This is a genomic window from Neglectibacter sp. CSJ-5 (genome assembly GCF_032490475.1).
GTDB lineage: Bacteria > Bacillota > Clostridia > Oscillospirales > Acutalibacteraceae > Hominenteromicrobium > Hominenteromicrobium mulieris.
In genome coordinates, this window is sequence record NZ_JAVYJC010000001.1 from 461,372 (window position 1) to 576,714 (window position 115,343).

Annotated in this window: 92 protein-coding genes and 2 pseudogenes (2 of these 94 running past the window's edge); 76 read left to right on the forward strand and 18 right to left on the reverse strand. The window is 52.0% G+C overall.

Features of this window, described 5'->3' with window-relative positions; genetic code table 11:
• Both alr and R2K26_RS02130 read left to right on the forward strand, forming a co-directional pair.
• Positions 1-218, forward strand: the end of a protein-coding gene (gene alr, locus R2K26_RS02125) for an alanine racemase (protein ID WP_316518528.1). 976 nt of this gene lie to the left of the window's left edge; 218 of the gene's 1,194 nt are visible here — the last part of the coding sequence; its start codon lies beyond the left edge, outside the window; it ends in the stop codon at positions 216-218.
• Between the two features lie 77 nt (positions 219-295).
• On the forward strand, positions 296-1,507 hold the full coding sequence (locus tag R2K26_RS02130; RefSeq protein WP_316518530.1) for an AGE family epimerase/isomerase: 1,212 nt from the start codon (positions 296-298) through the stop codon (positions 1,505-1,507).
• 64 nt (positions 1,508-1,571) lie between these two features.
• Here R2K26_RS02130 and R2K26_RS02135 read toward each other — a convergent pair whose 3' ends face one another.
• The 3 genes from R2K26_RS02135 to secA form a co-directional block, all read right to left on the reverse strand.
• Entirely contained in the window at positions 1,572-2,048 is a 477-nt protein-coding gene (locus R2K26_RS02135) for a hypothetical protein (protein WP_316518532.1), read from the reverse strand.
• A 200-nt stretch (positions 2,049-2,248) separates the two neighbouring features.
• Positions 2,249-2,890: a GNAT family N-acetyltransferase gene (locus tag R2K26_RS02140; protein ID WP_316518534.1), complete on the reverse strand. Its 642-nt coding sequence runs from the start codon at positions 2,888-2,890 to the stop codon at positions 2,249-2,251.
• Positions 2,891-2,893: 3 nt separating this feature from the next.
• On the reverse strand, positions 2,894-5,641 hold the full coding sequence (gene secA, locus R2K26_RS02145; RefSeq protein WP_316518536.1) for a preprotein translocase subunit SecA: 2,748 nt from the start codon (positions 5,639-5,641) through the stop codon (positions 2,894-2,896).
• A gap of 406 nt (positions 5,642-6,047) precedes the next feature.
• Between secA and R2K26_RS02150 the strand changes: the two genes are divergently transcribed.
• Together R2K26_RS02150 and R2K26_RS02155 are read left to right on the forward strand one after the other, a co-directional pair.
• The gene (locus R2K26_RS02150; protein ID WP_316518538.1) at positions 6,048-7,493 is read left to right on the forward strand and encodes an NCS2 family permease; all 1,446 of its coding nucleotides are present in this window, start codon (positions 6,048-6,050) and stop codon (positions 7,491-7,493) included.
• A 144-nt stretch (positions 7,494-7,637) separates the two neighbouring features.
• The gene (locus R2K26_RS02155; protein WP_316518540.1) at positions 7,638-8,813 is read left to right on the forward strand and encodes a nucleotidyltransferase family protein; all 1,176 of its coding nucleotides are present in this window, start codon (positions 7,638-7,640) and stop codon (positions 8,811-8,813) included.
• Between the two features lie 50 nt (positions 8,814-8,863).
• Here the strand turns inward: R2K26_RS02155 and R2K26_RS02160 are convergent, their stop codons facing one another.
• A complete protein-coding gene (locus R2K26_RS02160) occupies positions 8,864-11,941 on the reverse strand; it encodes an alpha-mannosidase (RefSeq protein WP_316518542.1) in 3,078 nt (1,025 codons plus the stop codon).
• 356 nt (positions 11,942-12,297) lie between these two features.
• Between R2K26_RS02160 and R2K26_RS02165 the strand changes: the two genes are divergently transcribed.
• The 21 genes from R2K26_RS02165 to R2K26_RS02265 all read left to right on the forward strand — a co-directional run bounded on the left by R2K26_RS02165 (position 12,298) and on the right by R2K26_RS02265 (position 42,581).
• The gene (locus R2K26_RS02165) at positions 12,298-13,098 is read left to right on the forward strand and encodes an ABC transporter substrate-binding protein (protein WP_316518544.1); all 801 of its coding nucleotides are present in this window, start codon (positions 12,298-12,300) and stop codon (positions 13,096-13,098) included.
• The gene (locus R2K26_RS02170) at positions 13,098-15,674 is read left to right on the forward strand and encodes an ATP-binding protein (protein ID WP_316518546.1); all 2,577 of its coding nucleotides are present in this window, start codon (positions 13,098-13,100) and stop codon (positions 15,672-15,674) included. Before R2K26_RS02165 ends, R2K26_RS02170 begins: the two co-directional genes overlap by 1 nt.
• Positions 15,675-16,016: 342 nt before the next feature.
• The gene (locus R2K26_RS02175; RefSeq protein WP_316518548.1) at positions 16,017-17,711 is read left to right on the forward strand and encodes an ATPase, T2SS/T4P/T4SS family; all 1,695 of its coding nucleotides are present in this window, start codon (positions 16,017-16,019) and stop codon (positions 17,709-17,711) included.
• 81 nt (positions 17,712-17,792) lie between these two features.
• A complete protein-coding gene (locus R2K26_RS02180; RefSeq protein WP_316518550.1) occupies positions 17,793-18,845 on the forward strand; it encodes a PilT/PilU family type 4a pilus ATPase in 1,053 nt (350 codons plus the stop codon).
• A gap of 27 nt (positions 18,846-18,872) precedes the next feature.
• A complete protein-coding gene (locus tag R2K26_RS02185; protein ID WP_316518553.1) occupies positions 18,873-20,081 on the forward strand; it encodes a type II secretion system F family protein in 1,209 nt (402 codons plus the stop codon).
• Between the two features lie 173 nt (positions 20,082-20,254).
• The gene (locus tag R2K26_RS02190; RefSeq protein WP_396897214.1) at positions 20,255-20,635 is read left to right on the forward strand and encodes a hypothetical protein; all 381 of its coding nucleotides are present in this window, start codon (positions 20,255-20,257) and stop codon (positions 20,633-20,635) included.
• Positions 20,636-20,764: 129 nt separating this feature from the next.
• Entirely contained in the window at positions 20,765-21,577 is an 813-nt protein-coding gene (locus tag R2K26_RS02195; RefSeq protein WP_316518555.1) for a prepilin peptidase, read from the forward strand.
• Between the two features lie 65 nt (positions 21,578-21,642).
• Positions 21,643-22,644 carry a pilus assembly protein PilM gene (gene pilM, locus R2K26_RS02200; RefSeq protein WP_316518558.1) on the forward strand — a complete coding sequence of 334 codons (1,002 nt, stop codon included), beginning with the start codon at positions 21,643-21,645 and terminating at the stop codon, positions 22,642-22,644.
• Between the two features lie 12 nt (positions 22,645-22,656).
• Positions 22,657-23,277, forward strand: a complete 621-nt coding sequence (locus tag R2K26_RS02205) for a hypothetical protein (RefSeq protein ID WP_316518559.1) — start codon at positions 22,657-22,659, stop codon at positions 23,275-23,277.
• The gene (locus R2K26_RS02210) at positions 23,274-23,816 is read left to right on the forward strand and encodes a type II secretion system protein GspM (protein ID WP_316518561.1); all 543 of its coding nucleotides are present in this window, start codon (positions 23,274-23,276) and stop codon (positions 23,814-23,816) included. Before R2K26_RS02205 ends, R2K26_RS02210 begins: the two co-directional genes overlap by 4 nt.
• A gap of 105 nt (positions 23,817-23,921) precedes the next feature.
• Positions 23,922-31,214 (forward strand): GLUG motif-containing protein, encoded by a 7,293-nt coding sequence (locus tag R2K26_RS02215; protein ID WP_316518562.1) that lies wholly within the window; start codon positions 23,922-23,924, stop codon positions 31,212-31,214.
• Positions 31,204-31,881, forward strand: coding sequence for a hypothetical protein (locus R2K26_RS02220; RefSeq protein ID WP_316518563.1), 678 nt, complete (start codon positions 31,204-31,206; stop codon positions 31,879-31,881). The genes R2K26_RS02215 and R2K26_RS02220 overlap by 11 nt, the downstream gene beginning before the upstream one ends.
• A complete protein-coding gene (locus tag R2K26_RS02225) occupies positions 31,878-32,186 on the forward strand; it encodes a hypothetical protein (RefSeq protein WP_316518565.1) in 309 nt (102 codons plus the stop codon). The genes R2K26_RS02220 and R2K26_RS02225 overlap by 4 nt, the downstream gene beginning before the upstream one ends.
• Positions 32,183-32,704: a prepilin-type N-terminal cleavage/methylation domain-containing protein gene (locus tag R2K26_RS02230; RefSeq protein ID WP_316518566.1), complete on the forward strand. Its 522-nt coding sequence runs from the start codon at positions 32,183-32,185 to the stop codon at positions 32,702-32,704. The genes R2K26_RS02225 and R2K26_RS02230 overlap by 4 nt, the downstream gene beginning before the upstream one ends.
• Positions 32,705-32,954: 250 nt before the next feature.
• The gene (locus R2K26_RS02235) at positions 32,955-35,330 is read left to right on the forward strand and encodes a diguanylate cyclase (protein ID WP_316518568.1); all 2,376 of its coding nucleotides are present in this window, start codon (positions 32,955-32,957) and stop codon (positions 35,328-35,330) included.
• A gap of 23 nt (positions 35,331-35,353) precedes the next feature.
• Positions 35,354-35,701, forward strand: a complete 348-nt coding sequence (locus R2K26_RS02240) for an Hpt domain-containing protein (RefSeq protein WP_316518569.1) — start codon at positions 35,354-35,356, stop codon at positions 35,699-35,701.
• Positions 35,702-36,005: 304 nt separating this feature from the next.
• Positions 36,006-37,031: a histidine kinase dimerization/phospho-acceptor domain-containing protein gene (locus R2K26_RS02245; RefSeq protein WP_316518570.1), complete on the forward strand. Its 1,026-nt coding sequence runs from the start codon at positions 36,006-36,008 to the stop codon at positions 37,029-37,031.
• 235 nt (positions 37,032-37,266) lie between these two features.
• On the forward strand, positions 37,267-38,913 hold the full coding sequence (locus R2K26_RS02250; protein WP_316518571.1) for an ABC transporter ATP-binding protein: 1,647 nt from the start codon (positions 37,267-37,269) through the stop codon (positions 38,911-38,913).
• A 645-nt stretch (positions 38,914-39,558) separates the two neighbouring features.
• Positions 39,559-40,692 carry an ABC transporter substrate-binding protein gene (locus R2K26_RS02255; protein WP_316518572.1) on the forward strand — a complete coding sequence of 378 codons (1,134 nt, stop codon included), beginning with the start codon at positions 39,559-39,561 and terminating at the stop codon, positions 40,690-40,692.
• A gap of 175 nt (positions 40,693-40,867) precedes the next feature.
• Positions 40,868-41,794, forward strand: a complete 927-nt coding sequence (locus R2K26_RS02260; protein ID WP_308449677.1) for an ABC transporter permease subunit — start codon at positions 40,868-40,870, stop codon at positions 41,792-41,794.
• Positions 41,787-42,581, forward strand: a complete 795-nt coding sequence (locus R2K26_RS02265) for an ATP-binding cassette domain-containing protein (protein WP_176819890.1) — start codon at positions 41,787-41,789, stop codon at positions 42,579-42,581. The genes R2K26_RS02260 and R2K26_RS02265 overlap by 8 nt, the downstream gene beginning before the upstream one ends.
• Before the next feature lie 156 nt (positions 42,582-42,737).
• Here the strand turns inward: R2K26_RS02265 and R2K26_RS02270 are convergent, their stop codons facing one another.
• Both R2K26_RS02270 and R2K26_RS02275 read right to left on the reverse strand, forming a co-directional pair.
• Positions 42,738-43,265: a DUF1003 domain-containing protein gene (locus R2K26_RS02270; protein ID WP_176819891.1), complete on the reverse strand. Its 528-nt coding sequence runs from the start codon at positions 43,263-43,265 to the stop codon at positions 42,738-42,740.
• Positions 43,266-43,524: 259 nt separating this feature from the next.
• Positions 43,525-43,650, reverse strand: coding sequence for a hypothetical protein (locus R2K26_RS02275; protein WP_316518573.1), 126 nt, complete (start codon positions 43,648-43,650; stop codon positions 43,525-43,527).
• A 566-nt stretch (positions 43,651-44,216) separates the two neighbouring features.
• Between R2K26_RS02275 and R2K26_RS02280 the strand changes: the two genes are divergently transcribed.
• The 25 genes from R2K26_RS02280 (at position 44,217) to R2K26_RS02400 (ending at position 73,600) form a co-directional block, all read left to right on the forward strand.
• Positions 44,217-44,519, forward strand: a complete 303-nt coding sequence (locus R2K26_RS02280) for a DUF6110 family protein (RefSeq protein WP_316518575.1) — start codon at positions 44,217-44,219, stop codon at positions 44,517-44,519.
• 118 nt (positions 44,520-44,637) lie between these two features.
• Positions 44,638-46,731: a heavy metal translocating P-type ATPase gene (locus tag R2K26_RS02285; RefSeq protein ID WP_316518576.1), complete on the forward strand. Its 2,094-nt coding sequence runs from the start codon at positions 44,638-44,640 to the stop codon at positions 46,729-46,731.
• A gap of 517 nt (positions 46,732-47,248) precedes the next feature.
• A complete protein-coding gene (gene nrdD, locus R2K26_RS02290) occupies positions 47,249-49,408 on the forward strand; it encodes an anaerobic ribonucleoside-triphosphate reductase (protein WP_316518578.1) in 2,160 nt (719 codons plus the stop codon).
• 78 nt (positions 49,409-49,486) lie between these two features.
• On the forward strand, positions 49,487-50,017 hold the full coding sequence (gene nrdG / locus R2K26_RS02295) for an anaerobic ribonucleoside-triphosphate reductase activating protein (RefSeq protein WP_316518579.1): 531 nt from the start codon (positions 49,487-49,489) through the stop codon (positions 50,015-50,017).
• 221 nt (positions 50,018-50,238) lie between these two features.
• Complete coding sequence (locus tag R2K26_RS02300) at positions 50,239-50,649, forward strand: heavy metal-associated domain-containing protein (protein WP_316518580.1); 411 nt, start codon at positions 50,239-50,241, stop codon at positions 50,647-50,649.
• A 77-nt stretch (positions 50,650-50,726) separates the two neighbouring features.
• Entirely contained in the window at positions 50,727-51,188 is a 462-nt protein-coding gene (locus R2K26_RS02305) for an S-ribosylhomocysteine lyase (protein ID WP_308449684.1), read from the forward strand.
• A gap of 290 nt (positions 51,189-51,478) precedes the next feature.
• Positions 51,479-51,781, forward strand: coding sequence for a metal-sensing transcriptional repressor (locus tag R2K26_RS02310; RefSeq protein ID WP_316518893.1), 303 nt, complete (start codon positions 51,479-51,481; stop codon positions 51,779-51,781).
• Positions 51,782-51,816: 35 nt separating this feature from the next.
• Positions 51,817-54,351 (forward strand): heavy metal translocating P-type ATPase, encoded by a 2,535-nt coding sequence (locus R2K26_RS02315; RefSeq protein WP_316518582.1) that lies wholly within the window; start codon positions 51,817-51,819, stop codon positions 54,349-54,351.
• Between the two features lie 399 nt (positions 54,352-54,750).
• On the forward strand, positions 54,751-55,488 hold the full coding sequence (locus tag R2K26_RS02320) for a hypothetical protein (protein WP_316518583.1): 738 nt from the start codon (positions 54,751-54,753) through the stop codon (positions 55,486-55,488).
• A 133-nt stretch (positions 55,489-55,621) separates the two neighbouring features.
• A complete protein-coding gene (locus R2K26_RS02325; RefSeq protein ID WP_316518584.1) occupies positions 55,622-57,073 on the forward strand; it encodes a UDP-N-acetylmuramoyl-L-alanyl-D-glutamate--2,6-diaminopimelate ligase in 1,452 nt (483 codons plus the stop codon).
• Between the two features lie 38 nt (positions 57,074-57,111).
• Entirely contained in the window at positions 57,112-58,452 is a 1,341-nt protein-coding gene (locus R2K26_RS02330) for a C1 family peptidase (protein WP_316518585.1), read from the forward strand.
• A 22-nt stretch (positions 58,453-58,474) separates the two neighbouring features.
• A complete protein-coding gene (gene murF, locus R2K26_RS02335) occupies positions 58,475-59,824 on the forward strand; it encodes a UDP-N-acetylmuramoyl-tripeptide--D-alanyl-D-alanine ligase (RefSeq protein WP_316518586.1) in 1,350 nt (449 codons plus the stop codon).
• A 102-nt stretch (positions 59,825-59,926) separates the two neighbouring features.
• A complete protein-coding gene (eis, locus tag R2K26_RS02340) occupies positions 59,927-61,159 on the forward strand; it encodes a GNAT family N-acetyltransferase (RefSeq protein ID WP_316518587.1) in 1,233 nt (410 codons plus the stop codon).
• Between the two features lie 175 nt (positions 61,160-61,334).
• The gene (locus R2K26_RS02345; RefSeq protein WP_316518588.1) at positions 61,335-62,717 is read left to right on the forward strand and encodes an exopolysaccharide biosynthesis polyprenyl glycosylphosphotransferase; all 1,383 of its coding nucleotides are present in this window, start codon (positions 61,335-61,337) and stop codon (positions 62,715-62,717) included.
• Between the two features lie 83 nt (positions 62,718-62,800).
• Positions 62,801-63,919, forward strand: coding sequence for a glycosyltransferase (locus tag R2K26_RS02350; RefSeq protein ID WP_316518589.1), 1,119 nt, complete (start codon positions 62,801-62,803; stop codon positions 63,917-63,919).
• 320 nt (positions 63,920-64,239) lie between these two features.
• Positions 64,240-64,956, forward strand: coding sequence for a glycosyltransferase (locus R2K26_RS02355; protein WP_316518590.1), 717 nt, complete (start codon positions 64,240-64,242; stop codon positions 64,954-64,956).
• 1 nt (position 64,957) lies between these two features.
• Positions 64,958-65,821: a glycosyltransferase gene (locus R2K26_RS02360; RefSeq protein ID WP_316518591.1), complete on the forward strand. Its 864-nt coding sequence runs from the start codon at positions 64,958-64,960 to the stop codon at positions 65,819-65,821.
• The gene (locus R2K26_RS02365) at positions 65,802-67,364 is read left to right on the forward strand and encodes an O-antigen polymerase (protein WP_316518592.1); all 1,563 of its coding nucleotides are present in this window, start codon (positions 65,802-65,804) and stop codon (positions 67,362-67,364) included. The genes R2K26_RS02360 and R2K26_RS02365 overlap by 20 nt, the downstream gene beginning before the upstream one ends.
• A 33-nt stretch (positions 67,365-67,397) precedes the next feature.
• Positions 67,398-68,288: a glucose-1-phosphate thymidylyltransferase RfbA gene (gene rfbA / locus R2K26_RS02370; RefSeq protein WP_316518593.1), complete on the forward strand. Its 891-nt coding sequence runs from the start codon at positions 67,398-67,400 to the stop codon at positions 68,286-68,288.
• 13 nt (positions 68,289-68,301) lie between these two features.
• A complete protein-coding gene (gene rfbB, locus R2K26_RS02375; RefSeq protein ID WP_316518594.1) occupies positions 68,302-69,321 on the forward strand; it encodes a dTDP-glucose 4,6-dehydratase in 1,020 nt (339 codons plus the stop codon).
• Between the two features lie 21 nt (positions 69,322-69,342).
• Positions 69,343-70,257: a dTDP-4-dehydrorhamnose reductase gene (gene rfbD, locus R2K26_RS02380; protein WP_316518595.1), complete on the forward strand. Its 915-nt coding sequence runs from the start codon at positions 69,343-69,345 to the stop codon at positions 70,255-70,257.
• 15 nt (positions 70,258-70,272) lie between these two features.
• Positions 70,273-70,881 (forward strand): dTDP-4-dehydrorhamnose 3,5-epimerase, encoded by a 609-nt coding sequence (rfbC, locus tag R2K26_RS02385; protein WP_316518596.1) that lies wholly within the window; start codon positions 70,273-70,275, stop codon positions 70,879-70,881.
• A gap of 9 nt (positions 70,882-70,890) precedes the next feature.
• Complete coding sequence (locus tag R2K26_RS02390) at positions 70,891-72,303, forward strand: oligosaccharide flippase family protein (RefSeq protein WP_316518597.1); 1,413 nt, start codon at positions 70,891-70,893, stop codon at positions 72,301-72,303.
• Entirely contained in the window at positions 72,296-73,126 is an 831-nt protein-coding gene (locus R2K26_RS02395) for a LicD family protein (RefSeq protein ID WP_316518598.1), read from the forward strand. Before R2K26_RS02390 ends, R2K26_RS02395 begins: the two co-directional genes overlap by 8 nt.
• Positions 73,127-73,336: 210 nt before the next feature.
• Positions 73,337-73,600, forward strand: a complete 264-nt coding sequence (locus tag R2K26_RS02400; protein ID WP_316518599.1) for a GtrA family protein — start codon at positions 73,337-73,339, stop codon at positions 73,598-73,600.
• Between the two features lie 173 nt (positions 73,601-73,773).
• Here R2K26_RS02400 and spoVAD read toward each other — a convergent pair whose 3' ends face one another.
• Together spoVAD and spoVAC are read right to left on the reverse strand one after the other, a co-directional pair.
• Positions 73,774-74,775: a stage V sporulation protein AD gene (spoVAD, locus tag R2K26_RS02405; protein ID WP_316518600.1), complete on the reverse strand. Its 1,002-nt coding sequence runs from the start codon at positions 74,773-74,775 to the stop codon at positions 73,774-73,776.
• Positions 74,776-74,784: 9 nt separating this feature from the next.
• Positions 74,785-75,231 (reverse strand): stage V sporulation protein AC, encoded by a 447-nt coding sequence (gene spoVAC, locus R2K26_RS02410; RefSeq protein ID WP_176819907.1) that lies wholly within the window; start codon positions 75,229-75,231, stop codon positions 74,785-74,787.
• Between the two features lie 236 nt (positions 75,232-75,467).
• Here spoVAC and R2K26_RS02415 point away from each other — a divergent pair, with 236 nt between their 5' ends.
• The 4 genes from R2K26_RS02415 (at position 75,468) to R2K26_RS02430 (ending at position 80,332) form a co-directional block, all read left to right on the forward strand.
• Entirely contained in the window at positions 75,468-76,784 is a 1,317-nt protein-coding gene (locus R2K26_RS02415; RefSeq protein WP_396897219.1) for an MATE family efflux transporter, read from the forward strand.
• 219 nt (positions 76,785-77,003) lie between these two features.
• Complete coding sequence (locus R2K26_RS02420; protein ID WP_316518602.1) at positions 77,004-79,355, forward strand: LuxR C-terminal-related transcriptional regulator; 2,352 nt, start codon at positions 77,004-77,006, stop codon at positions 79,353-79,355.
• Positions 79,356-79,428: 73 nt separating this feature from the next.
• Positions 79,429-79,815 carry a hypothetical protein gene (locus R2K26_RS02425; RefSeq protein WP_316518603.1) on the forward strand — a complete coding sequence of 129 codons (387 nt, stop codon included), beginning with the start codon at positions 79,429-79,431 and terminating at the stop codon, positions 79,813-79,815.
• A gap of 118 nt (positions 79,816-79,933) precedes the next feature.
• Positions 79,934-80,332 (forward strand): hypothetical protein, encoded by a 399-nt coding sequence (locus R2K26_RS02430; RefSeq protein ID WP_316518604.1) that lies wholly within the window; start codon positions 79,934-79,936, stop codon positions 80,330-80,332.
• A gap of 79 nt (positions 80,333-80,411) precedes the next feature.
• Here R2K26_RS02430 and R2K26_RS02435 read toward each other — a convergent pair whose 3' ends face one another.
• Positions 80,412-81,935, reverse strand: coding sequence for a phosphomannomutase/phosphoglucomutase (locus R2K26_RS02435; protein ID WP_316518606.1), 1,524 nt, complete (start codon positions 81,933-81,935; stop codon positions 80,412-80,414).
• A gap of 552 nt (positions 81,936-82,487) precedes the next feature.
• On the opposite strand from R2K26_RS02435, the gene asnB reads away from it, so the two are divergent.
• From asnB to pyrE, 4 genes are all read left to right on the forward strand, one after another.
• Positions 82,488-84,068, forward strand: coding sequence for an asparagine synthase B (gene asnB / locus R2K26_RS02440; RefSeq protein WP_316518607.1), 1,581 nt, complete (start codon positions 82,488-82,490; stop codon positions 84,066-84,068).
• 206 nt (positions 84,069-84,274) lie between these two features.
• The gene (locus R2K26_RS02445; protein WP_176819914.1) at positions 84,275-84,535 is read left to right on the forward strand and encodes a hypothetical protein; all 261 of its coding nucleotides are present in this window, start codon (positions 84,275-84,277) and stop codon (positions 84,533-84,535) included.
• A gap of 96 nt (positions 84,536-84,631) precedes the next feature.
• The gene (locus tag R2K26_RS02450) at positions 84,632-85,627 is read left to right on the forward strand and encodes a ComEC/Rec2 family competence protein (protein ID WP_316518609.1); all 996 of its coding nucleotides are present in this window, start codon (positions 84,632-84,634) and stop codon (positions 85,625-85,627) included.
• 91 nt (positions 85,628-85,718) lie between these two features.
• On the forward strand, positions 85,719-86,381 hold the full coding sequence (gene pyrE, locus R2K26_RS02455) for an orotate phosphoribosyltransferase (RefSeq protein WP_316518610.1): 663 nt from the start codon (positions 85,719-85,721) through the stop codon (positions 86,379-86,381).
• Between the two features lie 78 nt (positions 86,382-86,459).
• Here the strand turns inward: pyrE and R2K26_RS02460 are convergent, their stop codons facing one another.
• Entirely contained in the window at positions 86,460-88,931 is a 2,472-nt protein-coding gene (locus tag R2K26_RS02460) for a cation-translocating P-type ATPase (RefSeq protein ID WP_316518611.1), read from the reverse strand.
• Between the two features lie 404 nt (positions 88,932-89,335).
• On the opposite strand from R2K26_RS02460, the gene R2K26_RS02465 reads away from it, so the two are divergent.
• From R2K26_RS02465 to R2K26_RS02485, 5 genes and pseudogenes are all read left to right on the forward strand, one after another.
• Complete coding sequence (locus R2K26_RS02465) at positions 89,336-89,944, forward strand: RICIN domain-containing protein (protein WP_316518613.1); 609 nt, start codon at positions 89,336-89,338, stop codon at positions 89,942-89,944.
• A 182-nt stretch (positions 89,945-90,126) separates the two neighbouring features.
• Positions 90,127-90,933, forward strand: coding sequence for an alpha/beta hydrolase (locus R2K26_RS02470; protein WP_316518615.1), 807 nt, complete (start codon positions 90,127-90,129; stop codon positions 90,931-90,933).
• A 296-nt stretch (positions 90,934-91,229) separates the two neighbouring features.
• On the forward strand, positions 91,230-92,543 hold the full coding sequence (locus tag R2K26_RS02475) for a glycoside hydrolase family 125 protein (RefSeq protein WP_316518617.1): 1,314 nt from the start codon (positions 91,230-91,232) through the stop codon (positions 92,541-92,543).
• A 17-nt stretch (positions 92,544-92,560) separates the two neighbouring features.
• On the forward strand, positions 92,561-93,532 hold the full coding sequence (locus R2K26_RS02480) for a carbohydrate kinase (protein ID WP_316518619.1): 972 nt from the start codon (positions 92,561-92,563) through the stop codon (positions 93,530-93,532).
• Positions 93,533-93,542: 10 nt separating this feature from the next.
• A pseudogene (locus R2K26_RS02485) lies at positions 93,543-93,689 on the forward strand (metal-sensitive transcriptional repressor); the annotation flags it as partial.
• Between the two features lie 119 nt (positions 93,690-93,808).
• Here R2K26_RS02485 and R2K26_RS02490 read toward each other — a convergent pair.
• Together R2K26_RS02490 and R2K26_RS02495 are read right to left on the reverse strand one after the other, a co-directional pair.
• A complete protein-coding gene (locus R2K26_RS02490) occupies positions 93,809-94,024 on the reverse strand; it encodes a PF20097 family protein (RefSeq protein WP_316518620.1) in 216 nt (71 codons plus the stop codon).
• Positions 94,025-94,072: 48 nt separating this feature from the next.
• Positions 94,073-94,513, reverse strand: coding sequence for a helix-turn-helix domain-containing protein (locus R2K26_RS02495; RefSeq protein ID WP_316518621.1), 441 nt, complete (start codon positions 94,511-94,513; stop codon positions 94,073-94,075).
• A 450-nt stretch (positions 94,514-94,963) separates the two neighbouring features.
• On the opposite strand from R2K26_RS02495, the gene R2K26_RS02500 reads away from it, so the two are divergent.
• Both R2K26_RS02500 and R2K26_RS02505 read left to right on the forward strand, forming a co-directional pair.
• The gene (locus R2K26_RS02500) at positions 94,964-95,632 is read left to right on the forward strand and encodes a hypothetical protein (protein ID WP_316518622.1); all 669 of its coding nucleotides are present in this window, start codon (positions 94,964-94,966) and stop codon (positions 95,630-95,632) included.
• Between the two features lie 15 nt (positions 95,633-95,647).
• Positions 95,648-96,676: an alcohol dehydrogenase catalytic domain-containing protein gene (locus R2K26_RS02505; protein ID WP_316518623.1), complete on the forward strand. Its 1,029-nt coding sequence runs from the start codon at positions 95,648-95,650 to the stop codon at positions 96,674-96,676.
• Between the two features lie 62 nt (positions 96,677-96,738).
• On the opposite strand, the gene R2K26_RS02510 is transcribed toward R2K26_RS02505, so the two are convergent.
• The gene (locus R2K26_RS02510) at positions 96,739-97,869 is read right to left on the reverse strand and encodes an aldo/keto reductase (protein ID WP_316518624.1); all 1,131 of its coding nucleotides are present in this window, start codon (positions 97,867-97,869) and stop codon (positions 96,739-96,741) included.
• Positions 97,870-98,089: 220 nt separating this feature from the next.
• Between R2K26_RS02510 and R2K26_RS02515 the strand changes: the two genes are divergently transcribed.
• From R2K26_RS02515 to R2K26_RS02535, 5 genes and pseudogenes are all read left to right on the forward strand, one after another.
• The gene (locus tag R2K26_RS02515; RefSeq protein WP_316518626.1) at positions 98,090-98,458 is read left to right on the forward strand and encodes a DUF2752 domain-containing protein; all 369 of its coding nucleotides are present in this window, start codon (positions 98,090-98,092) and stop codon (positions 98,456-98,458) included.
• A gap of 91 nt (positions 98,459-98,549) precedes the next feature.
• A pseudogene (locus tag R2K26_RS02520) lies at positions 98,550-98,871 on the forward strand (hydrolase); the annotation flags it as partial.
• Between the two features lie 30 nt (positions 98,872-98,901).
• Positions 98,902-99,948, forward strand: coding sequence for a [FeFe] hydrogenase H-cluster radical SAM maturase HydE (gene hydE / locus R2K26_RS02525; protein ID WP_316518628.1), 1,047 nt, complete (start codon positions 98,902-98,904; stop codon positions 99,946-99,948).
• Between the two features lie 21 nt (positions 99,949-99,969).
• Positions 99,970-101,052, forward strand: a complete 1,083-nt coding sequence (mnmA, locus tag R2K26_RS02530; protein ID WP_316518630.1) for a tRNA 2-thiouridine(34) synthase MnmA — start codon at positions 99,970-99,972, stop codon at positions 101,050-101,052.
• Positions 101,053-101,105: 53 nt separating this feature from the next.
• Positions 101,106-101,846, forward strand: a complete 741-nt coding sequence (locus R2K26_RS02535; protein ID WP_316518632.1) for an AAC(3) family N-acetyltransferase — start codon at positions 101,106-101,108, stop codon at positions 101,844-101,846.
• A gap of 83 nt (positions 101,847-101,929) precedes the next feature.
• On the opposite strand, the gene tsaD is transcribed toward R2K26_RS02535, so the two are convergent.
• Both tsaD and R2K26_RS02545 read right to left on the reverse strand, forming a co-directional pair.
• Positions 101,930-102,940 carry a tRNA (adenosine(37)-N6)-threonylcarbamoyltransferase complex transferase subunit TsaD gene (gene tsaD / locus R2K26_RS02540; protein ID WP_316518633.1) on the reverse strand — a complete coding sequence of 337 codons (1,011 nt, stop codon included), beginning with the start codon at positions 102,938-102,940 and terminating at the stop codon, positions 101,930-101,932.
• Positions 102,941-102,992: 52 nt separating this feature from the next.
• On the reverse strand, positions 102,993-103,811 hold the full coding sequence (locus tag R2K26_RS02545) for a PIG-L family deacetylase (RefSeq protein ID WP_316518634.1): 819 nt from the start codon (positions 103,809-103,811) through the stop codon (positions 102,993-102,995).
• Between the two features lie 533 nt (positions 103,812-104,344).
• Here R2K26_RS02545 and lysS point away from each other — a divergent pair.
• From lysS to R2K26_RS02565, 4 genes are all read left to right on the forward strand, one after another.
• Positions 104,345-105,811 carry a lysine--tRNA ligase gene (gene lysS, locus R2K26_RS02550; protein WP_316518635.1) on the forward strand — a complete coding sequence of 489 codons (1,467 nt, stop codon included), beginning with the start codon at positions 104,345-104,347 and terminating at the stop codon, positions 105,809-105,811.
• Between the two features lie 112 nt (positions 105,812-105,923).
• The gene (locus R2K26_RS02555) at positions 105,924-106,799 is read left to right on the forward strand and encodes a methylenetetrahydrofolate reductase (protein ID WP_316518637.1); all 876 of its coding nucleotides are present in this window, start codon (positions 105,924-105,926) and stop codon (positions 106,797-106,799) included.
• The gene (locus R2K26_RS02560) at positions 106,786-107,424 is read left to right on the forward strand and encodes a vitamin B12 dependent-methionine synthase activation domain-containing protein (protein ID WP_316518638.1); all 639 of its coding nucleotides are present in this window, start codon (positions 106,786-106,788) and stop codon (positions 107,422-107,424) included. Before R2K26_RS02555 ends, R2K26_RS02560 begins: the two co-directional genes overlap by 14 nt.
• Positions 107,425-107,448: 24 nt before the next feature.
• On the forward strand, positions 107,449-109,854 hold the full coding sequence (locus R2K26_RS02565) for a homocysteine S-methyltransferase family protein (protein WP_316518639.1): 2,406 nt from the start codon (positions 107,449-107,451) through the stop codon (positions 109,852-109,854).
• A 67-nt stretch (positions 109,855-109,921) separates the two neighbouring features.
• Here the strand turns inward: R2K26_RS02565 and R2K26_RS02570 are convergent, their stop codons facing one another.
• The 3 genes from R2K26_RS02570 to R2K26_RS02580 all read right to left on the reverse strand — a co-directional run bounded on the left by R2K26_RS02570 (position 109,922) and on the right by R2K26_RS02580 (position 113,168).
• The gene (locus tag R2K26_RS02570; RefSeq protein WP_316518640.1) at positions 109,922-110,407 is read right to left on the reverse strand and encodes an ATP-binding protein; all 486 of its coding nucleotides are present in this window, start codon (positions 110,405-110,407) and stop codon (positions 109,922-109,924) included.
• A gap of 10 nt (positions 110,408-110,417) precedes the next feature.
• Positions 110,418-111,824, reverse strand: a complete 1,407-nt coding sequence (locus R2K26_RS02575; protein WP_316518641.1) for an amidophosphoribosyltransferase — start codon at positions 111,822-111,824, stop codon at positions 110,418-110,420.
• A 171-nt stretch (positions 111,825-111,995) separates the two neighbouring features.
• Complete coding sequence (locus R2K26_RS02580) at positions 111,996-113,168, reverse strand: O-antigen ligase family protein (protein WP_316518642.1); 1,173 nt, start codon at positions 113,166-113,168, stop codon at positions 111,996-111,998.
• Positions 113,169-113,625: 457 nt separating this feature from the next.
• Between R2K26_RS02580 and R2K26_RS02585 the strand changes: the two genes are divergently transcribed.
• Both R2K26_RS02585 and R2K26_RS02590 read left to right on the forward strand, forming a co-directional pair.
• On the forward strand, positions 113,626-114,513 hold the full coding sequence (locus tag R2K26_RS02585; RefSeq protein ID WP_176819939.1) for a LysR family transcriptional regulator: 888 nt from the start codon (positions 113,626-113,628) through the stop codon (positions 114,511-114,513).
• A gap of 76 nt (positions 114,514-114,589) precedes the next feature.
• Positions 114,590-115,343 carry the 5' portion of an aldo/keto reductase gene (locus tag R2K26_RS02590; protein ID WP_308448085.1) on the forward strand. 236 nt of this gene lie beyond the right edge of the window, so 754 of the gene's 990 nt are visible here — the first part of the coding sequence; it begins with the start codon at positions 114,590-114,592; the stop codon falls past the right edge of the window.

Here is a 115,343-nt window from a genome sequence, read left to right on the forward strand (position 1 = left end):
TGGCGGATGTTTCCGCCGTGCCGCAGGCGAAGGTAGGGGACACCGTAACGCTCATCGGCCGCGACGGCGAGGATGAGATCACCGCGGCGGAAATTGCCGGCATCATGGAGACAATCCACTATGAAGTGGTGTGCGACATCTCAAAGCGCGTCACACGCGTCTATATGAAAAACGGCAAAGAAGTCAGTGTTCTGGACTGTATTTTGGACAAATATTGATTGTAAAGCAGCGGCTTTTGGCTCCGTTCAGCCGGGTCGCTGCTTTAAATTTATAGTGATTTGGAAGGGTGAAAGTGATGGAAAAGCTTTTAAAGCTGCGCGATGAAATGAAAGAGGATCTGCTGCATGGCTCCATTTTCCCGTTCTGGGAGCAATATACCATCGATCACGAAAACGGCGGCTTTTACGGCGCCGTGACGGTTGATAAGGTTATTCACAAGGACGCGTCCAAGGGCCTCGTGCTGAATGCACGTTTGCTGTGGACATTTGCGGGCGCGTACCGCATTTTCGGCGACGAGAAGTATAAGGAGCTCGCCGACCGCGCGTTTAACCACATCGTTGAGCGTTTCTGGGACCACAAAAACGGCGGCGGTTTCTGGATGCTGCATGCAGACGGCTCTGTGGAAGACGACACGAAAATGACCTACGGCCAGGGCTTTTTGCTGTATGCGTTCTCCGAGTACGTCCGCGCAACGGGCAGCGAGGAAGCACGCAGATATGCCGATATGACGTATGATTACATCGAAAACGAGTGCAAAGAGGGCAACTATTACCTTGAAAACGCACGCGGCACGGGCAGCAGCAACGGCGCCATTACGGAGGCGGGCAACCTTTCCATGAACACGCACATCCACATTCTGGAGCCGATGACGTGCTACTTCCGTATTCGCCACGATGCCTGCGTGGAGGAGAGCCTTGTGAACCTCATCGAGATCACCGCACGCAGAATTTACGACACCGAGCACCACCATTTTGTCATGTTTTTCAACGATAAAATGGAGCCGCTGCCGGGCGAGGTTTCGTTCGGCCATGACATTGAGGGCTCCTGGCTGTTGACGGAAGCTGCCGAAGTGCTCGAAAAGTACGGCGCAGATAAAGCCCGTGCGGAAAAGCTCCTTGAGGAAGCGAAGGAGGTCGCCATCAATATGGTGAACTTCACACTGAGCCACGGCATGGATACGGACGGAGGTCTGTTTGACGAGGGTCACGAAGAAGGCGGCATCGCTGTGCCGAATAAGGTCTGGTGGGTGCAGGCGGAAGCCGTTGTCGGCAGCGTGAACGCATGGCAGATTACGGGCGACGAGAGGTATCTCGATTCCGCGCTGAAGAGCTGGGCATACATCAAAACCGAAATCATCAACGGCCCGGCGGGCGAGTGGTTTGCAAGCGGTAAAAATTCCCCGGACGAGGAAAATTCGCACCTGCTGTGCGGCCCGTGGAAGTGTCCGTACCACAACGCCAGAGCCGCGTTTGAAATTTACGAGCGCTGCGAGGCACTGGAAAAGTAAACAGCAACAGCAAAGCCCTGCCGAGAAAATTTCCGGTAGGGCTTTTGTCATGCTTAAATTAAATTTAATCGAACCCGTAGTTTTCCACACCCGAAAGCTCGGAGTGCGTTTTGGCATAGCTCTGCGCGGCGGTGTAAAAATCCTCCCAAGTTTTCTCCGGCGCACCGGGGGAAAGCGGATGCAGGCGCAAATTGCTGTCCTCACGCACGGCGGCATAAGCGTAATCGCTGTAAATCAAAATGCCCGTCACATTGTCGAGCAGGTCGTAGCTTCGCGGCAACTCGTAAATGGTCTCCGTATCCGTCGTTTCGAGCACCTCAAGGTCAAATACGTGCCTGTACTGCCCGGTGACGTACAGAGCGCTGAGGTCGATGAACCCGTTTTCAAGAAAAACAGGGGAGTCGCCGTCAAAATAGAGCCGCAGCACGGAAACGTCGCCCTCTGTGCTGCCGAATTCGAGTACGGGCACATCAACCTTGTGCGCCGCGCAGCCGGAAAGCAAGAGCAAAATACTGAGGAAAAAAACAGAGCGCTTATTCATACGTTGAAATCACACCTTTTTTATTTTTCAATAAAATATTAACATTTTAAAATTTATGTGTAAATAATAATTGTTGAAATTATCAAGAAAAATGATGCGAACTTGAATTATTAACAAACCTAATAAGAATTTACAATGTGTACTCAATTTTAAGAATACAAAACGGCCGCTCTCCGAATACTCGAAAAGCGGTCGCTTTCTTATTTATTCAGTAATTCGTCAACCTCGACGGGTTCCAGCTCTTTTAATGCCGGGTGGTCGGTTAGCGTTTTCAGCATGCGCCAACCGAAATGATCTTCTTCCAAATTCTCCGGCACGGGACGGAAGCCGAAATCAAGGTACAGCTTTGCGGCGACCCACGTGGTGGTCTGGGTGGGCACGAATAGCTCTTTGTAGCCGAGCGCCTGCAAACGGTGCAGTGTGTGCGCGATGAGCGGGCGGGAAAGTCCCTTGCCTTGCGCGTCGCGGCTTACGGAAACCCAATGCAGCCAGCCGCCGGGCAGCTTTTCATCGAAAAACGCCGTTGCGGTCGCAACCTTCTTGCCGTTCGGGGCGACGATGAAGAACATTCTGTCGGGCAGAACATCTTCGTGCTTGCCGTAGTAGCGCTGCCACGCATCCACACCTTCTTCAAAAGTCGAAAACTCTTTCGCCGATTTTTCAATCTCAATCCACGTATCGCGGTCGCCGGGGGTGTAGGTTGTGAACGAATATCCCGCAGGCAGATCGTAATGCGGAATTTCCGTTTCCGCCGGCATGGTCATGAACAGATGGTAGTACTTCAAACGGCTGTCGTGATTATCTAAATGTAAAGAAGCTAAGTCTTTCATAGTTTTGATCATGAATTAGGGTTCATTTCTGCCGCAGCATTTTTTATATTTCTTGCCGCTGCCGCACGGGCACGGGTCGTTTCTGCCGGGCTTTTTGCCGTTCTTGCGTACCGGCTGCTTGACGGCCGGCGTATCGGAGGATGTGGTGCCGGTCTCTTTGGCGACGGCTTCACGCTTCGGGGCTTCCGGTGTCTTCAAGCGCACAGTCAGAATCATGCGGGCGGTGTTTTCGCGGATCGTGTCGATCATCGCGTCAAACATGTCAAAGCCCTCTTCGCGGTATGCAATGACCGGGTCTTGCTGGCCGTAGGCGCGCAGGCGGATGCCCTTCTGGAGCTCATCCATCGCATCGATGTGATCCATCCACTGCGTATCGACGTTCTTCAGCAGCACCACGCGCTCCACTTCACGCATGATCGGCGGGGTGAACGCCTTCTCACGCAGGTCGTAAAGCTTGTGCGCACGCTCCTTGAGAAAATCGATGACCGTTTGCTGCTCGAGATCCTCAAACGCCTGACCCTCATAGTGCAGCTCATCCGGATTGACCATCCAGCCGAGGTAGTGGTCGCGCAGACCGCGGAGATCCCAGTCGTCGTGCAGGGTGTTCTCCGGCAAGAAGCGCTTGACGTTCGCTTCGATGGCCTGATCGATCATGGACATAATCTGCGGCTTCACGTTGTCGCCGTTCAGCACGCGGTCGCGCTGTTCATAGATAATCTCGCGCTGGCGGTTCATCACGTCGTCATACTGCAGAACGTTCTTACGAATGGCAAAGTTTCTGCCCTCGACCTTCTTCTGTGCATTTTCGATGGTGTTGGAGAGGATAGACGCTTCGATCGGCATGTCCTCGTCCACATTCAGGCGGTCCATAATGGTCTGGATGCGGTCGCCGCCGAACAGACGCATGAGGTCGTCTTCAAGAGAGATGTAGAAGCGGCTCTTACCGGGATCGCCCTGACGGCCCGCACGGCCGCGCAGCTGGTTATCGATACGGCGGGATTCGTGGCGCTCCGTGCCGATGATGTACAGGCCGCCGAGCTTGCGAACTTCCTCTGCCTCCGGCGCAATCTCCGCTTTGTATTTTTTGTTGAGCTCCGAAAATGTCTTGCGGGCATTCAAAATCTCTTCATCGTCCGTGTAGCCGTAGGCGGAAGCCTCGCCGATGAGCTCCTCGGAGAACTGCATGCGGCGCATTTCGGCACGCGCCATGAACTCTGCGTTACCGCCGAGCAGAATATCCGTACCACGACCGGCCATGTTTGTTGCGATGGTCACGGCGTCCTTACGGCCTGCCTGTGCAACGATCTCGGCTTCTTTTTCATGGTACTTTGCGTTCAGCACTTCGTGCTTGATGCCGCGGCGCTTCAGCATGGCACTGAGCTGCTCGGATTTTTCAATCGTGATGGTACCGACCAGCACCGGCTGGCCTTTTTCGTGGTGCTCGATGATGTCGTTGATAACGGCATTGAACTTGCCCTTTTCGGTTTTGTAAACAACGTCCGGGCAGTCTTCACGAATCATCGGCTTGTTTGTCGGAATCTCTACAACGTCCAGTTTGTAAATTTCGCTGAACTCGGATTCCTCGGTCATGGCCGTGCCGGTCATGCCGGAGAGCTTGTTGTAAAGACGGAAGAAATTCTGGAACGTGATGGTTGCAAGCGTTTTGCTTTCGCGCGCGATTTTCACGCCTTCCTTCGCTTCAATGGCCTGGTGCAGACCTTCGTTGTAGCGTCTGCCGTACATCAGACGGCCGGTGAATTCATCAACGATGATGACTTCGCCGTCGCGCACGACGTAATCGATATCGCGCTGCATGATGCCGTTCGCCTTGATCGCCTGATTGATGTGGTGCTGAATGGTGATATTGTCCGGGTCCGTGAGGTTTTCCAAGCTGAAGAACTGCTCGGCTTTTTTTACGCCGCGCTTGGTGAGCGTTGCGGTCTTCTGCTTTTCGTTGATGATATAATCGTAATCCTCGTAGATCTCGTCATTGTCTTCCTTTTCGTTCGTCTCCGCCACGCGGATGGGGCGCAGTGTTTTGGCAAAGCGGTCGGCGACATTGTAAAGCTCCGTGGACTGCTCGCCCTGACCGGAAATGATGAGCGGGGTACGCGCCTCATCGATGAGGATGGAGTCCACCTCGTCCACGATGGCGAAGTTGTGACCGCGCTGCACCTTGCGCTCCTTGTAGGTGACCATGTTGTCACGCAGATAGTCAAAGCCGATCTCATTGTTTGTTGCGTATGTGATGTCGCAGGCGTAGGCTTTTTTCTTTTCGTCCGGCTCCATGCCGGGGATGGCAAGGCCTACGGTGAGACCGAGGTAGTTGAACACACGCGCCATCATTTCGCCCTGATATTTTGCAAGGTAATCGTTGACGGTGACGATGTGCACACCCTTGCCGCTTAAAGCGTTGAGGTACGCCGGGAGGGCAGCGGTGAACGTCTTGCCTTCGCCGGTCTTCATCTCGGCGATGCGACCCTGATGCAAAATGATGCCGCCGATAATCTGCACCGGGAACGGCTTGATGGAGAGCACGCGCCACATAGCTTCGCGGCACGTTGCAAACGCTTCGGGCAGGATGTCGTCAAGGGAAGAGCCAAGGGAGAGGCGCTCTTTCAACACGGCGGTCTGGCCCTTCAGCTCCTCATCTGTCATTTTTGTGTATTTGTCATCGAGCGCGAGCACCGCTTGCTTAAGCGGTTCAATGCGCTTTAATTCTTTCTTGCTGTAGCTGCCGAACAGCTTTGTGAGTAGGTTCATGGTTCGGGAACACTTTCCTTTCTTTCGCGCGGATTCCCCGCGCGCGGCATATAAATCAGTATAGCATGGAACAGCATAAAAAAGCAAGCGATAGGGGCATATTCATGAAAACTTTATAGGTGATCAAAAAGAAGCGCATTTCAAAACGCAAAAACGGCAGTGCAATTCGAGAAAAACAGCAAAATACAGGATAGCCTTAGCCGAAATGCACAAAAAACTCTTTTTTTCCAAATCATAAACAGCTTATGAACAAAATGTGACTTTTTATTCGGTTTTCTCTTGATTTTCGCAAAATTAGAGGCTATACTATAGGTAACAATTCCTGTTTTTCCGATGTGTGCAAACCATAACTGGTCAAAAAAACGAAGAACAGGAAATTCTTTAATTTATAGGAGAGTGAACATCCTTGGACAAATTCTTCAAAATTTCCGAGCGTGGCTCGAACGTCCGCACAGAGATCATTGCCGGTCTCACGACGTTCTTCGCGATGGCTTACATCGTAGTCACGAACCCGAACCAGATCGTTGGCTTTAACCATCTGGCTCCGGATGCCGACCCGGCCTTCCAGCAGATTTGGAACGCTGTGTATGTCGCATCCATTCTGGCAGCAATCATCGGTACGCTGCTGATGGCTCTGTATGCGAAGATGCCGTTTGCACAGGCTTGCGGCATGGGTCTGAACTCCTTCTTCTTCGTATCCTTCATTCTGCCGGAGATCATCACCGGCGGCGACGTCATCAAGGGCTACCATGCAGGCCTCGTCATCATTCTGGTTTCCGGTATTGTCTTCCTGCTGTTCTCTGTCACGGGTCTCCGTGTCAAGGTCGCAAAGGCTCTTCCGGACTGCCTCAAGAAAGCAATCCCGGCCGGTATCGGTTTGTTCATCGCTTTCCTCGGCTTCCAGAATGTCGGCATCATTCAGGCTAACCAGTACACGCTCGTTCAGTTCGTCGATATCCACGGCGCACTGAAGGCAGGCGCGTTCTTTGCGGATGTTGAAAATACAAAGGCATTTATGCCGGCTATCCTCGCATTCCTTGGTCTGCTCGTCATTGCAATTCTTGAAAAGCACAACGTCAAGGGCGGCGTGCTCATCAGCATTGCAGGCGTTTCCGTTCTGTACTATCTCCTTTCCGGCACGACCCCGACCTTCGACATGAGCCAGATCGGCCAGACCTTTAAGGATTTCGGCTCCATCGGCATCACCGGTGTGTTCCAGGCTGACGCTTGGCAGCGTGCGTTCACAGGCTCTGAGATCGGCGGCATCTTCTCCGCAATCATGCTTGTCGTTACGTTCTGCCTCGTCGATATGTTCGACACCATCGGCACCCTGTACGGTACCGCTTCTCAGGCAAACATGCTGGATAAGAACGGCGATCCGATCAACGTTAACCAGTGCATGACCAGCGACTCCGTTGCAACGGTTGCGGGCGCTGTTTGCGGTACTTCCACCTGCACCACGTTCGTTGAGTCCGCTGCTGGCGTTGGCGCCGGCGGCAGAACCGGCCTTACGAGCCTTGTTGTTGCAATTTGCTTCGCGGTTTGCCTGTTCCTCAGCCCGGTCGCTTCTCTTGTTCCGACCTGCGCTACGGCTCCGGCACTCATCTATGTCGGCGTTCTGATGATGAAGGGCTTCGCAAAGGTCGATATGTCCGACCTGCGCAGCGCTGTTCCGGCGTTCCTCGCTCTCATCATGATGCCGCTGACCTATTCCATCTCCAACGGTATCGGTATCGGCGCGATTGCTTATGTGCTCATCACGCTCTTCACCGGTAAGTACAAGAAGAACGACATCGGCATTACCATCATTGCTGCGCTCTTCGTCATTAAGTTTATCTTTGTTACGATGTAATTCGTACATAAAACGAACTTTAGCTTGAGATAACATAAGAGGCGCTCGCTTGTGATTTTTCACGGCGGGCGCCTTTTTTCGTTTTATTGCGCGGTTTTGTCCTGCTATACTTTGGGCATATCGGAAGAGTAAAAGGAGCAGACGATGAAACAGGCAGATGTTTTACTTTTAAACGCGTTGAAAGCAGCGATACATAACGAAAAAGCGATGCTCGGTGTGCTGCCGCCGGAAACACAGACGGAGCTTTTGCGTCAGGCGGTGCGCCACGGCGTGCTGCCGCTTGTTCTTGATGCGTGCGGCAAGGCACTGAAAGCTGCGCGGCAAATGGCGTTTTGCCAAACGGCAGAGCAGATTTTGAAAACGCAGGTATTTTTACAGCTTTACAGCAAGCTGCGCGAAATGGAATTGCATCCGCTCGTGCTGAAAGGCCCGGTGTGCGCTGCGCTGTACCCGAAGCCGGAGCTGCGGCTGTTCTCGGATGTCGATTTACTGGCGGTTTCGGGTGAATTTGACCGCATACACGATGCTTTATTGCGGCTCGGCTGCCGCACAGCAGGGGAGAGTGTCGATCCGCTTGAGCAGACATTTTACCTGCCCGACAGTCCGCTCGTTTTAGAACTGCACGGCGCGGCGTTCCCGGAAAACGATGCGTATGGGCACATGAACACTTTTTTTGCGCATGAAAAGCTGCGCACGGAAACCGTTTTCGTGCAGGGCGAAGAAATTTATACGCTCGGCGCGAACGAGACGTTTTTGTACCTTTTGTGCCACAGCTTAAAGCATTTTCTGCACGGTGGGTGCGGCATCCGCGCGGTGTGTGATTTGCTGTTGTTTGCCGAAAAGCATGAAAAGGAGCTTGACGAATTGCATTTGCGCCGCTGCTGCGAAAAGCTTTCGGCACTCGAATTTTTGACGGCGCTCTTTGAAATCGGCGAGAAATATCTCGGCTTTGAGAAAACGGAAAGCTTAGCGCTGCTTCGCGTGCACCCTGCGCCGGATGAGACTGCGCTTTTGGAGGATATTTTGGCAGGCGGCGTGCACGGTGCGGCAGAAAAGAGCCGCTTGCACAGTGCGAACATGACGCTGCACGCGGCGGCTGTGCAGCATACAGGAAAACGCGAGCGCTTTTCCGTGCTGCGTGCGGCGTTCCCCTCTGCAAAAGCGCTGCATTGTGCGCCGCATAGCTTGCCTGCCGCATGGGGAAGGCGGCTTATACGCTACGGTAAGGAAAACACTCAAAACCGCACGAGCCTTAGAAAAAGTGTTGAGATCGGCAAGCGGCGCGTGGCGCTCCTCAAAACATATCACCTCATAAAATAAGCCGGCGGCTGCGCCCAACTCGGGTACAGCCGCCGGTGCTTTATTTTTGATTAACGGATGCGGAACGTCTTGATCTCATATGGCTTGATGGTGAATTTGAATGTACCGCCTTCGACCGGGACATCCGTGAGCGCATTCTCCTGCAAGTCACACTCCGTAACGGAAGCGATGGAGCGGTTCCAATACAGTTTTGTCGTTGTGCGGGCGTTTTCACATTCGTACAGACGCACGATCACGCCGTCGCCGTCTTCCGCCTGCTTGACGGTTTCCAAAATGACGTTTTTGGCGTCCACACTCGCGAGAGAGTACGCTTCGCCTGCTGTGCCGCTTGCGGTGGCGCGCACAGGATGATTCAGGAAGTACGCCTGCGCTACGGTCTCGGCGCCGCGCCATGTTTCGGCGTGCGGGTAGAGCGCGTAGGTGAATATGTGCATCTCCTGATCGGCGACAGGGTTCGGCTCTGTGCCGGATTTGATGAGCGTCAACGCCATTTCGCCGTTGTGCACGGAGTGACCGTATTTGCAGTCGTTTAACAGGCTGATGCCGTAGTGACCCTCGGAAACATCGATCCATTTTTGACCGCAGCTCTCAAAGCGTGCCTGATCCCAGCTCGTGTTCTGATGTGTTTTGCGCGTCACGTTGCCGAACTGAATCTCAAATGTTGCTTCGTCCGTGTGTACGTCCATCGGGAAGTGGGCTTTCAAGAGGTGCTGGTGCTCTTTCCAGTCGACCGTCGTCTCAAAGTCGATGCGCGGGCACGCGGCGTAGAAGTGAATTTTCTGGCAGATGACCGAACGGCTGACCTTGCGCTCAATCTCGAGAGTTGCGCGCACGGGGCCGCGTTCCGTCCATTCCATGCGCTGCACGTCGGTGACGTCCCAGAATTTCTCTGTATAGTAGCAGTCGATGTCCCAGTTGTCGTAGTGCATCGGCTTGTCCTCGTACATGCGCATCAGGTTCGCATATTTGCCGGGCTGCACGGTCTCGCGGTCGTTTTTGCGGTCATAAAGGCGCGTGATGAGCCCGTTTTCATCAAATTCAACCGTGTAGAACGGCGTCGTGATCGTGTTGACGTCAATGTGCAGCGGGTTTTCAAAGCTGCCTGCTTCGACCGGCGCAAAGCACTTGTAGCCCTTCGGCGGCAAATCGGGCAGGAACGCCACAGCACCGTTTTCGGTCTGCTGCACGGGATAAGTATTTTTGCCGTCGGAAAGTGCATTTGCGGTGCAATTTTCAAGTACAACGATATCATTGCGCGTTTTACCCGTCGTATTGAACACCGTGATGCCCTCGCCCTGCGGCGCAAGCACTTGCATGCGGTCGGCAGAAAGCGCAGAGATCGTCTCCGCCATCGCATCGTATTCTTTTTTCGTCTGCTCGTAGACCTCGTGAATGGCAGTGCCGGGCAGAATATCATGGAATTGATTCAAAAGCGTGTTTTTCCACAGACGATCCAGCGTTTCTGCGGGGTAGGGGAGCTGCGGTGCTGCCAGTACGCTCAAAAGCTCCAAGTCCATGAGTCCCAGCTCTGTTTTGCGGTTGCCGCGCTTGTTGCGCGCCATGGAGGTGTATGTACCGCGGTGATACTCGAAGTAGAGCTCACCTTCCCACGTGGGCAGGCGTTTGTTGTCTTTTACGCGCTCGTTTAATTCGTCAAAATACTGCCGCGCGAAGACCTGCCGCACCTTCGGGATGCCCAAAATGCCTTTTTCCATGCGCTTGCTCGTCTCCAGCATATCGCGGGTCGGGCCGCCGCCGCCGTCACCGTAGCCGTAAGCGATGAGAATATCGTTGTTGATGTCTTTGTTTTGGTAGCGCTCCCAGCCGCCCATAATGGCATCCGGATGCAGCATGCCGTTGTAGGTGGTGAAGAAGTTCTGCACGTTCTGGCCGATGCTGAGCGTGGTGATGAAATGCGTCAGCACTTCGCTGCCGTCAATGCCGCGCCACTCGAATGTATCGAACGGCACTTCGTTGAACTGGTTCCACGAAAGCTTCGTCGTCATAAAGTAATCGATTCCGCTCTTTTTCATGATCTGCGGCAGCGCGCCGGAGTAGCCGAACACATCCGGCAGCCACAAAATGCGGTTATCCACGCCGAATTCCTCGCGGAAGAAGCGCTTGCCGTGAATGAACTGGCGCACAAGGCTTTCGCCGCTCGTCAGGTTGCAATCGGCTTCCAGCCACATGCCGCCTTCCGGCTCCCAACGCTTTTCCTTCACGCGCTCTTTCAGGCGCGCATACAGCTCCGGATAACGCTCTTTTAAGAAATAATAAAGCTGCGGCTGACTGGACATGAAGTGATAATTCGGGTATTCGTCCATAAGCTTCAAAACCGTCGCAAAGCTGCGCGCGGTCTTTTCACGCGTCTGGGCGACCGTCCACAGCCATGCCACGTCGATGTGCGTGTGGCCGATGCAGCTCGCAATCACGTCGTCGTGTCCCGCAAGGTCGGTGTAGACCGCTTTTTTTAGATATGCGGAAGCCGCGCGCACGGAAGCGTAAAATTCCCCGCTGTATGGCGTGCGCAGGTCGAGCAGGTTTATGCCTTCGTTCAGCGCGTTTTCCAGCAGCATGCGGTTTCGGTCTTCCTTTTCCATGCGCGAAAACGCCTCGACCGGCACTTTCAAGTCATAATACAGCGCTTCAATCTCCGGGTCGATCTCCTGAATTTCCATAAAGAGATTGAATTCGTTGTGGATGGTGCCGGTGTACGATTGCAAGTCGAACACAAGCTTTTCGCCGGCAATCGCTTTCGGGGAAAGCAGCACGTCACGGTGATTCATGTCCATGCCCTGCACGGGCACGTTGTTCACAAACAGCAAAAACTGCGGGTTTTTGCCGTCGTCACCTTCGATCTGCGTGCGCACATTCAGCCACATTGCCTTGCCGTTAAGCGCTTTCGGCACGGTGAATTCCGTGCGGAACCAATAGTGCTCGTCCGGGCCGTACCAGTGCATGGTGCGGCTGTCAAACGACGTCCACGGCGGCGCAGCGGCATCTGCTGCTTCGGGGCGGATATACGTGCCCTTTTTGCAGATAAGGTCGGTCAGCGGAATGCGCTGCACGATGCGCAGACGGTAAAGCTCATCACAAATGCGCTCCACACGTTTATCGAGATACCTCATAGTTGCAGCTCCTTTTCTATATCGGTTTGGGTTTTCGTAAAGACTGGTGCTTTTGACTTGATTTTAGCATAATAAGGCACAGAAAACAAGATAAAATGCACAGATTCTTCCAGCTTTTTACACATTAGAATTGCCTTTACGTACACGTCACGTCGAAAATGCAGAAAAACAAGTTATTTATGCACAGAACATAAAAAATAATTGAAAATCAGCGGAAAGTACGCTATACTAAATCTATAAATCAGAGCGTATTTTGAGAAAAGCAACGGTGGCTCAGTCCCGAAAAACACCCGGAAAAGCAGCGGCTTTGGAGTGCTGTATTCAAATCACATCACATAGAAAACAGAGGAAAAAATATGCGAAAAAAGGCTTGGATCCTTTTGCTTTTTGCCACGCTTATTGCGCTGCTTTGCGCATGCAGCGATACGGCACAGCAACCGGAGACGGAAAAACCGAAAATACGTATCGGCGGCACAACGTATGCGCCGTATTTTTACCGCAATATCGGCGGCAACTATACCGGCATCGATGTGGAGATCGCCGAGGAAGCCTGCGCGCGTATCGGGTATGAGCCGGTCTTCGTGGAGCTCGATATCGACAGACGCTTCGAGCTTTTGAACGAAGACTATGTGGACTGCCTTTGGAGCTGCCTGACGATGGACGACAGAGAAGATGAGTTTATCTGGGCAGGACCGTATATGTATACGCAGCGCGTGGTCGTGGTACCGGCGGACAGCGAGATTGAAACGCTTGAAGACCTTGACGGGAAGTGCGTGGCGGTGCAGGCCGGCTCTACAAGCGAGGAGATTATTTTAGAAGGGCTGAATCCGAATTTGCCGGAGATTTCGAACCTTTCCACATTCAGCACGGTGGGCGAGGTGTTTACTTCGCTGCGCAAGGGCTATGCGGATGCGATTATCGGGCATGAAAGCTCGCTGAAGTTATATACCGACGAATACCCGGACAGCTACCGCTACCTCAACATGAGCGTGTGCAGCGACGCCGTGGGCGTGGCGTTTAAACCGGACGGCGATGAAGCACTGGCGGAAAAGCTGACGCAGGCGCTGCTTGAAATGCGCGAAGACGGCACGACGGCCGCTATTGTGAAAAAATATGGGTTGGACGCCGAAAAAAGCGTGAACGGAGGTACCGAGTGATGCCGAAGTTCAAAGGGAAAACAAAATTGAAGCTTCATAAGCCGAGCCTGGAAACGGTCATGCAGTGGATCGTCACGCTTCTTCTCGGTCTTATTGTACTGCTGCCGGTGTTTGCGGGTGTAACACAGCATGAACAGAACAGGGCGAAAACGGACATTGAGGATGTGCTTGCTTTTATGCAGACGAGCTGCCGCAAGTACGACAACTACCGCTTGGCCGATACCACCGAAGCACTGCAAAGTGTTTTGAATAAAGTTAAAACGCTGACGGCGTACCGTTACGAAGAGGAAGATGCACTTTTAAATGAAAACCGCTTGCAGCGCTATGCGAAATTTCAGTATTTGACCGGCATTTTTGTTTTGGATGAAGATTTCTCCGTGCTGGCTCATTACGACAAAGCGGGCAACGACGAAGCCCTACTGCTCAACCGGATAACAGAGGACAAAAATGCGGCGGATATTTTGAACTATCCGCAGAAAACCTATGCCGACCAGATCTGTTTAAACGGCAATACGTATAACTACGCCATTTCCGCACGGCAGGATAAACCGGGACTCGTTATTTGCTATACGGATGTCACGCGCTTTCAAAATGATAAAAATGAGCTTTCTCTCTCCACCATGCTGGATGTTGAAATGTTCCGGCAGGATGTGATCGTCATCATCACGGACGGCACGCGCGTTATCAGCACGAATTGCGAGCAGCTGGAGGAAAAGCTTGTACAGTATTATCCTATTGCCGACGTGCTTGTTGGAGGGGATCAGCTTACACCGAACACATTGCTGCAATTAAAAAATGACAGTGGCACATGGTACGGTATGTTCACCCAGTACAGAGATTATTATTTGTATGCCTTTTTCCCGAGTCGCGTAGTCTACGCAGACCGCCGCGGTTGGATGCTTCTGTTTACGGCAATCTACCTGTTCTGCGGCATGGGGTACCTTATTTGGCGGCAGTACAGTAAAAAGCGTCGCATGCTGCGTATGGAAAAGGAATACCACCTTGTCAGCGCCATTTCGAGCATCTACCTGTCAAATCTGCTCATTCACCCTCAGGACGATACATGGGAGCCCATTGTGCAGAGTGAGCGCATGAAAGCAATCACAAACGGTGTTTTAAGCGCAAAAGCCATGCTGGAAAAGTTTAACACGGAGCGCGTAGCCGAGGCATACCGGGAGGAATTCCGTGCGTTTACGGACCTCGACACCGCACAGCAGCGCTTAGAGGGCAAGGCTTTTGACGGCTTCACAATAGAAGATGTGGAGGGCAAGTGGTACCAGCTGCTCCTTGTGCCGCAGCGCCGCTTTACGCACCGGGAAAAGCCGAGTTCGCTCATGCTTTTGTTCCGCGATGTTTCGGAGCAAAAGGAGCGCGATATGGAATATCAGGAAAACCTGCGCCGCGCGGCAGAGGAGGCTACCCTTGCAAACGCCGCCAAAACGGATTTCCTGCGCCGCATGAGCCATGATATCCGCACGCCGATCAACGGCATCCGCGGCATGGTGCAGATCGCCGACCGTTTTCCGAACGACGTGAAAAAGCAGGCGGAATGCCGCGCAAAGATTATGCGGTCTTCGGATTTTCTTTTAGAGCTTGTAAACGATGTGCTCGATATGAGCAAGCTGGAATCCGGCGAAATGCAGCTGGAGGAAGTGCCGTTCGATTTGAACGAGCTGCTGCACGATGTAGGTGTGCTGCTCTCCACACAAGCGCAGGCGCGCGGTATTACGTATACCGTCACAATGGAAGATAAGGGCGAAAAGCATGTCATCGGGAGCCCGCTGCATTTAAGACAGGTCTTACAAAACATCGGCGGCAACGCCATCAAGTATGGCAGGGTCGGCGGTTATGTACATGTTACGTGCAGCATCGTTTCACAAACGGAGAACACCGTTCGTTACCGTTTTACCTGTGAAGATAACGGCTACGGTATGAGCGAGGAATTCCAAAAACACATGTTTGAGCCGTTCTCGCAGGAAAATTCCGGTGCGCGCACTACGTATCAGGGTACAGGGCTCGGCCTTTCCATCGTGAAAAAACTCGTCGATGCCATGGGCGGCACCGTCACCGTGGTCAGCGAAAAGGGCGTGGGCACCACATTCATCACGGAGATTCCGCTGAAGCTCGACCCCGCGCCGTTTGATGCCGAAAAGCCGGAGGAAGAGATCGATACCACCGTGTTCCGCGGGCTGCATGTGCTGCTTGTGGAGGATAACGAAGTGAACATGGAGATTGCGGCGTTCCTGCTTGAGGACAGCGGCGCCGAGGTCACAAAAGCATGGAACGGCGCAGAGGGCCTGGAGAAATTCAAAGCCTCGGCCCCGGGTACGTATGATCTCATCTTAATGGACATCATGATGCCCGTGATGAACGGTTTGGAGGCGGCAGAGAAAATCCGCGCGCTCGACCGCCCGGATTCGGAGACCGTGCCGATCTTCGCCATGACGGCAAACGCGTTTTCCGACGACGCCGCCCGCAGCCGCAAAGCCGGTATGAACGAGCACCTCACAAAGCCGCTCGACCTTGAAAAGATCACAAAAGCGGTGCGCAAATATTGCAAGAAAAATAGCCGATAAAAGCCATAAAACGGCGGCGTGCCTTTAAAAGCGGTTGCGCCGCCGCCTTTTTATGGGCTGCAGTGTGTCTGCTCCTACCAAAACACCAATGTGCTGAAATTTCATAAATTGATTCTGAAAATAAGATGAATTCCTGTAGAAGTTTTCTCCGCATGAAGGTTGAAATCATAGTGTTGATATGATAAAATAATAGCGCGAATATTGCAATTCTGGCGCTTTATGCAGAAAATGAGAATTTTGGACGTGGCTTTCGCATTTTAAGCCTATAAAACTGCTCGATTATGCGAAAAGCAGCATAAATATACGAAATACGAAGCTCGGTTTAGAAAGGGAGGACGTTCCATGGCTTATATGCGACTTGGCGATTTGCTGATTGCGGCAGGTGCCATTACGCAGGAGCAGCTTGAAGAAGCGCTGACCATTCAAAAGCAGAAGAAAGAACGTCTCGGCGACGTTCTGATTGAAAGTAATATCATCACGGAACGTCAGCTCATTGAAGCACTGCAAATGCAGCTCGGCGTCGATTTCATCGATTTAACGGCGATCTCTATTCCATTAGAGCTCGCCAAATTTGTGCCGCGCGCCATCGCGAAAAAATACAACGTGGTGCCGGTAAAGCTTGTAAAAGACGAGCTCTTTGTTGCCATGAGCGATCCGTTGAACTTCGTTGCGCAGGAAGAGATTAAGGCCGCTTCGCATAAGCGCGTTGTGCCGATGATCTCCACGCGCCGCGCGACCGAGCAGGCCATCGGCACATTGTACGGCAGCGAAGGCACGGCCCGCGCCATTGAAGAAATGAAGCGAGAGGTCGGCACATCCACACCGGATATCGTGCCGGTGCAGATGAACCAGACGGACGCCGGCAACGCGTCTGCCGCGCCGACGATCCGCTTTGTAAACTCCGTCATTGAGCGCGCCTTTTTGGAGCGCGCGAGCGACATCCACCTTGAGCCGCAGGAGGGCGAAATGGTGGTGCGCATGCGTATCGACGGCATTTTGAGAAAGATTTTGACCGTGCCCGCAAATTTGCAAAGCAATGTTATTTCCCGCCTGAAAATCATGGGTGGCATGAATATTTCCGAGCGTAAGATCCCGCAGGACGGCCGTGCCATGGTGCAGGTGCGTCACCACGAGATCGACCTGCGTATCTCGTCCATGCCGACGATCTACGGCGAAAAGATCGTTTTGCGTTTGCTCGATAAATCCGGGCATAATATCACGAAGCAGTCCATCGGCCTTGAGGGCACAGACCTGCAAAAGTATGATGCGCTGCTCAAAAACAGCAGCGGCGTGATTTTGATCGTGGGCCCGACCGGTTCCGGTAAATCCACGACGATGTGCGCCATGCTGCAGGAGCTTGCAAATGAGGAAACGAACCTCATGACGCTGGAGGACCCGGTGGAATACAACATTCCGGGCGTTAACCAGTGCCAGATCAACGAAAAGACCGGCATGACGTTTGCGACAGGACTGCGCGCCATCTTGCGTCAGGACCCGGATGTCATTTCCGTCGGTGAGATTCGCGACGGAGAGACGGGCGCCATTGCCATTCGTGCTGCTATTACGGGCCATTTGGTGCTTTCTACTTTGCATACGAACGACGCCGTTTCCGCCATCGACCGCCTGGTCGATATCGGCGTGGAGCCGTACCTCATTTCCAGCGCGCTGCGCGGCGTCATTTCCCAGCGCCTTGTGCGCAAGGTCTGTCCGCACTGCAAGAAGGCGTATAGGCCGGAGGCGGAGGAGCTTGCCATGCTCGGCCTGCCGGAGGACGCCAACGTGCAGTTCTACCGCGGCGAGGGCTGTCAGGAGTGCTACCACACCGGCTACAAGGGTCGCCGTGCCGTCTTTGAAATCTTCATGCTCAACGGGCGCATTCGCCGCATGGTTACAGAAGGCGCAAAGTACGATGCGCTTTCAAGGGTAGCAGCGGAGACGAACTTTGTCACGATGCGCGAAAATTGCCGTAACCTTGTTTTGCGCGGCGAGATCAGCGCAGCGGAAGCCGCGCGCGCCATCAATTCCACAGCGGATTGACATTCTGCTGAAAATCTGTTGAAAACTTGCTCATAACTTTCGGAAAGGACGCAGTCGCCGCGTTTCGGCGATGGTTTTAATATGCTTGAAATCAGCGAAATCATCGCGCAGGCGCAGCAAAAAGGCGCTTCCGATATTCATATTGTCACCGGTCTGCCGGTGAAATGCCGCATAGACGGCAAGGTGCAGAACCTCACGGAGAAAGTCCTCACGTGGGAAGACTGCGAATACTACGCAAAATGCCTTGCGGGCGACCTTTTCCACGAGATCGAATGCATCGGCGAGCTTGATTTGGCGCGGACGTTTCCGTGCGGAGCGCGAACCAGAATCAATCTGTTCCGCCAGCAGGGGGCGGTTTCGGCGGCGATCCGTATTTTGGCGGATACCATCCCGGAGATCGAGGCGCTGAATTTGCCGCCGGTCGTTTCCGAGTTCCCGGAGTACCGCAGCGGCATCATTTTAGTCACGGGTGAAACGGGTTCCGGCAAATCCACGACGTTGGCGGCGATTTTAAATCGCATCAACCATACGCGGTGCAGCCACATCATCACGCTGGAAGACCCGATTGAGTACATTTACGAGCCGGATCAGTGCATCATTAACCAGCGCGAGATCGGCAAAGACACCAGAAGCTACGCAGACGGCCTGCGATCCATCCTGCGTGAGGACCCGGACGTTATCCTCATCGGCGAGATGCGCGACCTCAATACCATTGAGACCGCATTGACGGCGGCGGAAACGGGCCACTTGGTCTTCGCCACCCTGCACACAAACTCCGCAGCAGATTCCGTTGACCGCATGGTGAACGTGTTCCCGGAGGGGCAGCAGCGTCAGATTCGATTGCAGCTTTCCACTACGTTGCGTGCGGTGCTTTCGCAGCAGCTGTTGCCGAAGCGCGCGGGCGGCCGGGCGGCGGCGTGCGAAGTCATGATGGTGAACAGCGCCATCAAAAATTTGATCCGCGAGGGTAAGACCCCGCAGATTGACAGCTTCATTACCATGAACGCGCAGGACGGCAGCATTACGATGGATAATGCCCTGCTGAAAATGGTGCGCGAGGGCACCGTAACGTATGAAACGGCGCTCGGCTACGCCAGAGACCGAGAAGCGTTTTCCAAGGGAAGACGCGGCTAAATTTAGGAAGAAAGTGAGGGAGCGGGTTTGACGACCTATAAATACAAAGGGTTTTCCCCGGACGGCGCAAAGCTTTCCGGCGTCATCAAAGCGTATAACGAGTTTGAAGCGGTCGCGCAGCTGCGCGAGACCTGCTCCGTCATCACCAAAATAGAAGAAGTCAAAGAGACGCAGAGCTGGAACAAACAGATCGGCACGAAGAAAATCAAAGACAAGGAGCTTGCCATCATTTGCTCGCAGTTCGCCATCATTTTGACCTCCGGTCTGCCCATTGTGCGCTGCGTGGAGATGGTTGCGGCACAGGCGCGCACCAAAGAGCTGCAAAAAATGCTGAAAAAGGTCGCGGAGGACGTCTCCGGCGGTTACAGCCTTGCGCAAAGCTTTGAAAACAACGCTACGGGCTTTCCGACCACGTTTATTGAGACCGTACGCGCGGGCGAACAGTCCGGCACACTGGAAGAATGCTTTGAAAAACTACATAAATATTACGATAAAACCGCTAAAATGAAAGCGAAGATCATCAGCACGCTCACGTATCCGGCAATTGTCATTTGCGTCGCCGTCATCGTGTTCATCATCATTATGGTGGTAGCCGTGCCGGCGTTTACAAGCGTGTTTCTGGAGCTCGATACCGAGCTGCCGGGCATCACAAAGGCGCTCATCGCAACGTCGGATTTTCTCACGAACTACTGGTGGTCGCTTATTTTGATTGTGCTCGCGTTCTTCATCGGCAGGCTTCTGCTGAAAAAGAACGAAAAGGGGCGTGCGTTCCTTGCGGAAAACAAGCTAAAGCGCTCACCGCTCAAAAAAATGCACAGTCTGAACGCCGCTTCGCAGTTTGCAAGCACCATGAGCACCATGCTCACGGCGGGCTTGCCGATTACAAAAGCGCTGGAGGTCACGGCAAATGTGGCAGATAACTACATGTTCGCGGTGTCCATCCGCAAAGTGCGGCAGGGCGTGGAGCAGGGCCGCAGCCTGGTGGACTGCATGAACGAGATTCCGTATTTTCCAAAGCTGCTCACCGAAATGGTGGGCGTGGGCGAACGCTCCGGCAACATGGAAGAAACGCTCACCGTCATCGGTGATTACTTCGATAACGAGGTCTCAGTGTTCACGCAGCGGTTGCTCTCTATGTTAGAGCCGGCCATCACCATTGTTTTGGCGGTCGTCACCGTCATTTTGCTGCTGGCCGTTTACCTGCCGATGTTTACCATGTATGGCAGCATCGTTTGATTTATTTCGCTGTACCCCGTCGGCGATCCAACCCGAACCGGCGGAATACATAAATTTCGATGGTGAACCCCGAAAAGCACGTTTTCGGGGCGAGCAAAATTTCAATGAATTGGAGAATGGTTCTTATGATGAACAAAATGCGTAAGATGAAGAATAAGAAGGGCTTTACGCTCATGGAAATGCTGATTGTTGTTGCAATCATCGCAATCCTCATCGCTATTGCTATCCCGACCTTTGCTTCTTCTCTGAATAAGGCAAGAGTGGCAACCGACGAAGCGAATATCCGTTCCGGTTATGCTTCCGTTATGGCTCAGGTTTTGACTGATGACAAAATCGATGTCGAAGGTAACGGCGAAGATAAAAATGTTGTTTATAAGCTGAACAAAGATGGTTCTGTTACTGAGAATACTGCAACCAACGAGTATAAGATGCAGGGTACACCGTCTGATAATGTTGAAATTGCAGGTCAGCCTGTTACTAAGTGGGCAAAGGGCAATACAGTCACGTATACCTATAACTACAAGACTAATAAGGTTACAATCACTGTCGGCTAATCTCATCTAAACACAAAAACAACTCATTTTAAATGAACCAGATCTATTGAGGGGCCGGGGGTTGCGGCTCCCCTATGATCTGTTCTTTTGATTTTTCACTTTAGGTTTTCATAAAAAAGGGGACGTAGTATGCTTTGGGGTTCACCCGCTCTCACGGTTTATATTTGTGTGCTTACGGGGATTCTCGGCGCGTGCATGGGAAGCTTTCTCAACTGCATGGCGTGGCGTATCGTCCACGGCGAATCTGTTTTACACGGGCGCTCGCACTGCGACGTCTGCGGCCACGTGCTCGGCGCGGGGGATTTGATTCCCGTTGTGAGCTACATCATTCACAAAGGCCGCTGCAAATACTGCGGCGCAAAGCTCTCTGCGGGACATGTCTTTGCGGAAGTGTTAACGGCGCTTACGTTTTTGCTGCTCGTGCTAAAATATGATATTTCGCTCCAAGCCCTTGAATACATTTTGCTGGCGTGTCTGCTGCTTGCGGCCGCATTCACGGATTTGGAGGGGTATATGATCCCGGACCGTTTCATCGTGACGGGGATCGTCGTGCGTGTTGTTTTCCTGTTTTTGCAGAGGAACGTGCTCGAAAACCTTATGGATGCGCTGCTCGGCGGCTTCGCCGTTGGCGGCGGTTTACTGCTCATCGTGCTCTTATACGAAAAAGTGCGCCAAAAGGAAGCCATGGGCGGCGGCGATATTAAACTGCTGTTCCTCACCGGCCTGTTTCTCGGCTGGCAACGGAACATTCTGTGCCTGCTCATCGCGTGCGTGCTCGGCATCGTCTTCGCGTTTGTCTTCCCGGAAAAACGTACCACAGGAGACGGGGCAGAGGAAGAAGACGGAAAGCTTTTTCCGTGGGGGCCGTCCATCTCGGCGGCGGCGATTCTCACGCTCCTTTGCGGCAGCGAAATAATGAATGCGTATTTGAGCTTATTTTAACGGAAAGAACAAAAGCTTTACAGCTTGATGAATAGGGATAACAAAGAAAGCGAGGTATCTGTATCATGCCCGGACAAATCACGGCATTCGACATTGGCGAGTGCATGGTAAAAGCCGCATGCTTTACAGGCGGCAAACTGAAAAAGGTTATGGCGAAAGAATTGCCGGATAATATGGTTTCCGGCGGCGAAATCGTCTCCATGGACGCCATGGCGGATTTTATCAAGGAAATGGCGAAAGAAAACGGCATTTCCCGCGGCGCTGCGGCGGTCATTCTGCCCGGCACGCTGGTGTTCACCCGCAACGTGACTGTGCCCGCCATGACGGACGGCCAACTGTTGTATAACCTGCCGTTTGAATTTAAAGATTACCTGACGCAGGAAAAGAATAAGTATTATTTCGACTACGCCGTGCAGGATACGGTGAAAGACGAAGAGGGCAATGTGAAAGAATTGCAGCTTTTCGTTTGCGCCACCTTAAAAAGCACCGTGGAAGAATACCGCGCCATGCTGCGCCGTGCGGGCTTCAATTTGAAGGTCGCCATGCCGGAGGAATGCGCCTACGCTGCGCTGACGGAGGATTACATGCAGCGCACAAATGCGCCCGCGGGCAGCGATTACTGCTTTGTAGACCTCGGCCACAACGGCATCCGTATGCACATTTTGCAGGACGGCAATTTCACCACGAAGCGCTCCGGCGACCTCGGCCTGCGCGACCTTGAGCAGACGATTTCCGATGTGCGCGGCGTGGATATTCACATGGCACACGCACACATTTTGTCCGATTACAACGACGTGCTTTCCGAAGACGTGAGCGCCGAGCTTTTCAACCGCATGGCGATCGAAATCATGAAGGCCGTCAACTTCTATAATTACAATAACCGCGAGCGCTCGCTCCGGAGAATTTATCTTTGCGGCGGCGGTGTGGCGGTAGATCAGATCCGCGCGGCCATCTGCCGTGTGACGGATCTGGACGTACATAACGCCGAGGAGCTGCTTCCTCAGCACGACGCATTGGAAGCGGCGTGGCTTTACATCAAAGCGATCGGCTGCGCGCTGCAAAAGTAAGGAGGCGTTGGAATGAAGCTTGAACTCGGCATGGGGAACGGCGCCAAAAAGCCCGTAAAATACCCCACCAAAAGAACCGTCAACCTTGCAAAGCGCGAGTCGCACTCCCAGAGCGTCATGACGCTTTCTATCGGCACGGCGGTCATTATCGTGCTTGTGGTGCTCGTCGTGAAATTCGGTGTACTTGACCAGCTTGCGCGCCAAAGTGCCGCAGAAAGTGCTTACAACACCGTGCATGCCCAGTATACCGAAATGCAGAGCGCCGTGGAGAAATACCCCGAGGTCGAAGAGGAGTACCGCACCTATTCCAGAAAATGGATGCAGCAGGAGGATTCCGGCGCGTTCGTTTCTGTGGACAGACAGGAAGTGCTCGACCTCATGGAGAACTACCTGCAGCCCTACGGCACGATAAAGGCCGTCACCATTTCGGACGACGTGATGATTGTTTCCATGTCCGGCATGAATCTGCAGGAGATTTCCGCTATGTTTGAGATTTTACAGCAGCAGCCCATTGTAAAGTCTGCTGACCTTACAATTGCTTCCACCGAAAAAACGGCAGGCGAAGACCTCGATTTCTCCGTGACGATCACATTACAGCCGGCTGACACGGCGGAAGGGGAGGCCACAGCATGAAAAGAGCCTTTACAACGCGCGAAAAAGTGATGCTGCTCGTCCTCACCGTGCTGCTCATCGTCATCGCATATTTTAAGCTCATCTTGGAGCCCATCAACAATTCCATCGACGAGTATCAGTCCGAAACGGCCGCGGAGCAGGACGAGATTTTGCAGAACACCGCGCTTTTGACGCGCATGAGCCAGATGCAGAAGGAGCTCGAGGAAATCTATGCCGCGGGTACCCCCACGCCCATCCCGAATTATGACAATTCCGGCAAGCTGCTCGTTGAGTTGAACAGCATCCTTTCGGCTTCCGTCGATTATTCTCTGGATTTCGGTCAGGTCTCGGCACTGAACGATGGCTACATCATGTGCCGCCCCATCAACATGGCCTTCACAACGAACACCTACGCCGAAACGCGCGCCATCATTGATGCGCTGCACAACAGCGATTTTACAAACCAAATATCGGACATCAGCGTGCAGTTTGAAAATTCCGGCAGCTCCGGCAATGTGCAGGTAAACCTGTATATTACGTATTTTGAACTTCAAAAATAGCTGATGCAACACAGGCCGGAAGCTGTTTTTTGCTTGCCGGTTTTCTGTGTTTAAAAAGACTTATACTGTTTTACGGTTTCCATATTTTTCTCAGGAGCAAAACGCATGAATTTTTCACGGGATATGAAGGATTTGAAAAACAGAAGAAAGGGGAAAGCCGGCTTTACCATGTCCGAGCTTTTGATCGTTGTGGCCATCGTCATCGTGTTGTTTGCCGTGGCGGTTCTCTCGCTTGTGACGATTCAAAAGAATCTGCGCCAAAAGGAACTCGACAGTAAAGCGGAGATCCTTTACGTTTCCGTGCAGAATCGCATGTCCGAGCTGCGCGCCGGCGGCTACGAAAGCCTTTATCAGTACGATGAAAACAAGGATAACGGCGTTGCAAAGGTTGGTCTCATTCCGCTGGATGCTCCCGAAGAAGATGCGGAAGACGCCATCACAAAAGACACGCTCTGCTACGTCGTTTCCGCAAACCGCGTGGAAGTCGGCAAGGCGGCAGCTTCCGTTCTGCCGGAATCTTCCGTAGATGCCGAGCTCTGGAACAACCACTGGGTTATCGAGTACGACCCCGAAAGCGGCAGTGTGTACAGCGCATTTTACAGCGAAGAGGAGATCACAAGCGGCGATGCCTCCACCACGCTGCCCACATACTTAAACCGTATGCGTGTGCGCCAGACCCGCCTGCACAACGGTGCGAAGATCGGCTACTACGGCGGTGCGCGTGTAATCTCCGGCACAACCGACACTCTAAAGCCGGACATCTCCATCGATAACCGCGAGAAGCTGACGGCAACGTTCTACTGCAACAACCCCTATGCCGATGAGCTGACGTTCAATATCAAGGTTTCGGACGGCCAGAACGAATATGTAAAGGTCGTAAAATACAGCGAGCTTCGCCAGCTGAACAGCAAAACTTGGTACTACACGTGGGTTATGGATAGCTTGGAAAGCGAAAAGACGCGCTTCTATAATCAGACCGACCATAAGCTTGCGTGCGGCACAGACATCACCGTCACACTTTCCGTAGAAAGCCAAAACGCCAATGTGGACGGCAAAAGCTACACCCGCAAAACGAACAGCCTGTTCCGCTATGCCGAGGGCACCCCGGCCGGCACGGCGCTCATCGCCTACGGCCGCCATTTACAGAATTTGGACGAGGCCTCCCATGTTTCCGATACGATTACCCGCGCCGTGCAGGTCAGCGACCTTTCCTTTGCGGATGATACTGCCGACAACGAAGACTGGTATTCCTTTTACGGCGACACCTTTACGCCCATCACAAATAAGTATCTCAAAAGCTATGACGGCTATTCCGAGGTCGATAACGTAAAGCTGTATTCTTCCATTTCAAACCTGCACATCACAAAAGCTGCGCAAAACGGAGATGCAGGTCTGTTCAGTACATTTAACGGTGAGATCAAAAACGTGACGCTTACCGGCATGAGGATTGATAATGGAGGCCAGAACGTCGGTGCGCTCATCGGTTCTGTTTCCGATACCGTGAAAATCACAAATACCCGTGTATACCTCAGCTCCAAAAAAGGCGACCTCGCAGATATCGAAACGGTCGATTCCCCGGAAAAAGTGCAGCCGTGGCTCGAGGGTAAAGTCGTCGGCGGACTTATCGGCATGGTGACGAAAACGGGTAGCGTATCCGTTACGGACAGCTCCGCGTCTACGGTCATTCGTGCGGACGGTGCAGCAGGCGGCCTCATCGGTGCCGTGTATAATGCGGCAACGATAACCGATTCCTATGCGGATTGCTATTTGACGGCAGCCAGAACGGGCGGCCTTATCGCAAAGGCAGAGGGCGGGTCTGAAGTAGCCGCAACGGGAACTTCTATCACCTTAAAGGATTTCTATGCAGCGGGTTACCAAACGGCGACCGACGCTGCTTTCGGCTTAGTAGGCGGCTCCAATGTGATCGCCACAGGCGGTTATTCTGCGTGTGTTTACAATGTTGGAGAAAACGCAAAGGTCCATTCCACGGTCAATGCAATGGGCAGAGCCTCAAACGTATATTATCTGACAGACGGCGGTCTTTCCGGCGACGGCACAAGCAAGTGGAAAAACGACAGTCAAACCATGCCGAAAACCTATAAAGAACTCAGTGAATCGGGCTTTGCAAAAGGAATCTCCAAGGCGTTCACGTCGTCCTCCGGCGCGGCTACGTTTCCGTATAACTTGATGGATCAGGGCCTTACGTATTACACGTATCCGCGCCTTGAAAAGCTGAACCACTACGGCGACTGGCAGGCGGAGTTTGAATCCGGCGCACTGGTTTATTACGAGCGCTACGAAGACGAAACCTACGGCTTCTACGGCGCAAACCTTTCCACACTCAAAACGAGTAAGTTTGTCGTCGGCGACGGCTATGCGCTGGCGTATATCGAAAAGAAAACTGCGACCGATAACGTTACCGTGATGTATGCAGACGATCAAACGGCACAGGTATCGTTTGATAGCGCAATTGAAACGACCGACGACACGACAAATACGAAGTATTATCTCTATCCGCTCTCAAAAGAGGTCGTCAACACCGCTTATATCGACACCGCAGAGCCGGATGCGTTCTACCAGAAGATCACGATAAAAGACACCACAGCCAGTACGGAGACGGAATATTACTACAATCCGCACTTCGCAAAAACGGTGACGGTCAACGAAAATAAGCCGCAGGCGCCGGAAACGGTCTGCATTCGCTCCGCCCGCCAGCTGTATGCCTTGAGCCTTTACTACCCGAAGTATGCGGATGCCGTAAAGGACAGTGTGTTCCGTCAGGAACTCAACATTGATTACAGCAGGTATGAGTGGACAAAATATGACGTTGTTACCGCTACTGTCAGCATACAGGCGCCGATCGGCACAGGGGATAAGCCGTTTACGGCTGTGTATAACGGCGGCTGCAATACGATAGAGGGAATTTCCTTTAAAGCAAAATCCCTTTACATCGGCATGTTCGGTTATACGTCGTCCGCTGCCGCGGTGCGCAATGTGTTCCTTGTCGGCAACGGAAGTAACACGGTGGCCTATGTCAATGCGCAGGGCGGTAATTCGGCTTCCGGCAGTGCGTCGCGCGTCAGCATGGGCGTGCTCGTCGGTTATAACCGCGGCACGGTTTCAAACTGCTCGGTTTCCGGCTATACCATGGAGTATTACGGTTACAGCGCCAGCACGGCTTCGCTCGGCGGCTTTGTCGGCAGCAACTACGGCACTATCCGCAACAGCGCTTCGGACTGCCCGTCCATTCGCTTTGCAAATACGAATTCTAACACCTATGCGGGCGGCTTTGCGGGCGTGAACCACGCCTCTGTTTCGGATTCCTACGCGCTTGGCAGCATTCAGGTGCGCGGCGCGCGAAACAGCACCGTGTGGGTCGCGGGCTTTGCGGCGAACAACGCCAGCGGCATGATTCGCCGCAGCTACAGCGCTACGGCGCTGACAGCTTCCGGCGATGCGGAGTCCTACGGCTTTGCGCATACCGGCGGTTCGGCATACCAGTGCTATTATCTGGACGGCGGCACGTATTCGTACAGAGGCGCGCTTTATGCCTACAACACCTCCACGAACGAATTCAAAGATAACGCGGCGGGTGAGCCTCTTACGGGCAGCGAGCTGCAAAACAAAACAATCAACAATTTCAAAACGGCAGATTACACCTATAATGCCAAAGAAACGACCGGCGATTATATCTATCCGGCAGTCGTGCGCAATGCAGCAGGGCAGACCGTGCATTACGGCGATTGGCCCGTGCAGAAGGACATCGGTACGCTCGGTGTGTTCTACTGGGAATATGAAGACAGCGGCAGCAACAGCGGATACCACTTCAGCTACGTGGGCACAAGCCAGGGTAATGAAATTTCCAGCGCAAACAACGACATCTTAAAGGGCGATTCTCTCTGTGAAGAGCACGACGACGGCGGCGTTGTAACGCATTACGGCTACGGCTATTTCTATGCGAACAGCAATAATTTGGAGACTTCATTAAATGCTGCATACTTCAATGAAAACTTCATGCGCGTTGCAAAAAATGCAGAAGCCGGCGAAGCGCTCGGTAAGCAGATGCCCGGCTATACGTTTGTCGCCTTTGAGACCGGTGAAGACAAAATGTATTTGACCGGCAGCAACGCAAACGGCACATGGTGGCTGGATTACGGCAGCGGAACAGATGCTACCGTATACGCCTATACCGTCAACCCGTTCTTTGCAAACTCTATGAGCCTCGATAGCTCCGAAGTACAGAACAAAATGACAAAAACAGGTGACGTCGAACCCGGCGCCAACGGCAACGCTTACGAGATTCGCTCCGTCTCGCAGCTGCAGTTTATCAACTGGAATTTCGGAAAGCGCAATACAAACACCTCCATTGTGTCTCAGAACCAAGGGGATTGGTATACGTTTAAGGATAAATACACGTATCAGGTTTACGGCGATACTCACAGGGTATCGGGAAGCGGCAAAGAGCTGTATTGGAATCAAACACACGATTTGAATGCTTCCTCAGAATACCGTACACTTGGTAAGGCCAATAACTTCACGCCTATCGGAAGCATGTATGATAATGCAGGCAGTACAGCAACCGCTGATCCGACAATGTCATATTTTGCTTCTCATTATGACGGACAGGCATATACGATCAAAAATGTTGAAATTCACAGCAATGCGGAATGTGTTGGTATTTTTGGCATTACGGTCGGTGCAACGGTTAAAAATGTGGTCGTATACTCGGATGAAGGCAATGTAATCGAAGCTACAAAGGAAGGTGAGAGCTGGTACTGCGTTGGCGGTCTTGTCGGCTTTGCGGCCGGCAGAGACAATCCTGCAAGTGTATTTACAAACTGCACGGTTTCCGGCTATACCATTCAGGATAACCATGCAAACACCCCGGGTTGGGGCGGCGGCAGTGTCGGCGGTCTTGTCGGCATGACAAACATGGATATTACAAACTGCTCCGCTGTAACAGATATTATTATCAATATCGGCTATAATGGCGCTTATCAAAATCTGCGTGTCGGCGGTATTGCCGGTGTTTCTCGTGGCGCAGTACGATATTGTTATGCTGGCGGTTCTATGAGAAGCACAGCTAAATCTTGGTATAGTAACTATACTCAGGGTGCGAATATCTGGATGGGCGGCCTTGTTGGCGGTATTGTCATGCGAAACAGCGGCGGCTTAGCAACTTTGGTTGGTGATGTGAGTCGTGTGCTCAAGGTTGAAAACTGCTACAGTTATGTTGAGATGCCAAAACGTGGTAAAGCCAACGAGCAAAATATTATAAAGAGTACGCAGGCAATCGCCTCCAATGGCGAAATGCAGGAAAATTTCGCGGATGTTAAAAACGACTATATCGAGATTCATAACTGCTATGCACTTGAATCCGCCGTATTAAATACAGATGATTACCGCGAATATGGCGGTAAAACTCCCTCAAGTTGGTCTAACCTGAACCTGAACATGACGCATCAGGGTTTGCGGGGGCGTGAGATCAAGTTGTTCAATGATTCCACCCCATACGTATCGTATGCCGAAATGCAGAGCAGCGAATTCTTAACGAAACTGAACAAGAACTACCAGTCCGGCTCAAGCTATAAGAACTTCTCCACCGTTACCATCACCGAGCAGGGGCAGAATATCGACGGCAAATATAGCTTCCCGGGCAATGATACGGCGCTGCAGGGGCTTAACTATCCGTTCCCGACGGTTCTGACACAGACCGATATTTTCGGCAGCACAGTCAATTTGCATTACGGCCGCTGGCCGCGCATCGGTCTCTTATGGGAAGAAAATTCCCAGAAGCTCGATCTGCTTGCGGATATCAAAACGAAAGCGGAAGACAGCACTTTGAACGACAACGAAGACGGCAAGGCGCTTTTGCAGACACATTTGCTTATCGCCAGCAGCGACGTAGATACGAGCGCAGAGCCGCCGGAAATCAAGCTGTATGACGAAAACAGAAACGAGCTCACAAACGATAAGGCCGCAGCAACAGTCAGCCGCATTGTGTATAATCGTGAGAATAACTGCTACGATGTCACATTCATCGGGCAGAATGTCGGCACGGTCGTCGCAGAGGCGAAGCTCGGCAATTACATCGCGCGCCTTACAATCGAAGTTACGGCATCGCTCAAGCTGGAGGCTTCTTCTACGAACATTTCGGTTTATTCCGGCGACACCGATACGATCACGCTGACCGTAAAGGACGCAAACGACAAGCAGCTGCTTGCCGAGACCGAAAAGACGCTCAGATGGGAGATTGCTGTCGATAACAACGGCGTGCAGCAGGAGGTCATCGAGTGCAGTAAGGACGATATCAAGCTGAACGCAGACGGCACGTTCGCCTTGCCGCTTACCGGCTTTGCTGCGGGCGAAGCCACGGTGAGCATCACGTGCACATATCCGTACGGCGCGGCAACTGCCGCGGAGCCCGCAAAAGAGGTCACGGCTACGCTGTATATCGGCGCTACAACAAAGCCAAGTGATGTGCTTGGCCTGACAAACGGCAGCGTCTATAACCAGATTTCTCTGCCGCACACGCCGAAAAAATCCACGACTTCCTACACCGGTACGACCGTTGAATACCCGGAAAACCGCCCCGCCATGCAGGGAAGTGCGCTGTTCCTCTACGCAACGAATGAGTATACCGATTTGACCGGCTTTACGGTCGATCAAATCGAGATCACCGCAGGGGAAACGACCTACACTGTGGGTAAAGACGGCATCACGACCGATGAAAATCACACCTACAAAGTGACGGTAAACGATCAGTGGACGGCAGAAACGAACGACACGAAGTTCCAATACCGCGCCGTAAAGGTGGAATCCGCCGCGGCAGGCGAGATCACCCTAAAGATCGTCCTCAAAAACGGCGACGTGACCTACAACCTCACCACCCCGTACACCATCGCATCGAACACGTATACAGTGAAGTTCCTTGACACAAAGGGCAATATTCTTCTCACAAAAACAGTCGATTACGGAAAAAAGCCGGAGCTGACCGAAGAGGATAAGGCTAAATTGAAAGCCGATGCCGAGTTGGGCTACACCTGCACATGGGCGCTTTCTGAAATCTACGCAGATACAGAAATTCACCCGACATTAACGCCGAACACCTATACCATCCAGTTTGATGCCAACGGCGGTTTGGGTACGATGCCTGATGAATCGTATGCTTATGATAAGATTCAAACGACGGACAGCCTTCCGCCGAATAAATTTACAAAGGGAACATCCACCTTTAAGGGCTGGGCGTTTGATGCTTCAAGTACAACGGCTGATTATACAGATGCAAGCTTGATCGGGAACATCATAGATTCTATGGCGAAGGAGAATAAGACCGAACTCACTCTCTACGCCGTTTGGGAAGATACCGCAGCAGGCGGCGAGACCGTTGAACCGTAAATCAACAAAAAGGCAGGTGCCGAAAATGCAGGCGATCCGCAGAAAACTGAATAGCCAAAGGGGCGCTTCCATGCTGATGGCGCTGCTGCTTATGCTGGTCGGCATCATGGTGAGCGCGGTCATCATCTCCGCCGCCACCAGCGCCGCCGTAAATAAGCGCTCGGAAAAAGAACAGCAGCAGGCCTACCTCGCGGTCAACTCTGCCGCCGAGCTCGTGCGCGACGATTTCCAAAGCCTTACGGGCCGGTATAAAGATGTTACGACCACGGTGACGCATGCGGATGGAACGACCACTACGACGAATGATACGATAAAGGCCACATGTGCGGTGGGAGATATGATCAATGACATCGGCGCATGGTTTATAGATGTGAACACGACGTCCACTTATGCAAAGACCTACACGTTCTCCGTAGACGGTTATGAAGATGTATCGGCAGAAATCCTTGTATCAGTCGACACCGGCAGTGACGGAAGCAGCAAGGTGTATAACCTCGCTGCAACATTCACAAACGGTGCGGATTCCGAACACCCCTGCCGCGTGGTGTTGACTATGGAGGGCAAATTGACGGAGGAAAGAACCTCCGGCGATACGGGCTCCACGCAGGTCGTCACCCGAACACTCGAATGGAATAAGGCAAAGCTGCAAAAGGAGGTAACGGGTTGAAAAAGCTGCGTTCACAAAAAGCGGAAACACTGGTGGAAACGCTCATGGCCATCGTGGTCGTGGTGCTCGTTATGCTTTTTCTCTCCACTGCAGTTTCCACGGCCTCCAAGGTAAATGCCAAGGTGCGCAAAACCGATGTGGCTTTAACGTATGAGAATGCCGTCAAGGGCAGCGAAGCCAAAACGCTGACCATTAAGGATAAAAACAGTGCCACAAAAATCATCTATGTTCAAGTCGATGAATACACAAGCAAAAACGGCTACACGTATTACAGGGAAAGCAAGGAGCAGGGGGCGGGAACTTGAAGCTGAAAGATAAAAAAGGCCTAACGCTCGTGGAAATGCTCTGCACAGTCGCCATTTTGGTGCTTGTCAGCATGGTGATGGTGTTGGGTGTGCAGCTCGGCGTGCGCTCCTACGCAAAATCCGTTTCATATTCGGAAGCGCAGGTGCTGTGCTCCACGCTTACGACCACCATCAGCGATGAGCTGCGCTATTCCGGCACACTGAAAGTAGACGGCAGCGGCAACGTTACGGGCTTTTTCAGCCAGCAGTTCGGCAGCGGCGATTACACCGCGTTTACAACTACGCCGGAAGGGCATGTGCAACTTGGCGGCAAGGACATTCTGCCCGCAAAGGCGTACCCCTACGGTATTAAAGCTGAGGTAGAAAGCTTAACGTATGACGATGGTTCCGCCCTTTTCAAAGTGAAGTTGAGCGTAAAAGACAGCGAAAATAAAAACACGCTGGCCGAAACCACCTTTGAAGTGGAAAAGCTTAATGTGACGACCGAAGACACCGCAGAGGGCCGCGCCCGTGCCTAAGCCAACCGCATGCGATTCTTCTTGCACGTAAAAAGCAAATATGATAAAATAGAAAATATAGTGTATTTAAATAGTGTTCTTTATTGTGCGGAATAGATAGAATTGCTGCTTTTTATTCACTTTTTGACGAATTTGCAGAGAATATAGCGAATTCTGTCTTTGGCAAGTAAGTCTATCGGTAAAAATGAAAGTGCTTTCCGATAAAAAATAAATTGTGAGACGAAACAGAAAGCGCTGCAAGGAGAAATCTATGAGTTTAAAGGAAAAAATACTCATCGCGGACGATTCGGAAATGAACCAAATGCTCCTTGAGGAAATACTCAGCGATAAGTACGAATATGTCATGGCAAAAGATGGTACAGAAGCCGTCGATATCCTCGAAAAAAACGATGATATCGACCTCGTGATGCTCGATATCAACATGCCGAAAATGGATGGTTTCGGCGTGCTGGAGGTCATGAATCTACGGCATTGGATCAGCGAGGTGCCGGTTATCATCATATCGTCCGAAAATGATGTGGATTTCATCCGCCGCGGCTATGACCTCGGCGCTTCGGATTACATCAGCAGACCGTTCGATCTGACGGTCATCCGCCGCCGTGTCGAAAATACGCTCATGTTGTATGCTCGCCAAAAGCGCCTTGTTCGCCTTGTGGAGGAGCAGGTCTACGAGCGTGAAAAGACGAACAACACGATGATCAATATCTTGAGCCATGTTATCGAATACCGCAACAACGAAAGCGGCCAGCATATTCTGCATGTGCGCATGATGACAGGCACCCTCCTGCACCGTTTGATTGAGATCACGGATAAATACCCGCTGACGGAAACGGATATCTCTATGATCGTTTCGATTTCCGCACTGCACGACATCGGTAAGATCAGCGTTCCGAAAGCAATTTTAAATAAGCCCGGTAAGCTCGACCCCGAAGAGTGGGAGATTATGAAGAATCACGCCGCCATTGGCGACGCCATGCTGTACGACCTCGGTACGCAGCAAGCCGAAACGCTGATGAATCTGGCACATGAGATCTGCCGCTGGCATCACGAGCGTTGGGACGGCCGCGGCTATCCGGACGGCCTCAAGGGCGATGAGATCCCGATTTCCGCGCAGGTCGTTGCCATGGCAGACGTGTACGACGCGCTTACAAGCGAACGCTGCTATAAAAAGGCGTTCGACCACGCGACCGCTATTAAAATGATTACAAACGGCGAATGCGGCGCCTTCAATCCGCTTTTGATACAGTGCCTTTTGGACGTGCAGGATCAGCTTTTCGAGAACATGCACACAGATCCCAGCCGGTTCGATTACCGTCAGGAAGCAAAGCGTCTTTCCGACGAAATGCTCGAGCAAAAAGAGCTTGTGCCTGATAACCGTGCGCACAGCCTGCTCATCTTCGAGCAGAAAAAGGCGGAATTCTTCGCAGAGCAGTGCGGCGGTATCCAGTTTGAATTTGACCGCTGGACAAATACCGTACGTTTCAAAGATTGGAATGCGCCGGTCGATCAACAAGAAAAATCCATGTACCTGACGGAATGGAACGACGTTTCGCTGCTCTCTGAAAAGGATTGGTTCGCTCTGCATGAAAAGCTGAAAGCAACAACACCGGAAAGACCGGAAGTGAAAATGATTGTGCAGATCCCCGTTAACGGGGAATATCGCTGGCAGCGCCTTACGGTAAAATCGCTTTGGACAACTAAGTACAAAAATTATGCCGGCGTGCTCGGACACTTTGAAGATATTCAGGATGAAATGATACGGCGCGGAGAAGAAGCGCTTAAAAAGTGCACGGAAGACAACATAGCGCACCTCTTGGGTGACTTGAGCCGTGTGTTTGAAGTGGTGCGCCTTGTTGATCCGAAAACAAACGAGATCGTCGAGCTGGATGAAGGCGGCAAAGTAATTACTACGCCGATACACTGCTATGAAATTTGGGGCAGAAACGAGCCGTGCGAAAACTGTATTTCTTCCCGCGCTCTGGAAGGAAAAGAATGGGTCACCAAACTTGAAATGCGTGACAGGCAAATGTACTTCGTGCTTTCTAAACATATCAACGTCAACGGACGTATCTGCACACTGGAGATTGCTTCGCATGAAGACGAAGCGGAGCGCGCACGCTGCGGCGGCGACAACGATGCGCCAACGCGTTCTTCGTTTATGAACTTCTACCGCGATACCCTGACCGGAACGTACACGAGACTGTATCTTGAGAGTTTCCAGTCCAATTTGGAAAGCGCAGACGCCGTGGCAATCGTGGATGTTGACCTTTTTAAGCAGATTAACGATACATACGGCCACCCTGTGGGCGATGAAGCGCTGAAAACCATCGCGAACACAATCCAGTCCGGCATCCGCGGCAGCGATACGCTCATCCGCTACGGCGGGGACGAGTTCCTCCTCATCTTCTCCAAGATCGGCGAAGAGGTTTTCTATGAGCGTTTAAAGCAGCTCAGACGCGCCGTGCAGAAGACAAAATTGCCGGATTACCCCGAGGTGAAGCTTGATGTCAGCCTTGGCGGCGTATACCGCGTACACCCGCTCTCCGAAGCCATTCGGCAGGCAGACCTGCGCATGTACGACAATAAAGCGAAACACGCGAATGTAAATCCTGCGGCATGCAGATAGGAATTGCAGAAAGGTGACAGATTATGAAGCTTGAAGAATTGTATCAGAAAATCGGCGGCGACCTCGAAAACGTGATGAAGCGCATTCCGAGTGAGGCAATGATCGGCAAGTTCGTGCGCAAATACGCAAACGACCAGACCTATAACCGGCTTACAGCAGCTGTGGAAGCCAAAAATTGGAAAGACGCTTTCCTTGCGGCGCACACCTTAAAGGGTGTGGCACAGAACCTCGGCTTTGACCGCCTGCAAAAATCGGCATCCGCTTTAACGGAGGCCGTGCGCGGCGCCGTTCCGCTGACGGACGAATCGCTTTTTGAAGAGGTCTGCAAAGATCAGAAGGAGATCATGGAGGCCATCGAAAAGCTTGATTGAGCGGAATTTGAGCGCGATCAAAAGAATTGAGAAAAGAGACCGTATGCATTTTATGAGAAGAAAAAGCCGTTCAAAAGCCTGCAAGCCGGAGTACTTTTGCGCTCCCGCTTTGGTTTCTGCACCCAAAACGCTCTTATTTTCTATGAATTGCAAGCGGTATTATATGACTTAGTAAATATGCCGGTTTTATGGACCGGCTTTATTTGCGTTTGGTTCCCTGTGTAATGCGGCGGAACGGTTTGGGGGAGAATAGGTCGCGCGCTGCGGCGGCAGCTTACAATAGAGGAAAAAAGGAGAATGCCGCATGAATATGTTCACAAAACTTTTGGAGACGCTCGGAAATAATTTCTGGCTTATCATCATTCTTTGCCTTGAGGTTATTCTGGCGGTTTGGCTGCTGTGCTTTGCACGCGGTAAAAAGAAAAATCGTGCCGCAGAGCCGGATGGCCACAGCGTGCAGGACGTGCTCATGTGCGACTTATCTAAGCAGGATGACGAAGTATGTCTCCTGATGCGCCGTTCAGACAAAATGCCGGTCTACGAGATGGGCGATATCGAAAGTCTGCTTGGCATTTCTCTCGCACGTCTGCAGGAGGACATTGCGAGCCTTGAGCCGTGCCTGCACGACCGCAAAAGCGGTCGCAACATTTGGCGGGACTATCTCGCGTGGGACGGAAAAGAACCGATGACCGCAGAATTCCGCATGCAGAACGGCGAGTGGATCACTGTGCACGTTATGCAAAGCGGCACAAAAGAATACGATCTTTTCGCTTTTCACAAAACGACTGAAATGCAGCGCCGCATACAGGGCTATGAAGAGCGCCTGATGCAGGCGGAAGAAGCCAACCAGTCGAAAACTACGTTCCTTTCCCGCATGTCGCATGAGATTCGCACGCCGATGAACGGCATCATCGGCATGCTTACGCTGGCAGAGGGCAAGCTTGAAAAAGATAACCCTGCGATGCAGTATCTTGAGAAGGTCGACGAGCTTTCCGACCACCTGCTTTCGCTCATCAACGATATTTTGGATATGTCCCGTATTGAAGCGGGCCGCGTGCAGCTTGAAAGCAAGCCGTTAAAAAGCTGCTTGCCGCGCAGGAGATCTTTTTGGAGCTTGAAACGCAGAGCACGCTGCTTGGCACCAAAAAAGAAGGGCGCTTTTTGCTTCCTCTCGCATCGGGGCAGAGCTTTTTGGAGCACCTCGTCACGACGAACAAGAATACAAGCTTCAAAACGCGTTTTAAGCTGCACTACGCGGGCCTTTTGTACCCGTGGTTTGCCCGCGCACAAAAAGCACAGCTTACGGATTAAAAGTATTTTAATCTTATAAAAGTCGATGGCGGAGCGAAAAAGCCCCTGCCGTCGGCTTTCGTCATTTTGCGGAAATTTCGACGAATTGATTGTAAAAATAGATGGTTTTGCAAAAAAAGTAGACAAATTTTTGATGATGTAGTATACTGGCGTTAAACGGGAGAGCAAGTCGATCTTTTGCACAAAAACAAATAAACGGCTGAATTTTCATGTTGTCACATGATGAGTTCAGACAACAAAAAGGAGATTTTGAAATGAAGAAAGAGCAAAACCGGCATTCCCTTCACCTCATCCGTCAAAACGTTCCGCAGTTTATTTTGCTCGTTATTTTTTCCGTGCTGCTGGGCGTTTCCGTCATCGCGGTGTCTGTTTTAATGAAAATGTTCCTCGACATCGCTACAAATGCAAGCACTATGCCGCTCACCACATGTCTCATCGACGCGGTCGGCGTTTTGCTCGTGCTCGGCATCTCACAGGTCGTCACGTCCGTTTTGCAGGGCAAGCTTTCCTGCCGTATGGAGCTTTCTCTGCGCAGCGCCATGGTGGAGCACCTCTACCGCACAGACCTTAGGACGTTCGACAGCGGCGCGGCAGATAACTACTTCACGCGCATGACAAAAGACGCGGAGACCCTCTCGAATTTCTATTCCAAAACGCTCATCCCGAGCATCTTTTTCGAGAGCTTCACGTTCGTCGTCAGCTTTATTTTGATGTTCCTCCTCGAGTGGAAACTCGCGGTCGTCATGATCGTCGTCGTGCCGATTTTGATTTTCACCATGATCCGTATTTCCCCAAAGCTTGAGATGAACAGCATTCAGATCATGCAGAACGAAGACAAAAACCGCAATATCTTACAGGAGTTTTTGAGCCAGTATATGCTGTTTAAGTCCTACGGCGTGCTCGGTTGGGTGCAGAAGCGCGTGGGGAATACATACGCGCAAAAGCAGAAGTACGTCGGCAAACTCAGCGTTTTGCAGGGCGCCATCGGCTTTCTCAATAACTTCCTCGGCGTCGGCATGTTCATCATCGCGCTCGGCATGGGCTCATTTCTCGTCGTGCGCGGCGAAACCACCGTCGGCACGCTCATCGCCGTCGTGAACCTCGTCAGCTTCTTCTACGGCCCGTTCTTGCACATTTCGGGCTGGATGGCCGAGGTCAACGAAGTGAAGGTCTCCGCAAACCGCATCGGGGAAATCCTCGCCATGCCCACCGAAAATAGCACACAAACCGCAAAGCCCTCTGTTCAGAATGCAGGTGATGCAGCGCTCACCGCCAAAGACCTCTCCTTTGCGTATGACGAAGAAAAAGTTATCCTGTCCCACGCCGAAACGCAGGTGCACACGGGCGAGATCGTTGCGCTCACCGGCGAAAACGGCAGCGGCAAAAGCACGTTCACAAAGCTGCTCATCGGCTTCTATACACCCACGGGCGGCGAAGTCGAGCTCAAAATCGGCAATAAAACCGTCCACGGCGCGGAAATTCGCAATTATTTAAGCTACGATTCCGGCTTCGTCTCCGTTTTTGCGGGCACGCTCAAAGAAAACATCTGCATGGATCAGCCGTTTGACGAGAAAAAGTTCCGCAAAGCTGTCGAACTCGCCAACCTCACGGAGTTTGTAAACGAAAAAACAGCGGACTACGAGATCGAGCCGGAGGGCAAAAATCTCTCCAGCGGTCAGCGCCGCAAGGTCGCTTTGGCGCGCATTTTCTACGATGACCGCCCGGTCTTCGTGCTCGACGAGCCCACCGCAAACCTCGATAAAGCCTCCGCAGAGGGCATGTTTGAGGCTCTGAAGCAGGTCTGCAAAGACAAAATTTGCATCATCGTCACGCACGATGCGTTCATCTCCGAAAAGTGCGACCGCGTGCTGCATTTGAATAACAAAAAGGTCACAGGATGACCGCAATACGATTTGCATAATAAGGCGATATGAACTCTGCCACTCGCAATGAGCGGTGGGTGTGGCTTAGCTCCGGGCCAATTCCGCCCTTGCGGCAAGGCTCGTCGTAGAGAACGCCTGCGCCGAGTGGCTTATAAATCTTGAGCATTGCTGATGGGCCATTTTTAACAAAATGTATCTTTTTTACAAAAATTCGATTTTTTTCAAAAAGCTAATTGACAATCGAAAAAATGTGTGCTACAATGCACTAAACCGTTGAGGAAGAGTGAGTACGCTTTAGGCAACTTTTCTCACAGAGAGTCGTGGATGGTGGGATCACGGCGGAAAGATAAAGCGGAATGGACTTCTGAGGGCGAACAGAAAAGGATTTCCCGAGTATGTGAGACGGAGTGTGGCTCTCCGTAAACAAAGGTCTGCGTATGATGGTACGCGTAAGAGGGTGTGTGTTTCACATACCAAGCCGGGTGGCACCGCAGGAATTTTGATCCTGTCCCAGCAAGTGATTGCAGGGACAGGATTTTTTTGTTTTTCAGGGAGGTTATTTCATGTTTGTTTACACAAAACGATGGCGCAGCCGCGCTGCATCCGAAATTTTGAACCCGCATTTGAACGCATTAAAACAAACCTGAAAGGATCGATAAATTTATGAAACTCAGAAACGTATTTGCCGTGATCACCGCCGCCGCTATGACCCTCAGCCTCGCCGCTTGCAGCGGTCAGAGCACAGCTTCTTCCACGTCCTCCGCGTCAAGCGACTCTTCTTCGTCCGCCGCTTCCGAAAGCAGTGTGTCGAGTGAAAAGAGCACCGCAAGCGAAGAATCTTCCGGCGCATCGTACACCATCGGCATCTGCAATTACGTCGATGACGCTTCCTTAAACCAGATCGTTGAGAACATCAATGCACGTCTCGCCGAGATCGAAAGCGGGCAGGGCATCACAATCAACGTGAAGTACGACAACTGTAACGCCGACGCGAACGTCATGAATCAGATCATCGCAAACTTTGCAGCCGATAACGTAGATCTCATGGTCGGTGTCGCGACCCCGGTCGCCATGGCGATGCAGTCCGCAACCGAAGACAGCAAAACGCCTGTCGTGTTCGCCGCCGTGTCCGACCCGGTCGGCGCGGGTCTTGTCGCTTCCCTTGAAGAGCCAGGCAGCAACATGACGGGCTCCTCCGATAACCTCGATACCAACTCCGTCATGAACCTTATCTTCGCCCAGAACCCCGATGCCAAGAAGATCGGCCTTTTGTACGACGTAGGACAGGATTCCTCCACCGCCGCCATCGAGCACGCAAAGGCGTACCTCGACGACAAAGGTGTTGAATATGTAGAGCGCACCGCAACGACCGCCGAAGAAGTCGCGCTCGCCGCACAGGCTCTCGTTTCCGACGGTGTAGATGCCGTGTTCACCCCGACCGATAACACCATCATGAAGGCAGAGCTCGCGATTTACGAGACCTTTGCTGACGCAGGCATCCCGCACTACACCGGCGCCGATTCCTTCGCCCTCAACGGTGCGTTCCTCGGCTACGGCGTCGATTACGCAAACCTCGGCCGTGAGACCGCAGATATGATCGCTTCCATCCTCACCGAAGGCAAAGACCCGGCGACCACACCGGTCATCACGTTCGACAACGGCACCGCAACGGTCAACACCGAAATCTGCGAAAAGCTCGGCTTCGACTTCGATACCGTCTCCGAAGCTTTTGCTCCGTACTGCACGAGAGTGGAGGAGATCACGACCGCAGAGAGCTTCAGCGATCTCGAGTCTTAATTTAAATCTCTCAAAAGCTTATCCTACCCCATAAGCTTTCAAACACTTCATACTACCATACTTCATCAATACCTTACTTACCCATTAAGAATGCAATCACCGCTGCCATGCACCCGGTTTTCGGGCGCGTGGCTTCGGCATATCACCACAAATCTGCAAAACGAGGAGTTTTTGTATGTCTTTCGATTCAATCCTGACCCTTGGGCAGACAGCGCTGGAGCTTGGTCTCATCAGCTCGCTGACTGTTTTGGCGCTGTTTTTGAGCTATTCCATGCTGAACGTATGCGACCTTTCCACAGACGGTTGCTTCACGCTCGGCGCGGTCGTCGGCGCGTCCGTCGCGCTTTCCGGGCATCCGTTTCTGGCAATCCCCGCCGCTATGGCGATCGGCATGGTCTCCGGCTTCGTCACGGCTCTTTTGCAGACGAAAATGGGCATTGATAGTCTGCTTGCCGGCATCATTGTCAATACCGCGCTTTATTCCGTCAACATCGGCATCATGAACGGTGCGTCGCTTCTGAACCTCAATAATTCCGATACGGTCTTCACCAAAATGCGTTCGGTGCTCGAAAACACACCGCTTGCGGGGCAATATAAGCTTATCGTCATCACCATCACGGTTGTACTCGTGGCGGTCGTTTTGGGACTTTTCCTCCGCACACGCCTCGGCCTCGCCATTCGTGCGACGGGCAATAACCCGGACATGGTTCGCTCCTCGTCCATCAACCCGGTTAAAACGACCATCATCGGCCTGTGCATTTCCAATGCGTTTACGGCGCTTTCAGGTTGCTTGCTTGCGCAGTCGCAAAAGTCTGTCAGCATCGATATCGGCACCGGCATGGTTACGGTTGCGCTGGCATCGCTCCTCATCGGCGGCGCGTTCTTCGGCAAGGGCAAAATTCCGCTGCGTATCTTCGGCATGGTCGTCGGTGCGTTCGTGTTCCGCCTTGTGTATACCATCGCGCTGCGATTCAACCTGCCCGCGTTCATGCTCAAGTTCGTCTCGTCCGTTATTGTCATTCTGGCAATCTCCGGGCCGTACCTCAAAAAACAGCTTCCGTATCTGAAGCGCCGTTTCGGAAAGGAGCGCACCCATGCTTAAACTCACGCATATCTCAAAGACCTTCAACCCCGGCACGGTCAACGCCAAAAAGGCGATCGAAGACCTCAGCTTCCACGCCGCAAAGGGCGATTTTATCACCGTCATCGGCGCAAACGGCGCGGGCAAATCGACGCTTTTTAACGCCATTTCCGGCAGCTTTTTCACGGACAGCGGCAAGATCGAGCTTGACGGCAAGGACATCACGTTCATGCCGGAGTATAAGCGTGCCCGCAGCATCGGCCGCCTGTTTCAGGACCCCATGCGCGGCAGCGCACCGGGCATGACCATCGAAGAAAACCTCGCGCTCGCAGCGGGGCACGGCGGTTGGCTCAGCTCCATCTCCCGCAAGGACAGACAGGCGTTTCGCGAACGCCTCTCCCTGCTCGGTATGGGGCTCGAAGACCGCATGACCCAGCCCGTGGGTTTGCTTTCCGGTGGCCAACGTCAGGCGCTCACGCTTATGATGGCCACATATAACCCGCCGAAGCTCCTTCTGCTCGACGAGCACACCGCCGCGCTTGACCCCGCCACCGCCGAAAAGGTGCTCGAGATCACGAAAAACACTGTGGAGGAAAACCACCTCACGTGCATGATGATTACGCACAATATGCAGTCCGCACTGGAGCTCGGCAACCGCACCATCATGATGAACGCCGGCAAGATCATTCTGGACGTCACCGGCGAAGAGCGTGCCCACATGACTGTTGCCGACCTCCTCGACCGCTTCAAGCAAGCCGCCGGCAAAGCCCTCGATAATGACCGTATGCTTTTGAGCGAAGCAGAGTAAAATTTGAAATCGAAAGACAGCAAAAGCAGATGCCCCGAATCCACATCGGGTGCATCTGCTTTTGCTGTTCCAAAACGGCGGGGATATCCGCCGTCGTTCCTTTACGGACGGTGATGCTTTTTTAATACGATCTCCCAAATCTTTATGTGTAAAGCGTTATTTTTCCTCGTTTTCCGGCGCAATCTCCGCTTCAATCTTATCCAAGCGGCGGTTGATCTTCTTTTGGTTTTCCAGAACAAGGTCAAGCTTTTTGTGCAGATCATCGATGATGAGCTCGCTTTTTAAGTTGATCTTATAGTCATTCTCTGCACGCTGACGGTCTTTTGCTTCTTGGCGGTTCTGGCTCATCATGATGAGCGGCGCTTGCACGGCAGCGATGCACGAAAGTACGAGGTTTAACAGAATAAACGGGTATTCGTCAAATGCTCTCGAACCCAAAACGAGGTTTATGACCATCCAAATGACCATGACGGCGATAAAGCTGAAAATAAACGCCCAACTGCCCGCAAAGCGCGCCACTGCGTCCGCGGCACGCTGCCCAAACGTCATGTGCTCGTCCTTGTCTGCGTTTTTTGTGACTTCCGTTGCAATCAGCTGATGAATCAGTTCCTCATCCGTGAATTCCTCGTCCGTCACATGTAAAAGCTCGCTGATAATTTGGTTGCGTTTCGCGCCTTTTTTCATAGTAAACTTACCTCTTATCCCAAGATTCTTCGCCGCATTTCGGCGTTATCTCCAGTCTATTACAAAACCGCGTGCGTTGTCAACCGCAAGGTGTAAAAATAGTGAAAAAACGCACATTCGCGGTTTTGTCTTGCGAATATGCGTTTTGAAATTTAATAGACTTTAACTGTCAATGGTGGGAAGGTACAGCTCGGTAATGTCCGGGTCATGCGCGGCGGATTTCACCAGTGTGTCGCAAATGGCCTGCCGGTTCGGAATTTTATTCATGGCACTGCGCCTCCTCTCGTTCGTCAAAGTCGTGCATGATGATCTTGTATTCCTCGCCATCGCCCATCACGGTATAAACGCGGTAACTTTTGCCGCTGCGTTTGCCTGCAAGCGCCATACCGACGCACAGTGTTTTGTTGTCAGTCCTCGTGTACCGTACAGAGTGGGAAATAGAGAATACCTGTGGCGCGTCTAATTGTTCCTATAAGCGCAATGTAAACCGCTGTATTCCAATGCTGCGGAAAGAGAAAGTTGCATCGAAAGTCTAAATGGAGTAATTTCGTCTTTTTGGTTCGAAAATTGCCAAAATGTTTCTTTTGAGCTGTATGTACATCGTGTGCGCGTCTGTGCAGAAACCGCAAAAGCCGGCATGAAACCTGTGGTTGTTTAAACTAACCGATTCTGTTTTAACAAATTGTCCAAAATGGTACTGCTAACTTGCAGGTTGTTTTTTACAAATAATAGAAAATTGTGTTTTTTGTGTGAAAACTGTTGAAGTTAGGTAAAAATCGTGCTATTCTTTTGCCAGAACAAACAAGGTGGTGAATGAATATGAAAATGCATAAGCATTTTGCAAGGCTTACCGTTTTGTTCTTTGTGCTGACTCTCATCAGCGGACACATGAAAAAGTAATTTTATGAGCCGCATGGTTAAAATGCGGCCCGCAATACAGGAGGTATTTTTATGAATTGGGCAAAAATCGGTCTTTTCGCAGCAGGTGTTCTGTTTGGTACCGCCGGCATCAAGGTACTCGGCAGCAAGGACGCTAAGAAGGTCTACACCGAGACCACTGCAGCTGCTCTGCGTGCCAAGGAGTGCGTCATGACAACGGTCACGACCATCAAGGAGAACGCAAACGACATCCTGACCGACGCTAAGGAGATCAACGAGCAGCGCGTTGCCGATGCTGCCGCAGAGGTCATCGAAGATGCAGCTTGCGCATGCACGGAAGAAGCTGCTTCCGCGGAAGAATCCACCGAAGCTTGATCGCGGGTCTATCCCGGGTCTGAATTACCGGAGAGCCGCCGAAAGCGGCTCTCTTTTTTCGTTCATCTGCTCTGTTTTTCGGAGCTTCCAATATATTGTTGCATAGAAGGATAAAGTTATGAAGTGTAAAATTCTGCATGAGGTGCGCGGGCACATGCGTGTACATCTCGTCTGCGGCCGTATGACGCTGAAAGAAGCCGATGTTTTAGAGTATTACCTGCGCGCCGTGGACGGCGTAAAGGAAGTTAAGGTCTACGACCGCACACAGGACGCCGTCATCGTCTATCAAAACGACCGCACATCCCTTATTCGTGCGCTCGCGACATTCTCGTTCGCAAAAGCCGAAAGCATGGAGCTTGTGCCGGATCACACCGCCCGCACATTGAACCGCGAGTTTGAAGACAAACTTGTCTTTACGGTGCTGCGCCGCGCCATGGCTAAAATGTTCTTCCCGGCGCCCATTCGCATGATGCTTGCCATCATCCGCTCCGCAAAGTACATCAAAGAGGGCGTTAAGGCGCTGCTGCACGGTCATCTCTCCGTTGCTGTGCTTGATGCCACTGCCGTCACCGTTTCTCTTGTGCGCGGCGATTTCGATACGGCAGGCTCCGTCATGTTCATGCTGCGCCTCGGCGAGATTCTCGAGGAGTGGACGCACAAAAAGTCTGTTGCCGATCTCGCGGGCGCCATGTCCCTCAATGTCGATAAGGTCTGGCTCAAGACGAACGGCACCGAGGTGCTCATGCCAATCGGCGACATTCAGGCGGGCGACCGCATCGTTGTGCGCACGGGCAATATGATTCCGCTCGACGGTAAGGTCGTCGAGGGTGAAGCCTTGGTCAATCAAGCCTCTATGACCGGCGAATCTCTGCCGGTGCAGAAGTCCGTCGGCAGCTACGTATATGCCGGCACCGTCGCCGAAGAGGGCGAGTGCGTCATCTGCGTCGAAAAAGCTATGGGCGGCGGCCGTTATGACCGTATCGTCCGCATGATCGAAGAATCCGAAAAATTGAAATCCACCGCAGAAGACAAGGCTTCCCGCCTTGCCGATAAGCTTGTGCCGTACACGCTTGGCGGCACGGCGCTGACCTATCTGCTCACGCGCAACGTCACAAAGATGCTCGCCGTGCTGATGGTCGATTTCTCCTGCGCGTTAAAGCTCTCCATGCCGATCGCGGTGCTGTCTGCGATGCGCGAGAGCAGCGCACACCATATTTCCGTCAAGGGCGGCCGCTTCATGGAGGCTGTTGCAAACGCCGATACCATTGTGTTCGATAAAACCGGCACGCTGACGTACGCAACACCGCGTGTTGCCATGATCGAAACGTTCGGCGACCGTGAGGAAAGCGAAATGCTGCGCCTTGCCGCCTGCCTTGAGGAGCATTACCCGCACTCCATGGCAAACGCTGTCGTGGCCGAAGCCAAGGACCGCGGCCTCTCCCACGAAGAGTACCATTCTCGCGTGGAATACGTCGTCGCGCACGGCATTTCCAGCACTGTGGAGGGCAAAAAGGTCATCATCGGCAGCGCGCACTTCGTTTTTGAAGACGAGGGCTGCGTGATCCCGGAGGGCGAAGAAGCGAAGTTCAACGCACTTCCGGCCGAGTATTCGCACCTTTATCTGTGCATTTCCGGTGTGCTCGCAGCCGTCATCTGTATCTCCGACCCGCTGCGTAAGGAAGCAAAGGACGCCATCTGCGCTCTGCACGCTTGCGGCATCAAGAAGGTTGTCATGATGACCGGCGATAACCGCAAGACCGCCGAAGCCGTTGCAGCAGAGGTCGGCGTGGACGAGTTCTACGCCGAAGTGCTGCCGGAGGATAAGGCAAACTTCATCCGCCGCGAAAAAGAAATGGGCCGCACCGTTATCATGGTCGGCGACGGCGTGAACGATTCTCCGGCGCTGTCCGAAGCAAGCGTCGGCGTTGCCATCAATACCGGCGCCGCCATTGCCAGAGAGATCGCGGACATCACCGTTGCGGCAGGCGATCTCTATGAGCTCGTCACCCTGCGTCAGCTCAGCACTGCGCTTATGGCGCGCATCCACCGCAACTACCGTTTCATCGTCGGCTTCAACCTTATGCTTATCCTGCTCGGCGTAGGCGGAATCATCCAGCCGACTACCTCCGCACTTCTGCACAATATGTCCACACTCGGCATCAGCCTCAAAAGCATGACAGATCTTCTGCCGGAAAAAGCAGAGGAAGAGTAAGAAAAGAAGCTTCCCATAACGGTGGTCAAAAGTTTTCGCCAGCCTTTTTCAAAAGACTGCGGGTACTTAGGGCAGCGCCCTAAGTTGCTTTCATCAGAAAGCGAAATCTCTTTGCCTACATAAAATTAGGAAGGTTGATTTGAATGTCCGGGGGACATTTAAATCGTAGGGAACCCAGTTGCATGGGTTCCTGCAAGGGCGGTCAATGACCGCCCTTTTTTACATCCAAACCCGCGCTTTACCGCGCCGCTCTGCGGTGCCCTTTCACGCTTTATTGCACAATGGGTAAAAGGATACAAAAAGAAATTTAAAATAAAGCGCATTTACTACTCGACAAGATGCCAACTTCGGTGTATACTGGTAGGGTGCTTGCGGCAGGAACCGCAAAAACGAACACAATATCTTGTGGTTACGCATAAATATTCAATGTAAAGAAAATTATGGAAACTGATTATGAAAACCAAAGGGGCTGGAAACATGCAGCTCCCGCGGGCGGTATGAAGGAGCGGTAAGGAACATGAAGATCATTAAGAGAAACGGCTCGGAAGCAGCGTTCGATATCACTAAGATTATCGTCGCTGTCTCCAAGGCAAATAAAGAGATCGACGAGCGCCAGAGACTTACAACCGAACAAATTCGCACAATTGCTGCAAATGTCGAAGGAACGTGCGGTGCCATGGGGCGTGCAGCGTCCGTGGAAGAAATACAGGACCTCGTAGAAAAGCAGATCATGGGGCAAGGTGCGTTCGATGTCGCTAAGGAGTATATCTGTTACCGGTATACGCGTTCGCTTGCGCGCCGCGCCAATACCACCGATAACCAGATTCTCAGCCTTATCGAGTGCAACAACGAGGAAGTCAAGCAGGAAAACGCGAATAAAAATCCAACCGTAAACAGCGTCCAGCGCGATTACATGGCCGGCGAGGTCTCCAAAGACATCACGCGCCGCATTTTGCTTCCGCGCGAAATCGTCGAAGCACACGAGCAGGGCATCATCCATTTCCATGATATGGACTATTTCGCGCAGCACATGCACAACTGCGACCTCGTAAACCTTGAAGACATGCTGCAAAACGGCACGGTCATCACCGGCACGCTCATTGAAAAGCCGCACAGCTTCTCCACCGCCTGCAACATCGCCACGCAAATCGTCGCGCAGGTTGCAAGCAACCAGTACGGCGGCCAGAGCATCAGCCTCGCGCACCTCGCGCCGTTCGTGCAGATCTCCCGCGAGAAAATCCGCCGTGAGGTCGAAGTCGAGATCGGCGAGCTTGGCGTTTCCCCGGATGAGGCCCAAATCTCCAAAATGGTGGAGCGCCGTCTGCGTGAGGAGATCAAGCGCGGCGTGCAGACCATCCAGTATCAGGTCGTGACTTTGATGACGACGAACGGTCAGGCGCCGTTCATCACCGTGTTTATGTATCTGAACGAAGCGAAAAACGAGCGTGAAAAGCGCGACCTCGCCATGATTATCGAGGAAGTGCTGCTCCAGCGCTATGAGGGTGTCAAAAACGAAAAGGGCGTGTGGGTTACCCCGGCATTCCCGAAGCTCATTTATGTTCTGCAGGAGGATAACATTACCCCCGGCAGCGAATACTATTACCTCACCGAGCTTGCCGCAAAGTGCACCGCAAAGCGCATGGTGCCGGACTACATCTCCGAAAAGAAGATGAAAGAGCTCAAAGAGGGCAACTGCTTCCCGGTCATGGGTTGCCGCAGCGCGTTAAGCCCGTGGAAGGATGAAAACGGCAACTATAAGTTCTACGGCCGCTTCAATCAGGGCGTCGTCACACTGAATCTTGTCGATGTCGCGCTCAGCTCCGGCGGCGATATGGAAAAATTCTGGAAGGTCTTCGATGAGCGCCTCGACCTGTGCTACCGCGCACTCATGTGCCGCCACAACCGCTTGAAGGGCACATTGTCCGACGCCGCGCCAATCCTCTGGCAGTACGGCGCAATCTCCCGCCTCAAAAAAGGCGAGCCCATCGATGCGCTTCTCTACGGCGGCTATTCCACCATTTCGCTCGGCTATGCCGGTCTGTGCGAGTGCGTGCGCTATATGACGGGCAAATCCCACACGGACCCCAGCGCAACGCCGTTTGCGCTCGCTGTCATGAAGTACATGAACGCTGCGTGCGAAAAATGGAAGGCAGAGACCACCATCGGCTTCGGTCTGTACGGCACGCCGCTTGAAAGCACCACGTACAAGTTCGCAAAGTGCCTCCAGCGCCGCTTCGGCATCATCCCGGGCGTCACGGATAAGCCGTATATCACAAACAGCTACCACGTCCACGTTACCGAGCATATTGACGCGTTTGAAAAGCTCCGCTTCGAGTCGCAGTTCCAGGCGCTTTCCACCGGCGGTGCGATCAGCTACGTCGAGGTTCCGAACATGCAGAATAACCTCGAGGCCGTCCTGCAGATCATCCGCTATATCTACGATAACATCATGTACGCCGAGCTTAACACCAAGAGCGATTATTGCCAGAAGTGCGGCTACGACGGTGAGATTCAGATCGTCGAGGACGACGGCAAGCTCGTCTGGGAGTGCCCGAACTGCGGCAACCGCGACCAGGATACCATGAACGTCGCCCGCCGCACCTGCGGTTACATCGGCACCCAGTTCTGGAACCAGGGCCGTACCGCCGAAATCAAAGAGCGCGTGCTGCACTTGTAATTAAGTCAAAATCAAGAATAAACAGTACCGCACAGGGCAGGCGCTTTGTGCGGTAATTCATGAATAGAGGAAACCATCATGAATTACGGTGAGATCAAAAAAACCGACATCGCAAACGGCATTGGCGTGCGCGTCACGCTGTTCGTCTCCGGCTGCACGCGCCACTGCAAAAACTGCTTCAACGCCGAAACGTGGGATTTCAACTACGGCAAGCCGTTTACAAAAGAAACGGAAGACGAGGTGCTCGCAGCCCTTGCACCCGGTTTCATCAACGGTTTAACTTTGCTCGGCGGCGAGCCCATGGAGCCGCAGAATCAACGCGCTTTGGTGCCGTTTCTGCACCGCGTTCGCAAGCTATACCCCGAAAAGGACATCTGGTGCTATTCCGGTTCCACCCTGGAGACCGATATGCTGAAAGACAGCGGCCGCAACCGCTGCGAGGTCACGGACGAATTCCTGTCCCTGCTCGACGTGCTCGTCGACGGCGCATTCGTCGATGAACTCAAAGACATTTCCCTGCGCTTTCGCGGCTCGTCTAACCAGCGCATCATCGATATGAACAAAACCCATGAAACAGGGAAAGTCACCCTTTGGAACGCGAAACCGTAAAAACAAACAAAACGCCGCTCGACTGCTGTGTTTAGAACAGTGCCGGGCGGCATTTTTTATTTTTCCACACGCGCAGAAACACAGGAATTCAAAATAAGTTAGAAAAAGCTAACTTTTCTCTTGACATTTTATATTGCCGAGGTATATAATCAAGATACCCCTAAAGGGTATATGAGAGTCTTCTCTCACAAGAACTATTTTCACAAAAGGAAGCGGTTTAAATGCGTACATATATTTTGAATGCGACCGGCGCGGACATCAGCCCTGCTACAATCATCATCTGTGTGGTGATTGCGGCTATTTGTATTTTTGCGGTCATCAGCTATCGCAAAAAATTGAAGAACGGCTGCTGCGGCGGTGGCGGCGATGAAGTGAAGCACGTCAAGCCGCAGGATACAAACGTGAACGACTACGACCACGTTTACCGCCTGGACATTGAGGGCATGCACTGCAAAAACTGCGCCATGCACATTGAAAACGCGTTCAACGAGCAGCCGGACTGCATGGCAAAGGTCGACCTCGCCGGCAAATTCGTGCGCATCTACACAAAGAAGCCCGTCGAAGAAGTCGTTTTGAAGCAGACCGTCTGGCATGCCGGCTACGAGCCGAAAACCGTCACCGTCGAAAAATAAGACGGAATTGAAATTCAAAGAAAAGCGTGGTATACTCTAAGAAATCCGTGAATTTATAAAGAAAGTGATGATAGAGTATGAAAAAAATCGCCAGCTTTTCCGTCAATCATGATAAGCTCAAAAAAGGCATGTACGTTTCCCGCATCGACGGCGACGTTGTAACCTACGACTTGCGCATGAAGGTGCCGAACGCCGGAGATTACCTCTCAAACGGCGCGCTCCACACGTTCGAGCATCTTTTCGCCACGTATGCGCGCAACTCCGCGTTGTCCGATTCCGTCATCTACGTCGGCCCCATGGGCTGCCGCACGGGCTTCTATTTCCTCCTGCGCGACAATGTGAGCCGCCTAGATGCCCTGCATCTCGTGCAGGAATCCTTCGCGTTCATCCGCGATTTTGAGGGCGAGATCCCCGGCAGCCGCCGCGAAGAGTGCGGCAACTACAAAGAGCACGACCTCAAGGGCGCCAAAGAGACTGCCGTCGATATGCTCGAGGTCCTCAAGGACTGGACGCCGGAAAAAATGGAATACGAAGCGTAAGTCAAGCTAAGATTAACACCCAAAGCACCGTTTTGAGCCAAAAGCCAAGCGGTGCTTTTTACTTTAAATGCAGGTCAAAAATCCGGACAGAATATTTTTGAAAAAAAGCTAAAATAAAAGTTGACAATATACCCTATGTGGGTATATAATCAAGATACCCCAATAGGGTATATAAAGCGAAATCGGAAAGGAGAATTCCGTTGGAACATACAGAAGGAAAAGAGCTGCACGCTTGCCGCAAAAGCAATGCAACCGATACGGAAGCGTGCACAGACTGCACCGAAGAAAAAATCGAAGAGAAGTGCTGCGGCTGTCATAAAACAAAGCACCGCTCCGATGAGGAGTACAAAAAACTCATCCACAGATTAAACCGCATCGAAGGGCAGATCCGCGGCATTCGCGGCATGGTGGAGAAAAGCGCCTACTGCCCGGACATCCTCGTGCAGGTCGCGGCAGCCAACGCGGCGCTTAACGCGTTTACGAAAGAGCTGCTCGCAAACCACATCAAGACTTGTGTAGCGGACGACATCCGCGCAGGAAACGATGAAGTCATCGATGAGCTTGTCACCACACTGCAAAAGCTGATGCGATAATTTTCGGCGCATTTTTATGAAAGGAAGGGAAGAAAATGGAACAGTATAACGTCACGGGTATGAGCTGCGCGGCGTGCAGCACCCGTGTGGAAAAAGCGGTCAGCAAGGTGCCGGGCGTTACGTCCTGCTCAGTCAGCCTGCTCACGAACTCCATGGGCATTGAGGGCACGGCTTCGCCGGAAAGTATTATCAAGGCCGTGGAAGATGCCGGCTACGGCGCGTCCAAAAAAGGTGCGGCACAGAATAGCACCAGCCCCAACGTTGCTGCAGAAGATGCCCTGAAAGACCGCGAAACTCCAAAGCTCAAAAAGCGCCTCATCGCGTCCGTCGGCTTTTTGGCTGTCCTCATGTACATCTCCATGGGGCACATGATGTGGGGCTGGCCGCTGCCGAATTTTCTCAAAGACAACCACGTCGCGATGGGCCTCATCCAGTTGCTCCTCACCGTCATCATCATGGTCATCAACCAGAAGTTCTTCATCAGCGGCTTTAAAGGGCTCATTCACCGCGCACCGAATATGGATACCCTTGTGGCGCTCGGCTCGGGCGCGTCGTTCCTGTACAGCACCTACGCGCTGTTCGCCATGACAGATGCCCAGATGCGCGGCGATATGGCCGCTGTTATGGGCTACATGCACGAGTTCTACTTCGAGTCTGCCGCCATGATTTTAACGCTCATCACGGTCGGTAAAATGCTGGAAGCACGCTCCAAAGGCCGCACGACCGATGCCTTAAAGAGTCTCATGAACCTCGCGCCGAAAACCGCCGTGCTCGTACGGGACGGTCAAGAGGTCACTGTGCCCGTTTCCGAGGTTCGCCGCGGCGATGTGTTTGTCGTGCGCCCCGGTGAGAATATCCCCGTAGACGGCATCGTCTTGGAAGGTGCCAGCGCCGTCAATGAATCCGCCCTCACCGGCGAGAGCATTCCGGTCGATAAGACCGTGGGCGATGCTGTTTCCGCCGCGACCGTGAACCAGTCCGGCTTCCTGCGCTGCGAAGCAACGCGCGTCGGCGAAGATACCACGCTTTCCCAGATTATCCGCATGGTCAGCGATGCCGCTGCCACGAAAGCGCCGATTGCGAAGATCGCCGATAAGGTTTCCGGCGTGTTCGTCCCGACTGTCATCTGCATCGCTGTTGTTACGTTCATCGTCTGGATGCTCGTTGGGCAGACGTTCGGCTACGCGCTCGCGCGCGGCATCTCCGTGCTCGTCATCAGCTGCCCGTGCGCACTTGGCCTCGCGACGCCGGTCGCCATCATGGTCGGCAGCGGCATGGGCGCGAAAAACGGCATCCTGTTCAAAACCGCCGTTTCACTCGAAAAAACCGGCAAGGTGCAGATCGTCGCGCTCGATAAAACCGGCACCATCACAAGCGGCGAGCCCCGCGTCACGGATATTTTACCCGCCCCGGGCATCACCGAAAAAAACCTTCTGGAAGCCGCAAGCGCGCTCGAGAAAAAGAGCGAGCACCCGCTCGCCAAAGCCATCATGGCGCGCGCTGAGGAGATCGGCGTGCAGGCGAAAGAAGTCACAGACTTCATGGCAAAGCCCGGCAATGGCCTCACCGCTGCCCTGAACGGCGAAGTTCTCGCAGGCGGCAACCTGAAGTTCATCTCCACGCAGGCAGATGTCCCCGCAGATTTTAAAGAAAAGGCCGAAGCCCTCGCGCAGTCCGGCAAAACCCCGCTGTATTTCAGCAGGGGCGGTAAGCTTATCGGCGTTATCGCCGTAGCGGATGTCATCAAGGAAGACAGCCCGCAGGCCATCCGCGAGTTGCAGAACATGGGCATTCACGTCGTTATGCTCACCGGCGATAACGCCCGCACCGCAGAGGCCATCGGCCGACAGGCAGGTGTTAATGAAGTCATCGCAGGCGTCCTGCCGGACGGCAAGGAAAACGTCATCCGCAAGCTCAGAGAGCAGGGCGAAGTCATGATGGTCGGCGACGGCATCAACGATGCGCCCGCCCTTACCAGAGCCGACATCGGTGTCGCCATCGGCGCCGGTACGGATATCGCCATCGACGCCGCAGATGTCGTGCTCATGAAGAGCCGCCTGTCCGATGTTCCTGCGGGCATCCGTTTAAGCCGCGCCACACTGCGCAATATCCACGAAAACCTGTTCTGGGCGTTCATTTATAACATCATCGGCATCCCGCTCGCGGCAGGCGTGTTCATTAACCTGCTCGGCTGGCAGCTGAACCCCATGTTCGGCGCGGCAGCCATGAGCCTTTCAAGCTTTTGTGTCGTCACAAACGCGCTTCGTCTGAATTTACTGAACATCCGCAGCACGAAGCACGATAAAAAAATAAAATCGGCAAAACCCGCCGAAATGAAAACCATCGAAGTAAAGGAGACAAAAACCATGGAAAAAACAATTAAGATTAACGGCATGATGTGCCCGCATTGCGAAGCCACTGTCAAAAAGTGTCTGGAGGCGTTCCCGCAGGTCACATCTGCAGAAGTCAGCCACGAAAAGGGCACGGCGGTCATTCAGCTCAATGCTGAAATTTCCGATGCCGAGCTCAAGAAAGCCATCGAAGATAAGGGCTACGAGGTCGTAGGCTGAGCTCGATAAAGCTTGACACAAATTTAATCTGTGTTACAATAAAAGCACTGCCTGTGTTTGCGGACAGTGTTTTTGCATTTTACAATTTGTTCACAGCAAATTGGCTTTTTAGAAAGAATGACGGCGTAAAATTAACATAAAGTTAACGTAAAGCAAACGGATAAAGTTTCGCCCGCCTTTTTCAAAGGCGGCGGATTCCAAAGGCAGCGCCTTTGGTCGTCGTTCGCAAACGACGAAATCTTTCTGCCTCCCCAAAAACTAGGAAGGTAGGCTCAACAGTCCGGTGGACTGTTGAGCCGTAGGGAACCCAGTTGCATGGGTTCCCTGAAAGGCGGCACAAAGCCGCCTTTTCAAAAACCACACAGCCAAAGAATACTAAAGAAGAGATGAGGAAATCACATGGCACGAGAGCGGTATCTGCTGGACGATACGGAAGACACCATTCATGAAAACGAAATCAAGCCGCAGACCGCGGCGGATAAACGCAAAAACTGGTGGGATTATCACAAGGTGCACGTCCTGCTCGTCGTGCTCGCCATAGCCGTCGTCGGCTATTTCATATATTCGGTCACATCCAAAACGGAACCCGATTATACCATCACCGTCATGACGCAGTATACCGTGCCGAGCGACCTGCAAACCGATATTCAGGAGCTTTTCGAGAAATATGCAGACGACCGCAACGGTGACGGCGAAACATACGTCGCCATGAATTTCTGCCGTTTTAATACAAGCGGCACCTCGGAGTTTGAAACATCAGAGCTGCAGGCCTCGTTCGTCAAGTTCGCGACCGACGCCTCCGCCGGTGACAGCATGATTTTCGCTTACGACGACGCAAGCTATAAATATCTCGATCAGGACGATTTAGAAGGCTTCTTTGGCCCCGTAGACGGCACCGATAACGACTATTACCTCTGGAAGGATATTCCGGCGCTGAACAACTTAGAGCTCAACCACTATAACGAGGAGGGCGCAACGAAAGAAAGCGTGCTTTCCGTCCTCGGTGAGCTCAAGGTCGCCGTCCGTACAGAAGACGGCGCCGCGTTCAAAAAGCAGGAAAAGATCGATTACCGCAGCGACAGCGTCAAGCTGTACGAGCGCCTGTTGAACGACGAACCCGCAAATACCGAAAATTAAATGAGAGAGCTGCACATTTTTACGCGCAGCTCTCTTTTTTCTTTGACAGAACCACGCAGACGGACTATAATAAGCACATAGTATACCATGTCGGTATACATCATCCGAATTTACGAAAAAGGATGGGATAAAAATGAAACTGAAACAACTTTTAACCGCCATCAAGTATCGCGCGGAGCAGGTGCCGGACGTCGACATCACCGACCTTGTGTACGATTCCCGCAAGGCTGTACCGGGCTGCGCGTTCGTTTGCCTGCGCGGTGCGAATGCAGATGGCCATAAGTACGCGAAAATGGCAGCGGAAAAAGGTGCCGTCGTCATCATTGCAGAGGAGATCGTGGAAGCGCCTGTGCCGGTCATTTTAACGGAGAACACCCGCCTTGCCCTCGCATATTTGAGCGCCGAGTTCTTCGGCCACCCCGCAGAGCAGATGCACGTCATCGGCATCACGGGTACCAAGGGCAAAACGACCACCGCGTTCATGATGCGCTCCATTCTGGAGGCTGCAGGCCATAAAACCGGCGTCATCGGCACCATCGGCGTACTGTACGGCGATACCCTCGTTCAAACCGATAACACCACACCCGAAAACTACGAGGTGCAGAAGTTTATGCGCCAAATGGTCGATGCCGGCTGCGAATACTGCGTTATGGAGGTCTCGTCCATCGGTCTTAAAGATCACCGCGTTGCAGGCTTCACGTTTGAGCTCGGCCTCTTCACGAATTTCTCCGAGGATCACATCGGCGGCGCAGAGCATAAGGATATGGCAGAGTACATGGCGTGCAAAAGCATGCTGTTCCGCATGTGCCGCACCGGCATCATCAATATCGATGACCCGAATTATACCGGCATCATCAAAAATCATACGTGCAATATTGTTACCTACGGCTACGATAAATCGGCCGATTTTGTTGCGCATGGGGAAGAACTCGTTACCACACCGGGTTTTCTCGGCGTGCGCTTCTCTGTCACAGGCAAGCTGAATTTTATCGCGGATGTCGCCATCCCCGGCAAGTTCAACGTCTATAACGCCCTGTGCGCTATCACGGCGTGCAGCGTTTTGAATATCCCCGTCACTGCCATGCAGCAGGGGCTTAAAACCGTCAAAGTCAAGGGCCGCGTGGAGCCCGTGCCGATGCCCGGCGATTTCACTCTGCTCATCGATTATGCGCACAACGCCGTCAGCATGCAGAGCATTTTGACAACGCTGCGCGCCTATAACCCGAAGCGCCTCATCTGCATGTTCGGCGCAGGCGGCAATCGCCCCAAGGTGCGCCGTTTCGAGATGGGCGAGGTCAGCGGTAATTTAGCCGATCTCTCCGTCATCACGGCAGATAACTCCCGTTACGAAAATGTGCTCGATATTTTAGCGGACATCAAGGTCGGCCTTGCAAAGACCGACGGCAAATACATTGAAATTCCCGACCGCCGCGAAGCCATCCGCTGGTGCATTGAAAACGCACAACCCGGCGACATTATTGTCCTCGCAGGCAAGGGTCACGAAGATTATCAGGAGATTGAGGGTAAGAAATACCCGTTTGACGAGCGTGTCGTCATTCGGGAAATCCTTGATTCCATGAAATAAAACTCATAAATTACTTTCGGGAAAGGACTTGTGCAGAAATGAATAAGGAAATCACACTGGAACAGCTCGCTTCTTATGAGACCGCGTTCGACGGTGACCGCGCGAACCGCATCGCCATGGATGCTGTCACGAAGAATGGGGTCAACAACGCCGCCATGCGCTTTGAGAACGCCCGTGAAATGCGCCATACGTTCAACATTTCTTTGGAGCAGGGCGACATCACGAATCAGAAGCAGAGCGGCCGCTGCTGGATGTTCGCGGCGCTCAACACCATGCGCTTCCGCATCATCAAAAAGCTCGGCGTCAAAACGTTCGAGCTCTCTCAGAACTACGCGCTGTTTTTCGATAAGCTTGAAAAGAGCAACTATTTCCTCGAGAGCATCTTAGAGACGCTCAACGAGCCCACCGCAGGCCGCCTTGTTACATATTTGCTTTCCGGTCCGCTCGGCGACGGCGGGCAGTGGGATATGTTCGCAAACCTCGTAGAGAAGTACGGCGTCGTGCCGAAGGAAGTCATGCCGGAAACCGCCGCATCCTCCTCCACGCGTGAGATCACCGGCTACCTCACCGAAAAGCTGCGTGAGTTTGCCTGCACGCTGCGCACCGCGTATCAGAACGGCGCTTCCATGGAAGAACTCCGTGCAAAGAAGGACGACATGATGCAGACCATCTATAACATGCTGTGCATCAGCCTCGGCAAGCCGCCTGTGAAGTTCGATTTCGAGGTCAAGACCCCGAACGGCTTCGTGCGCGACCTCGGCATCACTCCGCAGTCGTTCTTTAAAAAGTACGTCGACATGGATCTTTCCCAGTACATCAGCCTCATCAATGCGCCGACGTCCGATAAGCCCTACGGCAAGACCTACACCGTCGCGTTCCTTGGTAACGTCGCAGAGGGTCGCCCCGTCAAGTATCTCAACCTGCCCATTGAAGACCTGAAAGCGGCAGCCATCGCCCAGATGAAGGACGGCCTGCCGGTTTGGTTCGGCTGCGATGTCGGCAAGCGCAGCGTTCGCGACGGCGGCGTTATGGATTTGAACGCTCTTGACCTCGAAACGCTTTTTAATACCGAGTTCACCATGGATAAGGCTCAGCGCCTCGATTACGGCCAGAGTCTCATGACGCACGCTATGGTCTTCCAGGGCGTCAACCTCGACGATAACGGTAAGCCGAACCGCTGGAGAGTCGAAAACAGCTGGGGCAAGGATGCCGGTGTAGACGGCTACTACATCATGAGCGACGCTTGGTTCGACGAGTATATGTATCAGGTCGTCGTCGATAAAAAGTACCTCACAGAAGAACAGCGCAAAGCGCTTGAGCAAGAGCCGATCACGCTCCAGCCGTGGGATCCGATGGGCTCCCTCGCTTCGGTGCGCTAAACGAAAGGAAACTACTGCATTTATGAATTTAAAGGTATCTGAGATCGCCGAAATGTGCGGCGGCAGGCTCGTCGGCAGCGGCGAAAATACCGTCACGTCGTTTTATACCGACAGCCGCGAGACGACGCCCGGCAAAATGTTTGTGCCCATCCGCGGCGAAAACACCGATGCACACCGCTTTATCCCGCAGGTCTTCGCATCGGGCGCGGCAGCGACTTTTTCCGAAGAGCCGCTCGATGCCCCCGCAGGCGATGTTGTCTACGTTGAAAACACCCGCGCGGCACTGCAAAAGGTCGCGGAACGCTATCGCGAGCGCTTCAATATCCCGGTCATCGGCATTACGGGCAGCGTAGGCAAGACCACCACAAAGGAAATGGTCGCTTTAGCTGTTTCCGCCGGTCTCAAAACGATGAAAACCGCCGGCAACGCGAACAGCCAGATCGGCCTGCCCATGACCGTTCTGCGCATCACGCCGGAGGACGAAGCCGCCATTGTCGAAATGGGCGTCAGCATGCCCGGTGAGATGGCGCGCATCGCAAAAGTCGCAAAGCCGAACATCGCCGTCATGACGAACATCGGTGTGTCGCATATCGAGTTCATGAAAACACGCGAGAACATCATGAAAGAGAAGTTCGGCATCACGGATTACCTGCCAAACGGCAGCAAGGTGTTCGTAAACGGCGATGACGACCTGCTTTCCACATTAAAAAGCACCCCGGAAAAGCAGATCGTGCGCTTCGGTCTCGGTGAAAATTGCGACTGGCGCGCCGTAGAGCTTGAGGCCGATACGGAGGGTACAAGGTTTATCTGTGTGCACGACGGTAAACGCGTAGAAATGTACGTCCCCGCTGCCGGCGAGCACAATGTGCGCAACGCCCTTGCCGCCGTCGCGGTCGCTGTGGAAGTCGGCGTTCCGGAGGAAAAAGCCGTCGCGGCCATCCGCACCTATGCACCGCCCGCCATGCGCCAGCAGATTAAAGAAGCGCACGGTGTCACGCTGATCGACGATACCTATAACGCCAGCCCCGATTCCATGTGTGCCGCTTTGAAAATTCTCGGCGGCCTGAAAGCGACCGGCAAAAAGTACGCCGTACTTGCCGATATGCTGGAGCTCGGCGATTACGCAGAGCGCGGCCACTATGAAACCGGCGCGTTTGCGGCGGAAAACGGCACCGATGTCCTTATCGGCGTCGGCCCGCTCGCAAAGCACATCGTCGAGGGCTTTAAAAATCGTGAGAACAGCGCGTGGTTCGCCTCGAATGCGGAAGCCATCGCGTATCTGAAAGACCGTCTGCATCCCGGTGATGCCGTGCTGTGCAAAGGTTCCCGCGGCATGCACATGGACGAAATCATCCATGCCCTTTCAGAATAAGCCCGTATACTATAATATATTTAATATATATCACAATATAAAGGCAAAAGCCGGCAAGTTCCTTTTCACTTGCCGGTTTTTTGCAAAACGGAGGAAAGTTGTATGAAAACAAGATTACTGCGCCCGGAAGAAAACTGGAAATCAAATCTTACTATGGCTGTCGCCTTTGAGGGAGATTACGACCTCGAAAAAGCCAAAGAAAGCGCCGCTCGTGAGCGCACCGAAGAAGAAAAGAGGGAAGACGCCCGCAACCGCTGCTTCGGCACATTTTTAGACGACGATGAGACCATCTGCGGTGTTGTGAACAGCCGCGAGTACCTCTGCCGCTTCGACGGCGGCACGTATAAGCTCGGCGGTGTAGGCGGTGTTTCTACATTGCCGCAGTACCGCCGCGGCGGCGTTATCCGCGCTTGCGTGACGGCCTCTCTCAAAGACATGTACGCAAACGATTTCACGTTCGCTTTTTTGTATCCGTTCAGCATGCAGTATTACCGCAAGTTCGGTTTTGAAGCCGGTGCGCCGGAATATCGCTGGTCGGTGCCGTTCACAGCGATGAAGCCGCAGGATGTCGGCGGGCACGTCGAGCAGATCTTCCCCGGCGGCGATTTTACCCCGCTTCTCACCGTCTATAACGCGTTCTATGCAGACCACAACCTCTCCGCCGTCCGCGAAACGTATGATAAAGGTCTCGAAAAAGCGAACCTCTGGAACGATAAGCGCTACGCATTCGTCTGGTACAATAACGAAAATCAGCCGCGCGGGCTGATGATTACCCATAAAATCGAAGAAGACGGCGTCACATATCTTGACTGCACCCACACGTTCCAAAGCCCCGGCGGTTTCCTCGCGTGCGATGCCGAAGCGTTCAACGGCTTGCTGTTCTTCGCAAAATCCGCTTTCTCGTCGGATTACGAGAAGCTTCGTTTCACCGTCCCGTCCGATATGCACTTAGAGCAGCTCATCGGCGAAAACACGCGCACGTTCTGCTCCGTGTTCCCAAACGGCATGCTGCGCGTTGTCAACGTTGAGCGTGTTTTAGAAAACTGTGCTTGCCGCGGCACAGGGGAGATCACCCTCCGTATTGAAGACGATATCATCACGGAAAATAACGGCACATGGCGCCTGCACTTTGCCTCCGGCGAGCAAAATAAAGTCGAAAAAACCGACACCGTACCGGACCTCATCCTCAACATCCGCGCCTTTTCTGCCCTCATCACCGGCGCCCGCGCCGCCGCCGATATCCCCTGGATGCCTGACGTCCGCCTCCTCCGCCAAGCTCCCGCTGTCCCCAACGTCTTCTACCCCAAAAAGTGCTCCATGATGGATCTGTTCTAAGCATACTAATTTTATTGTAGAATTATTAGTAACAATTACGAAAAAAGAAGAGATTATAGGGGGATAATTGGTGCGTTGCACAGAATTTAAAAACGAATTGACAATAAGCGTGTCGAATGGTATCATTAAAAATATGTAACAATATTTATTAAGAATATAAGGTGCGTGAATATAAATGAATAACAGAAAGTTTGCGCTTTCTATGATCATGAAGTTCTCCATTTTTGCATTGCAATTCGGCTTTTTTGCCATGGTTTTGTTCCAATATTACGGCCCAAGACTTTTCCGTAGAGCAGACAGCATCGGATATGCGGTCACATTGATTCTCTATGCCATCGTATACGTAGCACTCGGCAATCTTTTTCGTGCGTTTAAAATTACAGATTATTCCATTGCAGAAACTATTTTTTCGCAGTTTCTGTCCTTTGGTATGGCGGATCTGCTTCTCTATGGCGAATTCTGCATGATTCGCCATAATTATGTAAACTTAATTCCCGGCATTCTCACGGTGCTTTGCCAGCTTTTGGCGGCAGCGTGCTGGGCTCTTGTCGGCAAGCGTTTTACCATCGCGTTCGGCAAGCCGGAAAAGACCCTCGTCATCTCCGGCGCGGATAATGTGAATGAGTTTCTACAAAAATTTGATAAGATTGGTCATATCTTCACCATCGAAAAAGTCGTTTCTGCGGATATTCTGAAGGGCGACTGGAAAAAAGAAGTCGCTCCCTATCAGGCTGTCATTTTCTATGAGGTTTCCTCTAAAAAGCGTTCAGAGGTGATCTGGTACTGCATGCAGAGCCGCAAAAGCCTCTATATCACGCCGCAGCTCAGTGAGATCACCATGGAAGGCTTCGGAGCGCGTCATCTGATCGATACGCCCATGATGAAATATGAGTACCGCAGCGAGCGTTTCTGGTACAACCTTGTCAAGCGCGTGGTCGATATTCTGCTTTCCCTTACGGCACTTATTCTGCTTTCCCCGCTGCTTCTTCTTACAGCCTTGGCCATCAAGCTCGAGGATCACGGCCCTGTGTTCTATAAGCAAAAGCGCTGCACCAAAAACGGCGAGGTTTTTGAAATTCTCAAGTTCCGCAGTATGATCGTAGATGCGGAAAAAGGCGGCAAATCTATTCCGTGTCGCTCCGGCGATCCCCGCATCACACGTGTCGGCCGCGTCATCCGTAAACTGCGCATCGATGAATTCCCGCAGATTATTAACGTCTTAAAAGGTGATATGTCCATCGTCGGCCCGCGCCCGGAGCGCATCGAACACGTGGAAGAGTACACAAAAGAAATACCGGAATTTTCCTACCGCCTGCGCGTCAAAGGCGGCCTGACCGGCTATGCCCAAATTTACGGCAAATACAACACGAGTCCCTACGATAAGTTGCGGCTCGATCTTCAGTATATCGAAAAACAGTCAATTCTGCTTGATTTAAAGCTGATTCTGCTGACAATCAAGATCATGTTCGTGCCGGAATCTACAGAAGGCTTCACAGAAGAGAAGTCTGCTCGGATGACGGAGAAAACCAAGAGTGTGGATGAACTGCAAGATAAATGAACAAATATGTGTATAATATTTTATATTAGGGTTTGTAGTAGGTAAAGGGTTTATGAAGTTTTGAGTGGAGCGGGTTTAATTAAATGAAACAAAATGTAGATGTAGTAATAGTCAACTGCTTTGATACATACGAGCACAGGGCTATACTATTAAAAGAAGTTTTTGAGAGTATTGGGAAAAAAGTTTGTATTATCACTTCAGATTACAAACATATTTTCAAAATGAAACGCGATGATTTTCCAGTGGATTTTGATCCGATACATGTTTATCCATACAAGAAGAATTTATCTGCACAAAGACTGTTTTCCCATTATAGATTTGCATGCGAAGCCATTAAGCATTTGACGCAAGAATATGATAATGTATCGCTGGTTTGGTTTTTTGTTCCACCCAATTCGCTTGTTAAAGAAGCGGCTAAGTACAAGAAGGGCAATTCACAAGTAAAGGTTGTATTTGATGTTATTGATATGTGGCCGGAATCTATGCCGATTTCCAAATACAAAAATTTACCTCCTTTTACCGAATGGGGGAGACTGCGAAATCTAAAGCTCAAAGTAGCGGATGCTGTGGTTTCTGAATGTGATTTATACAAAAGCGTATTAAATAGGTTTTATGATAAAGAGATTTATACGTTGTATTTAGCGCATGATAACAATTCTCTCGAGTCTAAACCTAATCCACCGCAGGATAGAATTTCACTTTGCTATTTGGGGTCAATCAACAATATTGTTGATATTTCTAGAATTTGCCGTGTGCTTGCCAATCTGGATAAACCGGTAGACTTCCATATTATAGGTGATGGCGAGAAACGGCAAGAGCTGATTGATGCGGCATCCAATGTAGAGGCAAATGTTGTTTACCACGGCAAAGTATATGATCGAGTAGAAAAGCAAAAAATCTTTGATAGCTGTCATGCAGGCTTCAATTTTATGAAAGACAGTGTTTTTGTCGGTCTAACGATGAAAAGTATCGATTACTTTGAAGCAGGACTCCCAATCCTGAATACGATCAAAGGCGATACGTGGAAATTTGTAGACGAACTGGGAATAGGTGTAAATGTCGGAGATAATTCGGTCACAGCAGATCAGATTATGGCTTTGCAAAAATCAAGAAAAGAAGTGCGCAGCTTTTTTGACAAGAACTTTACAAAAGGTGTATTCCGTGAAAAAGTGTTAAGAATTATTTCAACTTTAAATTTGTGATGAATACATAGTGCTTGCGCAGACTGTTGCAATCATATAACTGTGTTTAGTAGTTGAAATTGGTATTTTGTAGCTTGAGAATCGGTTGCATCATGAAAAAACGATGTGACCGATTTTTCATATAATGCTCAGATTGCTGTTACCTATATTTAAATCTTTGCGTTTCAGTAAATGCAAATTCTAGCTTAGGGTTGCTTTTAAGCAGATAATACGGTATAATACGCTATAAGGAAAGTTGTCGATTTATGCGGGAATACATCGTAATAAATGTTAGAATAAGTCATATTTATGGTATATATTGTTGAAAGAAAGTTGATGTTATGAAAAAGATTTCAATAGCGATGGCAGTGTATAATGGAGAACGTTTTTTAGAGGAGCAGTTAGATTCCATTCTGCAGCAATTAGAGCCTCAGGATGAGCTTGTTATTTCCTATGATAACTCTAAAGACAGAACATGGGAAATTATAACCTCTTTTTCAGAGCGCTATCCGCAGATTGAAATTTACAAGAATAAAACGCCCGGTGTTACTGGAAATTTTAATAATGCATTGTCTTTGTGCACAGGAGATTACCTGTTTATTTGTGATCAGGATGATCGTTGGGCAGAAAATAAACGTGCTGCTGTTTTGGAGACTTTTGAAAAAACAGGTGCGGATATGGTTATTCATAATGGCGTTCATATTGATAGTGAAGGAAAAGTAATTTCTGAACCTTTTTTTACCACATATAGAATAGGTGATGGAAAAATCAGAAATATCCTTCGCTCTCGGTATAGTGGGTGCTGCATGGCTTTTACACGTGAGATGGCACAGAAGATCTTGCCGATGCCGCCGAAGATCGATGCGTATGATAGATGGATTGGCACGGTAGGAGAGTTCTTAGGAAAAATTGCATATGACGATCGAATCCTTTTATATCACCGTATGCATGGAGATAACGTTACTACGAATACGCGTTCTATAGGCGTAATTTTGAGTACCAGAATTGATCTTATTAAAGAGCTTAGAAAGCGAATTCGCCGGGAGAGAAGAGAATAATATGGATAGTTCCTGCAAAATTGCGGTTATAGTGGTTGTATATAATAAATCGTGCAAAGGAAGTATCACTTGCCAAGCATTGAAAGCACTTAGACACACTAAGGTATCCGTTTTAGTATATGACAATTCTGTGCGAGATTTCGGTAATGCGTCTTATTGCGAAAAACAAGAATGGATTTACTTCTCGCAAAGGGAAAATATTGGCATTTCAAAAGCGTATAATGTGTGTATAGACCATTTAAAGAAAAATATGATGGTAGATTATTTGTGCTTGTTTGATGATGATACAGATATTAGCGAAGAGTACTTTGATGCATTAAATTCCGCAATAAATGACAGTGGTGCCGATATATATGTTCCACTTGTTTTTTCTGCGGGGCGATTGCTTTCCCCCTGTAAAATAAAATCTCATTTTAATGTGTCAATGTTTAAAGATGAGCAGGAGGCTCTACTATACAACGGAAGAGATATTACTGCAATTAATTCTGGAATGGCAATCAAATTAAGTGTATTTGATAACTATTGTTATGATGAGCATATTTTCTTAGATGGCGTAGATCATAACTTTATGAGAGATATGAACATTCAGAAAAGAATGATAAAGGTTTTCCCTTATCGATGTACGCATGAATTCAGTGGAGATAGTAAACCCTCTATGCAGAGCGCTTTAACAAGATTTCAAATTTTTGCACGGGATAATAGGTATATTTTACAAAATAGTCGTATATCTTATTTCTTTATTGCTGGAAAACGAGCTGTTAAATTGACCATCCTTTATCATTCGATGAGTTTTTTGAGGACTTTTTTTAGAGTTAGTAGTTTTAAAGAGTTCAGGGGAGAGGCTTATGAAAGAAAAAATGACTAAGCAAGTTTTGCTTAAAGACTTACCGGGAGTTTTAATTGGTATAGTTGGATTAATCCTTGGACTTGTTATTTGCCCGGATAATCATTATTTGGCCGGGCTGCTTCTATTAGTATGTGCTGTATGTGTTTATGTGCACTGTGTGTTTGTTCAAACTTCCAGAAATTGGTTGGATATTCGAGGCGTCTTTTCTGCTATATGGATAGCAACGATTGGATTAGCTGTTTTGCGCCTTACAGATTATCAAGTCTTATGGGAAACGGAGACATGGATTTGCCAAATCATTGCTTACATAGCATTTCATGTTGGTGCGAATTTGGGAATTCACTTTGGTGGTACATGGTTCGTAAAAATCAAGAGCAAAAACTCAGAATCGGAAGAATCTCTCAACAATAAAGATACATTCAGACTCCATAGAGAGAGATTATTTCCGATATGTGTCATTCTTACAATATTTGGCATAGCTTGCTTTGTTATTAATATTTGTATACGCGGCTATATTCCTTTTTTTGCAGCTGATGGTAATAATGCGTATATAAGATTTTATACCAAATGGTATTTTTTTGCAGTTGCAGCGACTATTGTGTCTGGGTTGGATTATTACGTGATAAAAACACAAAGCGTAAAAATATGGAAAAAAGTTTTTTTATGGTTTAGTATCATTTATTCGGTAATTATTTTCCCAATTTTAATAGTAAATAGAAGTGCACTTTTATCTGCTGGATTGTCACTTATTACAGTGGTGTTTTATCTTAATAGAAAGAAATTCACAGTACTTTTGTTAAGCGTGATAGTGCTTGCAGCTGCATTTGGAGTTTGCACCAGCGGGCGTGGATATTCGGAGGCACAGTTAAAAGAATTTTTTGAACCCAGTAAGATTGAAATTGGTGTAGCAGAATCGACAGACAATTCTAAACCAGTTAGCGAAGATACAAGCAATTCTCAATCTTCCACAGAAGGCTTGCCAGAAAGTTCTTCAACAGATGACAGTAGTGCTAATATAGAAGATAATCCTGATATGAGCATTTCAGAAGAAACTGATAATAAGGGGACAGGATTTGAGCTTTCAGGGACAGCAGCGTTTATATATACCTATTTGACGGTAAGTCATGATAATTTAAATGAGGCTGTGTTGCATGATATTGATAGAACATATGGTGCTTTACAGTTTACTCCTTTTAACGTTATCTTGAGAATCCCATCTATACAGCAAATGATTGATGAAGCGCATATTTATAAGGTTCGCGATCACCTTACTACAATTAATTTAATCGGATATGCGTACTACGATTTTGGAGTAGTGGGAGTAGTTGTTTTTATGCTCTTATGGTCGTTTGCATTCGGAGTCATTCAGGCTTGTTATGAAAAAGGAAAAGGTATCTTTTCTTTGATGGCTTTAGGTGTTGCCATGACACCAATTGCACTGTGTTTCTTTGATCCATGGATGAGCGAGTTTATTCAATGGGTATATTGGGGAGAGGTTTTGATTTTGTTTATGGTATCATATGTTTCTGTGAATAAAATCAAAAGCAAAAATAAAGTGTAAACAAATTTAAATAATTCAGAGGAGAGTGAAAACATGAAAGGCATCATTTTAGCCGGCGGCTCTGGCACCCGCCTTTATCCGCTGACAAAAGTAACATCAAAGCAGCTCTTACCGATTTACGATAAGCCTATGATCTACTATCCGATGTCTGTCTTGATGAGTGCAGGTATTCGAGATATCCTGATCATTTCCACGCCACAGGATCTGCCGCGCTTTGAGCAACTGCTTGGTGATGGTCATCAGTTCGGTGTTCAACTGAGTTATGTAGAGCAGCCGTCTCCGGATGGCTTAGCGCAGGCTTTTATTTTAGGTGCAGATTTTATTGGCAATGATACCGTCGCAATGGTTTTGGGAGATAACATTTTTGCCGGTCACGGTCTGCAGAAGCGTTTGAAAGCAGCGGTTCAGAATGCAGAAAACGGCAAGGGCGCAACCGTGTTCGGCTACTATGTGGATGACCCGGAGCGTTTCGGTATTGTTGAATTTGATAAGAACGGCAAGGCTGTTTCTATTGAAGAAAAGCCCAAAAACCCGAAGAGCAACTATTGTGTGACGGGATTGTATTTTTATGATAACCACGTAGTCGAGTATGCTAAAAATCTTAAGCCGTCTGCTCGTGGTGAGCTTGAGATCACGGATCTGAACCGTATCTATCTGGAAGAAAATGCGCTGAATGTTGAATTGCTCGGCCAGGGCTTCACCTGGCTGGATACTGGTACACATGAGAGCCTGGTGGATGCCACCAATTTCGTGAAGACTGTTGAGCAGCATCAGCATCGCAAGATTGCCTGCCTGGAGGAGATTGCGTACCTGAATGGTTGGATCAGTAGGGAAGACGTACTGGAAGTTTATGAGGTGTTGAAGAAAAATCAGTACGGTCAGTATCTTAAAGATATTTTAGATGGAAAATACATAGATAAGTAGGGAGAGTATGAATATGACGATCATCGTTACCGGCGGCGCCGGATTTATTGGTTCCAATTTTATTTTTCACATGCTGAAAGAATACCCGGATTACCGCATTGTCTGCCTCGATAAGTTGACCTACGCAGGCAACCTGTCTACGCTGGCGCCTGTCATGGATAACCCGAATTTCCGCTTTGTGAAGGCCGATATCTGCGACCGCGAAGCTGTAAATAAGCTGTTTGAAGAAGAGCATCCGGACATTGTGGTGAACTTTGCCGCAGAAAGCCATGTTGACCGTTCCATCGAAGACCCGGGCATCTTCCTCCAGACGAATATTATGGGTACCGCAACGCTGATGGATGCATGCCGCAAGTACGGTATCCAGCGCTACCATCAGGTTTCTACCGATGAAGTTTATGGTGACCTGCCGCTGGATCGTCCTGATCTGTTCTTCACCGAGGAAACTCCGATCCACACCAGCTCTCCGTACAGTAGCTCCAAAGCCGGTGCAGATCTGCTGGTTTTGGCTTATCACCGTACCTACGGTCTGCCTGTGACCATTTCCCGCTGCTCCAACAACTACGGTCCTTATCATTTCCCGGAGAAGCTGATCCCGCTGATGATCGCGAATGCTCTGGCAGACAAGCCCCTTCCTGTTTACGGCGAGGGTCTGAACGTCCGTGACTGGCTGTATGTAGAGGATCACTGCAAGGCGATTGACCTCATCATCCATAAGGGTCGTGTTGGCGAGGTATACAACGTCGGCGGCCACAATGAAAAGCAGAACATCGAGATCGTAAAGATCATCTGCAAGGAGCTCGGCAAGCCGGAGAGCCTTATCACGCATGTTGGCGATCGCAAGGGCCACGATATGCGCTATGCCATCGACCCGACCAAGATTCATAACGAGCTGGGCTGGCTGCCGGAGACCAAGTTTGAGGACGGCATTAAAAAGACCATCCAGTGGTATCTCGATAACCGCGAGTGGTGGCAGACCATCATTAGCGGCGAGTATCAGAATTACTACGAAAAAATGTACGGTAATCGCTAAAACGCTCAGGGAGAGATCAGTATGAAGTTTTTTGTAACAGGCGTTGGCGGTCAGCTGGGACATGATGTCATGAACGAACTGCTGAAGCGTGGCCATGAAGGTGTGGGTTCTGATATTCAGGAAAATTACAGCGGTGTAGCTGATGGTTCTGCGGTAACAAAAGCACCGTATGTAGCGCTGGATATCACTGATAAGGATGCTGTTGAGAAAGCTATTACGGAAGTGAATCCTGACGCTGTGATCCACTGTGCAGCATGGACTGCTGTTGATATGGCTGAGGATGATGATAAAGTAGCGAAAGTCCGTGCAATCAATGCAGGCGGTACTCAGAACATTGCGGATGTCTGCAAGAAATTGGACTGTAAGATGACCTATATCAGCACGGACTATGTGTTTGATGGTCAGGGCACAGAGCCCTGGCAGCCGGATTGCAAGGATTACAAGCCTTTGAATGTGTACGGTCAGACGAAACTGGAAGGTGAGTTGGCAGTCAGCAGAACGTTAGAGAAGTACTTCATTGTCCGCATTGCATGGGTGTTTGGTCTGAACGGTAAGAACTTTATTAAGACCATGCTGAATGTTGGTAAGACACACGACACTGTCCGTGTGGTCAATGACCAGATCGGCACACCGACCTATACATATGATTTGGCTCGATTGCTCGTTGATATGAATGAAACTGAGAAGTACGGCTATTATCACGCAACCAACGAGGGCGGCTATATCAGCTGGTACGATTTCACGAAAGAAATCTATCGTCAGGCGGGCTATAAGACAGAAGTTCTGCCGGTGACCACGGCGGAGTATGGTCTGAGCAAGGCTGCTCGTCCGTTTAACAGCCGCTTAGATAAGAGCAAGCTGGTGGAAGCTGGATTTACTCCACTTCCGACCTGGCAGGATGCACTGAGCCGATACCTGAAAGAAATCGAGCAGTAATAGGAGATAGAAGAAATGGGACAGATTAAAGTTGAGAAAAATGTAGGCGGCATTGAGGGGCTTTGTGTAATTACGCCGACTGTTCATGGCGATAACAGAGGTTATTTCATGGAGACATATAGCCAGCGAGACATGGTAGAAGCTGGACTGAATATCCCATTCGTGCAGGATAATCAATCTATGTCTACAAAAGGTGTTTTAAGAGGACTGCATTTTCAAAAACAGTATCCTCAAACTAAACTTGTGCGCGCGATCAAAGGAAGTGTATTTGATGTAGCCGTTGATTTGCGTGCAGATTCCAAGACCTACGGCAAGTGGTACGGCGTATTGCTCACGGAAGACAATAAAAAGCAGTTCCTCATTCCGAAAGGCTTTGCGCATGGCTTTCTGGTTTTGACCGATACAGCGGAATTCTGCTATAAATGCGATGATTTCTATCATCCAAACGATGAAGGCGGTCTCGCATGGAATGACCCGGAAATCGGTGTTGAATGGCCGGAGTTGAAAGGTGAGTACAAAGGCGGCGCAAGTGCAGATGGCTACACGCTGGAAGATGGCACGGCACTGAATCTGAGTGATAAGGACCAGAAGTGGCTAGGACTGAAAGATACCTTTCAGTTTTAAGTAATATTTATGAGTAAAGAAAAAGAAAGCAGAAGTGCGGTTTCTGCAGGTATTGGTTATACGATTGGAAATATACTTATAAAGGGCATAAATTTCCTTTCTGTTCCACTTTTCAGCAGAATAATGACTCCGGATGAGCTCGGTGTATACAGTGCTTTTGTAGCGTATGATTCCATTCTTTTTGTAATTCTAAGTTTAGCCATACATAGCAGTGTTAAAAATGCTAAATACACATTTTCTGGGGAAGTAGACGAGTATACTTCGTCTGTTAGCTTGATTTTGTGGATGAATATGGCTATTGGTCTTATCGTAGCAACACTATTTTCAGGCCCGTTATCAAGCTTACTTGGGCTGCCGGTTGTTTGTCTTTATTTGCTGGTGTTCATGAGTTTTGGCTCGTCGGTGCTAAATCTTTATAATTGTAGGATTAGCTTGGATTATAACTATAAAGGGTATTTGTTTGCAGCATTTGCTAATACAGTTGGAAATCTGTTGGTTTCCTTAGTTTTAATTCACACTATATTCCAAAATCAAAAAGATTTAGGCCGTATCATCGGTGTTTCGGTAACAATGTTGTTGCTGGCACTGGTACTATTGGGCACGCTTTATCATAGGGCTAAACCAAAATTTGAACGCAGATTCTGGGAATATGCTGTTCGGTATAGTTTGCCATTGGTTCCGCATGGTTTGTCACAAGTTCTTTTAGGCCAGTTTGATCGTATTATGATTCGGTCTATGGTAAGTGATGCTGCGGCGGGTATTTATAGTGTTGTCGCGAATATCAGTTTAATTTTAACAATTATTATCGATTCTGTGTCTACGGCATGGACTACATGGTTTTACGAAGCGTATGCTGAGAAAAAGATTGCTGAGATTCAAAAACGAGCAGTACAGTTAACCATTTTTTTTGCCATACTTGCTATTGGATTAATGGCGCTTAGCCCGGAATTGGTATGGATATTGGGTGGTACACAGTACGAATCGGGTAAATATATTGCCATTCCGCTTGTTTTAAGTGCTTTTGCTGTATTTATATATAATGTAGTTGTTCCAGTCGAGTATTTTCATGAGAAAACAATGTATATTATGATCGGAACGGCTGCCGCTGGTGTGGTTGATATTGTTTTAAACTATATTTTTATTATGAAATATGGCTTTATAGCAGCTGCGTATACAACACTTGTGGCATATATATGTTATGCTGTGCTTCATTTTATTATTGCTCGGAAACTTTCTGGAATATCTATTTTGCCTTTTAAGGTTGTTTGTTTTATAGTAGTTTTGCTGCTGTGCATGGCAGCTTTAAACTTAGTTTTCATATCTTCCATTATTATTCGATATCTTGCATGTGCGGTTGTAGTTATCCCGATGGGATTATTACTGCTTAAGCGGCTATTTAAGGAGAAAAATCAAAATGGCTAAGAGAGAATTGACGCTAGCTGAAATTCATGAGGGCACGTTGGAAGTATTAAAAAGATTCATTTCCGTTTGTGATCAGATAGGAGTACAGTATTTCTTGGCATACGGTTCACTCATAGGCGCGGTGAGACACCATGGATTTATTCCTTGGGATGATGACTTGGATGTTATTATGCTTCGTCCAGATTACGAAAAGTTTAGAGAGTATTGTAATAAACATGAAGGGGAACTTACTCCTTTCAGGTTTTTTGATCGCCACAACACGCCGGATTACCCTTATACGATTGGACGCTTTTGCGATACCCGGTATCAAATGGTACGAAATGACAACGTGCCAGATGCAGGGCAGGGGATGTTTATTGATATTTATCCGCACGATGGTGCAGGTAATAACAATGATAAACGTTGGAAGAGTATTCTGAAGAAGAAAAAACATTTGATGGCTTTACTTGGGTGCGCATTTAGTAAAACTCCTATTCCATCTAAAAGCAATAAGCTGCTCACACCAATTCGGTTGCCTATATATTTGTATTCACATTTCAAAAAGCCAAAGTACTTCCTTGATAAAATGGAAGCATTAAGGGAAGTTTATCCTTTTGATAAAAGCAAATACGTCACTTGTATTATATGGGATGTAGAGGTTCGCCAGTGCCCGAAAGAATGGTTTTTAGAGTATACAACTCTTCCCTTTGAAGGAATTCAAGTTAAAGTTCCAAAGGACTATGACAGCGTATTAAGAGATACCTACGGCGACTATATGCAACTGCCACCAGAGAGAGAAAGACATCCGTACCATGGATATCGACTTTATAGAAAAGAAGATTAAGCATTATACGGGATGGTTTTGAATTGAAGCTAAGAGGTACTTTTATGTTATCAATTATTATTCCATCTTGTATACTGCAAGAATTGAAAGACAAAGGAACTAGATACTTATGGTATTTGGGGTTAGGCATGCTTGCTGCGTTGGTTGTTTATTAAGCTTAATTGAGGGGTAATACAGAAAAATGAAAAGTTGCTAAATAAAGAGGCAATATTGTATATAGTATTTGGAATATTGACAACTGTAGTTAATTATTCAGTTTTTTTGCTTTGTTATAATACCTTATTTAGAGGCAAAGATGGTCTTTATGCTAATATTATAGCTTTTATTGCAGCAGTGCTTTTTGCTTTCGTTGTGAATAAGTTATTTGTGTTCGAAAGTAAAAGTTGTTCTTTTATGGTTTTGAAAAAAGAAATTCCATCTTTTTTAGCCACAAGGATAGGTTCATTTATAGTTGAAGAATTTGGGATACTGTGATTGACGGTATTGTTATTGCAAAACTTGCGTTAGCTATTGTCGTGGTTTTATTAAACTACGTTTTTGCAAATTTTTTGCCTTTAAGAGTACAACTATTAAATAGCAATATTGTTATGGGCTTTTGAGGTAGTTATTCTTCTGATTGCGCAACATACATAGCTGTCATATCGCTGTTATCCCCTCCCCACATGCACCAAATGCGCGATGCCCGGTATGCTCTCGCCCTGCTGCGAAGAGGTTGTGGACATCAGTGCGCCGGTCGCCATAAAGAGAATATTTTTCAGCTCTCCGCGATCCATGCGGTTCAAAATATGCCCGCACAATACACCGGCTGAGCATCCGCAGCCGGAGCCGCCCGCGTGCACGTCCTGTGCCTCGCGGTCAAATAGAATCAGCCCGCAGTCCTCGTGATTGCGCAGAACGATCCCGTTTTCGCGCAACAGTTCGTATAATAATTTTGTGCCAACCGCCCCGAGGTCACCTGTGTAAATGCGGTCGTAGTCCTCGGGCTTTGTCGCCGTATCGTTAAAAAAATCCAGCAAAGTCTGCGCTGCAGCGGGGGCCATCGCCGCGCCCATGTTCGTCATGTCGGTCACACCAAGGTCGGTGATGCGCCCCACGGTCGCGTGCCGCACTTGAATGTCGCCGCTCATACCGAGCACCGCGCTGCCCGAAGCTGTCGCCGTCCACTGCGCAGTCGGCGCGCGCTGGCTGCCGTATTCCAGCGGCGTGCGGAATTGTCGCTCCGCCGTGCAGAAGTGGGAAGAGGTCACCGCGCAGGCGTAGTTCGCCGCGCCGCATTCCACCATGATGGAGGCCATGATGAGCGTTTGCGCCATCGTGGAGCACGCCCCGTATTGCCCAAGGAACGGAATGTCCATTCCGCGCAGACCAAACGTGCTCGAAATGCACTGGTTCAGCAGATCTCCCGCAAATACCATGTTAATGTCCTGCTTTTGAAGCCCCGCCTTGCGTATCGCAAGGTTCGCGGCTTCCGTTTGCAGCATGCTTTCCGCTTTTTCCCAGCTTTCCTGATTCAAATAAGAATCGAGAAACGTCTGGTCAAAGTCGCGCGCCAGCGGGCCCGCGGCTTCTTTTTTTCCGCACATCGCCGCGTGGCCCAAAATCGCCGGGCGGCGCTCAAATAGAAGCGTGTAACGTCCGAGTCTTTTCATAAGCCCTCCTTAAAACAGCCCGATGATATACAGCACGATCCCGTACAAAACCGAAGCCGAAATGCCGAACACCAGTACCGGCCCCGCCACCGTGAACAGCTTCGCGCCGAGGCCCGTCACAAAGCCCTCACTTTTGAATTCCAGCGCAGGGGAGACCATTGAGTTCGCAAACCCCGTAATCGGAACCAGCGTGCCTGCCCCGGCGTATTTCGCTATGTTGTCGTATACGCCGCAGGCTGTCAGCGCGGCGGAAATGAAAATGAGCGAGATGGAAACGCACGTCCGCGCGTCTTTTAAATCGAGCCCCAGCAGCATGAACGTGTTCGCAAGTGCCTGCCCCAGTGTGCAGATGGCCCCGCCGGATAAAAACGCAAACAGGCAGTTTTTCAGTACAGGGGAGTGCGGCGAAGCCTTCTGCACCATCGCGTCATATTGCTGCGGTGTTTTCTTTTTCATACGACCACCCTTTCTGTTTAACCGGGTTTATTGTGCGTATCGAGGTAAAAGATATTCCACATTTTTAAGATTTTAGTTGATTATCTCAAACAGAGCGTGTATAATCAGTTGCAGGTGATATTATTATGTCTAAACTCAGCATCCTGAAGCAGAAAACTAAGCGCGATGTGGATATGACGCAGGGCAGCATCTTCCGCCACCTCATCACATTCGCGTTTCCGCTTCTCATCGGCAACATTTTCCAGCAGCTCTACAACACGGTCGATACGTGGGTTGTCGGAAACTATGTCAGCAACGAGGCTTTCTCGGCGGTCGGCACGGTCGGTCCTGTTATCAACATGCTCATCGGCATATTCTTAGGGCTTTCCAGCGGCGCCGGCGTCGTCATTTCACAGTATTACGGTGCAAAGCGGTATGATAAGGTGCGCGATACCGTCCACACCTCCATCGCCATGACGCTCATTTTGGCTGTGCTCTTTACAGTCATCGGCATCGCTATGATCCCCTTCGTGCTCAATTTCATGAAGACCCCGGCAGAGGTCATGCCGGAGTCCTCCGCATACCTCACCATCTACTTCGCAGGCGTCATCGGCCTTATGCTCTACAACGTGGGCGCGGGCATTCTGCGTGCCGTGGGTGATTCCAAGCGCCCGTTCTATTTCCTCGTCGTCTCCGCCGTGCTCAACATCATTCTCGATCTCGTCTTCGTGCTGTCGCTCGGCATGGGTGTTGAGGGCGTTGCGTATGCGACCATTATCTCGCAGGGCGTCTCCGCCATGCTTACGATGATTACGCTGTTCCGCACGGATTCCTGCATCAAGGTCGAGCTCAAATACTTGAAGCTCGATAAAGAAATGCTCGCGAAGATTGTGCGCGTCGGCATCCCGGCCGCCATCCAAATGGCGATCACCGCGTTCTCGAACGTATTTGTACAGTCTTATGTGAACTACTTCGGCGCAGACTGCATGTCCGGCTGGACAGCGTACAGTAAGATTGACCAGCTTCTCTTCCTGCCGATGCAGTCTCTCGCGCTCGCGTCTACCACATTCGTCGGACAGAACCTCGGCATCGATCAGGTCGCCCGCGCCAAGAAGGGCGCACGCACAGCGTTTATCATGTCCGTCGTCGCAACCGTCATTCTGACAATCCCGTTGCTCATCTTCGCGCCGCAGCTCGTCTCGTTCTTCAACGGTAAAGCAGAGGTCGTCGCATACGGTTCCATGCTGCTGCGTTATTGCTCGCCGTTCTACGTGTTCTGCTGCGTCAATCAGGTCTACTCCGGCGTGCTGCGCGGTGCAGGCAATTCCCGCGCACCGATGATTATCATGCTGAGCTCGTTCGTCGTCTTCCGCCAGATTTACCTCTTTATCATGGCGAACTTCATCTCCAACACCATCATTCCCATCGCCTTAGGCTACCCTGCCGGTTGGCTCGTGTGCAGCACCCTCACACTGCTCTATTATCGCCACGCCGACCTCTCCAAGAGCCGTCTCGTCGAAGACGCAGAGAAAAAAGCAGAAGCTTCAGGAAAAAGCCGCATAAAAGCTGTATAAAATACAGTTGTACAAAATACAACAAAATTGCCCCTCGAACACCGCATGCACGTGCCGGTGTTCGAGGGGCTTTTTTCATTTCCGCAAAATCGTACTACCTTTCCACCTTTTCTCCTCGACAAAGCCAAAATTTTTTCAAAAATCCATCTTTAGATGGATTACATTTCGCGCGAAATATGATATATTGTGGTTATAAACCATAAAAGGGGAGTAGAGCACATGAATGAAGTCGTCATCAAGCCATCGCTGCGCGAGCAATTCTTACAGGGTTGGGCTCAGTGCCGCGTCATTTTCTTCAGCGCGCCGTGCGGCTTCGGCAAGTCTACAGCCGCCACCGCCTTGCTCAGCAATCACAAAACCTGCGTGTTTTCGGCAGAAGACCCGGAATTCCTGCGCGAGCCCGTGCCGAAAAATGTAGATGCGATTGTGATCGATTCCCTGCCCGCGCTCAAAGACCCGGAAGACCAGCAAACGCTCTGCGCATGGATCCGCGAAAATCCGGAGCTGCACTTCGTCATTTTAAGCCGCGGCGTGCTGCCCGGCTGGCTCATGCCGTTCCGCTTCACGGGGCTTTTGCAGCTCATCAAGGCCAGAGATTTGCTGTTTGACCGCGATACCGTGCGTGTTTTTCTGGAAAAGAATGGCTGCACACCAACGGAAGCAGAGATTAACGTCATCATCCACGATTCTCTCGGCTACCCGCTGGCCCTAACGGCGCTTTCGCGCCTGATGCAAAACGGTCAGCCCTATACGCCGGAGATCGTCGGCATTGTGCAGCAGGAAATCTATCACTATTTTGAGGATAACATCTTCAACCGCTTTTCAATGCCGCTGCGCCGTATGCTGCTTGACATCGCCCCGTTCGATACATTCGACGCCGAGCTTGCCCAGATGATTTCCGGCGACAGCCACATCAACGAGCTTATTTCCATCGTTCGGCACGATACCACCATGCTTTTAAATGCCGATGCGCAGAAATACCGCTTCTGGAGCTTTTTCCAACAGTTTCTCATGTGGGAGCTCCGCCAAGTCTATACGCCGCAGGAGCAGGCCGCAGTGTACAGCCGCGCCGGGCTTTACTATGAGCTGCATGAAGATTACGAGCATGCGCTCGAGTGCTATTCGCGCTGCAAAGACCACCGCCGCGTCTCGGAAATGCTCATCCGCAATGCAGAGCAGCACCCCGGTGTGGGACATTACTATGAGATGGAAAAGTATTACTATGCTATCCCGAAAGAGGAGATTCTCCGCTCGCCATCGCTCATGTGCGGTATGAGCATGCTCACGTCCCTCTGCATGGATTACGAAGCCTCCGAAATGTGGTATTCCGCCCTGCAGGAGTATGCCGCCCCGCTCAAAAAGACCGACACCGCCTACAAAGAGGTGCGCGGCAAGCTTGCATATCTCGATATCTCTCTCCCGCAGCGCAGCAGCAAAGGCATCGCAGAGAACATCGGCAACTATTTCAAAATTCTAACGGATAAAAGCTTGCAAACACCCACGTTTTCTGTCACCAGCATGCTGCCAAGTCTTATGAACGGCGGCAAAGATTTCTGCTCGTGGTCCAAGCACGATGAGCTGCTCTACAAAACCATCCGCAAGCCGATGGAGGCCATTCTCGGCAAAGACGGCATCGGTTTTGCCGATTGCGCCCTTTGCGAAAGCAAATTTGAAAAAGGGGAGGATAATCTTCCGTGGCTCATGACGCTTGTGGCCCAGTTGCCCGAGATCGAGCGTCACGGTACGCCGGATATGACGTTCGCCATCATCGGTCTCATGGCGCGCGTCCAAACGAAGCAAGGCAACGCCATCATGGCGCTTTCTTCTTTAGACAGTCTGCGAACAGAGTTTGAGGAGGACAACAAGCGTTTCCTGCCGAATATTGATGCCATGCGCTGCCGTATATGGCTGCGCACCGGTGAAATGGAAAAGGCAGAGCAGTGGTACCGTACATCTGCCCCCAAGATCACGCCGCGCATCCGTACCATGTGGCGCTACCAGTATATAACGCGTGCCATGGTTGAGATCGCGCTCGGAGAAGAAAATGCGGCGCTGCTCACATTGGCCTCACTCATCCCGTTCTGCGAACGCTGCGGCCGCGTGATGGACCGCATATATATCCGCATCCTAACGGCCGTTTGCTATCAGCGGCAAAATAACGCCCAGTGGCAGGAGGAGTGGATGCAGGCGCTTGATGCCGCCCATGAGTACCGCTTCGTTATGCCTATTGCGCAGTTTGGCGCCGCCGTAATGCCCATGCTGACGTTTACCGGCTACAAAAAGGACGAGTCCTTCTTTTCACTCCTTTTACAGGAAACGCGCCGTCAGGCTGTTTTGTACCCGAATTTCTTGCGTCCCATGCCGCGGCTCTCAGAACCGCTTTCGCCCGCAGAAACGCAGGTGCTCCGGCTCCTGTGCGGCAACCGCAGCAACCAGGAGATCGCCGACATCCTCGGTGTCAAGGTCGCCACCGTCAAAACGCATGTCATCCACATCCTCCAAAAGCTCGGCGTCAAACGCCGCGGCGAAGCCAAAGAAGTTGCCCAAAAACTTCATATCATCGAGTTTTGACGAAAACCCTTGACACCTGCATTAAAAACTATATACTGAAAGCATAATAGGTACCAGAAAGAGGGAAGAGTTCATGCACCCAATAGCTTTTTTTGATAAAAAAGTCGTGCAGAAATTGGAGCAAACGAGTTCCAAAGTGCGCGCCGTGGTCTTGCTTATTTGCTTCGCCATAGGTATCGCGCTCATGGGCATCATGCGCACGCAGATGCAAGCTCCGCACAATGCAGGGGATATCCCAAAAACCGTGCCGCTCATCGCCCTGTTCATGATCCCCCTCGGCTTCGCGGTCTGGAACATCCTCATCAGCTTTCTGCCGCGGGAAAGAACCGGTGGCGACCGTTTCTCGCGCGGCGGTCTCTCCGCCCCGCGACCTGTCCCCAAAGCCAAGCTCTCCTTCGCCGTTTTCCTCCTGTGTGTCTCCTTGTTCATCGTAACTCTCATACAACTGATTGCGGGGTGAGTTTATGCAATTTCAAAAACACTTTAAATCGGCATCACCGATTTCCCTACTTCTCGCGCAAATCGTGACCAGTGTTTTCGGCTTTGCTGTGTATTTCCTGTTCGCGACACCCGTCACTATGTATATAGCATATACGGGCAGGGAAGACGCAGTTCTGCGAACCGTTGTTACAACTATTGGCACTGTTTTTGCGGTCATGGTCGGCACGGCTTCAACGCCGCTCCTTAATCTGCGGTTTGAAAAAAACGGTTATCTGCAAAAGATACGCAACACGTCAAAAGTGCTTTTCATACAGACCGCCTGCACAGCACTTTTCGCATGGGCGCTGTACGGAGCAGATAAAGACCCCAAAAGCAATCTGTTTGATCTTTTATTGTGGTTAGTCTGCGTATCAGTCAGCCTTTCCAACGTCCTCGCCATGCTCATTCAAATCGCCATCTACGCCATCCTGCACCACCGCAAAACCCGCCGCACCGCGCTCACTCAACCGCAGCCGACACCGCCCATCGAACCGTAAAAACCAAGAACTCCCGACCGCCGCAAATGATGAACCGCAGCAGTCGGGAGTTCCTTTTATTCAAATATTCAATTTCAGCTTACTTTTCCAAAAATCCCTTCAGCGCCGCATAGTCCACATTCTCCGGCTTCACTTCGTCAAAGAACTTCAGCAGCTTTTCGGCCAGCACGCGTACGCCGCCGACGGAATTGCTTTCGATATTCAGCGGTAGAATGGGGTCATGTACGCTCATGCGCAGCAGGAACCAGCCGTCGCCGTCGTTTTCCGGGAACGAAATGCGGATGCCTTCGCGGTTGTCCGGCGCAATGTCCCAGTTGTGCGCTTTCGCGTAGCTTTCAAGCGCCGCAATGGTGTCCTCGCCATAGGGGCGGAAATCCTCCGCAGTAATGGGGAAGCGCAACTCTTTTTCTTCCTTGGCTTCTTTCAGATCGGCGATGAGACTATCGAGCGATTTGCCCTCGCGGCGCAGCTGTGCCGCCTTAATGATGATCTTCGTCACCAGATAGGCACCGTCGTCAAGGAAGTAGTTCTCGCGCAGCGCCGCATGGCCGCTCGTCTCAATCGCCAGCGGGCAGTTCACGCCCTCGTTATTCAGGCGTACCGCTTCGTTGATGACATTCTTGTAACCGCGCTTAAAGCGGTGATGCTTGCCGCCGAGCGTCTGCTCAATGTAGGTCTTGAGTCCGTCGGACGTAATGGAGTCCGTCACAATGGTGCCGCCCGGGTTGCCCTCCAGCGCAATGGCGGAAGCAATCGCCACAAGACGGTTGCGGTTGATCTCTTCGCCGCGGCTGTCCACAGCGCCGCCGCGGTCTACGTCCGTGTCAAAAATTACGCCAAGGTCCGCACCGGCCTTCACGGTCGCCGCGCAAGCGCTCGCCATGGCCTCCTCGTTCTCCGGGTTTGGAATGTGGTTTGGGAAGCGGCCGTCCGGCTCCAAAAACTGGCTGCCTGTAATGTCCGCACCAAGCGGCTTCAGCACGTCGTTTGCGTAAAAACCGCCCGCGCCGTTGCCGGCGTCCACAACGATCTTAAAGCCCGCAAGCGGGTGCGCATAATCTTCCGCGTTCACGCCTTTGCGGATCATCTCGCGCAGATTATCTGCATATTTCGACATATAGTCCACCGGCACCAGCGTGCCGTTGTCGGTCTCCTTCGGCGCAGCGCCGTTCTGTGCATATTCCAGAATCTCGGAAATATCCGGGCTGTCAAGGCCGCCCGCAGGCGTGAAGAACTTCAGTCCGTTGCGGAAGAACGGGTGGTGGCTCGCCGTAATCTGCACCGAGCAGTCGCACGGCAGCTCTAAAACCGCCATGAACATCGACGGGGTAGAGGCAAGGCCGCAGTCGTAAACCGAAGCACCGTACGTCGTAAACGTGCGGAACAGCGCCGCCGCAATGCGGTCTGCGGAAATGCGGGAGTCATGGCCGACGGCAATTTTCAGCCCCTCGGCGCACTTGTCCAGGTGCTTTTCGCACCAAACGAGAAAACCGGCCGCAATGCGCTCCACGACCTCATCGGTCAGGTTAATCGGCGCACCGCCGCCTTCACTTGCAACACCGCGAATGTCAGTGCCGCTTTTCAAAGTTTTATAGGCAAACATGGAAAAGACCTCCTGTTTCATTTTGCATTTTATCCAAGCTTATTATAATACAACTCCCGTAAAATGAAAAGAGCTTTTTGATTTTTGACAAATACGTTTTAGTATGGCTAAAAAACGCTTACAAACTGCAAGTTGTAAACTGAAAAATTGCAAATTTCGTGTAAAATCAAAAATTTTTTCAAAAAAGTGTTGACAAAATGAAATTTTTGTGGTATAAACTTAGCATAATAATTCAAGGGCACAGATGAAGAGAAGTACCCGGCAGACCGCTTTGCACAGTGAGCGGGGGAGAGTGTGAACCCCGCGTAAGCACACCGGCGAATAACACTTCGGAGCCTCAAGCCGAAAAGATGCGCATATCTCAGTAGGTGCGACGTGTGGCGGCGCGTTAAGCCGTGCCTGTCTTGTTAGAGACAGTAAAGGTGATCTTCTTTATAAGATAATTTAGGTGGCACCGCGGATACAACAGCTATTCGTCCTAAGAAATTGGGACAAACGGCTGTTTTTTTATTTGCGTTTGGATTGAAATTATTTTATTTGGAGGGAACCGATATGTGTTCGATTATGGGTTACACAGCAAAAGACATTCGTTTGGAAGATTTACGAAAGGGCTTTGATAAAACCGTTTCCCGCGGGCCGGATATGTCCCGCACACTGGAAACGCCCGCAGGTTGGCTCTTTTTCCACCGCCTCGCCATCATGGGCCTCACAGAAGAAGGCATGCAGCCGTTTGAACTGGACGGTTCCGCCGTCGTCTGCAACGGCGAGCTCTACGGCTTCCGTTCCGTTAAAGAGGAGCTCCGGAGAAAAGGCTACACCTTCAAAAGTGATTCCGACTGCGAAATTTTACTCCCTCTCTACAAAGAAGAGGGCACCGAGATGTTCAAAAAGCTCGACGCCGAGTTCGCCCTGATTATTTACGATGCCGAGACCGATAGCTTCATCGCTGCGCGCGACCCCATCGGCATCCGCCCGCTCTACTACGGGTACAGCGAAAGCGGCCACATTATGTTTGCCAGCGAGCCGAAAAACCTCGTCGGCCTGTGCCATCGCGTTATGCCGTTCCCGCCGGGCCACTACTATAAGGACGGCAAATTCACCTGCTACTGCGACATCGCCGAAGTCGAAGAAGTTTGCCGCGACGACCTCGAGACTGTCTGTAAAAACATCCATGATAAGCTCGTTGCCGGCATCGAAAAGCGGCTCGATGCCGATGCCCCGCTCGGTTTTCTTCTCAGTGGCGGGCTCGATAGCTCCCTTGTCTGCTCCGTCGCGGCAAAGCTTTTAAAGAAGCCTATTCGCACATTCGCCATTGGCATGAGTGAAGATGCTATCGATTTAAAATACGCCCGCGAAGTTGCCGATTACATTCACAGCGACCACACCGAGGTTATCATTACAAAAGACGACGTCATCGAAAATCTCGAAACCGTCATTGCGCTGCTCGGCACGTATGACATCACCACCATCCGCGCCAGCATGGGCATGTGCCTCGTCTGCAAAGCCATTCACGAGCAGACCGATGTCCGCGTGCTGCTCACCGGTGAAATTTCTGATGAGCTCTTCGGCTACAAATATACAGATTTCGCCCCCAGCGCCGCTGCGTTCCAAACGGAAGCCCAAAAGCGCGTGCGGGAGCTTCATATGTACGACGTGCTCCGTGCCGACCGCTGCATCTCCGCCAACTCGCTCGAAGCCCGCGTTCCGTTCGGCGACCTCGATTTCGTCAAATACGTCATGTTCGTCGATCCCGAGATGAAGCTCAACAAGTACAAAAAAGGCAAATATCTCCTGCGCCACGCGTTCGAGGGCGATTACCTCCCGTTGCCGATTTTATACCGCGAAAAAGCCGCGTTCTCCGATGCCGTCGGTCACTCTATGGTCGATTACCTCAAGGCCTACGCCGAAACAAAGTATACCGATGACGAAATGAAGCTCCGCGCCGCAAAATATCCGTTCGCAACGCCGTTTACGAAAGAATCCCTTCTCTACCGTGAAATTTTTGAAAAATACTATCCCGGTCAAGCAGAAATGGTGAAGGACTTCTGGATGCCGAACAAAGCGTGGGAGGGCTGCGACGTCAACGATCCCAGCGCCCGCGTGCTCGCGAACTACGGTGCCTCCGGCGAATGAGCGGAAAGGTTCGTAGCTTCCTCAATGTTTAACAAATTCACCGAAAATTTAACCTGAATGCAACGCACCTTTTTTCCGTTTAGCCCTTGTGTATTCTCTGCTGTTGTGATAGAATAAAGCCATCATAGGATATTATGGTTTTCCATATAGAACCCTATCGGCAAACCATAATGAGACTAAATCTCATATCGAAGGAGAGATGACTGATGTCCAAGATGATCGAACTTCACGACATCGATGTCCCGGGCTTCCTGTCTGTACTGGATAGCTGCGAGGGCAATGTGTATCTGATGACGCGCGACGGTGATAAGCTGAACCTGAAAAGCAAGCTGTGTCAGCTCATCGGTCTTACGTCTCTGATTGAAGGCGGAAAGATCGCAGAAGCTTTTGTGGTCTGCGATAACGAAGCGGATGAATCCAAGCTGTTCCGCTTTAACCTTTACAAGGACGAAACGCAAGGTAAGTAAAGAGTAGGATTTGCAAAGTAAGCTGCTGCAAGTAAAAACTGCGGCAGCTTTTTTGTATCGCGTAAAACAAATTATGTAAACAAAAAGGAGAGACCCATGCCACAGAAAAGAACCGGTGCAGGCCGTCGCCGCCAACCTCGGAACAAAAAAACGCTTTCCGCCGTCATCAGCGCCGTTCTTGTGCTCGCGGCGGTGCTTGTCTATTATTTCCCGGAGCTTGAAACGTACCTCACCGGTGCACCAGACTCAAGCGCCCCCGCACAGCCAACCCAAAGCACCGGCACCGACGCCGACTGCGCCGTCTACTTTTTAGATGTCGGGCAGGGGGATAGCATTTTAATTCAAATCGGCACCGATTACAACATGCTCATTGATGCCGGCACCCGCGAAGCGGGGGATACCATCGAAAGCGACCTTCAGACGCTCGGTGTCACATCGCTTGATGCTGTTGTTGCCACGCACCCGCACGCCGACCACATCGGCTCTATGAAGCAGATCATCGAGGATTACACCATCGGTACGTTCTATATGCCCCTTTTGCCCGACGACCAAACGCCCACCACCGCTACATACGAAAATATGCTCGATGCCCTGCTCGACAAAAACGTCCAAACCGAGCAGATCTCCACCGATACAAAAATCCCCGCGCCCGAAAACGCCAATTTTACCGTCCTATCCCCGAAAAAGGACGAGATATTCGATAACCTCAACAACTATTCCGCTGTTCTGCGCTTCACCTACGGCAATATCTCCTTTGTGCTCACCGGCGACGCCGAAACCGAGGTTGAAGAGAATATCTTAGCACGCGAAACGGACATCACTTCAAACGTTTTAAAGTGCGGTCACCACGGCTCGTCCACATCGTCCTCCATGGATTTTCTCCGCGCCGTGAACCCCGCTGTCGCCGTCATATCCTGCGGGCAGGATAATAAATACGGTCACCCGCACCACGAAACGCTCGAAAGCCTTTCCGAACGCAACTGCAAGATTCTGCGCACCGATACAGACGGCACCGTCGCCGTTACAACGGACGGCAATACGTATTCTGTCTATACGTGGTCAGCGGAAAACGGACTTTCTCCGGCAGCGTAAGTTCGCGTAAAAAATTTTGACGAAAACACAAATCTATGCTATACTGATAAAAATAAATTCCGACCCATGACGGAAATAAAGGATGGTTTTTATGCTGACAGAAAGCAAAAAGGCGTTTATCGAGTTCATGATGTCCGCAGACGTGCTGCGTTTCGGCTCCTTCGTCACGAAGAGCGGCCGCAATACGCCGTACTTCGTCAATACCGGCAACTATAAGACCGGCGAGCAGATCGCAAAGCTCGGCAAGTTCTACGCATCGCTCATCAAGGAGACCGTCGGCGAAGATTTCTCCGCCATGTTCGGCCCGGCGTACAAGGGTATCCCGCTTGCCACAGCCGCCGCCGCGTCCCTCTATAACGAGTATGGCATCTCGAAGCCCTACTTCTTCAACCGCAAGGAAGAGAAAGACCACGGCGAAGGCGGCAGCCTCGTCGGCTACAAGCCGAAGGACGGCGATAAAATTATTATCATCGAAGACGTCATCACCGCCGGTACCGCCGTGCGCGAGACCATGCCGATCCTCTACGGCTGCGGCAATGTGAAAGTCAACGATATGTTCATCTCCGTCAACCGCTGCGAGGTAGGCAAGGTTCCCGGCAAAACCGCCATCATGGAGGTCAACGAGGAGTTCGGCATCAAGGTCCACGCCATCGTCACCGTCGAGGACATCCACGAGTACTTAAAGCAGTCCGAAAAATACAACGATATCCTCCCCGCCATGGAAGACTACATGGCAAAATACTGCATCCTGTAAAATTAACAAGCGCATAAGAACACCCCGGCAAGCCATCCAAACCGCCTGCCGGGGTGTTTTCATATTATCTCGACTGAATTAAGCTCTTTTACCGTCTCGCACCCTGCTTGGCTGCTCTGTGCGGCGGCGCATTCTGCGGGCGGCGTGGCGGTCTTTGTGCGCCGCCTCACGCCGCTTTCTGCGGTGATTCTGGAAGAACCTGCTTTGCAGCAAACGCCGCGTGTGGCGCTCTGCAAAATGCTCCATAAAATGGTTCGTCTGCACCATAAAGACGATCGACACAATGAGCAGCGGGATCAAAATAAACAGCATCGGGGCGGTCAGCGGCACCATGGAAACCAGATTCATGCAGCCGATGTATCCCACAAAGAACGCTGCCGCCATCGTGCCGAACAGCGCCCCGCGCAGCGCGTTAAACGGCAGGCAAAGCTTGAACATCAGCATAAACCCAACGGCAAACGCCACAATGACCGAAAGTGTCGAGACCTGCGGGTTCGTCAAATTCAGCGGCCCCTTAAACAGCGTCAAAAACAAAACGCCAAGAATCATCGTCAGGGCAGAGGGGAACGATTTCTTCAAAACGTTCGCTAAAAAGCTGCCGCTTATGCGCTCGTTGTTCGGCTCCAGCGCCAGTATAAACGACGGAATACCGATCGTAATCGAACTGATAAACGTCAGTTGAATCGGCTCAAACGGGTAGGAAGCAGAAAGAAAAATGAACAGCACGCCCAGCACCGTCGAATAGATCGTCTTCTGTAAAAACAGCGATGCAGAGCGTTGCAAATTGTTGATGGAGCGCCTGCCTTCCTTCACCACCTGCGGCATGGAAGCAAAGTTGGAGTCGAGCAAAACGAGGTTCGAGACCGTGCGGGCCGCGTCGCTGCCGGAAGCCATCGCAATGCTGCAATCGGCCTCTTTCAGCGCCAGAACGTCGTTCACACCGTCGCCCGTCATCGCCACCGTGTGGCCGTGGTCTTTTAACGCCTGCACAAATTTCAGCTTCTGCTGCGGCGTCACGCGGCCAAACACACTGTATTGCTCAATTGCCCCCGCAATCTCCTCGTCGGTGTGCAGCGTCGTCGCATCGCAGTAGTTTTCCGCGTGGGGCAGACCGGCCTTCTGTGCAATGTTAGAGACCGTCACGGCGTTGTCACCGGAGATGACCTTCAGCGTCACGCCCTGCTCTGCAAAATAGCGCAGCGTTTGCGGTGCTTCCGTGCGAATTTTATCACTGATTAAAATGAAGCCCACCGGCTCAATGTCGTCCGGCAGCACCTTGTTTTCAAGGAAAGGCTTTGCGGAGTGGGCCAGCAGCAAAACGCGTTCGCCGCGCGCCGCATATTCCTCCGTGTGCTCGCGCAGCGCACCGAAGCGTTCGCCCAAAATGAATTCGCCCGCGCCCATCACATACGTGCCGCGCTCGCCGAAATACGCGCCGCTCCACTTTCTCGCAGAGGAGAACGGCACCGTCGCCGCAGCTTTCCAATCCGATCCGCCGGGAAAGTATGCCTTCACCGCGTTGTACGTCGGGTTGTCGTCCGTCAAAACCTGCACAAGCGCCTCCAGCGGAGCCGTCATGTCCTCTTCGGTGTAGCCCGTCAGCGGGTGCAGCTCGTCCACCTGCATCGTGCCCTCGGTGATCGTACCTGTTTTGTCTAAGCATAGCACATCTACGCGTGCCAGCGATTCGGTGCAGTACAGGTCCTGCACCAACGTCTTGTAGCGTGAAAGCCGCAGTACGCTTACGGCAAACACCACGCTTGTCAGCAAAATGAGCCCCTCCGGGATCATGCCGAGGATCGCGGCGACCGTGCTCACAACGGCTTCGCGGATCGTGTCATGCAGCAAAAAAAACTGCTTGCAGAAAAGCAAAATGCCAATCGGCACCAGCGTAAATCCGAGCGTCTTTACAATGAAATCGAGGGAATGGAGAATTTCGGAGTTCGTGCGCTTCACATACTTCGCGCCGTTTGCGATGCGGTTTGCGTAGTTTTCGCGGCCTACGTGCTCCACTTCGGCGTAACAGCTGCCGGAAACGATGAAGCTGCCGGAAAGCAGCTCGTCACCTGCGCGCTTCAAGACCGGGTCGCTTTCGCCCGTGATGAGCGATTCATTCACTTCCGCTTCGCCTTCCGAAACGATGGCGTCGGCGCAAATCTGCTGCCCGGTCGAAAGGTGCAGCACATCGTTCATCACAATCCCGCTCACGGGTATCGTCTGCAATTTTCCGTCGCGCAGCACAGAGGCTTTCGGCGCGGAAATGAGGGAGAGCTTGTCAATCGTCCGTTTTGCTCTTATGCCCTGAAACGAACCGATAATAATATTAGAAAAGATAACGCCCAAAAATAAAAGGTTCTTAAACGAGCCCACCAGCAAAACGAAAAACGCCAGCACAAAGTTTAAGATGTTAAAAAACGTGAACGTATTCTCTAAAATGATTTGCTTTTCGGTTTTGGTCTTAATGCCCTCATCGGCGTTTGAAAGCCCGTCGCGCACGCGCTGCGCTACCTGCTCCGAAGAAAGCCCCTGTCTACGGTCTAAGCTATCCATCCCGTTACGATCTCCTTTTTCTTATCTATATATAAGAATACACGATACACCACCCGAATGCAAGGATATAAAACGTAAATTTCTCTTACGATTCTGTGAATTCTTTTCTTTTACTTGTAGAATATCCGCAAAAAACAAATTAACATTTTATGGAAAAAGTCAAATCAATTTTCAAATGTATCCTGAAATCTATCCGAATTTTTGACACTTTTCACGATAGAAAGCTCAAAACCCGTCAAAATCTGCTGTAAACAGCAAAATTCTCATTGTAAAACCTGCAGATAAAAGCCCTTGCGGCCGATTTGACTTTGCAGGAATTTATGATTATACTTAATTATCGTACATAGAAAATCAGAAAATGATATGCGAAAAACATAGGTTTATTCATAAAGGAGAGATCATTCATGGCAGAAAAGACAGAAAAGAAATACGTTATCACAAACCATAGAAGCGGTAAGGTTCTCGCTTCCTGCGGCGGCTCTGCCGTGCAGATGACCGCAAACGGCGGCGAAACGCAGGTCTGGTGCGCCGTCCCGGCAGAAGGCACGTCCGTGCAGCTCGTCCATAAGGTCAGCGGTCTCGCGCTTACCGTTCCGGGTGAGGCAGAAAACGGCACCGCACTCGTTCTCGCAGAGGCACAGGGCAACGCTTCTCAGCTCTGGAAGCTGACCACTACCGTCAAGGGCTGCCGCCGCATCACGCATGTCGCGTCCGGCAAGGTCGTCGACATCAAAGATATCAGCGATGCAGACGGCGCACCGGCACAGCTTTGGGAGTTCGTGAAGGGCGATAACCAGAACTGGGTGCTCACCGAGGTCGAAAAGGAAAAGAAAGCCCCGGCAAAGTGCGCCGCAAAAACCGCAAAGCCGGCTGCAAAAGAGAAAGCTAAGGCAGAGGTGAAAGCGGAAGCAAAGCCGGAAGTCAAGGCAGAGGTGAAAGCCGAAGCCAAGCCCGCCGCCAAAACCACAAAGGCAGCCGCCAAAACCACCAAAACCGCAAAGAAAACAAAGTAAGTTCGTTTAGCTGAGAGCCGCACCCAAACCGGGCAGCGGCTTTCTTTTTTACCCGACATTATTCTAAAAAGCGTGATAATACCCAAATTTTCACAAAATCGCCTTGCGCCGCCCGTCAACAGCTGATATACTAAAGACAGTATGGTTTATCCTGCAATTTTGCGGCCAAAGGAGTTGTCTTTATGATACATGAAAAAATCGAACTGCAAGTGCCGGGCTCTGCGGATTACGCAGCCATGTATACGTGTTTTCCGGATCTTTCAAAAGAGGTTCCCATCGAAAAGCGCCCCACCGTCATCGTCTGCCCGGGCGGCGCGTACGCCTTTACGTCCGACCGTGAAGCCGAGCCCGTCGCCATGCGCTTCAATGCCATCGGCATGAACGCCGTTGTCGTGCGCTATTCCGTTGCCCCGGCGCGCTTTCCGACTGCCCTTCTGGAAGTCGCCACCGCCGTGAAATACGTCCGCGAAGAAGGCGTAAAGTACGGCTGTGACCCCGAAAAGGTTTTCACCATCGGTTTTTCCGCCGGCGGCCATTTAGCCGCAAGCTACGGCAATTTCTGGAGCCGCCCGTTCGTTGCGGAAGCCATGAACTGCCCGTCCGAGCTTCTGCGCCCGAACGGCCAGATCCTCTCATATCCGGTCATTACGTCCGGCCCGTTCGCCCACCACGATTCCATCAAGAACCTTCTCGGTGAGCAGTACGAGCTCGAAAAAGCGAATCAGTCGCTCGAAAACTTCGTCACGAAAGATACCCCGCCCACGTTCGTCTGGCACACCCAGCCGGATGACTGCGTCCCGGTCGAAAACGCCCTGATGCTCGTCAGCGCCTTGCAGAAAAACGGCATCAAAACGGAGTTCCACATGTTCCCGGAGGGCGGCCACGGCCTGTCGCTCTGCAACGAAGTCACCTCAAACAGCGATGCCCAGCTTCTGCCGCACGTCGGCAAGTGGTTCGACCTCGCAGCGGAGTTTTTGCAGAGCCTTTAATCACCGATTTTCCGTAATCGCGAACGAATAAAGTCTTTGATCGACCTTTTCTAAAAGGCTTCGCCTTTTTGGGAGACCCCCTAATTGGGTCTCCCACGGGCGGAACGTCCACTGGAAGTTCCGCCCTCCCGTCCTGATTTTATGAACGCAAAAAGATTTCGTCGTCTGCGGACGACGACCAAAGGTTTCACCTTTGGAAACGGACAAACTTTCTCGAAGAAAGTTTGAACAAAGACTTTTAACCCTCGCTTACCGACAACTACTATTTATATTTCACACCCGAAAGGAATCATCCCATGAAAGCCATTGATTTGGAAGTCAAGCGCATCTGCGAGGAAAAGCTCGCAAATGATGCGAAGCTCTCGGAGCTCTTTAAAAATTGCTACCCCAACACCATGGATACCACCGTCAAAACCCTCGGCGAAAAAGATACCTTCGTCATCACCGGCGATATCCCCGCCATGTGGCTGCGCGATTCCACCGCGCAGGTTCGCCACTATCTGCCCGTCGCAAAGCACGACGCGGAGGTTGCCGATTGCATTGAGGGCCTCGTGAACCGCCAGTTCAAGTGCATTGATATCGACCCCTACGCAAACGCGTTCAATCAGGAAGCGAACGGTATGTGCTGGCCGAAGTACGCTGCGGAAACGCTCGGTCAGACCGCCGGCGGCGAGTCCGACGATACCGATTTCGAGACCCCGTGGGTCTGGGAGCGCAAGTATGAGATTGATTCGCTCTGCTACCCGGTGCAGCTCGCGTACCTTCTCTGGAAAGAGACCGGCCGCACGGGCCAGTTCAACGACCAGTACAAAAAGAGCACCCTGCGCATCCTCGACCTTTTCACTGTCGAGCAGGATCACAGCAAGTCCCCGTACTATTTCCGCCGTACCAACTGCCCGCCCACCGATACCCTCACGCACGACGGCCACGGCGCGCCGGTCGCCGTTACGGGCATGACCTGGTCGGGCTTCCGTCCCAGCGACGACGCCTGCGTCTACGGCTATCTCATCCCGTCCAATATGTTCGCCGTCGTAACCCTCGGCTACACCGCGGAGATCATGCGCGAAATCTATAAGGACGAGGAAGTCGCCGCCCGTGCCGAAAAGCTCGTGTCCGAGATCCGCGACGGCATCGAAAAATACGGCGTCGTCGAGCACCCGAAGTTCGGCAAAATGTACGCCTATGAGACCGACGGCCTTGGCAACTACGTCTTTATGGATGACGCCAACGTCCCGAGCCTCATGTCCATCCCGTACCTCGGCTACTGCAGCGCCGACGACGAAATTTATAAAAACACCCGTGCCTTTGTTTTGAGCAAAGAAAACCCGTATTATTATGAGGGCACCGCGGCCAAGGGTGTCGGCAGCCCGCACACCCCGCCGGAGTACATCTGGCACATCGCGCTTTCCATGCAGGGACTCACAAGCCGTGACCCGGAGGAATGCAAAGCGCTTCTCCACATGTTAAAAACGACCGATGACGGCAAGGGCTTCATGCACGAGGGTTTCCATAAGGACGACCCCTCTAAGTTCACGCGCCCGTGGTTCGCATGGTCAAACTCCCTGTTCAGCGAATTTGTCTTAAAGTGCATGGATGAAAATATTCTGTAATTAAGGAGCTGTTTTTTATGGCAGATTTTTACGCACTCGGTGAACTTCTGATCGATTTTACCCCCGCAGGCAAAACGTCGGCCGGAATCCCGATTTTTGAGCAGAATCCCGGCGGCGCACCGGCAAACGTCGCCGTGCAGGCCGCGCGCCTCGGTGTATCCGCAGGCTTCATCGGCAAGGTGGGACAGGGCATGTTCGGCACGTTCCTGCGCGATACGCTCGTTAAGCAAAATGTCGATGTCGAAAACCTCCATTTCTCAAACGATACCGCAACGTCGCTCGCGTTTGTGCAGCTGTCCGAATCCGGAGATCGCGATTTCAGCTTTTACCGCAACCCCGGCGCCGATACGCAAATCACGTTCGATGAGGTCAATAAGGATGCGCTCGCAAACGCCAAGGTGCTGTGCTTCGGCTCGCTTCTGCTTACCGCAGAACCCGGCCGCACGGCTGTGCCGCAGATTGTTTCCTACGCCCGCGAGCACGGTGCTATCACCGCCTACGACCCGAACTGGCGCGCACCGCTGTGGCCAAATGCCGAAGTCGGCGTCCACGCCATGAAGAGTCTGCTGCCGCTTGCCGATGTCGTCAAAGCATCCGATGAGGAGCTCGAAATGCTCACCGGCTGCACCGAAATCGAAGCGGGCGCAAAGGAGTTCTTTAAGCTCGGCGTACAGGCGGCGGTCATCACGCGCGGCGCAAAGGGCTGCGTCGTCTGCACCCCGAAAACCACCTTAACGCTCAACACCTACGATACAAAAGTCGTCGATACCACCGGCTCCGGCGACAGCTTCTTCGGCGCGTTCCTCACAAAGCTCATGGAGACCGGCAAGCCCGTTTCCGAGATCAACGAAGCCGAGCTGCGCGACGCGGCCGATTTTGCAAACGCCGCAGGCTCCGTCTGTGCGACGAAAAAAGGCGCGATTCCTGCGCTCGCCGACCGCGAATTGATCGAAACGTGCAGAGCGTCTATCCCGCTTTTAAAGCTGTAAGCCATTTCCCGCAAAATCCGATTTGCACGGCTGCGGCAAGGTCGTATTAGAGGGGCACATCAAGCACGGCGTGCGCGACGGCATCGAGCACGGCGACGCAGATAAAATCATCGAAAACTTCACAAAAGCCGTGGAACGCTTCTCCAATATGGGCTGATCCCGGCTGAAAATCGAACAAAACAGCGAAGTGCATGGGGATACCCACAGCACCTCGCTGTTTTTAGTCTTTCTCGTATTCCGTCTTTTTCAAATTTCCTTTTTCGGCTTAGGCAAAGCTTAATAGTCAAAAACTACCGTGCGGCAGTCTTCGCAGAGATTCGCTTTGATCCGCACGCGGTGGCTTGGTTTTAACGGCGTGATCTCCACAAAGCCGTCGGCGTTTTTGGCGTTTTCAAATACGCCGGGCACGGTGTTCGCAAAGCTGAACGCGCCGTCCTTGCTTGTAAACAAGTATCCCTCGCGCATCGCTTTTCCGCATTTCGGGCAATTCATAGAATTCTTCTCCTCTCTGAATGTGTAACAATTTTGCGGAAGCAAACCTTACGGCTCGGCAGGGTGTTGGCTCATCTCGAGCGCTTTCTGCATTTTTCGCTCAAAGTCTTCTGCCTTCACAAGGGCAATGCCTTCACCCTCGTCACCGAGCACGATCAGTCGGTCGCCCTCCTTTAAGTCAAACATTTCCCGCGCAGCCTTCGGTATGACGATCTGCCCGCGCGCGCCGAGTGTCACCGCACCCCAAAGGTGCTTGCCCGCAGGGGCAGGGGCGAGGGCCGTGTGGCCCACTCGGTTTTGGTCGTGCAAAAGCGCGTCCAGCGTCACGCCGTAGTGCCTTGCAAGGCGGTCGCATTTTTCAATGTCCGGCACGGTTTCGCCCTGCTCCCACTTGGAGTAGGACTGCCGCGTCACCCCGGCGATTTCCGCCGCCTGCTCCTGCGTCAGCCCCTTAAGGCCGCGCAGCAAAATGAGATTATCGGCGAGCATAAGCTCCACTTCCTTTCTGCATTCAGTATATCGCTGCGCAGTGAAATTTTCCACCAAACAAACGATACATATTTTTCGATTTTATGTTAAGTTAAACTGCCTTGAGGGTATAAATTGTGCCCGAAGCTTTGGCTTCCTGACGCCAAAGCACGGGTCACCTGCTTGTACAAGACCCGTGATGCACATTCAGAGATCCGGACGCACCGTCGCTGAAAAAGACCGATATCGGCATTGCGATGGGCGGTGTGGGCAAGGTCGTTATAATCGTGAAGCTCGTTTTGGATATAATGAACGGCTAATCGCATCTCTTTCCGAATAAAATCACAAGATAACTTGCAGAAAATGCAGACTGCTTTTGTTTATATGCGCCTAAAATTAAATAGCATATCTTGATTTTGTGGTGAAAACACGCTATACTGGAAGCGATATAAAGAAAAGAGGGCGTGGAAAATGAAACGGAAATTGGAGAGCATGGAAGACCTTTTGCAGGCGGTGGAATGCTACGGTTTTCTGCCGTTTTTTCCGAATGACATTCCGGGATTTTCGGTGGAGGAGATGTGCGCGCCGGCGTATTGGTTCGCTGAAGACCGCGACGGACCTTGGGAGTGGAAAGGCCCGGCGGCGCAGACGAAGCGCTGCGCGTACGGCAAGCTTTTCCAGAAAAAAGCGGGGTTTGTCAGCCGGGAATGGCTGCCGGAGCTTGTAAATTTCCGCCGTGACGGCTATGATTTTGACGCGCGCTGCGATGACGGACTGGTGTTCCACAAGGACGAGGAGCTGTATAACACAGTCAATGCGGAGGGCGAAATTCTTTCAAAATTCCTCAAAAAGAAGCTCGATTACCGCAAAGGCGGCAACACGGGCTTTGAAACGTGCATCACGCGGCTGCAAATGCAGACGTATTTGTGCGTTTCGGATTTTATCCGCCTGAAGGATAAAAACGGCAGGCCCTACGGCTGGGCAGTGGCGCAGTACACAACGCCGGAGCATTTATTCGGGTACGATTATGTGACGTCTGCATATAAGAGCGAACCGAAGGACTCCGAAGAAAAAATGATTGCACACCTCAAAAACTTGCTTCCGGTGACGGAAGTGCAGATACGAAAATTACTAAAGTAGTTGGGAGGAAAGCGTATGCTTCAGCAAGTTATGACAGAGCCGGGCAAGATTATTTTCCGGGAAATTCCCGTGCCGGAAATCGGAGACGGGCAGGTGCTGGTGAAAATTATGGACATCGGCGTTTGCGGCTCGGACATCCACGTGTACCACGGCAAGCATCCTTTCACGAAATACCCCGTGACGCAGGGACATGAGGTCTCGGGTGAAATTGTAAAGTGCGGTACGAATGTCGAAGGGCTTACCGTCGGGCAGAAAGTGACGATTGAGCCGCAGGTGTACTGCGGCAAGTGCTATCCGTGCAGACACGGCAAGTACAATCTGTGCGAGGAGCTGAAAGTCATGGGCTTCCAGACGACGGGCACGGCATCCGAATTTTTTGCGGTGGACGCAAAGAAAGTGACACCAATTCCTAAAAGCATGAGCTTTGAAGAGGGCGCGATGCTGGAGCCGCTTGCAGTGGCGGTGCACGCCGTGCGGCAGATGGGCGACGTGGCCGGCATGAACATTGCGGTGCTCGGTGCAGGGCCGATCGGCAACCTTGTGGCGCAGGCGGCAAAAGGCCTTGGCGCGGCGAAGGTGATGATCACCGACGTGAGCGACTACCGTTTGGAGAAAGCCAAGGAATGCGGCGTGGACGTTTGCGTGAACACGAAGGAGAAGAACTTCGGCGAGGCGCTCGTTGAAGCGTTTGGCCCGGACAAGGCGGGCGTCATTTATGACTGCGCGGGCAACAACGTGACGATGGGGCAGGCCATTCAGTATGCGCGCAAGGGCAGCGTGATTGTGCTTGTGGCAGTGTTTGCCGACATGGCGACTGTTGATCTGGCCGTGGCGAACGACCACGAGCTTGACATTAAGAGCACGATGATGTACCGCCACGAGGACTACGTGGGCGCGATAGAGCTGGTGGAAGCGGGCAAAGTGCAGTTAAAGCCGCTTATCTCGAAAATTTTCCCGTTTGCGCAGTACCTTGACGCGTATAAATACATTGACGCGAACCGCGAGACGACGATGAAGGTCATCATTGCCGTGCAGGAAAAATAAAAGGAAAAAGACCGGGAAACACGCGCTGTGCTTCCCGGTCGATTTTATGTCGTGGTTTTTACTCAGCCTTCAAACAGCTTTGCAGCATCTTCGAGCTCTTCGATGATGTGGATGTGCTGCGGGCAGTGCGCTTCGCAGGAACCGCAATGGAGACATTCGCTTGCCTTGCCGCCTTCGCGTGTTGCGGATTCGTAGCCGTTGCGATTGACATTATCCTCGGAGCCGAACTGCTTCTGGTGGTTTACGGCGCGGAAAATGTCCGGGATGTGGATCTGCATGGGACAGTCGTCTACGCAGTACCGGCAGCCGGTACATGGAATAGTGGGAATGGCGTTGAGTTTTTCGACGACGGTTTTCAGCACCTCGTGCTCCTTGTCACTGAGCGGCTCAAAGTGCTCCATGTAGGAGACGTTGTCGTCAAGCTGCGCTTTGGTGCTCATACCGGAGAGCACGGTGAGGATGTTATCGAGACCTGCGCAGAAACGGACAGCCCAAGACGGGATGGAAAGATCAGGATTCTGTGCCTTCATAATGCCCTGAATTTCGTTGTTCATGCCCGCGAGGGAACCGCCCTTGACCGGCTCCATAACGATAATGGGTTTATTGTGCTTGACGGCGACCTCGTAGCACTTTCTGGACTGCACGTTATCGTTTTCCCAGTCGATGTAGTTGAGCTGGAGCTGTACGAATTCGGCTTCCGGGTGCTTGGTGAGTGCTTCGTCGAGCACTTCCGCGCTGTCGTGGAACGAGAAGCCGCAGTGCTTGATTTTGCCCTGTGCTTTCATCTTGAAAATGAAGTCCCACGCGCCGATGCGGTCGGCTTTCTCGAACTTCGCTTTGTCCATGGCGTGCAGCAGGTAGTAATCGAAATACTCGACACCTGCGCGCTCCATAGATTCATCGAAAATGCGCTGCATGTCGGCTTCCGTCTCTATGTTGTCCCAAAGGGGCAGCTTTGTAGCGAGCGTGAAGCTGTCACGCGGGTAGCGCTTCACAATGGCTTCGCGCGCTGCGACTTCACTTTTACCGTTGATGTATACGTATGCGGTGTCAAAATACGTGAAGCCCTTTGCCATGAAGGTATCGACCATGGCTTTCGTCTGCTCCATATCGATCTCGTCGCCGATCATCGGCAGACGCATGAGGCCGAAACCGAGCTTCGGGGTCGTATCGCCAAGATAACCAGTGTTCATTTTGAATTCCTCCCGAGAATAGTTGTGCCGTTTCGTACAACACATTAAAGTTTACTGCAAGTTTGATTATATCACAAAACACAGAAATTGCAAGAAGTTTTTTCGAAAATCCAAACACTTTTTACATAAAGTGTGCAAAAGATAAACAAACTTGCAGCGCTTGACGGTATTCTGCTTTTGCAGTACAATAGAAATGTTAAGTTTAAAAGGAGAGCGAGATATGAGCGGGGAGAGACAAAGACGGATTAAGCGGGCCTTGGCAGCGGTTTTCGGTGCTGCGGCTGTGCTTGTCGTTTTGTATATTCTTCGTCCGCCGTGCCTCGTCCGCAAGGTTTTCGGCGTGCTATGTCCTTCCTGCGGAACGACACGGATGATCGCAGCGCTTTTGCAATTGGACTTTGCCGGTGCGTGGGCGCTGAACCCCTTTATGCTGTTCTTTTTGCCGTTTGCGCTCCTTTGGGGCGTTTTGGAAGCGGTGCGGTATGCAAAGAACAAACCGCCGCTGCTTTTTAAGCGCTTTTCCATTGCGCTGTGGGCGGCGTGGTTCCTCTCGGCGCTCATTTTCGGCGTATGGCGCAACGTCGCTTAATTCCCTTGACAAAGCGACGCTTCGTATGTAAAATCAAAGCATAGTAAAACCGTATGTTTTTTTAGTTTTTTACGGAGGGATGCAAAGCGAACGCCTTATCCACGCAACGGCGAGCCACGGCTATTTGCTGACGGTGGACATTGCGCCCGAGCACGAGATGGAAAAGGTGCTGTACGCCGTGGACGAGCTGACGGGGCTCATCGGCGCGGTGGCGCTGATGAGCCTCGTCGAAAAGTACGCTCGACTTGGAGCTTAAATCCGTAAAGAAAAAATACAAGGCGCTCAACTTTGCCGCGGGCTGCTCCCGTGAGGTCATTCAGCGCGGTGCAGATATGCTGGGCTGGACGCTCGACGATCTCATTTCCGACACGATCCTTGCGATGCGCACGCTGGAAAAGCCGCAGGCGGAGTGAGCGACACCGAATAAAGAAAGGCGGAATTTCATGACCGCAAATGAAATTAACGCTTTGGTCGACCGTCTGCGCGAGCAGCGTAACCTCAGCGATGCGGAATTTAAGACGATTTTGGAGACGGACGCCTATGATGCGGCGCTGCAAAAGGCCGCGGACGAGGTGCGCCGCGCGCACTACGGCACGGACGTGTACGTGCGCGGACTCATTGAGTTTACGAATTACTGCAAAAATAACTGTTACTATTGTGGCATCCGTCGGGATAACCGAAACGCGACGCGTTACCGTTTGACGAAAGAGGAAATTCTCTCCTGCTGCGCGGAGGGGTACGACCTCGGCTTTCGCACGTTCGTTTTGCAGGGCGGCGAGGACCCGTTTTACACGGATGACCTCATCTGCGAGATTGTCGCGGCCATCCATGCGCAGCACCCGGACTGCGCCATTACGCTTTCCATCGGCGAAAAGAGCCGCGAAAGCTACCAGAAGTATTTTGATGCGGGCGCAAACCGCTATTTGCTGCGTCACGAGACGGCCGATCCCGAGCATTACGGCAAGCTGCACCCGAATGAATTGAGCGCTTTGCACCGGCAAGCATGTCTTTTTGATCTAAAGGACATCGGGTATCAGGTGGGTTCCGGCTTTATGGTGGGTTCGCCGTATCAGACGACGGAGAATCTTATTTCTGACCTGCGCTTTTTGCAGAAGTTGCAGCCGGACATGATCGGCATCGGGCCGTATATCACGCACGCGCAGACGCCGTTTGCAAACGAAAAGAGCGGCTCGCTCGAGCTGACACTGCGGCTTCTCTCAATATTGCGTTTGTTGTTTCCGTATGCGCTTTTGCCGTCTACGACGGCGCTTGGCACCATTCACCCGCAAGGGCGTGAGCTGGGGCTGAAGGCGGGCGGAAATGTTGTGATGCCGAACCTTTCGCCGGTGCGCGTGCGAAAGCTTTATGAGCTGTACGAGAACAAGATCTGTACAGGGGAAGAGGCCGCGCAGTGCCGCGGGTGTCTGGAGCAGCGCGTGAAGTCGGCGGGCTATGAGATCGTCACCGCGCGCGGCGATGTGAAACGATAACGAAAGGGTTTTACCGAAACTATGTGTAAAAAAGCGATCATAGCCATGAGCGGCGGCGTGGATTCCAGTGTGGCGGCGCTGCTTATGAAAGAAAAGGGCTACACCTGCATGGGCGCGACCATGAAGCTGTACCAGAATGAGGACGTCGGTCTGCGCCGCGAGCATACCTGCTGTTCACTTGATGATGTAGAGGACGCGCGCAGTGTGGCGTATGCGCTTGACATGCCGTACTATGTGTTTAATTTTGCCGACCGCTTCAAAACGGATGTTATCGACAAGTTTGTGCACTCTTATGAAACGGGTGTAACGCCGAACCCGTGCATCGATTGCAACCGCTATTTGAAGTTTGATAAGCTGTTTCAGCGCATGGTTGAGCTGAATTATGATTATGTTGTCACGGGGCATTACGCGCAAATCGATTTTGACGAAAATACGGGGCGGTATCTCCTGAAAAAGGCCGTTGACCACAACAAAGACCAGAGCTATGTGCTGTGGTCGCTGACGCAGGAGCAGCTAAAGCACGTGCAGTTCCCGCTCGGCGGCATGGAGAAGTGTGAAGTGCGCGCACTTGCGGAGGCGCACAATTTCATCAATGCGAGAAAGCACGACAGTCAGGACATCTGCTTTGTGCAGAACGGCTCGTATGCCGATTTCATTGAGCAGTACACGGGCAAAACGTACCCGCCCGGGGATTTTGTGGACACGGATGGCAACGTGCTGGGGCAACACCGCGGCGTGATCCGCTACACGATCGGCCAGCGCAAGGGTCTGGGGCTCGCGCTGCCGGCGCCGCTGTATGTGAAATCGGTGGATATTGAGAAGAACACCGTGACGCTAAGCCCGGAAAGCGAGCTTTTCAAAAAGGAGCTCACAGCGAGCGGCATTAATTTGATTTCCATCGCGGAAATCAAGGAGCCGATGCACATTAAGGCGAAGGTGCGCTACCGCCAGCCCGAGCAGTGGGCGACCGTGACGCAGACAGGACCGGACAGCCTGAAGGTCGTCTTTGACGAGCCGCAGCGCGCCATCACCTGCGGGCAGTCCGTCGTGCTGTACGACGGCGACCGCGTTTTGGGCGGCGGGACGATTGATTCGGTGAAATAAAAAAGCCTGAGTAAGCGCTGCTTGGGTATTGTTTTGTGGGGAGGAAAACTCAAATGAATGATGCGAAGAAGCTTTTGGCGGATATGAAAGCGCTGGGGATCAAAGAGGGTGAGACAATTTTGGTGCACGCATCGATGAAGGCGTTGGGGACAAAGGAGACGCCGGAGACGGTGCTCGACACGTTGCAGGCGGCGCTTGGCGACGACGGCACGCTTTTGCTGCCTGCGCTGACGTATGCGAACGTCACGCCGGAGCACCCGGTGTTTGACGCGGACAAAACCGTGCCGTGCATCGGGCTTTTGCCGCGCACGTTCTGGAGAATGCCGGGCGTGGTGCGCAGCGTACACCCGACGCACTCCGTTTGTGCGCGCGGCAAGCGTGCTGCGGAGCTGACAGCATTGCATGGGGAGGACATCACCCCGGTGGGGAAGAACTCGCCGTTTATGAAGCTGCCGGAGATCGGCGGACGGCTGCTGTTCATCGGCGAGGTGCTTGACTGCTGCACGTTTATGCACGGCGTGGAGGAGCGCTTCGGCACGGACTACGTCTTGACGAAGGAGAAGATCCGCTACGTTGTAAACGGCGAGGAAAAGTACATGTACGGCCACGATTTTAAGGGCTGGGAGACGACGTACCGCCGCGTGAAGGAGATTCTGGACCCCGCGAAAAATGAGATCATCACGGGGAAGATCGGCGACGCGACGTGCTACCTTATCGACGCGAAAGCGCTTTTAAAGCGCGCAGAGGAAAAGCTGCAGGAAAACCAGCACTGGTTTGTGGTGCCGCGGGAGTAAAACCAAACAGGCATAAAGAAACGACCCGGGACGGAGAAAATTCCGTTTGCGGGTCGTTTTTTGGCGTTGTGAAATTTGAAAACTCAGCCTAAGTCGATGGAGCGCTGGGCGCAGGCGTTCAGCTCCATGCCGGCGGTATGGCCGGCGAGATATTCGTAGTAGGCCTGTGCGCCGACCATGGCGGCGTTGTCGCCGGTGAGAGAGAGGTCGGGCATATAGAGCGTGCGGCCGGTACGCTTGCATTCTTCCGTGAGGCGGCGGCGCAGGAGTGCGTTTGCGGAGACGCCGCCCGCGATGACGAGCTTTTTATGGCCGGTCTCGTCTGCGGCGTGCAGGAAGTTGCGCACGAGGCAATCGACAACGGCCTTGCGGTAAGAGGCGGAAAGATCGGCGATGTTGACGGTCTGGCCCTTTTGCTCGGCATTATGCAGAATGTTGATGACGGCGGTCTTGAGACCGGAGAAGCTGAAATCGAGCGGGGCGCCGTCTACGGTCGGGCGCGGGAGCTTGAACGCTTTGTCGTTGCCGGTCTCAGCAAGCTTATCCATGGCGATGCCGCCGGGATAGGGCATGCCCATGGCGCGCGCAGCCTTATCGAACGCTTCGCCCGCGGCATCGTCACGCGTTTTTCCGAGGATGCGGAGCTTTGTGTAGTCCGTCACTTCGATGATGTGCGTGTGGCCGCCGGAGACGACAAGGCACAGGAACGGAGGCTCGAGTTCCGGGTTCGTGATGTAGTTTGACGCGATGTGGCTGCGCAGGTGGTGCACCGGGATGAGCGGTAAATTTGCAGAAAGAGAGAGGCCTTTCGCGAAATTTACGCCGACGAGCAGCGCACCGATGAGCCCCGGCGCGTAGGTGACGCCGATGGCATCGAGGTCGTCTACGGTGAGCTCGGCGCGCTCGAGTGCTTCACGCACGACGCCTACAATGGCTTCGCTGTGGCGGCGCGAGGCGATCTCCGGCACGACACCGCCGTATAACTTGTGTTCTTCTACCTGCGTTGCGACGACGCTGGAAAGCACGCGGCGGCCGTTTTCTACAACGGCTGCGGCGGTCTCATCGCAGGAGCTTTCAATGGCTAAAATTTTCATTTTTCTATCCTTTGGTCTTTGATTTGCGGGGTGAACCGCGGAAATATTCGGCTCAGTCGAGACCGATGAGCAGCTCTTTGAGCGCATCGGAAACAGGCGCGCCGTATTCGCTCACCTGCCAGCTTTCGGCAAAGCGAACGGTTTTTGCAAATTCTGCGCCGTACTGGCGGGTGAGGCACGCGAGCACGTCCTCGTCCACGTCGCCGCGGTCCCAGTTGAACGTACTGCGCAGATACTCTACGCGCTCCTCGTGCGTTTTGCCGGCGAGATCCACGTGGTCATCTGCCCACGGAAGCCAATCGAGGAACTGGGAGGCGTGGCAGCACTCGACGTGAAACAGCGTTTCGCGGTCGTCATCCGCCGGGCGGGCGAAATCGGAGCGGAATGGTATGGGGTCGGTGAAGCCGTCTGCCCAGTAAAGAATGGTCGGCGTTTTGCGCAGCACGGGGGTATCTGGGCAAATGGCGGGCACGCCCATGAGATACGAGCAGTCCTGCACGAGCTGGCCCGTAGCGCGGTGGTCGGGGTGATAATCGCACGCGCGGTTCGTGAAGATGACGTCCGGCTTAAAATTGCGGATGGTGCGCATGAGCGTTTCACGCACTTCGAGCGACGGGGTCAGGCGGCCGTCGTCGAACGGCAGAATTTCATAGGTGGCGCCGAGGTAGGCAGCGCTTTTTTGCGCTTCTGCCGCGCGCGTTTTGATGAGCTCTTCGCCGCGCATGGTCTGGTGGCCTGCGTTGCCGGTCGTCATGGAGACAAAGCGGACAATGCAGCCCTTTGAAACCAAGCGCTTTGTGATGCCGTAGGTGCAGATATCGACATCGTCCGGGTGTGCGCCGATCATCATGGCGCGTAAAGGTTCTGACATAATAAAGCCCTCCCAAGAGAAAATGAGATCAATACAACCGCCGCGGCTGTTCCGCGACTTTTTCTCATTTATTTTAGCACAAGGCAGGCGCGAAAACAAGCCCGCACAACGTGCAAAGCGAGGAAAATGCGCGGGGATGAAAATTTTCTCTTTACTTTTTGAAAACCGTGTGCTATACTCCGTTTTAACAAGCGATGAAGAGTGACAGTAGGGATCCGGGAATGGCACAGAGAGCCCCGTAAGCTGCGATGGGGTGCAGGAACGGATCACCGAACAAAGCCTTGGAGCTGCATACCGACTGCGTTTTTGCGCTGAGACTATGCCGGGCGTGCCCGTTACAGCACAGGAGTATCGATGTTTTCCGTACTTTTCCTGCGGCGAAGTCTGTACTTGCAAAGGCGTGCGTCGTGAGGCGCGGGCAAACTAAGGTGGTACCACGGGTTATTGTATCCCGTCCTTGGAAACAGGGACGGGATTTTTTACGCTCTAAATTTCCCGCCCGATGAAAATAACAGCACGAAAGGGTGTAGAAAATGAGCGAAAACACGTTATTGGAAGCAAGAAAGGCAAAGTCCCATTATGTACGGGAGCACGTGAACCCGTACCCGGAGCGCTATGCGCAAACGCATGAGCTGTGCGAGGCGGCAAAGCTGCCGGACGGGGTGCAGGACGTGTGTGTTGCAGGGCGTGTGACGGCCATTCGATGCATGGGGAAGCTCTCGTTTGTGACGCTCTCCGATATGGAGGGCAAGCTGCAAATTGCCGTGATGCGCGACGAAGTGGGCGAGGACACGTATGACTTTTTCAAGAGGGGCTTTGACGTAGGCGACTTTATGGGCGCGGAGGGTGAGATGTTCACGACAAAGGTGGGCGAAAAGACGCTGCGCGCGAAGTGCATCACGTTTTTAGGCAAGGCGTTCCGTCCGCTGCCGGAGAAGTTCCACAGTATTCAGGACACGGAGCTTTGTTGGCGCAGGCGGTACCTCGATTTGTGCATGAACGGGGAAACGCGCAGGCGGTTCCTTTTCAAGTCGCAGCTTGTGCGGGAGATTCGGCGGTATTTGGAGGACAACGGCTACATCGAAATTGAAACGCCGGTGCTCATCGATCATCCGTCCGGCGCGACGGCGCGGCCGTTTGTTGCGCACCACAATGCGCTTGACATGGACGTTTATCTGCGCATTGCGCCGGAGACGTATTTGAAGCGTGCCATTGTGGGTGGGTTTACGAAGGTGTTTGAGTTTGCGCGGTGCTTTCGGAATGAGGGCATGGACACGACGCATTTGCAGGATTTTACGATGCTGGAGGGCTACTGCGCGTACTATAACTACCGCGACAACATGCGCTTTTTGCAGGACATGCTGCAAACGGTCATCACGAAGATTCGGGGCAGCGCGGTCATCTCCATTAACGGCACCGAGATCGATTTCGGCGCGGAATGGGCGGTGGTGACGTTCCGCGAGCTCATTTTAAAGGACTGCGGCATTGACATTGACGAGTTTAAGACGGCGGAGGCTTTATTGCAGGAAATTGAAAGCCGGCACATTGAATTAAACTCCACCGACGACCCGAAGAAGCTTGGGCGCGGAAACCTCATCGATTTATTATACAAGAAGGTGAGCCGCCCGAAGATGATTGCGCCGACGTTTCTCATTGCGCACCCGACGGACTTGTCGCCGCTGGCGCGCGCGAATGATGATGATCCGGAGATTACGGACCGCTTTCAGCTTGTCATCAACGGCGCGGAGATTATCAACGCGTACTCGGAGCTTGTGGACCCCAATGAGCAGCGCCGCAGACTGCAAATTCAGGCGCAGAGCCACGCGGACGGCGACGAGGAAGCTATGGTGATGGATGACGACTATTTGACGGCGATGGAATACGGCATGCCGCCCATTTCCGGCTGGGGCATGGGCATTGACCGCGTTTTGCAGGTTTTGCTCGGCACGAGGAATATCCGCGACACGGTGATGTTCCCACTGATGCGGCCGGAACCGTAAGCGGAAAAAACAGCGAAATTCTGCATTTTCAAATTGCGTTTCCTGCATTTTTATGCTATACTTTAACGGTATATCAATGAAAATATAGAATAGATAAAGAAAGTGATAAAAAATGAGAATTTCCGATATTTTGAAGACCAACAAGGTGACGGTCTCTTGCGAGATGTTCCCGCCGAAGCCGGGTAAACCATTGGAAAACACACAGCAGGTGGTGCATGAGATCGCGGCATATAAGCCCTCTTTTATGAGCGTGACCTACGGCGCGGGCGGCTCCAACTCCAAAAACACACTGTCCATTGCAGAAGAGGTGCAGAAAAGCGGCGTTACGGCGCTGGCACATTTGACGTGTGTGGGGCAGGACGAAGAGAACCTCAGAGCGTCCATCAATGCGTTTAAGGCGAGCGACATTGAGAATATTCTGGCGCTGCGCGGCGATATTCCGGAGGGTGATACGGCGCCGCAGACGTTCCCGCACGCGAGCGATCTCATCAATGCCATTCGTCGCGAGGGTGCGGATTTCTGCATCGGCGGCGCATGTTACCCGGAGGGACACCCGGAATCGTACAACAGTGATGCGGACATTGACGGCGTGCGCCGCAAGGTGGAAAGCGGCTGCGAGTTTTTAACGACGCAGATGTTCTTTGACAACAATATTCTTTATAATTATATGTTCAAGCTCCTGCGCCACGACATTCGCGTGCCGGTCATTGCGGGCATTATGCCGGTGACGAACGCGAAGCAGATCAAGCGCATTATGAGCCTTTCGAGTTCTTCTATGCCGACGCGCTTTAAGGCGATCGTCGATCGTTTTGCGAACAACCCGGAGGCGATGAAGCAGGCGGGCATTGCGTATGCGACCGAGCAGATCATCGACCTCATCGCGAATGACGTGACGCATATTCATATCTACACGATGAACCGCCCGGACATTGCGGGCAGCATCATGACGAACCTTTCAAAGATCATTGACGGCTATGAAGCTGAATGAGAAAGAGGCGCTGCGCTACCTTGGCTTTCGCGGGAAGCCGGCCGATGCGGACACCGATGAGATGATTCGCGAGATCGGCGGCGAGATGCTGCGCACGCTCACACCGAAATGCGTATATAAAAGATACGACATAAAAGTACTTGAGAACGCGGTGGAGCTGGACGGCTGGCGCATCGAGAGCATAAAGCTTTCGCGCCATTTACGCGGCTGCAAGGCAGCGTATTTGTTTGCGGCGACGCTGGGTTTGCAGGCCGATATGATGATACGGCGGTTATCCGCGCTCAATATGGCGCGCGGCACGGTGGCGCATTCCGTTGCGAATGCGCTCATTGAAGACTACTGTGACGAAATGCAGGCGCAGATCGCGGAAAAGGAAGCCGCAACAGGCTTATTTTTGAAGCCGCGCTATTCGCCGGGGTACGGCGACTTTGCGCTCCAGAGCCAAAAAGAGATCTTTGCGCGGCTGGAATGTGCAAAGCGCATTGGGCTGACGCTGACGGACACCATGCTGATGGTGCCGTTTAAATCCGTGACGGCGGTCATCGGCGTGACGGACGCGCCGACATGCACATACGTAAAGTGCCGCGGCTGCGCGAACACCGACTGCGAGTTCCGCGAAATCTGACGCGCAGAGAAAGGGAGAAAATTTATGCATCCTGTTATAGAACGATTCGGAAAATCTGTTGTCATTGTGGACGGCGGCATGGGCACACTTTTGCAGGCGAACGGCCTTATGGGCGGCGAGCTGCCGGAGCTTTGGAACCTGACACACCCCGAGGTGCTTTTGAAAATTCAGTCCGACTACGTGAACGCGGGCTGCGATATTTTGACGGCGAACATGTTCGGCGCGAACCGTTTAAAACTGGAAAAGACGGGCCACACCGTGCAGGAGGTCGTCTCACAGGCGTTGAAGCTTGCACACACGGCGAGCGGCGGCAAGGCGGCGGTGGCGCTCGACATCGGCCCCTCCGGCAAGCTTTTGAAGCCGTTCGGTGATTTGGCGTTTGATGACGCGTACGAGCTTTTTAAAGAGGAAATTATCGCGGGCAGGGACAACGCCGACCTCGTGATCATCGAGACGATGAGCGACGCCTACGAAGCGAAAGCGGCGCTGCTGGCGGCAAAGGAAAACTGTGATCTGCCGATCATTGTAACGTTTACGTTTGACAGCACGGGAAAGCTCTTGACGGGCAGCAACATCCCGGCGGCGCTGCTGCTGGCGGAGAGCCTCGGCGCGGACGCGGTGGGCATCAACTGCAGCCTCGGTCCGGAGCAGATGGAAAGCTTTGTCGATGAAATGCTGACGCTGACGAATTTGCCTATTGTCATCAACCCGAACGCCGGTCTGCCGGTTTCTGTGAACGGCGAGACCTCGTACCCCGTGGGGCCGGAGGAATTTTACGCGTACATGGAGCGCTTTGCGGAGAAAGGCGCGGCGATTCTCGGCGGCTGCTGCGGCACGACGCCGGAGCATATCCGACTGCTTGCAGAACGCCTGAAAAACAAGCCGGTGAAGGAGCGTCACATTGAAAAGAAGACGGTGGTGTCCTCGTACACGCATACGGTGACGTTCGGTGCGCGACCGATTTTGATTGGCGAGCGCATCAACCCGACGGGCAAGCCGCGCTTAAAGCAGGCTTTGCGCGAAGGCGATTTGGAATATCTGTGCCGTGAGGGCATTGCGCAGACGGAACACGGCGCGGACATTCTGGACGTGAACGTGGGTCTGCCGGAGCTTGACGAGCCCGCGGTGATGGAAAGGGCCATCATCAACTTGCAGAGCGTGACGAACACGCCTTTGCAGATCGATACCTCGAACGTGGAGGCCATGGAGCGTGCGCTGCGTATTTATAACGGCAAGCCGCTTGTGAACTCCGTGAACGGCAAAGAGGAATCGCTGCACACGGTACTGCCGCTTGTGAAAAAGTACGGTGCTGCGGTGGTTGCCTTGACGCTCGACGAAAAGGGCATCCCGGCTTCTGCTGCGGAGCGTGTGGCGATTGCGGAGAAGATTTTGAAAACGGCGGAAAGCTACGGCATCGAACGCAGCGACGTGATTATTGACACGCTTGCAATGACGGTGAGCACGGGCGCAGATAACGCGATTATCACGCTCGATGCGCTTGACACCATCCGCCACAAGCTCGGCGTGCATACGGTGCTGGGCGTCTCCAATATTTCGTTCGGTCTGCCGCGCCGCGAGCTGGTGACCTCCACGTTCTTCGCGATGGCGATGCAGCGCGGATTAAGCTCCGGTATCATCAACCCGCTGAGCGACGAGCTGATGAAGGCGTACCGCTCGTTCTGCGCGCTGATGGGCATAGACGTGGGCTGCAAGGCGTATATCGAAGCGTATGCGAACACCACGGCGGCACCAGACATGCGCACGGGCGCCGCGCAGCAGAGCGCAGGCGGCGGGTCTGCCGAAAGCGTTTCGCTGCACCGCGCCATTGTGAAAGGCCTGCGCGAGCAGGCGGGACAGCTGACGGACGAGATGCTGAAAACGACGCCGCCGCTGGAAATCATCAACGGTGAGCTTATCCCGGCGCTCGACGAAGTGGGGCAGGGCTTTGAGAAAAATACGGTGTTCCTGCCGCAGCTTCTCATGAGCGCAGACGCAGCGAAGGAAGCGTTTGAGCGCATCAAGCAGAACCTTGCGAAAAAGGGCATTCAGGAGGAAAAGAAGGGTACCATTATCCTTGCGACCGTGAAGGGCGACATTCACGATATCGGCAAGAACATTGTGAAGGTGCTGCTTGAAAACTACGGCTTTGACGTACTCGACCTCGGTAAGGACGTGCCGCCGGAGATCATTGTGCAGACGGCTATCGAGAAAAACGTGCGCCTTGTAGGGCTTTCTGCCCTGATGACGACGACGGTGGAGAGCATGGCGGAGACGATCCGCCAGCTGCGCAAAGCGCATGACTGCAAGGTCATGGTGGGCGGCGCGGTGCTGAATCCCGAGTACGCTAAGGAGATTGGCGCGGATTTCTACTCCAAAGATGCGATGGGCAGTGTGCGCTACGCGGAAAAGCTGTTTAACGGCGAAGTGTAAAAACAATCAGAGCATAGAAAAAGGACGGCAGTTGAGCTTAACTGTCGTCCTTTTTCACTGCGCAAAATTATCTGCGGTTTGTAAACCACACGTCGATCTCATCGGGTATGGGGGTCTCAAAAAGCGTGAAAATTTTTTGCAGTAGGCCGCTGTCTACGGCGTAGTCGGTCGTTTCACCGGCGGCAACGGCAGCGTTGCGCGCTTCAATGTTTTCCGCCCAGTCTGCATCGGAAATGTCGATGTAGTGCCACTCGAAGTCGATGTCGGCATTTTTGTAGTAGGCAGAAACATCTGTGCGCTCTTTGCGGCTCCAGAAGCCCCAATCTAAAATGACATTGCAGCCCGCGCGGGCGATGTCCACGGCTTTTTTGTGGAGATACGCTTTGATGTCCGCGCTAATCGCATCGCGGCGGTCGCCGAGGTCATGGTGGAAGAGGTCATTTTCAATTTCATCGCAGGAGAGCACCACAGCGTGTTCTTTTTCCTTGAGCTGCCGGGTATAAAAGCCCTTGCCGCTGCAGATTTTGCCGCAGATCAAAAATACTTTTGCCATGCTTTTTACATTACTCTTTGCCGTTCCAGCAGTAGGTGCAAAGGCAGTCTGCGTCGATGCCGACGGACTCCATCATATCGTCGAGGCGGTGGTAGTGAAGGGAGGTGAAGTGCAGCTTTTCGCCGATCTTCTCCACCATCTTCCGGTACTTCTCGCTGTCCGGGTCGGCATATTCTTCAAGTGTGGCACGGTCGGGGTCGCAGCCCTCAAGTTCTTTAATGACGCGGCGGGTGATGAGCTCCATTTCGGACGTGGAGCGGGAGAAGTTTAAGTATTTGCAGCCGAAGAGCAGCGGCGGGCAGGCGGGGCGAATGTGCACTTCTTTTGCGCCGCTTGCGTAGAGGAACTCGGTCGTTTCGCGCAGCTGCGTGCCGCGCACGATGGAGTCATCGATGAGCAGGAGGCTCTTGCCCTCAATGAGGTCATGCACCGGGATGAGCTTCATTTTGGCGATGAGGTCGCGCTTGCTCTGGTGCGTCGGCATGAAGGAGCGCGGCCATGTGGGCGTGTATTTGATGAACGGGCGGGAGAACGGTACGCCGGATTCGTTGGCATAGCCGATGGCGTGCGCGATGCCGGAATCCGGTACGCCGGCGACAATATCGGGGTGGACGTTATCGCGGCGGGCGAGCGCGCGGCCGCAGTTATAGCGCATGCTCTCGACGGAGATGCCCTCGTAGCTGGAGGACGGGTAGCCGTAGTAGACCCACAGGAACGTGCAGATCTTCATTTTTTTGCCGGGGGCGACGAGCGTTTGCACATGGTCGGCGTCGAACACGACAACTTCGCCCGGGCCGAGCTCGCGCAGGTCGTGGTAGCCGAGGTTTAAATACGCGAAGCTTTCAAAGCTTGCGCAGTAGCCGTCTTCCTTTTGGCCGAGCACGACGGGGGTGCGGCCGAGTTTATCGCGTGCCGCGTAAATGCCGCGCGGCGTTAGGACGAGCATACTCAAAGAACCGTCGACGATCTCCTGCGCGTAGCGAATACCGTCGATGAAATTCTCTTTCTGGTCGATGATGGCGGCGACGAGCTCTGTGGGATTCACTTCGCCGTTTTGCATCTCAAAGAAATGCGTGCCGCGCCCGATGATGTCCTCTACGATCTCATTGGCGTTATTGATCTTGCCGATGGTCGTAATGGCGAAGGTGCCGTGATGCGAACGCACCAAAATCGGCTGTGCTTCATAATCGGAGATGCAGCCGATGCCGAGCGTGCCGTGCATAGATTGCGATTCCGTTGTAAACTTCGTGCGGAACGGAGCGTTTTCAATGTTGTGAATGGCCTTGTCAAAGCCGGTCTCCGGGCTGTAAACCGCCATGCCCGCGCGGCGTGTGCCGAGGTGGGAGTGGTAATCAATGCCGAAAAAAAGGTCGAAAACGCAGTCAGTCTGCGATGCTGCGCCGAAAAAACCGCCCATAAAATAGATCTTCCTTTGCTGAAAAATTGAAGGGGCAGTACCGCGGAGGGGTTATGCGGTATTGTCCAAAACTCTTTTATTATAACAAAAATCGCGTTATCCGAAAAGAGACACAAAAGAGAAAGACCGCCGAAATTTCGGCAGCCTTTTTGTAAAGGATAACAGAATTTTTTACAAGATGGGTTCTTTTGCCTGAATGGATCTTGCGTGCAGCGCAAAAATCTCGTGGCGGCGGTCTGTGCCGAAGATGTGCTGCTTGTCGTACTCGGTGCTGAAGCCGACGATGTAAATGACGAGCAGACCGGTTTGCGGCCACAGCATGGAGATATCCAAAAGCCCGTGCAGCAGAACGCAAACGATGACGGAGACCGTGAGGGCGTAGCGCTGGTGGCACTTGTGGCTGCGGTGCAGACGGATAATCTTGCCGACATTGATGGCAAAGTAACCGAGTAAGACCGCCGTACCCACAAATCCGAAGTCCATGAGGAGCTCCAAAAGCAGGTTGTGCGAATGCTTTGCGATGCTGTATGAGCCGTAGAGGTCATGGATGCGCGCGTATGTATTGTAGCCGCGGCCAAACCATGGGGCGTCCATAATACTGCCGATGGCGCCCGACCAGATGCTCATGCGTTTTGCAAAATCGTGGCGGATGAGATCGATGCGCGGGAGGAAATCGAGCGATTCACCGAACAGAACGAGTGTGAGCAGAATGCCGAGCATGGTGAAAAGGTACACGGAAAGCCACTTCTTCTTGCCACAGAACCACAGCATGACAGGGCAGACGATGAGCAGCACCATGAAAGTGGTGCGGCATTCGGTGAGCTCGAGCGCGATAAGATTCAACGGAATCAAGGCAGCGTATACACCGCGCAGCGGCGTGTCTTCGCTTTTTACGATGTTATAGATGCAGAAGAGCACGACGAGCGAAATGTAAAACGCATAGTAATTGGGGTTTGTAAAGATGGAGTTATACCGCGCACCGTAAACCCACTCCATGCCGAGCGCGCGCTGAACGAGCGCGACAAGGAGGCAATAGGGGCTCATGAGGCAGACGAAAGATAAAATGAGGCGGAACGCGCGCTGGGTCATCGTATAGCTGACGAAAATGACGGCGATGAATGCGAACACCATAAAAATGCCGAGCAGAATATCCGTTACGGTGCCGCCTGAGAAAATCGTGACGAGCAGGGAGAGCACCCAGAAAGCCGAAAGAAAAAATAAATCCTGTTTACGGCGGAAGAAAACGAAGCTCTGCTTCGTGGCGGCAATGTAAAACGGCAATAAAAGCAGCGCCAGCATCTCGGCATAGACGGTGAGGAAAATGGAAGCCGTTAAAACGAGCAAGACCTTTTCGTTTGGGGTAAGCTCTAAAAATCCCTTTTTCAGTGCTCTGAATACTTGCAGATAAATGCACCTCCTGTGGACCGCGGCCGTATACCGTGATCCGGTAAAACCGTTTCAAGAAATTACGAAATCATTAAAATTCAAATCATGTGCGTACATGAGCACGCTCATATAAATAAGAAATACCCCGGCGCGGATTACTATTTTAGCGCAACTTTTCTGGATTTACAAGGGCTTTTGCAGCTTTTTTGCATTTATAAAGAGATTTGTAAGATTTGATTTTAAAACTGAACAGAAGATTTACATAAGGCGCAAAACTTTATTGAAGTTGCACAAGGTTTGTCTGCACAACTTGAACAATGCGCTGTATTGAAATGGGCATGACAGGCGTGCTATAATACGAAATATAAAGGGTGCGCGTTTGCCGCCCGAGGTTTAGGAGGCTGCTTTCATATCTATGGATATACGAGTCTTGCAGTATTTTCTGGCTGTTGTGCGTGAGGAGAACATCACGAAGGCGGCACAGCTTTTACATATCACACAGCCCACACTTTCCCGCCAGCTGATGGGGCTGGAGCAGGAGCTTGGCGTGAAGCTGTTCAGCCGCAACAACCACAGCGTCACGTTGACGGAGGAGGGGATGTTATTCCGCCGCCGCGCAGAGGAAATCGTGACGCTTTCCGAAATGACGAAGCGGGAATTAAAGCAGGAGGCAATGCTGACCGGCGAAATTTCCATCGGCAGCGGCGAGTACCACGGCTCCTGCCATCTTTCCGGCATTTTGGCGGCGTTTCGCGCCGAGCACCCGAACGTGACGTACAGCATTTATAGCGGCAACTCCGATAACATTAAGGAGCGCATTGAACGCGGCACGTTGGACATTGGTTTGCTGTTGGAGCCGGTGGAAATCAGCAAGTATGATTTTCTGCACTTCCCGGTGCCGGAAACGTGGAACGCGCTGGTGCGGTCGGATTCGCCGCTGGCGCAGAAGCCGTATTTGACGCCACAGGACATTGTGCCGTACCCGGCGGTGTTTTCGCGCCGGGACCAGATCCGCAGTGAGATTGTGAACTGGTTCGGCGACAGCGCGGACCGGCTCAACATTATCGCGCACGGCGATTTGCAATACAACATGGCTTCGGTCATTCGCCGCGAAAACGGCGTGCTGTTCACGCTGAAGCTCGACTTGCAGCATAACGGCCTGAAATTCGTGCCGCTGCAGCCGCCGATCCGCGCCGCGACGGTGCTCGTTTGGAAAAAGAACCGTGTGCTCTCACCGCTAACGAACGCGTTTCTCGATTTTGCGAAGAAATACATTTCCGGCATGGAGAAGGATAAAAAATAGGTATTGGACATTATTTTGATGGTTTAGTATACTGAAAGCAAGAAATCACGAATTTTTATAGAAAAGGGGAAGACACATGGAATACGTAAAACTCGGCAACTCTGACCTGAATGTTTCGCGCATTTGCCTTGGCTGCATGGGCTTTGGCGAAGCGGCCGCGGGGCAGCACCGCTGGACGCTGGATGAGGAAAGCTCCAACGAGATTATCAAAGCGGCGCTCGAGAACGGCATCAACTTTTTTGACACGGCGATGAGCTACCAAGGCGGCACGAGCGAGATGTTTGTCGGCCGTGTGCTGCGCGATTTTGCCCGCCGCGAGGATGTGGTGCTGGCGACGAAATTTGAGCCGCGCACCGACGAGGAGATTGCAAACGGCGTGACGGGGCAGCAGCACGTGAAAAACTGCCTCGATGCAAGCCTGAAGCGTCTCGGTATGGACTACGTTGATCTGTACATCTGCCACATGTGGGACTATCGCACGCCCATTGAGGAGATTATGGAGGGGCTGAACGACGCGGTGAAGGCCGGCAAGGTCCGCGCCATCGGCATCTCAAACTGCTATGCGTGGCAGCTGGCGCAGGCGAATTACTACGCCCGTATGCACGGCATGGCGGAGTTTGTGTCCGTTCAAGGGCATTATAATCTCATTTTCCGCGAGGAGGAGCGCGAAATGGCGCCGTTCTGCAAGGCGGAGAACATTGCGATGACGCCATACAGTGCACTCGCCGCAGGGCGGCTCTCGAGGCATCCTGGTGAGAGCTCCAAGCGCCTTGAGGAAGACAACTACGCGAAATTTAAGTACGACAAGACCGCCGAGACCGACGGTGTAA

Bases quoted from the DNA above. Each gene is read 5' to 3' on its own strand.
- R2K26_RS02130 (WP_316518530.1), top strand. From the start codon at position 296: ATGGAAAAGCTTTTAAAGCTGCGCGATGAAATGAAAGAGGATCTGCTG.
- R2K26_RS02135 (WP_316518532.1), bottom strand. From the start codon at position 2,048: ATGAATAAGCGCTCTGTTTTTTTCCTCAGTATTTTGCTCTTGCTTTCC.
- R2K26_RS02140 (WP_316518534.1), bottom strand. From the start codon at position 2,890: ATGATCAAAACTATGAAAGACTTAGCTTCTTTACATTTAGATAATCAC.
- secA (WP_316518536.1), bottom strand. From the start codon at position 5,641: ATGAACCTACTCACAAAGCTGTTCGGCAGCTACAGCAAGAAAGAATTA.
- R2K26_RS02155 (WP_316518540.1), top strand. From the start codon at position 7,638: ATGAAACAGGCAGATGTTTTACTTTTAAACGCGTTGAAAGCAGCGATA.
- R2K26_RS02160 (WP_316518542.1), bottom strand. From the start codon at position 11,941: ATGAGGTATCTCGATAAACGTGTGGAGCGCATTTGTGATGAGCTTTAC.
- R2K26_RS02165 (WP_316518544.1), top strand. From the start codon at position 12,298: ATGCGAAAAAAGGCTTGGATCCTTTTGCTTTTTGCCACGCTTATTGCG.
- R2K26_RS02170 (WP_316518546.1), top strand. From the start codon at position 13,098: ATGCCGAAGTTCAAAGGGAAAACAAAATTGAAGCTTCATAAGCCGAGC.
- R2K26_RS02175 (WP_316518548.1), top strand. From the start codon at position 16,017: ATGGCTTATATGCGACTTGGCGATTTGCTGATTGCGGCAGGTGCCATT.
- R2K26_RS02180 (WP_316518550.1), top strand. From the start codon at position 17,793: ATGCTTGAAATCAGCGAAATCATCGCGCAGGCGCAGCAAAAAGGCGCT.
- R2K26_RS02190 (WP_396897214.1), top strand. From the start codon at position 20,255: ATGGAAATGCTGATTGTTGTTGCAATCATCGCAATCCTCATCGCTATT.
- R2K26_RS02195 (WP_316518555.1), top strand. From the start codon at position 20,765: ATGCTTTGGGGTTCACCCGCTCTCACGGTTTATATTTGTGTGCTTACG.
- pilM (WP_316518558.1), top strand. From the start codon at position 21,643: ATGCCCGGACAAATCACGGCATTCGACATTGGCGAGTGCATGGTAAAA.
- R2K26_RS02205 (WP_316518559.1), top strand. From the start codon at position 22,657: ATGAAGCTTGAACTCGGCATGGGGAACGGCGCCAAAAAGCCCGTAAAA.
- R2K26_RS02210 (WP_316518561.1), top strand. From the start codon at position 23,274: ATGAAAAGAGCCTTTACAACGCGCGAAAAAGTGATGCTGCTCGTCCTC.
- R2K26_RS02215 (WP_316518562.1), top strand. From the start codon at position 23,922: ATGAATTTTTCACGGGATATGAAGGATTTGAAAAACAGAAGAAAGGGG.
- R2K26_RS02235 (WP_316518568.1), top strand. From the start codon at position 32,955: ATGAGTTTAAAGGAAAAAATACTCATCGCGGACGATTCGGAAATGAAC.
- R2K26_RS02240 (WP_316518569.1), top strand. From the start codon at position 35,354: ATGAAGCTTGAAGAATTGTATCAGAAAATCGGCGGCGACCTCGAAAAC.
- R2K26_RS02245 (WP_316518570.1), top strand. From the start codon at position 36,006: ATGAATATGTTCACAAAACTTTTGGAGACGCTCGGAAATAATTTCTGG.
- R2K26_RS02250 (WP_316518571.1), top strand. From the start codon at position 37,267: ATGAAGAAAGAGCAAAACCGGCATTCCCTTCACCTCATCCGTCAAAAC.
- R2K26_RS02255 (WP_316518572.1), top strand. From the start codon at position 39,559: ATGAAACTCAGAAACGTATTTGCCGTGATCACCGCCGCCGCTATGACC.
- R2K26_RS02260 (WP_308449677.1), top strand. From the start codon at position 40,868: ATGTCTTTCGATTCAATCCTGACCCTTGGGCAGACAGCGCTGGAGCTT.
- R2K26_RS02265 (WP_176819890.1), top strand. From the start codon at position 41,787: ATGCTTAAACTCACGCATATCTCAAAGACCTTCAACCCCGGCACGGTC.
- R2K26_RS02270 (WP_176819891.1), bottom strand. From the start codon at position 43,265: ATGAAAAAAGGCGCGAAACGCAACCAAATTATCAGCGAGCTTTTACAT.
- R2K26_RS02275 (WP_316518573.1), bottom strand. From the start codon at position 43,650: ATGGCGCTTGCAGGCAAACGCAGCGGCAAAAGTTACCGCGTTTATACC.
- R2K26_RS02280 (WP_316518575.1), top strand. From the start codon at position 44,217: ATGAATTGGGCAAAAATCGGTCTTTTCGCAGCAGGTGTTCTGTTTGGT.
- R2K26_RS02285 (WP_316518576.1), top strand. From the start codon at position 44,638: ATGAAGTGTAAAATTCTGCATGAGGTGCGCGGGCACATGCGTGTACAT.
- nrdD (WP_316518578.1), top strand. From the start codon at position 47,249: ATGAAGATCATTAAGAGAAACGGCTCGGAAGCAGCGTTCGATATCACT.
- nrdG (WP_316518579.1), top strand. From the start codon at position 49,487: ATGAATTACGGTGAGATCAAAAAAACCGACATCGCAAACGGCATTGGC.
- R2K26_RS02300 (WP_316518580.1), top strand. From the start codon at position 50,239: ATGCGTACATATATTTTGAATGCGACCGGCGCGGACATCAGCCCTGCT.
- R2K26_RS02305 (WP_308449684.1), top strand. From the start codon at position 50,727: ATGAAAAAAATCGCCAGCTTTTCCGTCAATCATGATAAGCTCAAAAAA.
- R2K26_RS02315 (WP_316518582.1), top strand. From the start codon at position 51,817: ATGGAACAGTATAACGTCACGGGTATGAGCTGCGCGGCGTGCAGCACC.
- R2K26_RS02320 (WP_316518583.1), top strand. From the start codon at position 54,751: ATGGCACGAGAGCGGTATCTGCTGGACGATACGGAAGACACCATTCAT.
- R2K26_RS02325 (WP_316518584.1), top strand. From the start codon at position 55,622: ATGAAACTGAAACAACTTTTAACCGCCATCAAGTATCGCGCGGAGCAG.
- R2K26_RS02330 (WP_316518585.1), top strand. From the start codon at position 57,112: ATGAATAAGGAAATCACACTGGAACAGCTCGCTTCTTATGAGACCGCG.
- murF (WP_316518586.1), top strand. From the start codon at position 58,475: ATGAATTTAAAGGTATCTGAGATCGCCGAAATGTGCGGCGGCAGGCTC.
- eis (WP_316518587.1), top strand. From the start codon at position 59,927: ATGAAAACAAGATTACTGCGCCCGGAAGAAAACTGGAAATCAAATCTT.
- R2K26_RS02345 (WP_316518588.1), top strand. From the start codon at position 61,335: ATGAATAACAGAAAGTTTGCGCTTTCTATGATCATGAAGTTCTCCATT.
- R2K26_RS02350 (WP_316518589.1), top strand. From the start codon at position 62,801: ATGAAACAAAATGTAGATGTAGTAATAGTCAACTGCTTTGATACATAC.
- R2K26_RS02355 (WP_316518590.1), top strand. From the start codon at position 64,240: ATGAAAAAGATTTCAATAGCGATGGCAGTGTATAATGGAGAACGTTTT.
- R2K26_RS02360 (WP_316518591.1), top strand. From the start codon at position 64,958: ATGGATAGTTCCTGCAAAATTGCGGTTATAGTGGTTGTATATAATAAA.
- R2K26_RS02365 (WP_316518592.1), top strand. From the start codon at position 65,802: ATGAAAGAAAAAATGACTAAGCAAGTTTTGCTTAAAGACTTACCGGGA.
- rfbA (WP_316518593.1), top strand. From the start codon at position 67,398: ATGAAAGGCATCATTTTAGCCGGCGGCTCTGGCACCCGCCTTTATCCG.
- rfbB (WP_316518594.1), top strand. From the start codon at position 68,302: ATGACGATCATCGTTACCGGCGGCGCCGGATTTATTGGTTCCAATTTT.
- rfbD (WP_316518595.1), top strand. From the start codon at position 69,343: ATGAAGTTTTTTGTAACAGGCGTTGGCGGTCAGCTGGGACATGATGTC.
- rfbC (WP_316518596.1), top strand. From the start codon at position 70,273: ATGGGACAGATTAAAGTTGAGAAAAATGTAGGCGGCATTGAGGGGCTT.
- R2K26_RS02390 (WP_316518597.1), top strand. From the start codon at position 70,891: ATGAGTAAAGAAAAAGAAAGCAGAAGTGCGGTTTCTGCAGGTATTGGT.
- R2K26_RS02395 (WP_316518598.1), top strand. From the start codon at position 72,296: ATGGCTAAGAGAGAATTGACGCTAGCTGAAATTCATGAGGGCACGTTG.
- spoVAD (WP_316518600.1), bottom strand. From the start codon at position 74,775: ATGAAAAGACTCGGACGTTACACGCTTCTATTTGAGCGCCGCCCGGCG.
- spoVAC (WP_176819907.1), bottom strand. From the start codon at position 75,231: ATGAAAAAGAAAACACCGCAGCAATATGACGCGATGGTGCAGAAGGCT.
- R2K26_RS02420 (WP_316518602.1), top strand. From the start codon at position 77,004: ATGAATGAAGTCGTCATCAAGCCATCGCTGCGCGAGCAATTCTTACAG.
- R2K26_RS02425 (WP_316518603.1), top strand. From the start codon at position 79,429: ATGCACCCAATAGCTTTTTTTGATAAAAAAGTCGTGCAGAAATTGGAG.
- R2K26_RS02430 (WP_316518604.1), top strand. From the start codon at position 79,934: ATGTATATAGCATATACGGGCAGGGAAGACGCAGTTCTGCGAACCGTT.
- R2K26_RS02435 (WP_316518606.1), bottom strand. From the start codon at position 81,935: ATGTTTGCCTATAAAACTTTGAAAAGCGGCACTGACATTCGCGGTGTT.
- asnB (WP_316518607.1), top strand. From the start codon at position 82,488: ATGTGTTCGATTATGGGTTACACAGCAAAAGACATTCGTTTGGAAGAT.
- R2K26_RS02445 (WP_176819914.1), top strand. From the start codon at position 84,275: ATGTCCAAGATGATCGAACTTCACGACATCGATGTCCCGGGCTTCCTG.
- R2K26_RS02450 (WP_316518609.1), top strand. From the start codon at position 84,632: ATGCCACAGAAAAGAACCGGTGCAGGCCGTCGCCGCCAACCTCGGAAC.
- pyrE (WP_316518610.1), top strand. From the start codon at position 85,719: ATGCTGACAGAAAGCAAAAAGGCGTTTATCGAGTTCATGATGTCCGCA.
- R2K26_RS02460 (WP_316518611.1), bottom strand. From the start codon at position 88,931: ATGGATAGCTTAGACCGTAGACAGGGGCTTTCTTCGGAGCAGGTAGCG.
- R2K26_RS02465 (WP_316518613.1), top strand. From the start codon at position 89,336: ATGGCAGAAAAGACAGAAAAGAAATACGTTATCACAAACCATAGAAGC.
- R2K26_RS02470 (WP_316518615.1), top strand. From the start codon at position 90,127: ATGATACATGAAAAAATCGAACTGCAAGTGCCGGGCTCTGCGGATTAC.
- R2K26_RS02475 (WP_316518617.1), top strand. From the start codon at position 91,230: ATGAAAGCCATTGATTTGGAAGTCAAGCGCATCTGCGAGGAAAAGCTC.
- R2K26_RS02480 (WP_316518619.1), top strand. From the start codon at position 92,561: ATGGCAGATTTTTACGCACTCGGTGAACTTCTGATCGATTTTACCCCC.
- R2K26_RS02490 (WP_316518620.1), bottom strand. From the start codon at position 94,024: ATGAATTGCCCGAAATGCGGAAAAGCGATGCGCGAGGGATACTTGTTT.
- R2K26_RS02495 (WP_316518621.1), bottom strand. From the start codon at position 94,513: ATGCTCGCCGATAATCTCATTTTGCTGCGCGGCCTTAAGGGGCTGACG.
- R2K26_RS02500 (WP_316518622.1), top strand. From the start codon at position 94,964: ATGAAACGGAAATTGGAGAGCATGGAAGACCTTTTGCAGGCGGTGGAA.
- R2K26_RS02505 (WP_316518623.1), top strand. From the start codon at position 95,648: ATGCTTCAGCAAGTTATGACAGAGCCGGGCAAGATTATTTTCCGGGAA.
- R2K26_RS02510 (WP_316518624.1), bottom strand. From the start codon at position 97,869: ATGAACACTGGTTATCTTGGCGATACGACCCCGAAGCTCGGTTTCGGC.
- R2K26_RS02515 (WP_316518626.1), top strand. From the start codon at position 98,090: ATGAGCGGGGAGAGACAAAGACGGATTAAGCGGGCCTTGGCAGCGGTT.
- hydE (WP_316518628.1), top strand. From the start codon at position 98,902: ATGACCGCAAATGAAATTAACGCTTTGGTCGACCGTCTGCGCGAGCAG.
- mnmA (WP_316518630.1), top strand. From the start codon at position 99,970: ATGTGTAAAAAAGCGATCATAGCCATGAGCGGCGGCGTGGATTCCAGT.
- R2K26_RS02535 (WP_316518632.1), top strand. From the start codon at position 101,106: ATGAATGATGCGAAGAAGCTTTTGGCGGATATGAAAGCGCTGGGGATC.
- tsaD (WP_316518633.1), bottom strand. From the start codon at position 102,940: ATGAAAATTTTAGCCATTGAAAGCTCCTGCGATGAGACCGCCGCAGCC.
- R2K26_RS02545 (WP_316518634.1), bottom strand. From the start codon at position 103,811: ATGTCAGAACCTTTACGCGCCATGATGATCGGCGCACACCCGGACGAT.
- lysS (WP_316518635.1), top strand. From the start codon at position 104,345: ATGAGCGAAAACACGTTATTGGAAGCAAGAAAGGCAAAGTCCCATTAT.
- R2K26_RS02555 (WP_316518637.1), top strand. From the start codon at position 105,924: ATGAGAATTTCCGATATTTTGAAGACCAACAAGGTGACGGTCTCTTGC.
- R2K26_RS02560 (WP_316518638.1), top strand. From the start codon at position 106,786: ATGAAGCTGAATGAGAAAGAGGCGCTGCGCTACCTTGGCTTTCGCGGG.
- R2K26_RS02565 (WP_316518639.1), top strand. From the start codon at position 107,449: ATGCATCCTGTTATAGAACGATTCGGAAAATCTGTTGTCATTGTGGAC.
- R2K26_RS02570 (WP_316518640.1), bottom strand. From the start codon at position 110,407: ATGGCAAAAGTATTTTTGATCTGCGGCAAAATCTGCAGCGGCAAGGGC.
- R2K26_RS02575 (WP_316518641.1), bottom strand. From the start codon at position 111,824: ATGGGCGGTTTTTTCGGCGCAGCATCGCAGACTGACTGCGTTTTCGAC.
- R2K26_RS02585 (WP_176819939.1), top strand. From the start codon at position 113,626: ATGGATATACGAGTCTTGCAGTATTTTCTGGCTGTTGTGCGTGAGGAG.